This is a genomic window from Paractinoplanes bogorensis (genome assembly GCF_018829635.1).
In the GTDB taxonomy this organism is placed as follows: domain Bacteria; phylum Actinomycetota; class Actinomycetes; order Mycobacteriales; family Micromonosporaceae; genus Actinoplanes; species Actinoplanes bogorensis.
Genome location: NZ_JAHKKG010000014.1, coordinates 57,235 through 169,821, shown reverse-complemented (window position 1 = coordinate 169,821; position 112,587 = coordinate 57,235). Strand labels below are relative to the sequence as shown.

The 112,587-nt window shown below is 71.0% G+C and carries 107 protein-coding genes (2 of these 107 cut by a window edge); 69 read left to right on the top strand and 38 right to left on the bottom strand.

Going from position 1 to position 112,587, the window contains the following annotated elements:
• On the bottom strand, positions 1-429 hold the 5' portion of the coding sequence (locus tag KOI35_RS38090) for a helix-turn-helix transcriptional regulator (RefSeq protein WP_215793846.1). It extends 354 nt beyond the left edge of the window; 429 of the gene's 783 nt are visible here — the first part of the coding sequence; its start codon is at positions 427-429; its stop codon lies beyond the left edge, outside the window.
• A gap of 108 nt (positions 430-537) precedes the next feature.
• Between KOI35_RS38090 and KOI35_RS38085 the strand changes: the two genes are divergently transcribed.
• The 4 genes from KOI35_RS38085 to KOI35_RS38070 all read left to right on the top strand — a co-directional run bounded on the left by KOI35_RS38085 (position 538) and on the right by KOI35_RS38070 (position 3,013).
• Entirely contained in the window at positions 538-1,506 is a 969-nt protein-coding gene (locus KOI35_RS38085; RefSeq protein ID WP_215793844.1) for an oxidoreductase, read from the top strand.
• 33 nt (positions 1,507-1,539) lie between these two features.
• Positions 1,540-1,959 carry a nitroreductase/quinone reductase family protein gene (locus KOI35_RS38080; protein ID WP_215793842.1) on the top strand — a complete coding sequence of 140 codons (420 nt, stop codon included), beginning with the start codon at positions 1,540-1,542 and terminating at the stop codon, positions 1,957-1,959.
• 137 nt (positions 1,960-2,096) lie between these two features.
• Positions 2,097-2,567 (top strand): hypothetical protein, encoded by a 471-nt coding sequence (locus tag KOI35_RS38075; protein WP_215793839.1) that lies wholly within the window; start codon positions 2,097-2,099, stop codon positions 2,565-2,567.
• Complete coding sequence (locus KOI35_RS38070; protein ID WP_215793837.1) at positions 2,564-3,013, top strand: hypothetical protein; 450 nt, start codon at positions 2,564-2,566, stop codon at positions 3,011-3,013. Before KOI35_RS38075 ends, KOI35_RS38070 begins: the two co-directional genes overlap by 4 nt.
• A gap of 2 nt (positions 3,014-3,015) precedes the next feature.
• On the opposite strand, the gene KOI35_RS38065 is transcribed toward KOI35_RS38070, so the two are convergent.
• Positions 3,016-3,609 (bottom strand): hypothetical protein, encoded by a 594-nt coding sequence (locus KOI35_RS38065; RefSeq protein WP_308121334.1) that lies wholly within the window; start codon positions 3,607-3,609, stop codon positions 3,016-3,018.
• 441 nt (positions 3,610-4,050) lie between these two features.
• Positions 4,051-4,401 (bottom strand): DoxX family protein, encoded by a 351-nt coding sequence (locus KOI35_RS38060; protein ID WP_215793835.1) that lies wholly within the window; start codon positions 4,399-4,401, stop codon positions 4,051-4,053.
• Positions 4,402-4,474: 73 nt separating this feature from the next.
• On the opposite strand from KOI35_RS38060, the gene KOI35_RS38055 reads away from it, so the two are divergent.
• The 8 genes from KOI35_RS38055 to KOI35_RS38020 all read left to right on the top strand — a co-directional run bounded on the left by KOI35_RS38055 (position 4,475) and on the right by KOI35_RS38020 (position 12,679).
• Positions 4,475-4,915: a MarR family winged helix-turn-helix transcriptional regulator gene (locus tag KOI35_RS38055; protein ID WP_215793833.1), complete on the top strand. Its 441-nt coding sequence runs from the start codon at positions 4,475-4,477 to the stop codon at positions 4,913-4,915.
• Positions 4,916-5,207: 292 nt separating this feature from the next.
• Entirely contained in the window at positions 5,208-6,512 is a 1,305-nt protein-coding gene (locus KOI35_RS38050) for an efflux RND transporter periplasmic adaptor subunit (RefSeq protein ID WP_215793830.1), read from the top strand.
• A 99-nt stretch (positions 6,513-6,611) separates the two neighbouring features.
• Complete coding sequence (locus KOI35_RS38045) at positions 6,612-7,337, top strand: response regulator transcription factor (RefSeq protein ID WP_215793828.1); 726 nt, start codon at positions 6,612-6,614, stop codon at positions 7,335-7,337.
• Between the two features lies 1 nt (position 7,338).
• Positions 7,339-8,916: a sensor histidine kinase gene (locus KOI35_RS38040; protein WP_215793826.1), complete on the top strand. Its 1,578-nt coding sequence runs from the start codon at positions 7,339-7,341 to the stop codon at positions 8,914-8,916.
• A 41-nt stretch (positions 8,917-8,957) separates the two neighbouring features.
• Entirely contained in the window at positions 8,958-10,169 is a 1,212-nt protein-coding gene (locus KOI35_RS38035) for an efflux RND transporter periplasmic adaptor subunit (RefSeq protein WP_215793824.1), read from the top strand.
• Entirely contained in the window at positions 10,166-10,882 is a 717-nt protein-coding gene (locus KOI35_RS38030; protein WP_215793821.1) for an ABC transporter ATP-binding protein, read from the top strand. Before KOI35_RS38035 ends, KOI35_RS38030 begins: the two co-directional genes overlap by 4 nt.
• Before the next feature lie 73 nt (positions 10,883-10,955).
• The gene (locus tag KOI35_RS38025; RefSeq protein ID WP_215793819.1) at positions 10,956-12,155 is read left to right on the top strand and encodes an ABC transporter permease; all 1,200 of its coding nucleotides are present in this window, start codon (positions 10,956-10,958) and stop codon (positions 12,153-12,155) included.
• 8 nt (positions 12,156-12,163) lie between these two features.
• On the top strand, positions 12,164-12,679 hold the full coding sequence (locus KOI35_RS38020) for a hypothetical protein (RefSeq protein ID WP_215793817.1): 516 nt from the start codon (positions 12,164-12,166) through the stop codon (positions 12,677-12,679).
• Here KOI35_RS38020 and KOI35_RS38015 read toward each other — a convergent pair whose 3' ends face one another.
• On the bottom strand, positions 12,680-13,366 hold the full coding sequence (locus KOI35_RS38015) for a hypothetical protein (protein ID WP_215793815.1): 687 nt from the start codon (positions 13,364-13,366) through the stop codon (positions 12,680-12,682).
• Between the two features lie 88 nt (positions 13,367-13,454).
• Between KOI35_RS38015 and KOI35_RS38010 the strand changes: the two genes are divergently transcribed.
• From KOI35_RS38010 to KOI35_RS38000, 3 genes are all read left to right on the top strand, one after another.
• Positions 13,455-13,628, top strand: coding sequence for a hypothetical protein (locus tag KOI35_RS38010; RefSeq protein WP_215793813.1), 174 nt, complete (start codon positions 13,455-13,457; stop codon positions 13,626-13,628).
• A gap of 115 nt (positions 13,629-13,743) precedes the next feature.
• A complete protein-coding gene (locus tag KOI35_RS48630; protein WP_215793811.1) occupies positions 13,744-16,527 on the top strand; it encodes a helix-turn-helix transcriptional regulator in 2,784 nt (927 codons plus the stop codon).
• A gap of 169 nt (positions 16,528-16,696) precedes the next feature.
• Positions 16,697-16,954 carry a hypothetical protein gene (locus tag KOI35_RS38000; RefSeq protein WP_215793809.1) on the top strand — a complete coding sequence of 86 codons (258 nt, stop codon included), beginning with the start codon at positions 16,697-16,699 and terminating at the stop codon, positions 16,952-16,954.
• Positions 16,955-17,033: 79 nt separating this feature from the next.
• Here KOI35_RS38000 and KOI35_RS37995 read toward each other — a convergent pair whose 3' ends face one another.
• The gene (locus KOI35_RS37995) at positions 17,034-18,035 is read right to left on the bottom strand and encodes a TerC family protein (RefSeq protein WP_215793807.1); all 1,002 of its coding nucleotides are present in this window, start codon (positions 18,033-18,035) and stop codon (positions 17,034-17,036) included.
• Between the two features lie 529 nt (positions 18,036-18,564).
• Between KOI35_RS37995 and KOI35_RS37990 the strand changes: the two genes are divergently transcribed.
• From KOI35_RS37990 to KOI35_RS37980, 3 genes are read left to right on the top strand one after another with little or no spacing between them, the layout of a single operon-like run.
• Entirely contained in the window at positions 18,565-19,215 is a 651-nt protein-coding gene (locus tag KOI35_RS37990) for a GOLPH3/VPS74 family protein (RefSeq protein WP_215793805.1), read from the top strand.
• A 44-nt stretch (positions 19,216-19,259) separates the two neighbouring features.
• Positions 19,260-20,774: an APC family permease gene (locus KOI35_RS37985; protein ID WP_215793802.1), complete on the top strand. Its 1,515-nt coding sequence runs from the start codon at positions 19,260-19,262 to the stop codon at positions 20,772-20,774.
• Positions 20,771-21,376 (top strand): GNAT family N-acetyltransferase, encoded by a 606-nt coding sequence (locus tag KOI35_RS37980; protein WP_215793799.1) that lies wholly within the window; start codon positions 20,771-20,773, stop codon positions 21,374-21,376. The genes KOI35_RS37985 and KOI35_RS37980 overlap by 4 nt, the downstream gene beginning before the upstream one ends.
• Before the next feature lie 52 nt (positions 21,377-21,428).
• Here the strand turns inward: KOI35_RS37980 and KOI35_RS37975 are convergent, their stop codons facing one another.
• The gene (locus tag KOI35_RS37975; RefSeq protein ID WP_215793797.1) at positions 21,429-23,162 is read right to left on the bottom strand and encodes a serine/threonine-protein kinase; all 1,734 of its coding nucleotides are present in this window, start codon (positions 23,160-23,162) and stop codon (positions 21,429-21,431) included.
• Between the two features lie 216 nt (positions 23,163-23,378).
• Here KOI35_RS37975 and KOI35_RS37970 point away from each other — a divergent pair, with 216 nt between their 5' ends.
• The 3 genes from KOI35_RS37970 to KOI35_RS37960 all read left to right on the top strand — a co-directional run bounded on the left by KOI35_RS37970 (position 23,379) and on the right by KOI35_RS37960 (position 27,060).
• Complete coding sequence (locus KOI35_RS37970; RefSeq protein WP_215793795.1) at positions 23,379-23,819, top strand: hypothetical protein; 441 nt, start codon at positions 23,379-23,381, stop codon at positions 23,817-23,819.
• 55 nt (positions 23,820-23,874) lie between these two features.
• Entirely contained in the window at positions 23,875-24,312 is a 438-nt protein-coding gene (locus tag KOI35_RS37965; RefSeq protein WP_246614434.1) for a MazG-like family protein, read from the top strand.
• A 93-nt stretch (positions 24,313-24,405) separates the two neighbouring features.
• Positions 24,406-27,060 carry a caspase family protein gene (locus KOI35_RS37960; protein ID WP_215793793.1) on the top strand — a complete coding sequence of 885 codons (2,655 nt, stop codon included), beginning with the start codon at positions 24,406-24,408 and terminating at the stop codon, positions 27,058-27,060.
• 18 nt (positions 27,061-27,078) lie between these two features.
• On the opposite strand, the gene KOI35_RS37955 is transcribed toward KOI35_RS37960, so the two are convergent.
• Complete coding sequence (locus tag KOI35_RS37955; protein WP_308121333.1) at positions 27,079-27,843, bottom strand: GntR family transcriptional regulator; 765 nt, start codon at positions 27,841-27,843, stop codon at positions 27,079-27,081.
• Positions 27,844-28,063: 220 nt separating this feature from the next.
• Between KOI35_RS37955 and iolC the strand changes: the two genes are divergently transcribed.
• Genes iolC through KOI35_RS37900 form a run of 11 tightly spaced genes read left to right on the top strand, consistent with a single transcriptional unit; the run spans position 28,064 to position 39,805 of the window.
• The gene (gene iolC / locus KOI35_RS37950) at positions 28,064-28,990 is read left to right on the top strand and encodes a 5-dehydro-2-deoxygluconokinase (RefSeq protein WP_246614433.1); all 927 of its coding nucleotides are present in this window, start codon (positions 28,064-28,066) and stop codon (positions 28,988-28,990) included.
• Positions 28,983-29,840, top strand: a complete 858-nt coding sequence (locus KOI35_RS37945; RefSeq protein WP_215793787.1) for a Cgl0159 family (beta/alpha)8-fold protein — start codon at positions 28,983-28,985, stop codon at positions 29,838-29,840. Before iolC ends, KOI35_RS37945 begins: the two co-directional genes overlap by 8 nt.
• Complete coding sequence (iolB, locus tag KOI35_RS37940) at positions 29,837-30,727, top strand: 5-deoxy-glucuronate isomerase (protein WP_215793785.1); 891 nt, start codon at positions 29,837-29,839, stop codon at positions 30,725-30,727. The genes KOI35_RS37945 and iolB overlap by 4 nt, the downstream gene beginning before the upstream one ends.
• Positions 30,724-32,577 (top strand): 3D-(3,5/4)-trihydroxycyclohexane-1,2-dione acylhydrolase (decyclizing), encoded by a 1,854-nt coding sequence (iolD, locus tag KOI35_RS37935; protein ID WP_215793782.1) that lies wholly within the window; start codon positions 30,724-30,726, stop codon positions 32,575-32,577. Before iolB ends, iolD begins: the two co-directional genes overlap by 4 nt.
• Positions 32,578-32,585: 8 nt before the next feature.
• Entirely contained in the window at positions 32,586-34,082 is a 1,497-nt protein-coding gene (locus KOI35_RS37930; protein WP_215793758.1) for a CoA-acylating methylmalonate-semialdehyde dehydrogenase, read from the top strand.
• Positions 34,083-34,097: 15 nt separating this feature from the next.
• Positions 34,098-35,045: a TIM barrel protein gene (locus KOI35_RS37925; protein ID WP_215793756.1), complete on the top strand. Its 948-nt coding sequence runs from the start codon at positions 34,098-34,100 to the stop codon at positions 35,043-35,045.
• Positions 35,042-36,031, top strand: a complete 990-nt coding sequence (locus KOI35_RS37920) for a substrate-binding domain-containing protein (protein WP_215793754.1) — start codon at positions 35,042-35,044, stop codon at positions 36,029-36,031. Before KOI35_RS37925 ends, KOI35_RS37920 begins: the two co-directional genes overlap by 4 nt.
• Positions 36,032-36,045: 14 nt before the next feature.
• On the top strand, positions 36,046-37,110 hold the full coding sequence (locus tag KOI35_RS37915) for an ABC transporter permease (protein ID WP_215793751.1): 1,065 nt from the start codon (positions 36,046-36,048) through the stop codon (positions 37,108-37,110).
• A 3-nt stretch (positions 37,111-37,113) separates the two neighbouring features.
• A complete protein-coding gene (locus KOI35_RS37910) occupies positions 37,114-37,929 on the top strand; it encodes an ATP-binding cassette domain-containing protein (protein ID WP_215793749.1) in 816 nt (271 codons plus the stop codon).
• 5 nt (positions 37,930-37,934) lie between these two features.
• The gene (locus tag KOI35_RS37905) at positions 37,935-38,951 is read left to right on the top strand and encodes a Gfo/Idh/MocA family protein (RefSeq protein ID WP_215793747.1); all 1,017 of its coding nucleotides are present in this window, start codon (positions 37,935-37,937) and stop codon (positions 38,949-38,951) included.
• Positions 38,948-39,805 (top strand): sugar phosphate isomerase/epimerase family protein, encoded by an 858-nt coding sequence (locus tag KOI35_RS37900; protein ID WP_215793745.1) that lies wholly within the window; start codon positions 38,948-38,950, stop codon positions 39,803-39,805. Before KOI35_RS37905 ends, KOI35_RS37900 begins: the two co-directional genes overlap by 4 nt.
• A gap of 31 nt (positions 39,806-39,836) precedes the next feature.
• Here KOI35_RS37900 and KOI35_RS37895 read toward each other — a convergent pair whose 3' ends face one another.
• Both KOI35_RS37895 and KOI35_RS37890 read right to left on the bottom strand, forming a co-directional pair.
• The gene (locus KOI35_RS37895) at positions 39,837-40,298 is read right to left on the bottom strand and encodes an SRPBCC family protein (protein ID WP_215793743.1); all 462 of its coding nucleotides are present in this window, start codon (positions 40,296-40,298) and stop codon (positions 39,837-39,839) included.
• Complete coding sequence (locus KOI35_RS37890) at positions 40,295-40,612, bottom strand: ArsR/SmtB family transcription factor (RefSeq protein WP_215793741.1); 318 nt, start codon at positions 40,610-40,612, stop codon at positions 40,295-40,297. The genes KOI35_RS37895 and KOI35_RS37890 overlap by 4 nt, the downstream gene beginning before the upstream one ends.
• Positions 40,613-40,696: 84 nt before the next feature.
• Here KOI35_RS37890 and KOI35_RS37885 point away from each other — a divergent pair, with 84 nt between their 5' ends.
• Complete coding sequence (locus tag KOI35_RS37885) at positions 40,697-41,422, top strand: hypothetical protein (protein WP_215793739.1); 726 nt, start codon at positions 40,697-40,699, stop codon at positions 41,420-41,422.
• Positions 41,423-41,537: 115 nt separating this feature from the next.
• Positions 41,538-42,104: a Uma2 family endonuclease gene (locus KOI35_RS37880; RefSeq protein WP_215793737.1), complete on the top strand. Its 567-nt coding sequence runs from the start codon at positions 41,538-41,540 to the stop codon at positions 42,102-42,104.
• Between the two features lie 40 nt (positions 42,105-42,144).
• Here the strand turns inward: KOI35_RS37880 and KOI35_RS48625 are convergent, their stop codons facing one another.
• From KOI35_RS48625 to KOI35_RS37865, 3 genes are all read right to left on the bottom strand, one after another.
• Entirely contained in the window at positions 42,145-42,771 is a 627-nt protein-coding gene (locus KOI35_RS48625; RefSeq protein WP_215793735.1) for a helix-turn-helix domain-containing protein, read from the bottom strand.
• Positions 42,772-42,905: 134 nt separating this feature from the next.
• The gene (locus KOI35_RS37870) at positions 42,906-43,907 is read right to left on the bottom strand and encodes a sugar phosphate isomerase/epimerase family protein (protein ID WP_215793733.1); all 1,002 of its coding nucleotides are present in this window, start codon (positions 43,905-43,907) and stop codon (positions 42,906-42,908) included.
• Positions 43,908-43,918: 11 nt separating this feature from the next.
• A complete protein-coding gene (locus tag KOI35_RS37865; RefSeq protein ID WP_215793730.1) occupies positions 43,919-45,082 on the bottom strand; it encodes a Gfo/Idh/MocA family protein in 1,164 nt (387 codons plus the stop codon).
• Positions 45,083-45,171: 89 nt separating this feature from the next.
• On the opposite strand from KOI35_RS37865, the gene KOI35_RS37860 reads away from it, so the two are divergent.
• Entirely contained in the window at positions 45,172-46,215 is a 1,044-nt protein-coding gene (locus KOI35_RS37860; RefSeq protein ID WP_215793728.1) for a LacI family DNA-binding transcriptional regulator, read from the top strand.
• A 254-nt stretch (positions 46,216-46,469) separates the two neighbouring features.
• A complete protein-coding gene (gene ileS, locus KOI35_RS37855; RefSeq protein WP_215793726.1) occupies positions 46,470-49,583 on the top strand; it encodes an isoleucine--tRNA ligase in 3,114 nt (1,037 codons plus the stop codon).
• A 52-nt stretch (positions 49,584-49,635) separates the two neighbouring features.
• Here the strand turns inward: ileS and KOI35_RS37850 are convergent, their stop codons facing one another.
• Positions 49,636-50,010, bottom strand: coding sequence for a hypothetical protein (locus tag KOI35_RS37850; RefSeq protein ID WP_215793723.1), 375 nt, complete (start codon positions 50,008-50,010; stop codon positions 49,636-49,638).
• A gap of 198 nt (positions 50,011-50,208) precedes the next feature.
• Between KOI35_RS37850 and KOI35_RS37845 the strand changes: the two genes are divergently transcribed.
• Positions 50,209-50,706, top strand: coding sequence for a hypothetical protein (locus KOI35_RS37845; RefSeq protein ID WP_215793721.1), 498 nt, complete (start codon positions 50,209-50,211; stop codon positions 50,704-50,706).
• Positions 50,707-50,938: 232 nt separating this feature from the next.
• On the opposite strand, the gene KOI35_RS37840 is transcribed toward KOI35_RS37845, so the two are convergent.
• Both KOI35_RS37840 and KOI35_RS37835 read right to left on the bottom strand, forming a co-directional pair.
• Positions 50,939-52,138, bottom strand: coding sequence for a glycoside hydrolase family 3 N-terminal domain-containing protein (locus KOI35_RS37840; RefSeq protein ID WP_215793718.1), 1,200 nt, complete (start codon positions 52,136-52,138; stop codon positions 50,939-50,941).
• Positions 52,139-52,249: 111 nt separating this feature from the next.
• On the bottom strand, positions 52,250-52,816 hold the full coding sequence (locus KOI35_RS37835; RefSeq protein ID WP_308121332.1) for a TetR/AcrR family transcriptional regulator: 567 nt from the start codon (positions 52,814-52,816) through the stop codon (positions 52,250-52,252).
• Between the two features lie 154 nt (positions 52,817-52,970).
• Between KOI35_RS37835 and paaN the strand changes: the two genes are divergently transcribed.
• The 9 genes from paaN (at position 52,971) to paaE (ending at position 61,342) form a co-directional block, all read left to right on the top strand.
• The gene (gene paaN, locus KOI35_RS37830; protein ID WP_215793714.1) at positions 52,971-54,641 is read left to right on the top strand and encodes a phenylacetic acid degradation protein PaaN; all 1,671 of its coding nucleotides are present in this window, start codon (positions 52,971-52,973) and stop codon (positions 54,639-54,641) included.
• Positions 54,642-54,657: 16 nt separating this feature from the next.
• Entirely contained in the window at positions 54,658-55,851 is a 1,194-nt protein-coding gene (locus tag KOI35_RS37825) for a thiolase family protein (RefSeq protein ID WP_215793712.1), read from the top strand.
• On the top strand, positions 55,848-56,576 hold the full coding sequence (locus KOI35_RS37820; RefSeq protein WP_215793710.1) for an enoyl-CoA hydratase/isomerase family protein: 729 nt from the start codon (positions 55,848-55,850) through the stop codon (positions 56,574-56,576). The genes KOI35_RS37825 and KOI35_RS37820 overlap by 4 nt, the downstream gene beginning before the upstream one ends.
• Entirely contained in the window at positions 56,573-57,445 is an 873-nt protein-coding gene (locus KOI35_RS37815) for a 3-hydroxyacyl-CoA dehydrogenase family protein (RefSeq protein WP_215793708.1), read from the top strand. The genes KOI35_RS37820 and KOI35_RS37815 overlap by 4 nt, the downstream gene beginning before the upstream one ends.
• Positions 57,442-58,368 carry a 1,2-phenylacetyl-CoA epoxidase subunit PaaA gene (gene paaA / locus KOI35_RS37810; protein ID WP_215793706.1) on the top strand — a complete coding sequence of 309 codons (927 nt, stop codon included), beginning with the start codon at positions 57,442-57,444 and terminating at the stop codon, positions 58,366-58,368. The genes KOI35_RS37815 and paaA overlap by 4 nt, the downstream gene beginning before the upstream one ends.
• The gene (paaB, locus tag KOI35_RS37805; protein ID WP_215793703.1) at positions 58,365-58,664 is read left to right on the top strand and encodes a 1,2-phenylacetyl-CoA epoxidase subunit PaaB; all 300 of its coding nucleotides are present in this window, start codon (positions 58,365-58,367) and stop codon (positions 58,662-58,664) included. The genes paaA and paaB overlap by 4 nt, the downstream gene beginning before the upstream one ends.
• Positions 58,665-58,671: 7 nt before the next feature.
• Positions 58,672-59,595, top strand: coding sequence for a 1,2-phenylacetyl-CoA epoxidase subunit PaaC (paaC, locus tag KOI35_RS37800; protein WP_215793701.1), 924 nt, complete (start codon positions 58,672-58,674; stop codon positions 59,593-59,595).
• The gene (paaD, locus tag KOI35_RS37795; protein WP_308121331.1) at positions 59,592-60,101 is read left to right on the top strand and encodes a 1,2-phenylacetyl-CoA epoxidase subunit PaaD; all 510 of its coding nucleotides are present in this window, start codon (positions 59,592-59,594) and stop codon (positions 60,099-60,101) included. The genes paaC and paaD overlap by 4 nt, the downstream gene beginning before the upstream one ends.
• A 188-nt stretch (positions 60,102-60,289) precedes the next feature.
• Entirely contained in the window at positions 60,290-61,342 is a 1,053-nt protein-coding gene (gene paaE, locus KOI35_RS37790) for a 1,2-phenylacetyl-CoA epoxidase subunit PaaE (RefSeq protein WP_308121330.1), read from the top strand.
• 99 nt (positions 61,343-61,441) lie between these two features.
• Here the strand turns inward: paaE and KOI35_RS37785 are convergent, their stop codons facing one another.
• The 3 genes from KOI35_RS37785 to KOI35_RS37775 form a co-directional block, all read right to left on the bottom strand.
• Entirely contained in the window at positions 61,442-62,149 is a 708-nt protein-coding gene (locus KOI35_RS37785) for a TIGR03089 family protein (protein ID WP_215793696.1), read from the bottom strand.
• A gap of 10 nt (positions 62,150-62,159) precedes the next feature.
• Positions 62,160-62,420 (bottom strand): peptidoglycan-binding protein, encoded by a 261-nt coding sequence (locus tag KOI35_RS37780; RefSeq protein ID WP_215793694.1) that lies wholly within the window; start codon positions 62,418-62,420, stop codon positions 62,160-62,162.
• 149 nt (positions 62,421-62,569) lie between these two features.
• Positions 62,570-63,022: a DUF732 domain-containing protein gene (locus KOI35_RS37775; RefSeq protein WP_215793692.1), complete on the bottom strand. Its 453-nt coding sequence runs from the start codon at positions 63,020-63,022 to the stop codon at positions 62,570-62,572.
• Between the two features lie 256 nt (positions 63,023-63,278).
• Between KOI35_RS37775 and KOI35_RS37770 the strand changes: the two genes are divergently transcribed.
• On the top strand, positions 63,279-64,205 hold the full coding sequence (locus KOI35_RS37770; protein ID WP_215793690.1) for a S1C family serine protease: 927 nt from the start codon (positions 63,279-63,281) through the stop codon (positions 64,203-64,205).
• Positions 64,206-64,273: 68 nt separating this feature from the next.
• The gene (locus KOI35_RS37765) at positions 64,274-65,332 is read left to right on the top strand and encodes a hypothetical protein (RefSeq protein WP_215793688.1); all 1,059 of its coding nucleotides are present in this window, start codon (positions 64,274-64,276) and stop codon (positions 65,330-65,332) included.
• A gap of 74 nt (positions 65,333-65,406) precedes the next feature.
• On the opposite strand, the gene KOI35_RS37760 is transcribed toward KOI35_RS37765, so the two are convergent.
• The 3 genes from KOI35_RS37760 to KOI35_RS37750 all read right to left on the bottom strand — a co-directional run bounded on the left by KOI35_RS37760 (position 65,407) and on the right by KOI35_RS37750 (position 71,086).
• Positions 65,407-66,885, bottom strand: a complete 1,479-nt coding sequence (locus KOI35_RS37760; protein WP_215793686.1) for an FAD-dependent oxidoreductase — start codon at positions 66,883-66,885, stop codon at positions 65,407-65,409.
• A 32-nt stretch (positions 66,886-66,917) separates the two neighbouring features.
• The gene (locus KOI35_RS37755) at positions 66,918-67,532 is read right to left on the bottom strand and encodes a TetR/AcrR family transcriptional regulator (protein ID WP_215793683.1); all 615 of its coding nucleotides are present in this window, start codon (positions 67,530-67,532) and stop codon (positions 66,918-66,920) included.
• A gap of 68 nt (positions 67,533-67,600) precedes the next feature.
• A complete protein-coding gene (locus KOI35_RS37750) occupies positions 67,601-71,086 on the bottom strand; it encodes an ATP-binding cassette domain-containing protein (RefSeq protein WP_215793680.1) in 3,486 nt (1,161 codons plus the stop codon).
• A gap of 115 nt (positions 71,087-71,201) precedes the next feature.
• On the opposite strand from KOI35_RS37750, the gene KOI35_RS37745 reads away from it, so the two are divergent.
• Genes KOI35_RS37745 through KOI35_RS37735 form a run of 3 tightly spaced genes read left to right on the top strand, consistent with a single transcriptional unit; the run spans position 71,202 to position 72,975 of the window.
• Positions 71,202-72,119: an aminoglycoside phosphotransferase family protein gene (locus KOI35_RS37745; protein WP_308121329.1), complete on the top strand. Its 918-nt coding sequence runs from the start codon at positions 71,202-71,204 to the stop codon at positions 72,117-72,119.
• Positions 72,120-72,126: 7 nt separating this feature from the next.
• Positions 72,127-72,417, top strand: a complete 291-nt coding sequence (locus tag KOI35_RS37740; RefSeq protein WP_215793676.1) for a hypothetical protein — start codon at positions 72,127-72,129, stop codon at positions 72,415-72,417.
• Positions 72,418-72,435: 18 nt separating this feature from the next.
• On the top strand, positions 72,436-72,975 hold the full coding sequence (locus tag KOI35_RS37735) for a hypothetical protein (RefSeq protein ID WP_215793674.1): 540 nt from the start codon (positions 72,436-72,438) through the stop codon (positions 72,973-72,975).
• Here KOI35_RS37735 and KOI35_RS37730 read toward each other — a convergent pair.
• On the bottom strand, positions 72,956-74,140 hold the full coding sequence (locus KOI35_RS37730) for a metallophosphoesterase (RefSeq protein WP_215793671.1): 1,185 nt from the start codon (positions 74,138-74,140) through the stop codon (positions 72,956-72,958). The two genes, KOI35_RS37735 and KOI35_RS37730, sit on opposite strands and share 20 nt — an antisense overlap.
• 105 nt (positions 74,141-74,245) lie before the next feature.
• On the opposite strand from KOI35_RS37730, the gene KOI35_RS37725 reads away from it, so the two are divergent.
• Positions 74,246-74,911, top strand: coding sequence for a ScyD/ScyE family protein (locus KOI35_RS37725; RefSeq protein WP_215793669.1), 666 nt, complete (start codon positions 74,246-74,248; stop codon positions 74,909-74,911).
• Here the strand turns inward: KOI35_RS37725 and KOI35_RS37720 are convergent.
• On the bottom strand, positions 74,886-75,539 hold the full coding sequence (locus KOI35_RS37720) for a hypothetical protein (RefSeq protein ID WP_246614431.1): 654 nt from the start codon (positions 75,537-75,539) through the stop codon (positions 74,886-74,888). The genes KOI35_RS37725 and KOI35_RS37720 overlap by 26 nt on opposite strands.
• A gap of 92 nt (positions 75,540-75,631) precedes the next feature.
• Positions 75,632-75,865 carry a hypothetical protein gene (locus KOI35_RS37715; protein ID WP_215793665.1) on the bottom strand — a complete coding sequence of 78 codons (234 nt, stop codon included), beginning with the start codon at positions 75,863-75,865 and terminating at the stop codon, positions 75,632-75,634.
• Between the two features lie 159 nt (positions 75,866-76,024).
• Here KOI35_RS37715 and KOI35_RS37710 point away from each other — a divergent pair, with 159 nt between their 5' ends.
• Genes KOI35_RS37710 through KOI35_RS37700 form a run of 3 tightly spaced genes read left to right on the top strand, consistent with a single transcriptional unit; the run spans position 76,025 to position 79,223 of the window.
• Positions 76,025-76,837, top strand: a complete 813-nt coding sequence (locus KOI35_RS37710) for a polysaccharide deacetylase family protein (RefSeq protein ID WP_215793662.1) — start codon at positions 76,025-76,027, stop codon at positions 76,835-76,837.
• Positions 76,834-77,841 (top strand): glycoside hydrolase family 26 protein, encoded by a 1,008-nt coding sequence (locus KOI35_RS37705; protein ID WP_215793660.1) that lies wholly within the window; start codon positions 76,834-76,836, stop codon positions 77,839-77,841. The genes KOI35_RS37710 and KOI35_RS37705 overlap by 4 nt, the downstream gene beginning before the upstream one ends.
• Positions 77,838-79,223: a right-handed parallel beta-helix repeat-containing protein gene (locus KOI35_RS37700; protein ID WP_215793657.1), complete on the top strand. Its 1,386-nt coding sequence runs from the start codon at positions 77,838-77,840 to the stop codon at positions 79,221-79,223. Before KOI35_RS37705 ends, KOI35_RS37700 begins: the two co-directional genes overlap by 4 nt.
• On the opposite strand, the gene KOI35_RS37695 is transcribed toward KOI35_RS37700, so the two are convergent.
• From KOI35_RS37695 to KOI35_RS37675, 5 genes are all read right to left on the bottom strand, one after another.
• Entirely contained in the window at positions 79,220-79,594 is a 375-nt protein-coding gene (locus tag KOI35_RS37695; RefSeq protein WP_215793655.1) for a hypothetical protein, read from the bottom strand. The two genes, KOI35_RS37700 and KOI35_RS37695, sit on opposite strands and share 4 nt — an antisense overlap.
• A 118-nt stretch (positions 79,595-79,712) precedes the next feature.
• Positions 79,713-82,145 (bottom strand): hypothetical protein, encoded by a 2,433-nt coding sequence (locus tag KOI35_RS37690; protein WP_215793653.1) that lies wholly within the window; start codon positions 82,143-82,145, stop codon positions 79,713-79,715.
• A 66-nt stretch (positions 82,146-82,211) separates the two neighbouring features.
• The gene (locus KOI35_RS37685; protein ID WP_215793650.1) at positions 82,212-83,534 is read right to left on the bottom strand and encodes a glycosyltransferase family 2 protein; all 1,323 of its coding nucleotides are present in this window, start codon (positions 83,532-83,534) and stop codon (positions 82,212-82,214) included.
• Positions 83,531-84,490 carry a glycosyltransferase family 2 protein gene (locus KOI35_RS37680; protein ID WP_215793648.1) on the bottom strand — a complete coding sequence of 320 codons (960 nt, stop codon included), beginning with the start codon at positions 84,488-84,490 and terminating at the stop codon, positions 83,531-83,533. The genes KOI35_RS37685 and KOI35_RS37680 overlap by 4 nt, the downstream gene beginning before the upstream one ends.
• 45 nt (positions 84,491-84,535) lie before the next feature.
• Positions 84,536-85,459: a glycosyltransferase family 2 protein gene (locus KOI35_RS37675; protein WP_215793646.1), complete on the bottom strand. Its 924-nt coding sequence runs from the start codon at positions 85,457-85,459 to the stop codon at positions 84,536-84,538.
• Between the two features lie 744 nt (positions 85,460-86,203).
• Between KOI35_RS37675 and KOI35_RS37670 the strand changes: the two genes are divergently transcribed.
• From KOI35_RS37670 to KOI35_RS37660, 3 genes are all read left to right on the top strand, one after another.
• Positions 86,204-87,136 carry a sulfotransferase family protein gene (locus KOI35_RS37670; RefSeq protein WP_215793643.1) on the top strand — a complete coding sequence of 311 codons (933 nt, stop codon included), beginning with the start codon at positions 86,204-86,206 and terminating at the stop codon, positions 87,134-87,136.
• 24 nt (positions 87,137-87,160) lie between these two features.
• On the top strand, positions 87,161-88,072 hold the full coding sequence (locus KOI35_RS37665) for a glycoside hydrolase family protein (protein ID WP_215793641.1): 912 nt from the start codon (positions 87,161-87,163) through the stop codon (positions 88,070-88,072).
• A 283-nt stretch (positions 88,073-88,355) separates the two neighbouring features.
• Positions 88,356-88,817: a response regulator transcription factor gene (locus KOI35_RS37660; RefSeq protein ID WP_215793639.1), complete on the top strand. Its 462-nt coding sequence runs from the start codon at positions 88,356-88,358 to the stop codon at positions 88,815-88,817.
• 108 nt (positions 88,818-88,925) lie between these two features.
• On the opposite strand, the gene KOI35_RS37655 is transcribed toward KOI35_RS37660, so the two are convergent.
• Positions 88,926-90,029: a M20 family metallopeptidase gene (locus KOI35_RS37655; protein WP_215793637.1), complete on the bottom strand. Its 1,104-nt coding sequence runs from the start codon at positions 90,027-90,029 to the stop codon at positions 88,926-88,928.
• 816 nt (positions 90,030-90,845) lie between these two features.
• On the opposite strand from KOI35_RS37655, the gene KOI35_RS47985 reads away from it, so the two are divergent.
• Complete coding sequence (locus KOI35_RS47985) at positions 90,846-91,949, top strand: GNAT family N-acetyltransferase (RefSeq protein WP_308121328.1); 1,104 nt, start codon at positions 90,846-90,848, stop codon at positions 91,947-91,949.
• Here the strand turns inward: KOI35_RS47985 and KOI35_RS37640 are convergent.
• Entirely contained in the window at positions 91,940-92,494 is a 555-nt protein-coding gene (locus KOI35_RS37640) for a winged helix-turn-helix domain-containing protein (protein WP_215793635.1), read from the bottom strand. The genes KOI35_RS47985 and KOI35_RS37640 overlap by 10 nt on opposite strands.
• A gap of 56 nt (positions 92,495-92,550) precedes the next feature.
• Positions 92,551-93,651 carry an agmatinase gene (gene speB / locus KOI35_RS37635; RefSeq protein ID WP_215793633.1) on the bottom strand — a complete coding sequence of 367 codons (1,101 nt, stop codon included), beginning with the start codon at positions 93,649-93,651 and terminating at the stop codon, positions 92,551-92,553.
• A gap of 97 nt (positions 93,652-93,748) precedes the next feature.
• Here speB and KOI35_RS37630 point away from each other — a divergent pair, with 97 nt between their 5' ends.
• A complete protein-coding gene (locus tag KOI35_RS37630) occupies positions 93,749-94,714 on the top strand; it encodes a serine/threonine-protein kinase (RefSeq protein ID WP_215793631.1) in 966 nt (321 codons plus the stop codon).
• On the opposite strand, the gene KOI35_RS37625 is transcribed toward KOI35_RS37630, so the two are convergent.
• Both KOI35_RS37625 and KOI35_RS37620 read right to left on the bottom strand, forming a co-directional pair.
• The gene (locus KOI35_RS37625; protein WP_215793629.1) at positions 94,711-95,580 is read right to left on the bottom strand and encodes a universal stress protein; all 870 of its coding nucleotides are present in this window, start codon (positions 95,578-95,580) and stop codon (positions 94,711-94,713) included. The two genes, KOI35_RS37630 and KOI35_RS37625, sit on opposite strands and share 4 nt — an antisense overlap.
• Positions 95,577-97,061: an amino acid permease gene (locus KOI35_RS37620; protein WP_215793627.1), complete on the bottom strand. Its 1,485-nt coding sequence runs from the start codon at positions 97,059-97,061 to the stop codon at positions 95,577-95,579. Before KOI35_RS37620 ends, KOI35_RS37625 begins: the two co-directional genes overlap by 4 nt.
• Positions 97,062-97,289: 228 nt before the next feature.
• On the opposite strand from KOI35_RS37620, the gene KOI35_RS37615 reads away from it, so the two are divergent.
• The 7 genes from KOI35_RS37615 to KOI35_RS37585 all read left to right on the top strand — a co-directional run bounded on the left by KOI35_RS37615 (position 97,290) and on the right by KOI35_RS37585 (position 105,257).
• Entirely contained in the window at positions 97,290-97,625 is a 336-nt protein-coding gene (locus KOI35_RS37615; protein WP_246614430.1) for an STAS domain-containing protein, read from the top strand.
• Positions 97,626-97,679: 54 nt separating this feature from the next.
• Positions 97,680-98,447: an alpha/beta hydrolase gene (locus KOI35_RS37610; RefSeq protein ID WP_215793623.1), complete on the top strand. Its 768-nt coding sequence runs from the start codon at positions 97,680-97,682 to the stop codon at positions 98,445-98,447.
• 10 nt (positions 98,448-98,457) lie between these two features.
• The gene (locus tag KOI35_RS37605; RefSeq protein ID WP_215793621.1) at positions 98,458-99,696 is read left to right on the top strand and encodes an ATP-grasp domain-containing protein; all 1,239 of its coding nucleotides are present in this window, start codon (positions 98,458-98,460) and stop codon (positions 99,694-99,696) included.
• A 36-nt stretch (positions 99,697-99,732) separates the two neighbouring features.
• A complete protein-coding gene (locus KOI35_RS37600) occupies positions 99,733-100,176 on the top strand; it encodes a DUF5990 family protein (protein ID WP_215793618.1) in 444 nt (147 codons plus the stop codon).
• Positions 100,173-103,154 carry a DEAD/DEAH box helicase gene (locus KOI35_RS37595; RefSeq protein ID WP_215793616.1) on the top strand — a complete coding sequence of 994 codons (2,982 nt, stop codon included), beginning with the start codon at positions 100,173-100,175 and terminating at the stop codon, positions 103,152-103,154. The genes KOI35_RS37600 and KOI35_RS37595 overlap by 4 nt, the downstream gene beginning before the upstream one ends.
• A 32-nt stretch (positions 103,155-103,186) precedes the next feature.
• Complete coding sequence (locus tag KOI35_RS37590) at positions 103,187-104,095, top strand: SWIM zinc finger family protein (protein WP_246614429.1); 909 nt, start codon at positions 103,187-103,189, stop codon at positions 104,093-104,095.
• A gap of 520 nt (positions 104,096-104,615) precedes the next feature.
• Positions 104,616-105,257: a hypothetical protein gene (locus tag KOI35_RS37585; protein ID WP_215793614.1), complete on the top strand. Its 642-nt coding sequence runs from the start codon at positions 104,616-104,618 to the stop codon at positions 105,255-105,257.
• 171 nt (positions 105,258-105,428) lie between these two features.
• Here the strand turns inward: KOI35_RS37585 and KOI35_RS37580 are convergent, their stop codons facing one another.
• The 3 genes from KOI35_RS37580 to KOI35_RS37570 all read right to left on the bottom strand — a co-directional run bounded on the left by KOI35_RS37580 (position 105,429) and on the right by KOI35_RS37570 (position 108,731).
• Entirely contained in the window at positions 105,429-106,811 is a 1,383-nt protein-coding gene (locus KOI35_RS37580; protein WP_308121327.1) for an SDR family NAD(P)-dependent oxidoreductase, read from the bottom strand.
• A 367-nt stretch (positions 106,812-107,178) separates the two neighbouring features.
• Positions 107,179-107,763 carry a short chain dehydrogenase gene (locus tag KOI35_RS37575; protein ID WP_215793612.1) on the bottom strand — a complete coding sequence of 195 codons (585 nt, stop codon included), beginning with the start codon at positions 107,761-107,763 and terminating at the stop codon, positions 107,179-107,181.
• Positions 107,764-107,780: 17 nt separating this feature from the next.
• Entirely contained in the window at positions 107,781-108,731 is a 951-nt protein-coding gene (locus KOI35_RS37570) for a LysR family transcriptional regulator (protein ID WP_215793610.1), read from the bottom strand.
• Between the two features lie 70 nt (positions 108,732-108,801).
• Here KOI35_RS37570 and KOI35_RS37565 point away from each other — a divergent pair, with 70 nt between their 5' ends.
• Entirely contained in the window at positions 108,802-109,686 is an 885-nt protein-coding gene (locus tag KOI35_RS37565) for a DMT family transporter (RefSeq protein WP_215793607.1), read from the top strand.
• Between the two features lie 80 nt (positions 109,687-109,766).
• Positions 109,767-110,504, top strand: coding sequence for an SDR family NAD(P)-dependent oxidoreductase (locus tag KOI35_RS37560; RefSeq protein WP_215793605.1), 738 nt, complete (start codon positions 109,767-109,769; stop codon positions 110,502-110,504).
• A 5-nt stretch (positions 110,505-110,509) separates the two neighbouring features.
• On the opposite strand, the gene KOI35_RS37555 is transcribed toward KOI35_RS37560, so the two are convergent.
• Positions 110,510-112,587, bottom strand: partial view of an MMPL family transporter gene (locus tag KOI35_RS37555; protein WP_215793603.1) — the 3' portion only. It continues 3,718 nt past the right edge of the window; the window shows 2,078 of its 5,796 coding nt (coding positions 3,719-5,796); its start codon lies off the right edge, out of view — the gene reads right to left on this strand; its stop codon occupies positions 110,510-110,512.

Here is a 112,587-nt window from a genome sequence, read left to right as displayed (position 1 = left end):
AGCGGTGGAGAAATCTCCCAGGAGGTCGATGGCGGCCTGGTTCTGGCCGATGACGTCGAGGCGGGCACTGCACACCATGGCCGGCACGGGGCCGATGCCCTCCAGCAGGCGCCGGTTGCGATCGCTGAGGTCCATGGCGGGATGCGCCGGCCGTGGTGGTGCCTGCTCGGCGAGGTCGAACACGTGCCGTGTCTCGGCCTCGGTCAGCTGCAGGGCACGGCAGATCGCGGCCAGGACGTCGGCCGACGGCCGGGCTCCTCGCGCCTGCTCGATGTTGGTGTAGTGAATCGTCGAGATGTTGGCGCGAACGGCCACCTCCGAGCGGCGCAGCCCGGGCGTGCGGCGGCCGTCGACGGGCGAACCGGTCCCCGCGGAACTGGCCAGCTCACGCCGGGACCGCAGGTACTGGCCCAGCGCTTCCCGATGCATGGGGCAACGATGCCACGCCCGCGCCGTTCGGACGGCACTCACAACGACGTGCCGGGACATACAAGCTGTATCTCCCAGATCCGTCACCCACGGTGTTCACTTCCGGACATGACCACTGAGCAACACAAGATCGGCTCCGGATTCGGCCCGACGACCTCGACCATGGAGATCCTCGCCGACGTCGACCTGACCGGGCGCACCGCCGTCGTCACCGGCGGCTACTCCGGCATCGGACTGGCCGCGGCCCGGGCCCTCGCGGCGGCCGGCGCGCAGGTCGTCGTCCCGGCGCGCCGGCTGCAGGCCGCCCAGGACGCGATCGCCGACATCCCCGGCGCCACCGCCGGCGAGATGGACCTCGGCGACCAGGACAGCGTCAGCGCCTTCGCCGAGCGCTTCCTCGCCTCGCACCAGTCCCTCGACATCCTCGTCGCAGCGGCCGGCATCATGGCGACACCGCTGACCCGGACCCGGGAAGGCTGGGAATCACAGTTCGCGGTCAACCACCTCGGGCACTACACGCTCGTCAACCGGCTGTGGCCCGCCCTGCGTGCCGCCGGCCAGGCGCGGGTGGTCTCGCTGAGTTCCAACGGGCACTACAGCAGCCCGATTCGCTGGGACGATCCCCAGTTCGCCACGACCGACTACGACAAGTGGCTCGCCTACGGCCAGGCGAAAACCGCCAACGTCCTGTTCACCGTACGGCTGGACGCCCTCGGGCAAGGCTCCGGAGTCCGTGCGTTCGCCGTGCACCCGGGCGTCAGCGACACCTCCCTGTCGCGTTACATCCCGCGAGATGAACTCATCGCGATGGGCTGGGTCAACGAGGACGGCGCGCCCGTGGCCGGCTACACCCCCAAGACCCCCGACCAAGCCGCGGCGCCCGCGATCTGGGCCGCGACATCACCGCAGTTGACCGACAAAGGCGGCGTCTACATCGAGGACTGCGACATCTCCGAGATCACCACCACGTTCGACTTCAGCGCGGGTGGCGTCATGCCGCACGCCATCGACCCCGACGAAGCCACCCGGCTGTGGGCGCTGTCGGCGAAGCTCACCGGCGTCGACGCCTTCGCCTGACAGGCCTCACCGGTCACCACGCCAGGAGGAACCATGAGCAACTGGACGGACCCGGCCATCGGAGAGTTTCAACGCAGCGGTGGCAACCACCCCCGGTTCGGGCGCGATCTCGTGCTGCTGCACGGGATCGGCGCACGATCAGGTACGCCGCGCCCGCATCTCACCCGCGGCATCGCCTTCCGCGACGGCTGGGTAGTGGCAGCGACCTTCGGCGGCAACCCGAAGAATCCCGCCTGGGTCAACAATCTTCGCGCCCACCCGGACATCGACCTCGAGGTGCCGCTGCCCAGGGCCGGGACGAAGACCTACAACGTGCACGCCACCGAACTCGCCGGCCCCGACCGTGAGGAGGCCCGCCGACTGTTCCACACAGTGTCCCCGGTGTTCCCCCAGTTCGAGGCGAGCATCACCCGGCTGATCCCCATCTTCCTGCTGACACCGCACACCTCGTGAGTTCGGTGGCCGCGGGCGGATCTCATCCGGGACTGTCGATGGGCTGACAACAAACGCACAGGTAGGGCACAACGGTGACTCAGGCGGCGGGCGAATGGTGAAGGGGTAACGACGAACGCCCGAGGGGACTGAGCGCCATGCTCGTACAGCTGAACCGCAACTCCGGCCAGCGTGACTTCACCGCCACCGCGACCGACCTGCCGATCAACCCGGCCGCCCTGCCGACCACCCGCGGCCCGCTGCCGTCGGTGGCCTACTTCGGACACCCCGGCCGTGTCACCGGCCTGTCCCACCACCTGCCCGGCGGCTGGTCCCTGCGCCGCGCCACCGACCTCGACGATCTGCGCCCCGACGAGATCGTGCTGTTCGCCGGCGCCAATGTCCGCGAGGTCGCCACCGCCCGCCGCGTCCTGCCGGCCCGCACGATGATCGTCGCCCTGGTCGACGAGGAGGCTCCGGCCGAGCTGGTCGCCGGGGTCCTCACGGCCGGCGCCGACGCCTGTGTGCGCGGCGGCCAGCCCGCCATCCTGGCCGGCCACCTGGTCGCCTGCCGCCGCCGCGATCTGGCCGACCGCTGGTCCCGCCTGAACGTCCAGGGCCGGCGATGAGGAACGCCGGCCCGCCCGAACCGTCCGGCCCGGAGGCGACGCGCGTATTGGGCGCCGGCCCGTCCGACGGCACAAGGCCGGTGATACGCGACGATCTGCGGCCGCCCGCCGTGGTGATGCGCGACGGTCTGCGGCCGCCCGCCGTGGTGATGCGCGACGGTCTGCGGCCGCCCGCCGTGGCGATGCGCCGGCCGATGCGTTCTCTGGGTGCCGGGACCCGACGGGTCGCCGTTCCGGTCGGTCTCGCGGTGCGGGCACTGTTCCGGGCCGTGGCCGCCCTGGTCGGCGCGGTGGCCGACCGGCTCACGCCCTACGCGCCGGGCGCCGACATGGTGTCGCAGCGAGACTGGTTGCTCCTCCACAACATCACGCCGCCCATCGACGTGCCGCGCCGGCGCCGCCGTTACGGGGGATACGGCGGCGCCGGCGCGGAGCTCGCGCCCTGAACTCAGGCGGTCGGGGTCGCGCTCGCCGTCGGCTGGAGCACCTTGCAGGTCTCGATCGCCTTCTTCACCGTGGCGTCGCTGGTGTCCAGCTTGGACGTGTCGGTGACACCGTTCTCCTTGAGGCAGTTCAGGTAGGCCGCGTTCTGCCCGTTGCCCCGGTTGCCGTTGCCCATGCCGCCGCCCGGACGCCCCGATGGCCGCAGCGACGAGCACGCCTCCTGAGCCTTCTGCCAGGTCGCGTCGTCGACCCCTTCCGGCTTCTGGAACATGCCGCCCCCGCCCGGGAAACCGCCTCCGCCGGGTCCGGCACTACCTTCCGGCCGCGGCATCCCCGACGGGAAACCACCCTCCGGCATCCCCGACGGTCGCCCGGCCCCGCGCGGTCCGCCCGAGGGCATGGTGATCGTGACGCCGTTCTGGCTCAAGCAGTCGGTGTAGGCGGTGAACGCGCTGTTCATCCCGCCGCCGCCGTTGCCGCCATTGCTGCCGTCGCTGTTCGTGTCGCCGGAGCCGCCCCCGCAGGCCGCGGTCAGCGCAACGGCCGCCGAGGCCACGAGCAGAGCCGCCGCGCGGCGGTAAGCCTTGTTCCTGGACACGATGCCTTCTTTCCGAGGGGATGAGCCGCCGCGGGGCGGAGGCCGGACGACGCCTCCATCGGCACTCGTGAGGGCGCCGCGGATGACGACCCACCCAAACCCCCCGACCTCGTCACCACGTCGGCGCCGCCTCGGAATTCCCTCGAAACCGCTGTGCGGAAGCTGTGCCTCCCATGCCCCGGCGCCCAGCCCCGGCCGCCGTCTCCGGGGCGTGCTGCGTCGCTGACCTGCGCCACTGCCGCCGCAAGCCGGCGGTCAACGCGATGCCGTCAGCGGTCAAGACGGCGACTCGGTTAAGCGGGCCGTTCAGGCTGGTGGCTCGTTCAGGTCGGTGGCTCGCTGAGGTCGGTGGCTCGTTCAGGTCGGCGGCTCGCTCAGGCTGGTGGCTCGTTCAGGTCGGCGGCCCGCTGAGGTCGGCGGCCCGCTCACGCTGTGGCCGTGTCAGGCCGAGGCGATGCCGAGGGCCAGCGCCACGGCCGAGGGCACGACCAGCACGAGCGGCATCGGCATGCCCTTGAAGTCGCGGGTGCGCACGTGGAAGCCCACCGCCCCGGCGAAGTAGATCACCAGGCCGACCGCGGCGGCGATGCCCAGCGGCCGCCACGCGATGCCGACGAGCAGACCGGCCGCGCCCGCGAACTGCAGCAGCGCCAGCCGGTTGAACCACGACTCGGGCACGCCGGCGGCGGCCAGGCTGGTGGTGACGTTGTCGGCCCGGCGGAGCTTGGCCGTGGCGCTGGCGGCGACGGCCAGGGCGAAGACGATGGCGAAAACGGTGTAGGCGATGAACATGGATGCTCCCGGACGATTGGCGCTAGTAAATCGTTGGAAGCTTACAACGATTTGAGCTGGGTAGAGTATCGGCATGGCATCGCTCACACGCTCGACGGCGCCGGTTCAGCTCGGAGTGCAGCTCGCCGGTCGCGGGGCGGCCGCCGGGGCCCGGGTGCGCGACGCCCTGGCCGGGGCCGGTCTGACCCTGCGGTCGTCGTTCACCCTGCGGCTGCTGGCCGAGGGGCCGGTCGGCCAGCAGGCCCTGATCGACCTGCTCGGGGTCGACCCGAGCGCGCTGGTCGCCGTTCTCAACGAGCTGGAGGGTCTGGGCCTGGTGTCCCGGCAGCGTGACCCGGCCGACCGTCGCCGGCACATCGTCACGATGACGGCCGAGGGTGCAGGCGCGCTGCGGGCCGTCGATCAGGTGCTGGCCCAGGCCGACGACGAGCTGTTCGCCGCCCTGTCCCCGGCCGAGCGCGACCAACTGGCCCGCCTGCTCGACAAGATCGCCGACGACTGCGGCGACCAGTAGTGAGCCGGGGCTTGCGGCGACCAGTAGTGAGCCGGGGCTTGCGGCGCCCAGTGCGGAGGCGGGGCTGACGGACGGCCAGCACTGTGGCGGGGCTGACGGGCGACCAGCGCTGAGGCGGGGCTGACGGACGACCAGCACGGACGACCAGCACGGACGACCAGCACGGACGGCCAGCACGGACGGCCAGCACGGACGGCCAGCACTGAGGCGGAGTGCTGAGGGACGGTCCTCCCAGGCAACTCCGAGGTCGATTGGAGGCGGCGGCGAGGACGGTGGTCAACACTTCCGGCCCATGGGTGAAGCACTGGCCGGTCGACGGCGCTGGATCTGGGCCGCCGCGGCCGTCGTCGTGCTCGCGCTGATCGTCTTCGGAGTGGTCCGGGCGATGGGCGCCGACGCCAAGGAGGAGCCGGAAGCGGCCACCACCGTCGCCGTCGATCGGGGCGCCGTGACGGCCGAGGTCGCGACCACCGGGACCGTACAGCCGGCTCAGACGCGCAGCCTGTCGTTCGCCGTCGAGGGCACTGTCGAGAGCGTTTCCGTACGCGCGGGCACCACCGTCACGGCCGGCCAGGTCCTCGCCAAGGTCGACGACACCGACGCGGCCGAGGCGGTCGACGACGCGCAGGACTCGCTCGACGACGCCGAGGACGCGCTCGAAGAGGCCCAGGACAACGCCGGCAAGGCGAGCACCACGACCACCACCTGCGCGGCGAACGTCCCCGCGGCCTACACACCACCGTCGAGCACGCCCACGCCCACGCCGAGCCCGACCGGGACGACGAGCCCGACGACCACCCGGCCGACCACGGCGGCCCCGACCACGTCACCGACCCGCAGCGCCCCGGCGTCCACGCCGCCGAAAACCACGGCACCCACGCGCGGCGGCACGCCGACCGGTGGCGCGCCCGCGGGCGGGGGCAGCGGGACCTGCAGCGGCAACAACAGCGGCGGCAGCAACAACAGCGGCGGCGGCATGCAGCAGGGCGGCGGTGGTGACGCCGTCCTCAGCGCCGAGCAGCGTGTGATCCAGGCCCGCACCACCCTCGAGAACGCCGAGGACGCGCTGGCCGGCACGACGATCAAGGCGCCGATCGCCGGCAAGATACTGACCGTAAGCGGCAAGGTGGGCAGTCAGGTAAGCGCAGGTAACGCCTTCATAACGCTGGCCGACATCTATGACATGCAGATCAGTGCCGCCTTCCCCGAGGCCGACAGCGACCGGCTGGCCCTGGCCCAGAAGGCGGTGGTCACCCTGGCCGACCGGGCCGGCGATGAGTTCAAGGCCACCGTCGTGCAGGTCGATCCGGTCGGCACCAGTGACGGCACGATGGTCCGGTACGGCGTGCTGCTCGCCTTCGACACCGCGCCGGAAGGCCTGCTGGTGGGCCAGAGCGCCTCGGTCCGGGTCACCACCGGAGCCAAGGAGGAGGTGCTGCGCGTGCCGAGCACGGCGGTGCACGATGTCTCGGGCGATCAAGGCACGGTCCTGAAGAACGGCTCCCGTACGAAGGTGGTCGTGGGCCTGCGCGGGGACCAGTACACCGAGATCACCAGTGGTCTGGCGGACGGCGACGAGATCGTACGGTCGTGGTGATTGACAGCAAGTTGACAGCGGTACAGCCGACTCAACACAAGTTCATAGCAAATTCCTAGGTGGCGTTGATACTTCTTCGTGGTGCTGACCGAAACACGAATGGGTGAAGCCCCGCCCCGCGTCGCCCGGGTTCTCGTCGTCGACGACGAACCCAACATCTCCGCGCTGCTCAGCGCGACCCTGCGCCTGGTCGAGTTCGAGGTGCGGGTGGCCGAGACCGGCCATCGCGCGCTGGCCGCGGCCGCCGAGTTCGAACCCGACCTGATCGTGCTCGACGTGATGCTGCCCGACCTGGACGGCTTCGAGATCGCCAAGCGGTTGCGGGCGCGGGGTTCCCGGGTGCCGGTGCTGTTCCTGACCGCGCGGGACGCGCTCGAGGACCGCATCTCGGGGCTGTCGGCCGGCGCCGACGACTACGTGACCAAGCCGTTCAGCCTCGAAGAGGTCGTGTTGCGGATCCGGGCGATCCTGCGCCGCACCCGCCCCGAGCTGGACACGCCGGGCGAGGGCCGGGGCGTGCTGCGGTACGCCGACCTCGAGATGGACGAGGACGCCCACGAGGTGCGCCGGGCGGGCCGGGTCGTCGACCTCTCGCCGACCGAGTTCAACCTGCTCAAATACTTGCTGGTCAACGCGGGCCGGGTGGTGAGCAAGGCGCAGATCCTGGACCGGGTCTGGAAGTACGACTTCGGTGGCGACGGGCGCATCGTCGAGTCGTACGTCTACTACCTGCGCCGCAAGATCGACAAGACCGACCCGCCGCTGATCCACACCGTCCGCGGTGTCGGCTACGCGCTGCGCCTGCCACGCGGTGGCGAAGACTGAGATGATCGCGCTCACACGGGGGAACTGGACGCGGCCACGGCGCTGGAGACACTGGACTCTGCGGGCCCGGCTCGTCCTGGTGGTGGCCGCACTGACGGCGGTCGCGCTGATCATCGCCAACGTCGCCGGGCTGCTGCTGATCCGCAGCTATCTGCTCGAACGCATCGACGACCAGTTGCACGCGGCCGGCGGCCCGCTGTCCAAATCGGTGCCGGACATCAACGGGCTCCCGATCCCGGCCAACATGGCGGCCCCGGCCCGGGGTGTGCGGCCGATGTCCGCGGGCGGGAACGTCCTCAAGGGCCTCGGCCCCGAGCAGGTCATCTACTGGTTCCACGGGGACGGCTCCGTGGAGGCGACCCAGGTGGTTCCGGCCGAGGGCACGCTCAGCCTCGCCTCCATACCCACGATCGACCAGGTGTCCGCCATGCCCTCGCTCAACGAGCCGGGCAAGCTGGTCGCGGCCGACGGCACCGCCTGGCGGCTGATCGCCGTGACCAACCGCAACATCAACGGTGTCGCGGTGGTCGGCGTCTCGCTGAACGAGCTGAAACAGACCACCGATCGCCTGCTGCTCATCGACGCCGCGGTCAGCCTGCTCGTGCTCGCGCTGCTGGGGCTGGGGGCGGCTTTCGTCGTACGGCTGGGACTGCGCCCGCTCAACGACATGGAACGTCTGGCCACCGACATCTCGGGCGGCAACCTGAGCGGCCGCGTCATCGGCGCCGACCCGCACACCGAACCCGGACGACTCGGCCTGGCCCTCAACTCGATGCTGGGCCGGATCGAGGCCGAGGTCGACGCCCGCACCGCCTCCGAGCAGCGGATGCGCCAGTTCCTGGCCGACGCCTCGCACGAGCTGCGCACCCCGCTGACCTCGATCAAGGGGTTCGCCGAGCTGTACCGGCGGGGCGGGGTCGAGCCCGGCCCGGCCCTGCAGCGGATCGAGAGCGAGTCCGGACGGATGAGCCTGCTGGTCGAGGACATGCTGATGCTGGCCCGGCTCGACCAGCAGCGCCCGCTCGCCCGCAAGCCGGTCGACCTGCTCGAGGTGGCGGCCGATACGCTCCGCGACGCGCACGCCCGCGCCCCCGAACGGGTGGTGCAGCTGGACAGCCTGGCCGACGGGGACGAGACCTTCGAACCGCCGACGGTGCTGGGCGACGAGCACGCGCTGCGGCAGATCGTCACCAACCTGGTCGCCAACGCGCTCCAGCACACCCCTCCGGAGACCGAGGTCACCGTACGGGTCGGCCTGACCCCGCCGCGCCCGCCCGCTCCGGGCAGCGTCGTCACCGGCAACGCGGCCCCGACGATGGGCAAGCTCGCCGTGGTCGAGGTGGCTGACAACGGCCCGGGCATCCCGGCCGAGCACGCGCCCCGCGTCTTCGAGCGGCTCTACCGCGCCGATTCGAGCCGTTATCGCGGCAAGGGCGGCGGTTCCGGCCTGGGCCTGTCGATCGTGGCCGCCTTCGTGCACGGCCACGGCGGCTGGGTCGAGCTGGAGGAGACGCCCGGCGGGGGAGCGACGTTCCGCGTGCTGATGCCGGCCAACGACTTTGAGGTGGTTCCGAGCTAGTCCACAAGCTGCTCCGAGGCCGGGCCGACACAGTGTCCGGCATGCCAGCGCGCCTCAACCTGCGACGACCCACGGTGGCGGTCAACACCGCCCTGGGCGTCGCCCTCGTCGCCGGGGGATTCTGGGCCTACCAGTCCCTGGCCGGCACGGATGCCACCCCGGCCGCGAACGCCTCGGCCCGCACCGTCGCCGTGCAGCAGGGGACCGTGACCAAGACCGTGACCGCGGACGGGACGGTCGAGAGCGCCAGCACCGCCACGGCCAGCTTCGTCACCGGCGGTACGGTCACCGCGATCAACGTCAAGGTCGGCCAGAAGGTGACCAAGGGCCAGGTGCTGGCCAAGGTCGACCCGGCCGACGCCCAGCGTTCGCTGGACGCGGCCAACGCCGACCTGGACGCCGCGAACGACTCGCTCGACCGGGCCGAGAGCGCCGGCTCCGACACGTCGACCGCCGAGAACGCGGTCGAGCAGGCCGAACTGGCCGTCGACGAGGCCGAGGCCGCGGTGACCGGCACGGTGCTCAAGGCGCCGATGGCCGGCACGGTGACGGCGGTGAACGGCACCCTCGGCAGCTCATCGAGTGGAAGCGGAAGCAGCAGCGGCAGCGGCAGCGGCAGCCAGGGTGGTGCCCAGCAAAACACCAGCACCAGCTCCACCACGTCCAGCAGCAGCGGCTTCGTCGAGATCCAGGATCTCACCAAGATGCAGATCACGGCTGCCTTCGCCGAGGCCGACGCGACCAAGCTCAAGGAGAAGCAGGCCGCCACGGTGACGTGGAACGCGCTCAGCGGCACAGAAGAGGCCGCCAAGGTGACGGCCGTCGACCCCTCGGCGACAACGTCCAACAACGTGGTCACGTACGGGGTGACGCTCTCGCTCGACAAGGTGCCGACCGGGGTCAAGGCGGGCCAGACGGTCAGCGTCGCCGTCACCACGGGCAGCGTCGCCGACGCGCTGATGGTCAACTCGGCCGCGATCACCACGGTCGGCAACCGGCACTCGGTCACGGTCGTGGCCAACGGCACCCAGGAGGTGCGCCAGGTCGAGATCGGGCTCGAGGGCGACAGCGCCACCCAGATCACCGATGGGGTCACGGCGGGCGAGCAGGTCGTGCTCACCACCACGTCGACCACGTCGGGCAGCGGCACCCAGGGCGGCTTCCCGGGCGGCGGCGGGTTCCCGGGCGGAGGCACGGGCGGATTCCCCGGCGGGGGCGGCGCACCCGGCGGCTTCCAGGGTGGCGGACGATGAGCCGGCCGGTCCTCGACGTCCGCGACCTGAAGAAGATCTACGGCGAGGGCGAGGCCACCGTGCACGCGCTGGCCGGGGTCACACTGACCGTCGAACGCGGCGACTACGTGGCCATCATGGGTTCGTCCGGCTCGGGCAAGTCGACCCTGATGAACATCCTCGGCGCCCTGGACGTGCCCTCCACCGGCACGTACCTGCTCGACGGCGTCGACGTGAGCAAGCTCGCGGACCGTCAGCTGGCGCTGGCCCGCAACCGGCTCATCGGGTTCATCTTCCAGGCGTTCAACCTCATTCCCCGTACGTCGGCAGTGGCCAACGTCGAACTCCCGCTCGCCTACGCCGGGGTCAAACCCCGGGAGCGCCGCCGCCGGGCCCTGGAGGCGCTCGACGTCGTCGGGCTGGCCGACCGCGCACGCCACGAGCCCAACCAGCTCTCCGGCGGCCAGCAGCAGCGCGTCGCCGTGGCCCGGGCCCTGGTCACCGAGCCCGCCCTGCTGCTGGCCGACGAGCCCACCGGCAACCTGGACACCCGCTCGACCGAGGACGTGCTCACCGTGTTCGACCAGCTCAACGCGGCCGGCCGCACGATCGTGCTGATCACCCACGAGCCCGAGGTGGGCGACCGCACCAAGCGGCTGATTCGGCTGGTCGACGGCCGCATCGTGCACGACGTGCGCCAGACGCCGGTCCTCGCGGGAAGGCACGCCCAGTGACCGAGCGAAGCGAGGGCGCCATCAGGCTCAGCACGTTCCGTCATGCCGTCACGGAGCGAAGCGGAGTGGCGTCATGACGTTCTACGAAGTGGTGCGGTTCGCCCTGCGCGGGTTGTCGGCCAACAAACTGCGCACCGCGCTGACCATGCTGGGCATCCTGATCGGCGTCGCGTCGGTGATCCTGCTGGTCGCGGTGGGCAACGGCTCGGCCAAGGCGGTCAGCGACCGGATCGAGGCGCTCGGCACCAACACCATCACCGTGATGAGCACCGGCCGGGGCGGCTCCAGCAGCACCGCCCTGACCAAGGACATGGCCGACGCGCTGGCCGACCCGGTGCTGGCGCCGGACGTGAAGTCGGTGTCGCCCGTGGTCAGCTCGTCCGCCACGGTCACCTACGAGGGCTCCGACCACGACGTCAACTCGTTCACCGGCACCACGCCGGCCTGGTTCACCGCGTCCAACACGCCGGTCGGCGAGGGCGCGGCCTTCACCGCCGACGACGAGGCCCAGGCCCGCCGGGTCGTGGTGATCGGGCAGACCGTGGCCGAGGAGCTGTTCCCCGGTGTCGACCCGATCGACAAGCAGGTCACCGTCGGCGGCGCGCTGTTCACCGTGATCGGCGTGCTCGAGGAGAAGAGCTCGACCGGCATCCAGGACTCCAACGACACCGCGGTCGCGCCGCTGTCGGCCGTGCGCCAGGTGCTGACCGGCTACGGCTCGCTCAACTCGATCCTGGTCGAGGCGGCGAGCTCGGACAAGGTCGACGCCGTGCAGTCCGAGGTCTCGACGATCCTGAACCAGAAGCTGAGCGTCAGCGACAATGCGACCAGCACGCCCTACCGGATCCAGAACGCCTCGCAGCTGCTCGAGACCCAGAGCGAGACCGCCGACACCTTCACCACGCTGCTCGGCGCCGTGGCCGCGATCAGCCTGCTGGTCGGTGGCATCGGGATCACCAACATCATGCTGGTGACGGTCACCGAGCGTACGAGGGAAATCGGTATCCGGAAGGCCCTCGGCGCGCCCCGCCGCACCATCCTGACCCAGTTCCTGATCGAGGCGACCCTGTTGAGCGTGATCGGCGGCGCCCTGGGCGTGGCCGCCGCGCTGATCGGCAGCCACTTCACCATCGTCGGCGTGAAACCGGTGATCGTGCCCAGCTCGGTCGGGCTCGCCCTCGGCGTGTCCATCGCGATCGGACTGTTCTTCGGCGGCCTGCCCGCCAGCCGCGCCGCCCGCCTGCGGCCCATCGACGCGCTGCGCTACGAGTGAGGACTCCCATGAACGACGACACCGCGGTCATCGAGCCGGTCCGCGAGGACGACTTCGCCCGGGAACTGGCCCAGGCGGCGCCCCGGCGCTGGTGGAACAAGGGCACGATCGTGCTCGGCGGCTTCCTCCTGCTGGTCGGCGGGTTCGCCGGTGGACTGCAGGCGCAGAAACAGTGGGGGACGTCCGACACCCCGGCCGCCGGCGCTCGGGCCTTCGGTGGGGGGCAGAACCGGGCCGGCTACGGCGCGGCGGGCGGGGTGCCGAACTTCAACGGCGGACAGGCGCAGTCCACCGCCGCGGCCGCCGCCACCACCGGGAAGGTGAAGCTGGTCAACGGCAGCACGATCTATGTGGAGACCTCGGACGGCTCAGTGGTGACCGTGAAGACCGACGGCCGGACGACGGTGTCGACCGCCGGCAAGGGCAAGGTCGCCGACGTCAAGGCCGGCCAGTCGGTGACGATCCAGGGCAGCACCGGCACCGACGGCACGGTCACGGCCACCACGGTGACCGCCCAGAAATAGCTAGGCGAGGTTCGCCTTCAGCTTGACGATCGCGTCGGCCAGGTCGGGCACCTGCCGGTTGGTCAGCGTGCCGGCCCGCACGTTGGCGGTGACCAGGGCGCCCTGCGCGCTCAGATCGGCCCCGCCGGTCGCCCGGCCGATGTTGTGCTCCCAGATGTCGGTCACACAGCCCCGCACCTGCTTGGCGATCTCGGTCGAGAGCCACTTCTTGTCGTCGTCGGTCAGTGCCACGGGAATGTCCTCCAGGTGCCAGGAGGCCGTCGAGGCCTCGAGTTCGGTCTTGTAGGAAGCGGAGAAGTGCACGTGGTCGGTGTGCGGGTTGTCGCCGTCGTAGTCGGCCCGCTTCCAGTCGTTCGACGCCTCCCAGATGCGCCGGTTGAAGATGATGTAGCGCAGTCGCCGCTCGGCGCCCGAGCGGCACCGGCCGAGCAGGAACTGCACGACCGTCTCCATGGCCAGGCCGGGCAGCCGCAGCTCGACGTCGATGTCGAGGGCGTGCACCTCGTTGACGTGGTCGGCGTCCTTGTGGCGCAGCGCGCTCGAGTCCTCGTCCGGCGTGTGGTCCGACGTCGAGTCGTGGTTCTCGTCGCCGATCGTGCCTTCCGCGCCCCGGCGGCGTCCTGGCGAGAGCTCGTCGAACTCCGCGCGCAGCCGCAACAGGCAGGGCACCACGATCCAATCCGACATGGTTCACCTCGTGTCCGTTGTTCGGGTTACGCACGGACGGGCGGTGAACGGTCTCCCCGATACGTCGGCTCGCTGACACAATGCGGCCATGGACGAAGCGACGCGTGAACGGGACGACTCAGGACCTCAACTGAACCGGCGTGCCTTCTTCGGCCGGGCGCTGCTGCTGGCGGGCGGCGCGGCCACCGTCCTGACTCTCTCGGGCTGCCCGGGCGGGGACGGCGACGACGACGATGACGACGACGGCGAGGACGACGACTGAGGCGGCTCACACGGGTGATAGGGGCCGACTGATATGCCGTCGTCATATGTGAATCCATTGATATGAAGCGCCCTCGCTTCCTAGGCTGAGGCGGGCTCCGACCTGGGGAGGGCGCTTGCAGTCCGACGTGAGCACCCTGCGTGGGCGGGGCGAGCTTCTCGCCGTCATCGAGAGTCGTCTCGGCGCGGGCGGGGGGATCGCCCTGCACGGACCGGCCGGCATCGGACGGACGGCGCTGCTCGAGGCCGTGGCGTGCACCGCCGAGGCGAGGGGTGAACTCGTCGTCCGGCTGCGTCCCGTGCGTTCGGAGAGGCTTATCCCGTACGCGGGAATCTCCGATCTCATCGCGCAACTGCCGTCACCGCCCCGCGACGCCCTGCCACCCGCCCAGCGTGCCGCTCTCGCCGCCCTGCGGCAGGGTCTGGCGCCCCGGGGCGGAACCCCCGCGACGGCCCGGCGGCTCGTCCTGCCGATGCTGCTCGCCCAGTGCGCCCGCCGCCGGCCGGTGCTGCTGGTGCTGGACGACTGCCAGTGGCTCGACGCCGAGTCGGCCGAACTGATCGCGTTCGCCATGCGCCGCCGTCCGGGCCCGCGGATCCGGGTGATCGCGGCCGAGCGCCGTCCGGACGCGGTCGGCCGTCGCCGCGCCACCCGCCTGTGCCCGGCTCCGGCCGCCGAGATCGCCGTGCCCCCGCTCGAGGCCGACGATCTGACCGAGATTCTCGAGATCAAGGGCCTTCCCTGCCGTACGGCGTCCCGCCTGCACGAGGCCAGCGCGGGCAACCCGTTCCTGGCCCTCACTCTCGGCGCCGCCCTCGCTCCGACCGATGCCTGGCGACCGACCCCGTTGCCCGAGGCGGCCCGCGCGATGCTGCGCGAACGGCTCGCCGCGCTGCCCGCCGAGGCGCTGCGCACGCTGCTCGTCGCCGCGCTCGCCACCGAGCCCACGGTCACCGTGCTGCGCCGGGCCGGCCGGGAGGACGCGGCCCAGCATCTGCGGGTGGCCGCCGAGGCCGGGGTCGTGGCCGTGCACGGGGAGTCGGTCCGGTTCACCCCGCCGTTGCTGGCCACCGTGATCGCCGACGACTCCTCGGCCGATGACCGCACCGAGGCCCACACCGCGCTCGCGGCCGGCGCCGTCGACCCGGTGCAGGCCCTGCGGCATAGGGCCATGCGCAGCTCGGTGCCCGACTCGTCGATCGCCCGCGCCCTGGCCGAGGCGGCCGGGCGCGCGTCCGGCCGGGCCGCCGCCGAGCTCTATCTGCTGGCCGCCGACCGCTGCCCGCACACGCACGCAGCTCGCCGGATCGACTGGCTGGTCGCCGCGGCCCGCAGCGCGCTCGCCGGGGGCGCCGCCGCGCTGGCCGGCCGGGCCGCCGAGGCCGTGCTTGCCGCCGACGCGCCGCCCGGCCACCGGGTGAGCGCCCGCCTGGTGCTGATCGACCTGGCCGGGCAGGGCCTGGCCGAGATGGGCGAGATGTTCGCGGCGGCGCTGGCCGAGGCGGGCGACGACCCGGCCCTGGGTGCGCCCGTGCTGCTCCGGCTGACCTGGGCCTCCCTGATCACCGGAGACCCGGACCGCGCGGCCGACGAGGCGGCCCGCACGGCGCTGGCCGCCCGCCGGGCCGGCGACCCGACCACCGAGGCGATGGCGCTGAGCGTGCTGGCCCAGATCGAGCGACTGCGCGGCGAACCCGGCTGGGCCGACACGCTGACCCAGGCTCTCGTGCTGCCGGCCAACCCGGCTCCGGACTGGCTGCACTACGGTCCGCGCTATGTGGCGGCCCGGTTCGCCATGATGGACGACCGGCTCGACGAGGCCCGGGCCGCCCTGCTCGCGCTGCTCGTGGTGGCCGAGAAGGACCGGATCGGCGAGGCCCGGGTCGAGGTGCTGCGCAGCCTGTCCGAGGTGGCCACCCGGGCCGGGCGCTGCCGCGAGGCGCTCAGTTACGCGCACCGGGCCGTGCGCGCCGCGCAGCGGGCCGGGCTCAGTCCGGGCCCGACCTGGTTCACGGCGGCCACCGCCGAGCTGGCCGGGGGCAGCCTGGCCGCGGCGGCCGGGTTCGCCCGGCGCGGGGTGCGGGCCTCCGAACAGGAGGGCGACATCCTCTATCTGCGCCGCAACCTGCACGCGCTGGGCCAGGCCGAACTGCGGGCGGGCGAGACCCGGGCCGGGGTGGCGGCGCTGCGCCGGCTGCGCGAGCTCGACGCCTCGTCCGGCGGGACCGACCCGATGATCGTGCGCTGGCACGCCGACCTGGCCGGGGGACTGGCCGCGCTGGGCGAGCACGCCGAAGCGGTGGCGACGCTGGCTGCCGCCCGGGCCGCGGCCGAGCGGCTGGGCGACAACCCGGGCCTGGCCGGCTATCTCGACCGGGCCGCCGCCGTGGTGCTCTCCGAGAGCGGTCAGGCCGACTCGGCCGTGCTGCTGTCGGCCTCCGCCGCCCAGCACTTCGAGCAGCTGCACCAGCCCATCGAGCAGGCCCACGCGCTGCTGGTGCAGGGCAGCGCCGAACGCCGGCGGCGCCGGTACGCGGCGGCCCGGCTGGCGATCGGGGCCGCGCTGGCGATCTTCCTGGCCGCCGACGCCAAGCCGTGGGCCGAGCAGACCGAACGCGCGCTGGCCGGCACCTCGGCCGCCGGCACGCCGATCGACCTGGGCCTGGGTCTGGGCCTGACGTCGACCGAGCTGCGAATCGCCCAGCTCGTGCGCGACGGGGCGAGCAACCGCGAGATCGCGGGCCGGCTCTATCTGAGCGTCAAGACGGTCGAGGCCACGCTGACCCGGATCTACCGCAAACTCGGGGTGCGGTCACGCACCCAGCTGTCGTCCCGGCTGCCCACTGTGGTGCCCGCAGCGGCACCCGCGCCGGTGTCCGAAGTCACTACGAGTGTCTGACCAGCCACTTCACCACTGAGAGTGACCCCGGCTACAGGATTTCGGTGGCCGCCATCACTTCCGTCGCGCAAGTTTTACCTGCGTGATTTGGGTATGAAGCGCGGGCCGCGCATCGTTGTAGAGGAAGGCGACGAGGCCTATCGCCATCACTATCCGTTAAGGAGTGGCCATGCAGTTCACGACCAAGCTTCGCGATGCGCGCACGGCGCTGGCGAACCGCCGCACGATGCGCGTCGCCACCCGCCGGCTCACCGACGAGCTGGCGTCGTTCCGCACCACCGCCGAGCGGGCCGAACTCGACGAGCTCCTCAGCCGGCACAGTGCCGAGGAGACCGAGGAGATCCGCGCGATCCTCTACCGGCAGGACGTGGTGCGTCAGCAGAGCAGCGGTCGTCAGACCGCCGGCCTGGGTGGATACCTGGGCTGACCTTCGGGCTCGGGTGACCGGGCCCCCTCATACTGATCCGGCCCCGGGAGATGCTCCCGGGGCCGGATTTCTTTTCGTGCTATCGCTTCTGACTGTCCTGTTTGCGGGCCCGCAGGCTACCGGCGTGGGCCTTGGTCTCCGGGTCCTTGCGCGACTTCATCAGGCTGGCCACGGTCGTGACGGTCAGGACGCCGAGGATGACGATCAGCGAGAGCGACGTCGGGATCTCGGGCGCGCTCTTGGTGATGTCTTCGTGCAGCCAGTGCAGGATCAGCTTGACGCCGATGAAGGCCAGGATGACCGACAGACCCGCGGACAGGTAGACGAGGCGGTCGAGCAGGCCCTTGACCAGGAAGAAGAGCGCCCGCAGGCCGAGCAGGGCGAACGCGTTGGCCACGAAGACGATGTACGCCTCACTGGTCACGCCGAACACGGCCGGGATCGAGTCGAGCGCGAACAGCAGGTCGGAACTGCCGATGGCGATCAGCACGATGAGCATCGGGGTCACGACGCGGCGGCCGTCGACCCGGGTGATCATCTTGCCGCCGATGTAGTCGTCGGTCACCGGCAGGAGCCGCTTGCTGATCTTGACCAGCGCGTTGTCCTCGATGTCGGGATCCTCGTCGCGATGCCGGAACAGCTGGACCGCGGTGAAGATGAGCAGCAGGCCGAACAGCAGGAACATGAACGAGAAGGCGTTCAGCAGGGTCGCGCCGAGGGCGATGAAGATGACCCGCAGGATCAGCGCGATGATGATGCCGAAGGTCAGCACCTCCTGCTGATACTTCTCCGGCACCGCGAACGTGGTCATGATGATCACGAAGACGAAGAGGTTGTCGACCGACAGGCTCTTCTCGACGATGTAGCCCGCGAAGTACTGGGCGCCGAAGTCCCAGCCCGCGATCTGGCCGAAGACGATGCCGAACGCGACCGCGACGGCGATGTAGAAGATGGACCATCCGGCCGCCTCGCGGAAGCCGACGGCGTGCGGCCGGAGCACGCCCAAGGTCAGGTCGAGGGCGAGCAGGGCGACGATGACCCCGATGGTCAGCGTCCAGCCGAGCGCGGTGACCTCAAGCATGGGAAGGGAACCTCCGGGCGGTAAGCGGGGCGGCAACCTGTCAATGGTCCCCGGTTGAACTGGGAGCTTGCTGAACGAGCCCTGATTCTCCGCCACGGCTCCGGTGCCGGGGGCGGGAAAGACCGATTCACTCCGCCGTCGATTACGGAAAGTGCTGATGCATTTGTGTCAGTACTATCCGTCATCGTCACGCGGGCCGATGTCGCTCGCCCGTCCGCGGTACGCCAAATGCATCGACCGACGTGCATCAAATGGTTAATTCGGTTTTTCCGTGAACTCGTTTGGGGCCAAAAGATGCTGGTAGGAGGCTTGCTGCAGGATGCATCGGAGCGTGGGCCACATCGGACCGAAATTGGGTCCCAAGAGGACGTTGCGCCGTGCTGACCTCGCTGGCATGCTACGCGATGTCGTTCTGGGGGGCGCACACCGTAACGGTGGCGACGAGCCATAAGCATCACTTTCGGTAATCACAGGGCCGGATGACCTTGCGTCACTCCGGGTGAGAATCGAAGTGGAGAGGAGACGTGCCGTGACGGCATCGGCACAACTACCCCTCGCCGACGATCTCTTCCTCACCGCGCACGACTCGGTCAAGGGCAAGTGCCTGCTCTCCCCGGCGACGCTCGGCCTCGGCATGGCCGCCGCCCTGCTCGGAGAGCTCGTGCTGTGGCGCCGCCTCGACGTCGTGGACGGCAAGCTTCAGATCATCGACGACCGTCCGACCGGCGATCCGGCCGCCAACGCCGTTCTCGACCAGCTGCTCCGCGAGGGGCACCACCGGGCCGTACGGGACTGGATCTCGTTCCTCGCCACCGGCGTCGCCACCGACCTGGTCGAGCGCCGCCTGGCCCGCGCCGCCCTGGTCCAGCGCCAGGAGAAGCGCGGCCTGTTCGGCTCCAAGGTCGCCTTCGTGCCGACCGACTCGATGATCGCCGGCTGGCCCGCCACCCGCATCCGCACGTTCGTCGGCCGCGGCGAACTGCTCGACATCCCCGACCTGGTCCTCACCGGCCTGATCCTGGCCACCGGTCTCGACCAGCACGTCTTCCTCACCCTCGACGCCCGCGACCGCGGACAGCTGTTCGACCAGCTCAAGCGCCGACTTCCCGCCATGTTGCTCGAGCTGGTGGGCCAGGCCGAGGCCGCGGTGGGCGACGCCGTGATGGCCCGGCGCGCCTGACCCCCACACCGATTCACCCCCTCAACCCCCTCCTGGAGTCCCACGTGTCCGCCACCCAAACATCACCGCCCCGGAGCCAGCTCTCGACCGCTCTGGCCCGCGACCGCCTCGGCGTCGCCGCGGTGGTCTTCTTCGTCATGTCGGCCGCCGCGCCGCTCACCGTCGTCGCCGGCGTCGTGCCGACGGGCCTCGCCGTCACGGGGCTGACCAGCATCTCCATCGCCTTCGTGGCGGTCGCCGTGGTGCTCGCCATCTTCGCCGTCGGCTATGTGGCCATGGCCCGGCACATCGCCAACGCGGGCGCCTTCTACGCGTACATCTCGCAGGGTCTCGGCCGGCCGCTCGGCGTGGGCGCCTCCTGGGTGGCACTGCTGGCCTACAACATGTTCCAGATCGCCGCGTACGGCGGCTTCGGCGCCATCGCGTCCCCGCTGTTCGAGAAGTGGTTCGGCCTGACCATCTCGTGGTGGATCCTCGCGCTCATCGTGTGGGCGCTGACCGCCGTCCTCGGTGTCCGGGACGTCGCCGTCAACGGCAAGGTGCTGGCCACCCTGCTGGTCGCCGAGATCATCGTGGTCGTCGTGTTCAGCATCGCCGACATGTTCTCGCCCAACTTCCAGGCCTCGTCGGCCCCGGTCGACGTGACCAGCCTGGCCGGCGCCGGGTCGGGCGCGCTGCTGGCCATGGCCATCACCGGCTTCGTCGGCTTCGAGCAGTCGGTCGTCTTCAGCGAGGAGTCGCGCGACCCGCGCCGTACGGTGCCCCGCGCCACCTACATCGCCATCTCGCTGATCGCCGTGCTCTACGGCTTCGCGGCCTGGGCGATGATCTCGGGCGCCGGTGACGACGTCGTCGGACGAGCCGGCAACGAGGGCCCCGACCTGTTCTTCAACGTCGCCTCCGACCAGCTCGGCGGACGCGCCGTCGACCTCGGCTACGCGCTGTTCCTGACCTCGCTGATCGCCGCGATGATCTCGTTCCACAACATCATCGCCCGCTACATGTTCTCGCTCGGCCGCGAGGGCGTGCTGCCCCGCGCGTTCGGCCGCACGGTGCCCGGCACCGGTGCCCCCAAGAACGGCTCGCTGATCCAGAGCGCGCTCGGCCTCACGGTCATCGTCGTCTACGCCGTCGCCGGCTGGGACCCGCTGGTCAACCTGTTCTTCTGGGGCGGCAGCGGCGGCGGCATCGGCGTGCTCCTGCTGATCACGCTGACCTCGATCGCGGTCATCGGCTACTTCGTCAAGCACCCCGAGGGCGAGGACTTCTGGCACCGGCTCGGCGCGCCCGTCCTCGGCACGATCCTCCTGCTGATCATGTCGTACCTGGCCCTGAGCAACATCGCCACGCTGTTCGGCGTCGAGGAGGGCAGCAAGCCGACCTGGGTCGTGCCGCTGGCCTTCGGCGTGCTGCTGGTCGCGGGCGTCGCCTGGGCGCTGATCCTGCGCAACAGCCGCCCGCAGGTGTACGCCGGCATCGGTCTCGGCGCCCGCAGCGCCTCCTCGACGGGCGGCTTCTCGGCCGCTCTGGCCTCCACCGACCAGAAGGACCACGCGTGACGACCTACCCCCAGATCCGTCCCGCCCGCGACGAGGAGATCCCCGCCGCCGGACACCTGATCAGCTTCTCCTTCTTCAACCTCGAGCAGAACGCCCACCTGGTGCCGCCGCTCGACGAACGGCTGAAGGTGATGGCCGACTTCTTCACGCTGCTGACCGAGCACGCGCAGAAGTACGGCAAGGTCGATGTGATCGATCTCCCGGACGGCGGCGGCCTGGCCGCGACCGCGGTGTGGTTCGACTACACGAAGGAATCGCCCGACCCGGAGAACTACGACGAGCGCCTGCGTGAGCTGGCCGGCCCGCACATCGACCGGTTCGTCGCGCTCGACCAGCTCTTCGAGAAGCACCACCCGCACGACGCGCACTGGCACCTGGCGTTCCTGGCCGTTCACCCCGACCACCAGGAGCACGGTCTCGGCAGCAAGCTGATGACCCACACCCAGGACGAGCTGGCCAAGGCCGGCGTACCGGCCTACCTCGAGGCGACCAACGCCGACAACGTGCGCCTCTATCACCGGCACGGGTACGCCGACATGGACCCGTTCGAGATGCTGCTGCCCGACGGCACGCCGTTCTACCGGATGTGGCGCGCGGTCTGACGTACTCCGGCGAAAGGGGGCGTGGCCACCGTCCGGCCGCGCCCCCTTTCGCCTACCAGTCGAACTCGGGGCCCCGCGCCGTGCCGCCCGGGAGCAGCGGGCGTGACGTGTACTCCCACGTCTGCACGAGCACGAGCCGATGACCCGCCGGCGGACGCAGGTCGACCGGGCCGCACGTGTGCTTCAGCGCGAAGTCGGTGAACATCAGACCCTTGCAGGTGTACGGGCCGGCCAGCACATCGTCGCTCGACGCGTCCCGCAACGTCAGCGAGACGTCGGCCTGCACGCCGGGCATCGCCTCGATGGTGCCCAGCACCTTCACGTCGCCGCCGACGGAATGACACGGGCGGGCCAGTACGGGGTGGCCGAGATCCCAGTCGTACTCGTCGCCGCAGCGCCACGGACCGAACGTCGCCTCGACCTTGCCGCCGGCGCCGCCCGGACCGGCCGTGACGCCCACGCCCACGCCCACGTCGCCGCCGGTCGGCGCGTCCGGCGGCCGGGTCGTCGCCGCCGCCGGGGGAGTGCCGGTCGGCACCGGACCGGCGGCCATCGGCGGAAGACTCGGGGGCAGGGCCTTCATCGCGGGCAGGACACCACCGCTACCGCCGGCGGCGCTGCTCGCCCGTCCCTGGCCCGGACCGCTGGACAGCACGGTCGCGGGCGGGGCGGCCACGGCCGGTTCACCGCCGCCGCCCGTCCGCAGCAGCTGCCACGCGTTGAAGCCGCCCACCCCGGACACGGCGACCGCGCCGGCCATCAGCGCGACCATCGCCCACGGGCGCCGCCACATCCACGAGCGGGGACCGTTGCGGGGCCGCTTGCGCGACGACACCTTGCGTACGGAGGGGTGGGCGACGACGCGTACGGCGGGAAGGGTTGTGTCGTCGTCCTCCGGCTCCACCGGTGGAAGGGCGGGCACTCCGGCCGTCACCCGGGACAGCTCGCGCAGGGCGGCGCCCAGCTCGGCCGCGGTCGGACGGCGCTCGGGATCCTTGGCCAGGCACCAGGTGATCAGTTCCCACACCGGGTGCGGCAGGCCGTCGGGCGGGTCGGGGGTCTCGTCGAGATGGCCCCGGAGGACGGCGAGGGGCTCCCCGGCGTACGGGGGAAGGCCGGTGACCAGCTCGAACAGGACGATGCCGACCGCATAGACGTCGGACGCGGGGACGGCCTCGCCCTGGATCGCCTCGGGCGCCATGTAGTGCGGCGTGCCGACGACGGCGTTCGGGGTGGTGAGACCCGCGGTGTCGAGGACCCGGGCGATACCGAAGTCGGTGAGGCGTACGGCCAACCGGTCCTGATCCTGGTGCAACAGGATGTTGTCGGGCTTGACGTCGCGGTGCACGACGCCCAGCTCGTGGGCCTGGGTGAGCGCGGCGGCGACCTGAGCCAGCAGATCGGCGGCGGCCGACGGGGCGAGGGTGCCCTCGGCGCGCAGATGGTTGCGCAGGCTGCCGCCGGCCACATAGTCCATGACCAGGGCGAGCGAGCCGCCGACACTGAACAGGTCACGCACCCCGACGATGTTCTCGTGCCGCATCATCATCAGGATCGTCCGCTCCTGCACGAAACGGATGACCAGCTTCGGCTGCCGCAGCAACCCTTCGTGCAACAGCTTGACCGCCACGTCGGCGCCGGACGAACGGTCGATGCCGCGCCACACCGTGCCGGTGGCGCCGTGCCCGACCGGGCAGACCAGCACATAGGAGTTGCCGACGCAGCGGCCGCTGAGGTCGGCGGTGGCCGCCTCGCCGGGCACGTGTCCGGCCGTGCCGTCGGTCATTGAGGGGAATGACTGCACGTGACGTCGAATCCTTCCGATCGGAGGCGGGGCGTGACGATCGTCCGTATCGATCCCGGTTCGGGCAACGGTGGGACGCCCGATCTCTCATACACGGTCAGTCACGCCCCGAACCCGTCACCACACGCTCGGTGACTCGTTCGACTCTCCAGCGCTCACCACAGGAATTCCACAATGCAGGGTCGGGAGACTCCGCCCATGCGACGTATAGCTGTGATCGCCGCCGCGATCTTCCTGTCCACTGTGGGGCTCGCCGCGCCGGCCTCGGCCGCGCCCGGGGATCCCGCGTACAACCTGCGTACCTATCGGCTGAGTGACACGCCGAACGAAGGCAACCGTTCGTGCTTCTCCTCGCGGATCTACCTGGCCGCGCACAACTACGCCCGGCACCTGCAGATCGACGGCGTCAGCGTCGACTACCACTCGCGGTACAGCGGGTCGCTCTTCCTGGGTGCCGGCAACTACACCTGGACCGAGTGCCTGCAGGGCACCCGGTATCGGACCTACATCCACAGCCAGTCGCTCGACCCGGACAACCCGGCCTGGAACACGTCGACGTGGTCGTACGAGTTCGACGTCCAGGAAACCTCCTGCATCAACTGTCAGTACAGCTGGGGCGGGAAGCTCTACTGGATCTGACCGTTTCCCCCGATCGTGGCCCGCACCCGCGCCGCCGAGCCATTATCGTGGCGGCGTGGGTGAGGGCGATCCGATCTGGCCGGCGGTCGACGCGGCGCGACAATGGCTCGATCTCGCGAACGGGACGCTGCCGCTCGAGGTGACCTGCCGCATCCTCAAGGTCAGCGAGGAGGCGGGGGAGGCGGCCCAGGCGTGGATCGGTTGCCTGGGCCAGAACCCGCGCAAGGGCGTGACCCACACCCGCGAGCAGGTGGCGGCCGAACTGGCCGATGTGGCGTTCACGGCGCTGGTGGCGATCGCCAGCCTCGACCTGAGCCCGCACGACGCGCTGACCGCGTGCGCGACCAAGGTGCGGGCGCGGTTCCCTTCGTCCGACGAGGAAGACACCCCAGCCTGTCCCGCTATCGGTGCTTCGCATTCGTTCGAAGAGCTGACGGTCGCCGCTCCGGTCTCGCCCGCTCCGCCCATGACCTGGCCACCCGTCCAGCGGTAGCGCCCTGTCGGGATTCGGCGGCGGCGTTACGGAGCGGCGTAGTTGGTCCTACGCTCGGGCCGACGCGCCCTTCCGTCTGCAGGTGAGGTGCTCATGGCAGCCTCCCGTGTCGCCGAGTTCTCCATCGTCGTGTCGGCCGACCGTCCCACCGAGCCCGTCACCGGCCCGGACGACGTGCCGGCGGTGCGGCTGCGCGCCGCGCTGGTCGACGCCGGGGTGACCCGGGTCGATGTGGCGGCGACCGGGGACGCGCCCGGCGGCACCCGCGGGATCGAGCTGCTCGGGGTGTTCGCGCTGATCGTCACCGTCGTCCAGACGGCGGAATCCGTCGCGCGGGTGGTGGAGGCGATCCGGGGCTGGGTGGACCGCTTCGCCGGACCGCGCCGGGTGCTGGTCACGGTGGGCGGGGTCGAGCTGGAGGTGGCCGCCGGTGCTGACGTGACGCCGATCGTGACTGCTCTGCTGGCCCAGCCCGGGCGGCTCGCGGCCGGCGTGCGGCGAGCCCTGGTGATCGCGAACGCCGACTACGAGGATCAGGCCCTGGCCGCGCTGCGCGCCCCGAGCCGCGACGCGGACGCACTCGCACGGGTCCTGGGCGACCCGGCCATCGGCGGTTTCGACGTCGACCTGCTGATGGACGCCGACGAGCGTACGGTCCGGCGGCGCCTGGCGGCCTTCTTCGCCGACCGCGACCGCGACGACCTGTTGCTGCTGCACTTCTCGTGCCACGGTGTGAAGGATCAGAACGGCCGCCTCTACCTGGCTGCCCGCGACACCGACCTGACATCGCTGAGCGCCACCGGAGTCGCGGCCGCGTTCGTCCACGACCAGCTGTCGCAGACCCAGTCCCGGCGCGTGGTGCTGATGCTCGACTGCTGTTACAGCGGCGCCTTCAACCGCGGCGTCGAGGCCCGGGCCGACCGCAGCGTCCACATCGGCGACGAGTTCCCGACGGGCACCGGCCGGATCGTGCTGACCGCGTCGAGCGCGACCGAGTACGCCTTCGAGTCCGGCGAGCTGACCCGGGCCGAGGCGGGCACGTCGGTCTTCACCACGGCCCTGGTCGACGGCCTGTCCACCGGCGCCGCCGACCTGGACGGCGACGGCGAGATCTCGGTCGACGAACTGTACGACTACACCTACCGCCGGGTCCGCGACCGGGTCCCCGGCCAGACCCCGATGAAGTGGACGTTCGGCGTGGAGGGCAGCCTGACCGTGGCCCGCAGCGTCCGCCCGGCCACCCTGCCCGAGGCGGTGCGGGCCGACCTGGCCGGCGAGCGTGTGATCCTGCGGCTGGAGGCGGTGGCCGCGCTGCGCACCTTGCGGACCGGCCCGAACCCGAGCATGGCCGACCGTGCGACCTCCGAACTGCTGCGCCTGCACACCGAGGACGACAGTTCCCGCGTCCGCGCCGCCGCCGCAGAAGCCCTGAACACCACGCCGCCGACCCCTCTCTCCACCCAGGACCAGGCCCAGGCGCAGCAACCTCATACCCAGGCCCATGCCGAGGCGCCGCCGCTTCAGGCCCAGGACCCGGCCCAGGCGCAGGCGGCTGATGTGGATCCGGGGTCCGCGGGGACATCGGGAGCCGTGCCCCGTCGAGAGTCACCCCGGGCTCAACTCGCGTCGGCTCCTTCAGCCCCGCCGTCGAGCGAACTTCCGCTCCCGCATGGTGGAAATGTCGAGCTGTCGACGCCGTCGTCGTCGGCGGGAGCTGGGGAGCCGAGCCGGGCGCGGCCGGTGGTGGCGCATCCGACGCTGGTCACGCTTCTGGTGGCGGTCGGGTTGATCGCGCTGGTGCAGGCGGTCGAGATGGTGATCGTCGGGCAAGATGTCCAGGTCTTCAGCGGCATCAACGTGCTGGCCGTCGTGCCTGTGGTGGCGATCATCGGTGTCGTCACGGCGGCTCGGGTGGGGGAGTGGCGGTGGGTCGCCGGGATGTCGGCGGTCCTGGCCCTCGTTGTCGGCCGGGGCCTGCTCGTGTCCAGCGATCCGTACTCCGCCGGTAACGAAGGGCTGGTCCGGAGCGGCGTCCTGTGGATCGACCGCAATGCCGCCACCGAGGGCCCGGGCAGTTTCCTGGTCTGGCTGGCGGTCACGCTCCTGCCGGTGCTGTGGTTCGCCGTGTCCGGCCCAGCCCGCCCCCAGCCCCGCGGCGACAATCTCCCCGACCGCCCCCGGCCCCGCGGCGACGATCTCCCCGACCGCTTCCAGCCCCGTGGCGGAGTTCCCGGCCGGCAAGGCTGGAACGGGCAAGCCGTGCGGCGGTTCGTGCGCCACCCCGGGCTGCTGGTGTCGGTAGGCGTGGCCCTGGCTGTGTCGCTGACCGGGGCTGCCGTTCTGGATGAGCTGTCGAGTGGCAGCACCAGCGTCTTCGGACTTGTCCGGCCGCAGCTCGGCAACGTCGGACGGACCTCCGTCGTCGGGCTGGGCAATGTGGCGTCGAGTTATCAGCGGACCGGGCACAACTGGGCGACGGCCCTGTGGTGTGCGGGGTGGCTGGCGCTGCTGATCACGGCCGCGGTTGCCCTGGTGACGCTGGTTCGTCTGCGGCGGCGCTGGTGGACGGTCGCGGTCGGCTCGGGCGTGCTCGCCTCGGTGATCGCCGGGCTTGTCGTCGCGGGTGCATACGGCCGGGATCACCAATATCTGATCGCTCAGCACCTGGCGACCATGACCGGACTCGCCGCCGCCGGGACATTGGCCTATGCCCTGTTCGGCCCGCGCGAGCAACCAACCGACGACTAAGGCCCGCAAACGCCCGCTTCAGCCCGCGCTGAGGTTGATCTCGAAGCTGTAGCGGCTCGCCCGGTAGACATGGCTGCCGTATTCGAGGGCCCGCCCACCCGCGTCCCACGCCGTGCGGGTCATGGTGAGCAGTGAGGCGCCGCGTTTCTCGTCGAGGGTTTTCGCCTCGGCGGCGCTGGCCGAGCGGGCCCCGATCACCTGCGTGGCGATCCGCGGGGTCAGGCCGTTGCGGCGCAGCAGCTCGTACAGCCCGTGGGCGGCCAGGTCGTCGCGGGTCAGGGGCAGGACGTCGAGCGGGATGGCGTTGTGCATCAGGGCCAGCGGCTCGGCGCCCGCGTAGCGCAGACGTTCGATCCAGGTGACCAGCGTGCCGGGGGCGATCTCGAGGGCGGACGCGACGGTGTCGGTGGCCGGCATGACCTCGAGGTGCAGCACCTCGGTGCGCGGGGCGCGGTCGCCCGCGATCAGGTCGTCGTAGAGGCTGGACAGCTCGACCGGGCGGCGCACCTTGGGGTGCACGACCTGGGTGCCGACGCCGCGTTTGCGGACCAGCATGCCGCGCTCGACCAGATATTGGATGGCCCGCCGCGTGGTCGGGCGGGAGACGCCGAGGCGCTCGGCGAGATCCACTTCGTTCTCGATGCGGGCGCCGACGCCGATCTCACCCTTCTCGATCAGCTCTTGCAAACGGGTCGCGACCTGGAAATACAGCGGCACCGGACTGCTCCGGTCCACGTCGACCGGACGAACCCGATCCTGCGGTGTGGACAGATCAGAAGGCACCGTGACCCCTCGCTCCCGGCAGTTTGTCATGACAAGCATACGCAGTTTGTCGTTACAAAGTATTGACGTGCGCGGCTCCAAAGTATTACATCGAAGTCAGCAAACCTAGGGTTGCCGACTGGTTACCAGAAGCAACCGCCGCGCCTGGAGAAAAAGCCACAGCCCACTGCCGGATGGCGAAACCGGAGGCTCGCGCATGCCCGCCGACGAGGTATTGACGATGGGACGCATAGGCGTCGACCTGTACCCGCAACAGACCGGGGTGTCGTTGCGGGAAGTGCGAACCTTCGAGAAGTTCCTCGGTGGCAGCGCGAGCAACGTGGCCGTCGCCGCGGCCCGCTACGGGCGGCGCTCGGCGGTGATCACGCGGACCGGCGACGACCCGTTCGGCGAGTTCCTGCACGATGCGCTGAGAGGGTTCGGCGTGGACGACCGGTTCGTGACGGCGGTGCCGAGCCTGCCGACGCCGGTGACGTTCTGCGAGATCTTCCCGCCGGACGACTTCCCGCTCTACTTCTACCGTTTCCCCAAGGCCCCCGACCTCGAGATCCATCCGTCCGAACTGGACTACGACGCGATCCGCGCGGCCGACATCTTCTGGATCACCGGCACGGGACTTTCCCAGGAGCCTTCCCGTACGGCCACCCTGACCGCCCTCAAACATCGCGATAAAGCAGGCACAACCGTTTTCGACCTCGACTACCGCCCGATGTTCTGGGACTCGAGGGAGGAGGCCCGCCACTGGTACGCCCAAGCATTGCCCTACGCAACCGTGGCCGTCGGCAACCTCGACGAAACGGACACCGCCGTCGCGGAACGAAACCCGGCCGCGGCCGCGGAGAAATTGCACGACGCCGGCGTCGACCTGGCCGTGGTCAAGCAGGGCCCGAAAGGCGTCCTGGCCAGCGGCAAGAAGGTAACGACCGAGGTACCCCCGGTCCCCGTCGACGTCGTGAACGGGCTGGGCGCGGGGGACGCGTTCGGCGGCGCGCTCTGCCACGCCCTGCTCGCCGGATGGGAGCTCGAGACGACGATGCGCTTCGCCAACGCCGCCGGAGCCATCGTCGCCTCGCGACTGTCCTGCGCCGACGCCATGCCGACCGAGGACGAGGTCCGCACGCTGATCGAGGGGGCCACCGATGCCTGACCTGGACGACCTCCTCGACATCCGGACCCGCCGGCCCGCGGCGATCGCGGCCGCCGCCACCGCCCGGCGCAAACCGGCCTCGTTGTTCGGGCCGCACGACAAGCTGATGATCATCGCGGCCGATCATCCGGCCCGGGGCGCGCTGCGGGCCGGCGACGACCCCCTGGCGATGGCCAACCGGGTCGACCTGCTCGACCGGATCCGGACCGCGCTGGCCCGGCCCGGCGTCAACGGCGTGCTCGGCACCCCCGACATCCTCGAGGACCTGCTGCTGCTGGGCGCGCTCGACGACAAGGTCGTGATCGGCTCGATGAACCGCGGCGGGCTGGCCGGCACCACGTTCGAGATCGACGACCGGTTCACCGCGTACGACGCCCGCAGCATCACCGCGGCCGGGTTCGAGGGCGGCAAGATGCTGCTGCGCATCGACCCGGCCGACGCGGGCACGGTGGCGACGCTGGAGGCGTGCGGCGCGGCGGTCAGCGAGCTGGCCGAGCGCCGCCGGATGGCCATGGTCGAACCGTTCATCTCGCACCGCGTCGACGGGCGGGTCCGCAACGAGCTGACGACCGAGGCGATGATCCGGGCGATGTCGGTGGCGGCCGGTCTGGGCACGACGTCGGCCTACACCTGGCTCAAGGTGCCGGTGGTCCGCGACATGGAACGCGTGATGGCCTCGACGACCCTGCCCGCGCTGATTCTCGGCGGGGAGGGCGAGGCGGCGTACGGGGAATGGCGGAAAGCTCTTGATCTGCCGACCGTGCAGGGTCTGGTGATCGGGCGCTCGCTGCTCTATCCGGCCCGGGGAACCGTCAGTGACGCGGTCGACCGGGCGGTGAGCCTGCTATGAGGGCCCGGGTCAATCCGGTCATGCCGCGGGGCAGCACGGCCGAGAAGCCGTTCGACGTGATCGTCACGCCCGAGAACGCCGGCTGGGGCTACAGCGGGTTGCGCATCCTCGACCTGCAGGTGGGCACACGCGCGCGGTTCGTGACCGGCGAGGACGAGATGCTGGTGCTCCCGCTCTCCGGGGGCTGTGACGTCACCTGCGACGACGAGCGGATGACGCTGACCGGCCGGCGCTCGGTCTTCTCGCGGGTGACCGATTTCGCCTACGTGCCCCGCGATTCCACGGTCACCGTGCGCGCACCCAACGGCGGCCGGTTCGCGCTGCCCTCGGCCCGAGCCACGAAGAGGCTTCCGTTCCGGTACGGGTCGGCCGACGACGTCGCCGTCGAATTGCGCGGGGCCGGACAGGCCAGTCGTCAGGTCAACAATTTCTGCACGCCGGGCCGGTTCGAGGCCGACCGGCTGATCGCCTGCGAGGTGCTGACCCCGGGCGGCAACTGGTCGTCCTACCCGCCGCACAAGCACGACGAGCCGGGACCGGACGAGTCGGCGCTCGAGGAGATCTACTACTTCGAGGTCGCGCCCTCGCCGTCGGGCACCCCGGGCAGCGCCTATCAGCGGGTGTACGGGCATCCGGACCGGCCGATCGAGGTGTGCGCCGAGGTGCGCAGCGGCGACGTGGTGCTGATCCCGTACGGGTGGCACGGGCCCTCGATGGCGGCACCCGGTTACGACCTCTACTACCTCAACGTGATGGCCGGTCCGGGCGCGCGCGAGTGGCTCATCCGCGACGACCCGGCGCATTCGTGGGTGCGTACCAAATGGGACGGAGTACCAGTCGATACCCGGCTGCCGATGACGTCCAGCCGAGAGAGGACGCGTTCGTGAAGCTCACCGTGGGGCAGGCCGTGGTCCGGTTCCTGGCCAACCAGTGGACCGAGCGGGACGGCGTCGAGCGTCGCGCCGTCGCCGGCTGTTTCGGGATCTTCGGGCACGGCAACGTGGCCGGGCTCGGGCAGGCCCTGTTGCAGGCGCAACGCACCGGGGAGGCGGATCTGCCGTACCGCCTGGCCCGCAACGAGCAGGCGATGGTGCACGCGGCGGCCGGCTTCGCGCGGATGAGCAACCGCCTGCAGGCGTACGCGTGCACGGCCTCGATCGGCCCGGGTTCGACCAACATGCTGACCGGCGCCGCGCTGGCCACGGTCAACCGGCTGCCGGTGCTGCTGCTGCCGTCCGACGTGTTCGCCACCCGGGCCGCATCGCCGGTGCTGCAGGAACTCGAGGACCCGGGCGGCTATGACGTCTCGGTCAACGATGCCTTCCGCCCGCTGTCCCGCTTCTTCGACCGGGTGTGGCGGCCCGAGCAGCTGCCGTCGGCCCTGCTCGGCGCGATGCGGGTGCTGACCGACCCGGCCGACACGGGTGCGGTCACCGTCTGCCTGCCGCAGGACCTGCAGGCCGAGGCGTACGACTTCCCCGACGAGCTGTTCGCCAAGCGGGTCTGGCACATCGCGCGCCCGCCGGCCGAGGCGTCCTTCGTGTCGCGCGCGGCCGACGTGGTGCGGCACGCCCGGCGCCCGCTGATCATCGCGGGTGGCGGCGTCATCTACTCCGAGGCGTCGGGCGAGCTCGACCAGTTCGCCCGCGAGACCGGCATCCCGGTGGCCGACACCCAGGCCGGCAAGGGCGCACTGAGCTGGGACCACCCCAACTCGGTGGGCGGCGTCGGCTCGACCGGCACCCCGGTCGCCAACCGGCTGGCCCGCGACGCCGACGTGATCATCGGTGTGGGCACGCGGTACAGCGACTTCACCACCGCTTCCCGTACGGCGTTCCAGAACCCGGACGTGCAGTTCGTGAACATCAACGTGGCCGGGTTCGACGCGGCCAAGGAGTCGGCGTTCCCGATCGTGGCCGATGCCCGGGCCGGACTGTCGGCGCTGCTGGCCGCCCTCGACGGCGCCTCGTTCCCGGCCGACTACGAGGCTGACGTCGTGTCGTGGCAGGCCACCGTCGACCACGCCTACCACCTCGGCCACGGTCCGTTGCCGGCCCAGACCGAGGTGATCGGCGCGGTCAACGAGGCCTGCGGCGCCCGCGACGTTGTGGTGCAGGCGGCCGGCAGCCTGCCCGGTGACCTGCAGATGCTGTGGCGGGCCCGGGACCCGAAGCAGTACCACGTCGAGTACGGCTACTCGTGCATGGGCTTCGAGATCGCCGGCGCGCTCGGCATCAAGCTGGCCGACCCCAGCCGCGAGGTGTTCGCGATGGTCGGCGACGGCTCCTACCTGATGATGGCCCAGGAGATCGTCACCGCCGTGGCCGACGGCATCAAGCTCGTCATCGTCCTGATCCAGAACCACGGGTTCGCGTCGATCGGCGCGCTCTCGGAATCACTCGGCTCGCAGCGGTTCGGCACCAGCTACCGCTACCGCGGCGACAGCGGCGACTACGACGGCGGCCACCTGCCGGTCGACCTGGCCGCCAACGCCGAGAGCCTGGGCGCCGCGGTGATCCGCTGCCGCACGATCGCCGACCTGGCCGACGGTCTCAAACGCGCGCGGGAGGCCGACCGGCTCACCGTCGTGCACATCGAGACCGACCCGCTCGCCCCGGTGCCGTCCTCCGAATCCTGGTGGGACGTGCCGGTTCCCTCGGTGTCCGCCCTTGCGTCGACGCAGGAGGCCCGCACCGCCTACGAAGCCGCCAAACGCTCCCAGCGGCTCTATCTCTAAGGACTGTCATGGCAACCATCGAGCACTGGATCGGCGGGGAGTTCACCGCCGGCCGGTCGAGCCGGACCGGACCGGTCTTCAACCCGGCCACCGGTCAGCGGCAGCACGACGTCGTCCTGGCCACCGACGCCGACGTGGACGACGCGGTGCGCGCCGCCCGCACGGCGTTCGAGAGCTGGAGCCAGGCTTCGCTCAGCAAGCGCACCAAGGTCCTGTTCAACTTCCGGGAGCTCGTCAACGCCCGGACCAAGGAGCTGGCCGAGATCGTCTCGGACGAGCACGGCAAGGTGCTCTCGGACGCGGCCGGCGAGGTGCAGCGCGGCCTCGAGGTGATCGAGTTCGCGTGCGGGCTGCCCCAGCTGCTCAAGGGCGAGTACTCCGACCAGGCGTCGACCGGCGTGGACGTGTTCAGCTTCCGCGAGCCGCTCGGGGTGTGCGCCGGGATCACGCCGTTCAACTTCCCGGCCATGGTGCCGATGTGGATGCACCCGGTCGCCATCGCCTGCGGCAACACCTTCGTGCTCAAGCCGAGCGAGCGTGACCCGTCGGCCTCGAACTACGTGGCCGGGCTGTGGCACGAGGCCGGGCTGCCGGACGGCGTGTTCAACGTGGTGCACGGCGACAAGCAGGCGGTCGACGCCCTGCTGCTGCATCCCGACGTGGCCGCGGTGTCGTTCGTCGGGTCCACCCCGATCGCGCGCTACATCTTCGAGAAGGCGTCGCTGACCGGCAAGCGGGTGCAGGCCCTGGGCGGGGCCAAGAACCACGCGATCATCCTGCCCGACGCCGACCTCGAGTTCGCCGCCGGTCACCTGACCGCGGCCGCGTTCGGCTCGGCCGGCGAGCGGTGCATGGCGATCTCGGCCGCGGTGGCCGTCGGCGCGGCCGGCGACACGCTGGTCGACCTGGTCAACCGCAAGGCGGGCGAGGTCGTGGTGGGCAACGGCCGTGATCCGAGGAGCGAGATGGGACCGGTCGTGACGGCCGCGGCCAAGCAGCGCATCGAGGGGCTCATCGCGAGTGGCGAGCGTGAGGGGGCCAAGGTCACGGTGGACGGGCGCGGGCTGCGGGTGCCCGGGTTCGAGAAGGGCTTCTTCGTCGGGCCGACCGTGATCGACCAGGTCGAGCCGTCGATGGAGGTGTACCGCGAGGAGATCTTCGGACCGGTGCTGTCGGTCGTGCGCACGGACACCGTGGACGCGGCGATCGAACTGATCAACGCGAATCCGTACGGGAACGGCACCGCGATCTTCACCTCGAGCGGCGAGGCGGCACGGCGGTTCCAGCGCGGGGTGCGGGTCGGCATGATCGGCATCAACGTGCCCATCCCGGTGCCGATGGCCTACTACAGCTTCGGCGGCTGGAAGGACTCCCTCTTCGGCGACAAGCACGTCCACGGTCCCGAGGGCGTCTCGTTCTACACCCGCGGCAAGGTCGTGACCTCGCGCTGGCCGCACGTCTCGCACGCGCACGACGCGTCCCTGCACTTTCCCACCGCCAGCTGATCAGGAGCTCGTTCGATGGAGATTCGTCATCTGCAACTCGGTAGCTGCCCCGACTCGTGGGGGGTGTGGTTCGCGAACGACCCGCGGCAGACGCCGTGGGCGCGGTTCCTCGACGAGATGGTCGCGTCCGGCTACGCGTGGCTCGAGCTCGGCCCGTACGGCTACCTGCCGACCGATCCGGCCCAGCTCGCGGACGAACTGGCGACGCGGGGACTGTCCGTCGCCGGTGGCACCGTGGCCGGGGCCGGGGGACCGCACAAGGACTTCGACTCCGTGCTGGCCGCGGCCCGGGACGTCGCCGCGCTGACATCGGCGGTAGGCGGGCAAAATGTCGTCTTCGTGCCGGTGCCGGGCTACCGCGACGACATCACCAACGCCTACCTCGAGCCGGCCGAGCTCGACGCCGACGCCTGGCGGGCGCTCTGCCGTAACAGCAACACGATGGGCCAGGTGCTGCTCGAGGAGTACGGCGTGCACATGCGGTTCCACCCGCACGCCGACTACCAGGTCGAGACCCAGAGTCAGACCGAGCGCTTCCTGGCCGACACCGATCCCCGGTACGTCTCCCTGTGCCTGGACACCGGGCATCTGGCGTACCGGAAAGCGGATGTTCCCGGCCTGATCCGCAAGTATCCGGAGCGGGTCGGCTACGTGCACATCAAGCAGATGGACCCGGCCCTGGCCGAGCGCGCGGTCAAGGAGGATCTGGCCTTCGGCAAGGCGGTGGCCCAGGGCGCGAGCGTCGAGCCGCCGGCCGGCGAGCCGGACATCCCGGCCGTCCTCGACGCGCTGAGCGAACTCGACGCGGAACTGTTCGTCGTCGTCGAGCAGGACATGTACCCGGTCGAGTTCGACGTGCCGCTGCCGATCGCGCAGCGCACCCGCACCTACCTGAACTCGGTGGGCCTCCACTCCCGGCCCGCCGCACCCCAACCCCGTCCCAGTACAGGAGAGTCGATATGAGGAATCGCACCTTCCGCATCCTGGCGGCCGGCGCGGCCGTGGTTCTCGCGGCCACCGCGTGCAGCAGCGGCGGCCGGGAGAAGACCGACGACACCGGCACCTCCGGCGGCGGCAACGCGGCCGGCAGCTCCGGTTACACGATCGCCTTCATCACGCACGAGACGCCCGGCGACACGTTCTGGGACAAGGTCAAGAACGGTGCGCAGCAGGCCGCCAAGGACACCGGCGTCACGCTGAAGTACTCCAACGACCCCGAGGCGCCCAAGCAGGCGGTGCTGATCCAGAACGCGGTCGACTCCAAGGTCAACGGCATCGCCACCACGCTGGTCACCCCGGACGCCCTCGCCGGCTCGGTCAAGGCGGCGACCGACGCGGGCATCCCGGTGGTCGGCTTCAACTCGGGCATCAACGACTACCAGAAGCTCGGCGCGCTGATGTACTTCGGCTCGGACGAGACGCTGGCCGGCACGACGGCCGGCAAGCGGCTGGCCGACCAGGGCATCAAGCATCCGCTCTGCGTGATCCAGCAGACCGGCTCGGTCGCCCTCGAGGCGCGCTGCGCGGGCGTCAAGTCGTCCGTCCCCGGCACCGAGAACATCCAGGTCAACGGCGCCGATGACGCGGCCGTGACGACGACCCTGCAGACCAAGCTGACCCAGGACAAGTCGATCGACGCCATCGTGACGCTCGGCGCCCCGCAGGCGCTGGACGCGATCAAGGCCAAGGACCAGGCCTCCAGCCAGGCCAAGCTGGTCACCTTCGACCTCAACGAGCAGGCCGCCACCGAGATCAAGAACGGCAACATCCTGTTCTCGATCGACCAGCAGCCGTACGTGCAGGGCTACATGGCCGTCACGTCGCTCTACCTGAACCTCAAGAACGGCAACGACATCGGTGGCGGCAAGGCCGTGCTGACCGGTCCGTCCTTCGTGGACAGCAGCAACATCGACAAGATCATTCCGTTCACCAAGAACAACACGCGGTAAGCCGGGGTGAGGTCATGAGTCAGACTGTCGAGGCGGCGCCCGCGCCGGCGCCGTCCGAACCCTCCAATCGCGTACGGCTGGGGCTGTCCAACCGCATCCTGGCCCGGCCCGAGGTCGGGGCCCTGGTCGCCGCGATCATCATCTTCATCTTCTTCCTGATCCTGGCGCCGTCGTTCCGGTCCGCCGAGTCGTTCTTCACCGTGCTCTACCAGTCGTCGGTGATCGGCATCGTGGCGGTCGGCGTCGGCCTGCTCATGATCGGCGGCGAGTTCGACCTGTCGGCCGGCGTCATCGTCTACACGGCGGGCCTGTTCGCCTCCATGTTCTGCTGGTACTTCGGCATCAACCTGTGGGTCGGCGCGATCCTGTCGCTGGTCTTCTGTCTGCTGATCGGCTTCCTCAACGGCTATCTGGTGATGCGGACCGGGATCCCCAGCTTCCTGATCACCCTGGGCACGTTCTTCGTGCTGCAGGGAGCCAACCTCGGCGTCACCAAGCTGGTCACCAAGACCGTGTCGACCCTGGACGTCAGCAAGATCGCGGGCTTCGACTCGCTCGGCAAGGTGTTCTCGTCCAGCTTCAAGATCGGGTCGGTCACCGTGTGGACCTCGGTGCTCTGGTGGATCCTGTTCGTCGGCATCGCCGCGTGGACCCTGCAGCGCACCCGGGTCGGCAACTGGATCTTCGCGGTGGGTGGCAACCCGGACAGCGCCCGTGCGGTTGGTGTGCCTGTGGTCCGTACGAAAATCGGGCTTTTCATGGTGGTGTCGTTCCTGGGCTGGTTCGTCGGCATGCACCAGCTGTTCCGCTTCAACACGCTCCAGGCGGGTGGCGGCGTCGGCAACGAGTTCCTCTACATCATCGCTGCGGTGGTGGGCGGCACGCTGCTCACCGGGGGCTTCGGCAACGCGATCGGCGTGGCCATCGGCGCCTTCATCTTCGGCATGACCAGCCTCGGCATCATCTATGCGGGCTGGGACCCGAACTGGTTCAAGGCCTTCCTCGGCGTCATGCTGCTGCTCGCCGTGCTGGTCAACCTGTACGTGAAACGCATGGCCACCGCCCGGAAGGTGGGCTGACGCATGACCGACACCCTGGCCTCACACGCCGACCAGAGCCTGAACAAAGGCGAGCCGCTGATCGAGATGGAGGACGTCGGCAAGTCGTACGGCGCCATCCGGGCCCTGCGCGGCATCAACCTGCGGGTCAACGCGGGCGAGGTGACCTGCGTGCTCGGCGACAACGGCGCCGGCAAGTCCACCCTGATCAAAATCATGTCGGGCCTGCACCCGCACAACGACGGCAGCCTGCGCGTCGACGGCAAGGAGGTCACCTTCTCGTCGCCGCGCGAGGCGCTCGCCCACGGCATCGCCACCGTCTATCAGGACCTCGCGGTGGTGTCGCTGATGGAGGTCTGGCGCAACTTCTTCCTCGGCTCCGAGATGACCGCCGGGCGCTATCCGCTGGCCGGGCTCAAAGTGCGGCAGATGCGCGAGATCGCCGACGCCGAATTGCGCAAGATGGGCATCGTCGTCAAGGACATCAACCAGCCCATCGGTACGCTCTCCGGCGGTCAGCGCCAGTGCGTTGCGATCGCGCGGGCGGTCTATTTCGGCGCCCGCGTGCTGATCCTGGACGAGCCGACGGCGGCGCTCGGGGTCAAGCAGTCGGGCGTCGTGCTCAAGTACGTCGCCGCGGCCCGTGATGCCGGGCTGGGCGTCGTCTTCATCACGCACAACCCGCACCACGCCTACATGGTGGGTGACCACTTCGTGATCCTGAAACTGGGCACGACGGCGCTCGACAAGAACCGCAAGGACGTCGGGCTCGACGAGCTCACCACCCAGATGGCCGGCGGCGACGAACTGGCCGAGCTGTCGCACGAGTTGAAGCGGTGACAGGCATGCTTCGTGTCGGAGTGATCGGCACCGGGATGATCGGGCAGGACCACATCCGGCGGATGACGTCGGTGCTGGCCGGGGTTCGGGTCACCGCGGTGACCGATGTGGACGCGGCTGTGGCTGCCTCGGTGGCGGCGTCGATCGGGGCCGCCTCTTTCCCCGATGGGGCCTCGTTGATCGTCTCGGATGACGTCGACGCCGTGGTCGTCTGTTCGTGGGGGCCGACCCACGAGGAGTACGTGCTGGCGGCGATCGCGGCGGGGAAACCGGTGTTCTGCGAGAAGCCGCTCGCCACCACGGCTGCGGCTTGTCTCCGGATCGTCGAGGCGGAGGCTGCCTTTGGTAGCCGGCTCGTGCAGGTCGGATACATGCGCCGGTATGACGCCTCGTACCGCGCTTTGAAGGCGGTGCTCGACCGCGGTGACCTCGGCGCGCCCCTGATGATGCACTGCGCGCACCGCAACGCGAGCGTGCCCGGCTTCTACTCGCGCGAAATGGCGATCACCGACACCGCGGTGCACGAGATCGACATGGTGCGCTGGATGTTCGGGGAGGAGATCACCGCCGTACGGGTGCTCACGCCGCGCCGCAGCGGGAACGGCGGCGACCTGCAGGACCCGCTGCTGCTGATCTTCGAGCTGGAGAGCGGTGTGCTGGTCGACGTCGAGACGTCGGTCAACATCCGGTACGGCTACGACATCCGCGGTGAGATCGTCGGCGAGAACGGGACGGCGGCCCTCGGGTCGCTCAGCCCCGTGCAGGTCCGGGTGGCCGGTGCCGCCTCGGACCCGGTGCCGGCCGACTGGCGGGAGCGTTTCCTGCGGGCGTACGACGTGGAGTTCCAGGAATGGATCGACTCCCTCGCCGGTGGTGGTCAGCCGGTCGGGCCGAGCGCGTGGGACGGCTACGCGGCGGCGGTGGTGTCGGACGCCGGGGTGGCTGCCCTGCGCGGCGGTGAGCGGGTTCCGGTCGTGCTGGCGTCGCAGCCCGCTCTGTACCGGGCGGAGGTCGCCGCGTGAAGATCGCGCTGGATCCCTACATGATGCGGCGGGTGCCGCTGCTCGACCTGCCGCGGGCGGTGGCCGATCTGGGCTACCACCACATCGAGATGTCGCCGCGGGACGACTTCCTGCCGTTCTTCCTCCATCCCCGCGTGGACAAAGCGGGCGTGGCGGCGTTCCGCAAGGCGCTGGCCGACGCCGAGGTGTCGGTGTCGTCGGTGCTGCCGCTCTACCGCTGGTCCGGGCCGGACGAGGACGAGAGGCAGGCGGCCGTACGGTATTGGAAGCGGGCCATCGAAATCACCGTCGACCTCGGTGTGGACGTGATGAACTCCGAGTTCAACGGGCGCCCGTCCGACGCTGCTCGCTCCGAATCGCAGTTCTGGCGCTCGATGGAGGAGTTGCTCCCGATCTTCGAGCGGGAGGGCGTGCGCCTGGTGCTCGAACCGCACCCCGACGACTTCGTCGAGGACGGGATCGAGGCGGTCAACCTGATCCGCGGCATCAACAGCGAGCTGGTCAGCTTCCTGTACTGCTGCCCGCACACGTTCCACCAGGGCGGCAATCTGGCCGAGATCATCCGGTACGCCGGTCCGCTGCTCACCCAGGTGCACATCGCCGACTCGTTCGACTTCCGCGGATCGTCCGGGCTGCGCTACATCGTCAATCCGCCCGGCTCGACCGCCCGCATCCACCAGCACCTGGACATCGGCCAGGGCGAGGTGGACTGGGACCTGTTCTTCGCCACGCTGCACGAGGTCGGCTTCGACGGCATCGCCACCGTCTGCGTGTTCGCGTGGGAGGAGCGGGCCGAGGACAGTTCCCGCTACAACCTGTCGCAGATCAACCAGTACCTGCAGAAGAACGGCTGATTGGTGGGCCGCCCCTTTCCGGGGCGGTCCCTCAGTCGATCAGCGCAGCGTAGCGCTGCAGGTACAACGGCCAGCCGGCGTCGCCCGCCAGGCCGTCGCGCTCGGACTCCCAGCCCGGACCGTGCCGGTCGAGGTGGCGGTGCTCGAGCTCGACCCGGGTGCGCTCCGGAGTCTCGGCGATGAACCGGACCTCGACCTCGCTGGTGAGCTCGGGATCGGTCTCGAGCTGCCACTGCGGGCTGATGTCCCAGCTGAAGACGACCCGGTCCGGCGGGTCGAAAGCCAGGATCCGGGCCCAGCGGCACTCCGTCCCGTCTTCGGCCCGGTCGAAGATGTGGCCCCCGACCCGGGGTTCGAAGACGGTCTCGGTGATCGGCGCCTGCAGCAGATTGTGCTCCCGGGGCTTGATGTCTCCGAACCGCGCCGTGAAGATCTCGAAGGCCTTGTCGATGGGTGCTGTCACGACAACCTGCCGCAGTACAACCTCACTCATGCTTGCTCCTCGTTCTCGACTATTTCCTCGAAACCACGCAGGGTCCGCTGCCAGAACATGTCGAGCTGGTCGCGGAGCGCGGAGACGCCGGCCGGGTTGAGCCGGTAGACCCGCCGGGTGCCCGCCGCCTCGTCGTCGACCAGGCCGGCGTCCTTGAGCACGCGCAGGTGCTGCGACACCGCGGGCCGGCTGATCGGCAACTCCTCGGCCAGCTCACCCACGGCCCGCGGGCGCCGGGCCAGGCATTCGACGATCGCGCGCCGGCTCGGATCCCCGAGGATCTCCCACCCGTCCGGCCCTCGGTAAGTCTCCACGAACGGTAAGTTACAACTTACCGATTGGCTCGTCAATGCTCGTTCCGCCCGCTCACGGGCGCGTCCGATGGCAGGATCGCCTTGGTGCGGACTCTCTACGACGGCCCGGTCTTCATCGCGTACGGCCAGGCCTACGTGCAGGGCCCGCCCGTTTCGGCCATGGACGTGGCGTTCGCCGGACAGGCGAACGGCCTCTGCGGCGCGGCTTTTCCGGGCGCGCTGTTCCTGGTCACGGGCACCCGCGACGGCGACGTCCGGTTCACGGTCGAGTTGCACGACGCCGAGCCGCCACCCGCCGGCCCCGAGTGGCAGGAGGTCGTCGAGGTGTCGTTCCGGCCGACGACCGAGACGGTCGACCTGGTCCCGTGGGCCGACGCCGCAGTCGCCACACTGTTCCGTTTCCCCGGCGACGGCCCCGCGACCACCTACCGCGTGCGCTATTGCGCAACCGCCATGGACGAAGGCAACGACCCGTGGGGCGGTCACGACCCGGACGACGACCCCGCCGATCTGTTCGATGATCGACCGGACCGCTACCAGCTCCTTTTCTGGCCGTCTCCGGGTGAGCCGGCGCCCGATGTGATCGTGCGGCAGACCAGCGAGATCGCCGCCTATTGGCACGGATCGGTCCCGGCGCAGCCGTGGGAGCCGTCCGCGCAGGAGCTGGCCGCCGTCGAGGAGTACAAACGCTCGGACCAGTATCGCCGCGACCAGGAGCTGCTGGCCCTCGGCCACGACGCCGGCCGGGTCATGGACCAGATGCGAGGCCACGGCAAGCTGCCCGGTTCCTTCGGCGAGCCACCATCCTGACCGCCGTTCCACCGTCCTGATCGCCGCTCCACCATCCTGACCGCCGTTCCACCGCCGGCCGGGCGCGGAACGGTATCTTGGGTTCCGGTGGCCGATCGCGTTCCAGGAGGTGTGTATGACTGTTGACATGGTCGCGCCGGCCTGGATGCATCAGCAGGTCACGGCCGAGCAATACGCGGGCTGGACCGAGGAGCAGTGCGCGGGCATCGAGATCGTGGATGGGATGGTCGTCGTGAGTCCGAGCGCGTCCAAGCGGCACAATCGGCTGGCCCGGCTGCTGGCGAACGCCTTGGACGCGGCCGCGGGGCCGGACTGGAACGCCGACACCGACTTCGACGTCCGGCTTCATGATGTGCCGCTGAACAACCGCCGACCAGACGTGACGGTCTATCGCGCAGACACCATCGACGTCACTCCCACGCGGCCCGAGCACGTGCTGCTCGTGGTCGAGGTCGTCTCGCCCGGGTCCGAGACGACCGACCGGATCGTCAAGGCCGACCAATATGCGAAGGCCGGCATTCAGTTCTACTGGCGCGTCGAGCAGGCCGCCACCGGTGCACCCCTCGTCTACACCTACGTTCTCGACCCGGCGACCGACCGCTATCGCGACGGCGAAGTCTTCACCGGCGTCGTGAGACTGGCCGCGCCCTTCGGCGTCGAGATCGACCTGCGTCAGCTTTGAGGTAACCCGGCTGTGCCCTCGGCGTCGAGATCGATCTGCGTCAGCTCTGAGGTCGCCCGGCTGCGCTCTCGGCGTCGGGTTGGCCGGCGATGGCGAGCAGGTCGGCCTCGGGCATCTCGAGGGCCGCGGCCATCTCGGTGAGCAGGATGCGGTGCGGGTTCGAGGCGCCCCTCATCACCCCGACGATCGTGGACTGGGCCCGTCGGCAGCGAACGGCCATGTCGTGGCGGGTGAGCCCGCGTGCCTCCATCAGCCGGGTGAGCACGGCGCCGAACGGGTTGGGCTCGGGCCGGCCCGGTTCGGTGAGCGCCGGGCCGATGACGGCGGCGCCCACCTTGGCCTCGAACCGGACGAGCCGGTCGCCGGTGAAACGGACGCGCGCCACCCACGGCAGCGCCCGGCCGTCGTCGTGGCCGACCTCGCCGGGGACGCTGACCTCGGTGAAGCGCGAGACGCTACGCTCCTCGTCCTTGGCGATCTCGTAGGGATAGGCATGCCCGGCCCGGGTCACTCGCCAGCGGCTGTCCCAGAACGGCCACTCGCCGAGCAGCTCGTTGAAGAACGGCACCAGAACCGACACGTCGACGCCGGTCGCCTGCGTCAGCCGGGGCCAGAAGGTCAGCGCCTCCACCACGGCCGGACTCAACACCCTGTCCACATTGTCCACGGGCCGGAGTTTAGGCGCCCCGCTCATCCACGGGCCGGAGTTTAGGCGCCCCGCTCATCCACGGGCCGGAGTTTAGGCGCCCCGCTCATCCACGGGCCGGAGTCTAGGCGCCCGCTCATCCCGGCGGCGGGGCGTCAGAGGCCGGCCTTGCGGCCCGCGGCGATCAGGTTTTCGGCGGCCAGGCGCAGGCCCTCGATCTGGTCGAGCTCGGTGTCCTCGTGCTCGATGTTGACCGCCATGCCGGGGTCGACGCGGTGCAGCGCCTGCAGGAACGGCACCCAGAACTCGTCGCCGTGGCCGCGGCCGACCGCGACGAACTGCCAGGCCGGTTGCTCGGGCCACTGGTTGAGGGTGTTGTTGCCGCCCAGGCCCAGCGGATTCTGGTCGGCCGGGGTGTGGGTGAAACGGTCGTCGAGCACGCCGACGAGGCGGCAGTTCTCCTCGTTGATGCGCGTGTCTTTGGCGGCGGCGTGGAAGACGCGGTCGCCCAGATGGTCGATCGCGGCCACCGGGTCGATGCCCTGCCAGAACAGGTGGCTGGGGTCCATCTCGGCGCCGACGTGGGTGGCGTTGGTCTGCTCGATCAGGCGCAGCAGCGTGGGCGGGTTGAAGACCAGGTTTTGCGGGTGCATCTCGATGCACACCTTGACGTCGGCGTCGGCCGCCCGGGCCTGGATGTCGCGCCAGAACGGGACGGCCACCTCTTGCCACTGGTAGTCGAGCGCATTGAGGAACTGGCTGTCCCACGGGTTGACGATCCAGTTGGCCAGCGTCGCCCCGGGGTGGCCGCCGGGCAGGCCCGACATGGTGACCACGCGCTTGACGCCGAGCGCGGCGGCCAGCTCGATGCTGCGGCGCAGGTCGTCGGCGTGCCGGGGCCCGACCAGCGGGTCGGGGTTGAGCGGGTTGCCGTTGCAGTTGAGCCCGGTCAACGTGATGCCGGCCTGCGCGTAGCGGCCCAGATAGTCTTCCCGGGCGCCGGCGCTGGCCAGCAGGTCGTCGATCGGGATGTGCGGCGTGCCGATGAAGCCGCCGGTGTTGATCTCGGCGCTGGTCAGGCCGAGCTCGCCGAGGATCTTGAGGCTCTCGTCGAGGGGGCGGTCGTGCAGGCAGGCGGTGTAGGCACCGAGGTGCATCTCAGTTCTCCTCAGGATCGGGCGGCCGACACGACGGCCTCGAGGACGCGCAGGTTGTGCAGGCCGTGGGCCAGGTCGGGGCACGGCGGCAGGCCCTTGACCCCGGCGATCTGGTCGAGGAAGGCGCGGGCCTGGTAGACGAAGAAGTCGTTCTGCCCGTGGCCGACGGTCGGGAAGTCCATCGGCAGTCCGCGGGCGACATAGGGGTGCCAGGGGCCGATGTAGACCGTGCGGGCGCCGTTGACCGCCACGTCGGGACCGCCGTCGACGATGCTGAACTCGGCGGGCCGGGTCAGCTCGAACGAGGCCGAGCCGTTTTCGCAGAACAGGTCGACCCGGAGCGAGTTGGCATGGCCGAACGCGACCCGCGACAGCGAGAACGTGCCGACCGCGCCGCTCTCGTAGGACGTGGTGAAGGTGCACACGTCTTCGTTTTCGACCGGCACCAGCTCGTCGCTCACCTGCACCCCGCCGGCGTGGCCGACCGCGACCCCGAGCGGCTTCGGCCGCTCTTTGACCAGGGTGGCCATGGTGGTGCCGTGCACCCCGGCGGTGGGGCCGCAGAAGAACTCGGCGAGATCGGTCATGTGGCTGCCGATGTCGGCCAGCACGCCCGAGCCCGGACCGCCCTGATAGCGCCAGCTCATCGGGCGCCGGGGGTCGAAACCGTAGTCGCACCAGTAGTTGCCGACGAAGTGGCGCACCGGGCCGAGCGCACCCTCGACCTGCTCCTTGAGCGCGTTGAGCGCGGGAGAGCGCCGGAAGGTGAAGCCGACCGCGTTGATCTGACCGGGTGCGGCGGCGGCCGCGGCCACCATCGCCTCGCCGTCGGCCACGCTCGGGGCCAGCGGCTTTTCGCACAGCACGTGCTTGCCGGCGGCCAGCGCGGCCTCGGTGACCTCGCGGTGCAGGCTGTTGGCGACGGCGACGCTGACCGCGTCGACGTCGGGTGCGTCGATGACGGCCCGCCAGTCGGTCTCGGCGCGGGCGTAGCCGTAGCGCACGGCGGCGTCGGCGGCGAACGGCTCGTGCAGGTCGGCGATGGCGACCAGGCGCGGGGCGGGCTGATCCAGGCCGAAGACGGTGGCGGCCTGGCGATAGGCGTTGGCGTGGGCGCGGCCGACCATGCCGGCCCCGATCACTGCGACTCCAACTTCTGCGACTCCGAGTGACATCGATCGGGCTCCTCTTTAAAGCGCTTTAAGTCCCCTGTAATATCGATGTTGATCTCGCTGGGTGTCAAGACGTGTGTGGGGAGTGAAAAGTGGATCAGCGACCGCGACTGTCCGACGTGGCCGCCGCCGTCGGCGTCTCGCCCGCGTCGGTGTCGCTCGTGCTGCGCGGGGCGCCCGGCCCGAGCGCCGAGACCCGCGAGCGGGTGCTCGCGGCCGCGGCCGAGCTGGGCTATCGCGCCGACCGCACGGCCAGCCTGCTCGCCCGCCGCCGGCGCCACCTGCTCGGCGTGCTGCTCGACGTGCGCAACCCGTTCCACGCCGAGCTGGTCGAAGAGATCCAGGTCGAGGCCGAGGCGGCGGGCTACGAGGTGGTGCTCTCGACGCTCACCCGGGCCCGCGACGAGGCCCGCGCGGTCGAGACCCTGCTCGACTTCCGGTGCGAGGCCCTGATCCTGCTCGGCCCCGACGCGTCCGAGTCCGAGCTGGCCGCACTGGCCGCCCAGGTGCCCTGCGTCGTGGTCGGCCGGTCGGTGCGCGGCGCCGGCGTCGACGTGGTCCGCCCGGCCGACGACGTGGGGGTCGACGCGGCCCTCGATCACCTGATCAATCTCGGACACACCCGCATCGCCTTCGTCGACGGCGGCCGGGGTGCCGTGGCCTCCAGCCGCCGCCGGGGCTACCGCCGGGCGATGCGCCGGGCCGGCCTGACCGCCCATGTGCTCCCGGGCGACCACACCGAGGAGGGCGGCATCCGGGCCGGCCGGCTGATCGCGGCCGGCCCCGGCCGCCCCACCGCGGTCGTCGCCTCCAACGACCGCCTCGCCGTCGGCCTGATGGACGCGTTCGTCCGGGCCGGGCTCGACGTCCCCGGTCAGATCTCCGTGGTCGGCTACGACGACAGCACCCTGGCCCGGCTCGCCCACATCGACCTGACCACGGTCAACCAGGACGCGCCGGCCCAGGCGCGCAACGCCGTGCTGGCCGCCGTCTCCCGCCTCGACGGCGGGCGCACCGCGGCGAGCGAGATGGTGCTGGTGCCGCACCTGGTGATCCGCGGCAGCACCGCCCCTGAGGTGAACTCGTTGGCGGCCACCGGCCGGGGGCCGGTATCATCGTCGGCGCAGGGGCACTGATGGGGACGAGTAAGACCGCACGCAGCCACGAGAGACCCGGGGACGGTGGAAGCCCGGGGGTGTGCGCGGCCCGAATATCACCCCGGAGCCACCGGAAGAAAGGCCCGTCCAGGGCTGATTAGAACCGGTCGCACCAACGAGAGAGGGCCGTGACCTCCGGGTCGCGGTCAAAGAGGGTGGTACCGCGGGGTCCTCCGGGATTCTCGTCCCTCTGTTGACGACGTAAGACACACGTCCGACGGAGGAAGTGCCAGATGTACAGCCAGGTGCCCGCGCAGGTCGACCTGCCCGCGCTCGACCATGACGTCCTGCGGTTCTGGCAGGAGAAGCAGATCTTCGCGCGCAGCCTCGAGCAGTCGCGCGGCCGTCCCGAGTGGGTCTTCTACGAGGGCCCGCCGACCGCCAACGGCATGCCCGGCGCCCACCACATCGAGGCGCGCGTCTTCAAGGACGTGTTCCCGCGCTACCGCACGATGAAGGGCTTCCACGTCGCCCGCAAGGCCGGCTGGGACTGCCACGGCCTCCCGGTCGAGCTGGCCGTGGAGAAGGAACTCGGCTTCAGCGGCAAGCAGGACATCGAGGCGTACGGCGTAGCGCGGTTCAACGACCGCTGCCGCGCCTCCGTGACCCGCCACACCGACGCGTTCGCCCAGCTCACCGAGCGCATGGGCTACTGGGTCGACATGGACGACGCCTACCGCACGATGGACCCGGAATACATCGAGTCGGTCTGGTGGTCGCTCCAGCAGATCTTCGACAAGGGCCTGCTGGTCGAAGACTTCCGCGTCGCCCCGTGGTGCCCACGCGACCAGACCACCCTGTCCGACCACGAGCTCGCCCAGGGCTACGAGACCGACGTCGATCCGGCGGTCTACGTCCGCTTCCCGCTCACCTCGGGCCCGCTGGCCGGCCGGGCGTCGCTGCTGGTCTGGACGACCACCCCGTGGACCCTGGTCTCCAACACGGCCGTTGCGGTCAACCCCGGTTCCGCGTACGTGGTGATGACCGACGGACAGGAGCAGTTGGTCGTCGCCGAGGCACTGGCCGGGCAGGTGCTGGGCGAGGGCTGGACGCCGACCGGCGAGTCGTTCGAGGGCAAGGAACTCGAACGGTGGACCTACACGCCGCCGTTCGGCCTGGTCGATGTCCCCGACGCACACATCGTGATCCTGGCCGGCTACGTCACCACCGACAGCGGCACCGGGCTCGTCCACCAGTCGCCCGCGTTCGGCGCCGACGACCTGGCCAGCTGCCGCGCGTACGGGTTGCCGATGGTCAACCCGGTGCGGCGTGACGGCACCTTCGAGGCCGAGCTTCCGCTGGTCGGCGGGCTGTTCTTCCGGACCGCGAACGAACCACTGGTCGAGGAACTGCGGCGCACCGGCCTGCTGTTCCGCCTCGACCCCTACGAGCACCAGTACCCGCACTGCTGGCGGTGCCACACCGCGTTGATCTACTACGCCCAGCCGTCGTGGTATGTGCGCACCACGGCCGTACGGGAAAAGCTTCTGCGGGAGAACGAGAAGACCACCTGGCAGCCCGAGACGGTGAAGCACGGGCGCTACGGCGACTGGCTCACCAACAACGTCGACTGGGCGCTGTCGCGCAACCGCTACTGGGGCACGCCGCTGCCGATCTGGCGGTGCACCGAGGGGCACCTGACCTGCATCGGGTCGCTGGCCGAGCTCGGCCAGCGGGCCGGGCGCGATCTGGCCGACCTCGATCCGCACCGGCCCTACATCGACGAGGTCACGTTCGCGTGCCCGCAGTGCACGGCGACGGCGACCCGGGTGCCCGAGGTGATCGACGCCTGGTACGACTCGGGTTCGATGCCGTTCGCGCAGTTCGGCTACCCCTACAAGAACAAGGAGCTCTTCGAGCAGCGCTTCCCCGCGCAGTTCATCTCCGAGGCGATCGACCAGACCCGCGGCTGGTTCTACACGCTGATGGCGGTGAGCACGCTCGTCTTCGACCGCTCGTCCTACGAGGCCGTCGTCTGCCTGGGCCACATCCTGGCCGAGGACGGGCGCAAGATGTCCAAGCACCTCGGCAACATCCTCGAGCCGATCCCGCTGATGGACACGCACGGCGCCGACGCGGTCCGCTGGTTCATGGCCTGCGTCGGGTCGCCCTGGTCGGCGCGCCGGGTCGGCAACACCACGCTGCAGGAGGTCGTACGCAAGACGCTGCTGACCTACTGGAACACGGTGGCGTTCCAGGCCCTTTACGGGCGGTCCTCCGGCTGGACGCCGTCCGCGTCCGACCCGGCACCGGCCGAGCGGCCGCTGCTCGACCGCTGGGTCCTCTCCGAACTGAACACACTGGTCGGCCAGGTCGACCAGGCGTACGCGGTGTTCGACACCCAGGAAGCGGGCCGGCTGCTCGCCGCGTTCGTCGACGACCTGTCCAACTGGTACGTGCGCCGCAGCCGGCGCCGGTTCTGGCGGGGCGACCCGGCCGCGCTGGCCACCCTGCACGAGGCGCTGCGCACGGTGACGCTGCTGATGGCGCCGCTGACCCCGTTCGTCACCGAGCGGGTCTGGCGCGATCTGGTCGTCGCGGTCGACGGAAGCGAGCCGGAGTCGGTGCACCTGGCCGCCTTCCCCGAGCCCGACGCGGCGCTGATCGACCCGGCCCTGTCCCGGCAGATGACGCTGGTGCGGCGGCTGGTCGAGCTGGGCCGGGCGGCCCGGGCCGAGTCCGGGCAGAAGGTGCGGCAGCCGCTGTCCCGCGCGCTGGCCTCGGGCGCCGGCTTCGACGACCTGCCCGACGACCTGCTGGCCGAGATCGCCGCGGAGCTCAACGTCGGCGAGGTCACCCGGGTGGCGGGCTCCTTCGTCGACACGACGGCCAAGGCCAACTTCCGGCCGCTCGGCAAGCGCTTCGGCAAGAGGGTGCAGGTCGTCGCCCAGGCAATCGCGGCCGCCGACGCCGCCGAGCTGTCCTCCGCACTGCGCGGCACGGGCACGGCGACGGTCGAGGTCGAGGGCGAGCCGGTCACCCTGAGCCCCGACGAGGTCTTCATCACCGAGACCCCGCGCGCCGGGTGGGCCGTCGCGTCCGACTCGGGGGCCACCGTGGCGCTCGACCTGGAGCTCACGCCCGAGCTGCGCCGGGCCGGCGTGGCGCGCGACGCCGTGCGGCAGATCCAGGAGGCGCGCAAGACCAGCGGGTTCGAGGTGTCCGACCGCATCGAGCTGGTGTGGTCGGCCCAGGGGGAGACCGAGCTGGCCATGACCGAGCACGCCGCGCTGGTGTCCGACGAGGTGCTGGCGACGTCCTACTCGGCCGGTTCGTCGGCGCCGACCGGCTCGCGCGAGTTCACCGACGAGTCGATCGGACTGACGTTCTGGCTCCGTAAGGCATAAGCGGAAGGCACGTCCGCGGGGCCCGCCTCGTGCGGTCCCCGGGGACACCTGGTCACCAGAAGAGCCAGATGGCGTTGTTCGCGGCCGGCAGCGGGGGCTCCCAGCTGTCCTCGATGTCGTCGTCGCCCGGCCGGTGCCCGGCGTTGTACTCGCCGCGGGCCCGGTGCAGCACGTCGCGGGCCGTCCGGCGCATCGGCGAGTGGTAGATCTGGTGCTCGAAGCCGGGCGTCATCCGGTCGCCGTACATCTTGGCCCGGTAGACGTAGCCCAGGCGGAGCCGGTGCCGGCACGGCGGCCTGGAACGGCGGGGGCCGCGGGCCTCGGCCAGCGTCTCGACGCGGCACTCGCCGCTGGTGTGATCGTGCTCGAGCACGCCGGTGAAGAACTCGGTGACCCAGCCCGGCCGGGTCCGATCGGTCTTGCTCATGTCGGCCGTGGTCCTCACGGCAGTCGCCCGCGGCCCCGGTGGGGATGCGGAGAGGGCGACTGCACCTAAGGCGGCATGCCGGCGATCGTGCCAGCCGGGGCGGCCGGGCGCACGCGATTTACCGGCGGCCCCGGCTTCGGCACGGGCGGGTCGTCGTGGTCGACTGGGGTGAGCTGGACTATGAGGGGGAGTGGAGCTGTGAATCCCGGTGCCGAGCGGGCGGAGTCGGTCGAGGATCTCGTCCGGGAGCATCTGGGGGACGGCGAGAGGTTCCTCGCTGCCGTGTGGGTGAGCCGGGCCGATGCGCAGACCCTGGCCGGGATGACGAAGTCCGACCTGTCGCCATGGCGGTTCCGGCGGCCCAAGACCATCGGGCCCGCCACTCGCCGGGGGGTGCACGGAACGCCGCGGAGCCTCGCCTACCGGCTGGACGAGCACATCCGAAACGTCACCGAGCCGCGGCTGCTGGCCGTCACCGACCGGCGCCTGGTGCTGCTGGCCAAGGGCCTCGGTTCGTGGCGTGAACTGTTCCGGCCGCGCACCGGGGCGGCGAGCCTGCGGTGGGAGGCGCCGCGGGCGCAGCTGGCCAAGGCCGGTGACAACGACGGGCGGCTGCGGCTCGACTTCGGCGATGGTTCCGCGGTCTCGCTGCTCACCCCGGCCACCGGCCTGCGGTCGTTCCTCGACGCCTTCTGACCGCAGACGCACAGCTGGTACGCGGCCCACGCCGCACCCGGAGCGACCAGCCTGTCGCGCTCGTATGCGGCCGCCTTCGGTTTGCGCCAGCTACCTCCTGCGGCTGGTCGCCTCCTGCGGCTGGTCGCTTCCTGCGGCTGGTCGCTTCCTGCGGCTGGTCGCTTCCTGCGGCTGGTCGCTTCCTGCGGCTGGTCGCTCCCTGCGGCCGGCCGCAGATGCTTGCCTTACGGTGTCAGCCGCAGCGGAGGAGGCCGGCTTTCTGCTTGGCCTGGAGGACGTGGCGGGCGGCGTCGTCGACCCGGGCGCGGAACGCCGGATCGCTTTCGGCCTTGTCGATCAGGGCGGCGGCCATGGGGGCGGCGTCCGAGGGGACGATCGTCAGCACCATGTCGCCGCCCGCGGACACGAAGCGGGTGGCCCGCTGGGCGGGGACGACGCCGGTGACGGCGCGGGCCGCGCCCAGATCGTCGGAGATCACCAGGCCGTCGAAGCCGATCTTGTCGCGCAGCAGGCCGGTGATGACCGGGCGGGAGAAGGCGGCCAGGGCATCCGTGTCGATCTTCGGGTAGCGCGCCGACGAGATCATCACCGCGGCCGTGCCGGCCTCGATGCCCGCCTTGAACGGGGCCAGATAGGGGTCGTTCACGGTGGCCGTGTTGTCGGTCGCGCCCGTCGAGACGTCGGTGTTGACCCGCACGCGGCCCAGACCCGGGAAGTGTTTCAGCGTGGTCAGCACGCCCGCCTCCTGCGAGGTGGGCACGACCGTGCGGATGGCCGCCGAGACCCGGGCGGGATCGGAACCGAACTGGCGGTGGAACGCCCCGATCGGCGGGTTGGCCTCGCCGATGCTCGCCGGGACGGTGTCGGCCACCGGAGCCAGATTGAGGTTCACGCCGATCGCGGCCAGGCGCCGGGCGCTCCCGCGGGTCGTGTCGCGCAGTGCCGGCGCCGGGCCGGCGCCGAGCCGGAAGGCTGAGGGCAGGCGCGGGAAGTCGGGACCCTTGAGCGTCTGGACGCTGCCGCCCTCCTGGTCGACCGCCACCAGCATGGGCAGGGCGGCGTTCTTCTGCAGCGCGGCGATGCCGGACTTGAGCCGGGCGGCGGAGTGCGTGCTGCGGCCGCGCAGGAACGTGCCACCGACGTGATAGCGGCGCAGGGTGTCGCCGGCGCCGCTGGGTGCGTTGACCGAGACCCCGATCATCAGCAGCTGGCCGACGCGTTCGGCCTGGTTCAGGCCGTCGAGCGTGGTCGTGACGCAGTCGGCGGGCGGCGGGGGTGCGCTGGACAGCGACGGCTCGGCGGACGGCGGCGGCTCCGCGGAGGACGGTGGTGCCGCGGAGGACGGCGGCGCGGCCGTGGGCTGGTCGTCGGTCGTGGTGCAGGCGCTCAGAAGTCCCGTGAGGACGAGGACGGCGGCCAGGCTTCGCTTCATCGCCGATCACGCTAGTCACTCGGCCCCCGGGTGCAACCGGACGTGCACGGAGGTGGCAGAGGTTGGGGAGATCTTGTGAGCGCCTCAGGGGGCGTACGGGAGAAGGGATGGTCAGGACGCGTACGGCGGGAAGGGTTTTGATGATCTCAGGCCCTCGAAGGCGAGGGTGGTGACGGCGTCGGCGATCGACTCGGCGCCGCCGGGACGCGGGCGGTACCACTCCGTCAGCGAGTTGACCATGCCGAGGAGCAGGCGGGCGGCGGTCGGGGGATCGATGTCGGGCCGGACGCCGCCCTCGGCCTGAGCCTGTTTGACCAGCTCGGTGACCAGACCGTCGAACTCGCGCCGGCGCTCGAGGGCGTGCTGCTCGACCTCGGTGTTGCCGCGGACGCGGAGCAGCACGGTCACGTATTCGAAGCGGTCGGACAGCACCAGTACGCTGCGCCGGATCAGCTGCTCGAGGCGCTCGAGGGCGGTCACCTCGAGCGCGCGGACCTCGTCGGCCGCCTCGAACAGGCCGTCGAGCGCCCGGTCCATCGCCATCTGGAGCAGCTGTTCCTTGCCGCTGATGTGGTGGTAGACGCTCGATTTGGTGATGCCGAGCGCCACCGCGATGTCGAACATGCTCGTGTAGTCGTAGCCGCGCTCGTTGAACAGCCGCACAGCGGCCGCGAGCACGGCATCCTGGTCATGTCCGGGTCGTCCGCGCTTGCGTGGCTCCCTCGCTGGTGGCGATGCCTTCTCGGAGGACGATGCCATCTTGTCTCCCGGGCTTGATTACCGACCGACCGGACGGTAGATAATAGGGAACGCTAGCGCAAGGGAGCGCAGGATGACCAGCCCCGCCGAGTTCTACGAGACGCACGCCGAGCTGCTCGACCAGGCCGTCCGGGCGGCGGCCGTCCGTGACTACTGGTCGGCCTTCCCCGAGTCACCGAGCAAGTCGGTCTACGGCGAGACGGCGGCCGGTGAGGGCGAGCGGGCCTTCCGGGCGGTGCTCGGCCAGACCTTCCCGATCGAGGTGCCCGGCGCCTCCGGCACGGTGTCCACCGAGCGCTCGCCGTGGGGCCTCGAGCTGGGCATCAGCTATCCCAAGGCCGACCCACTGGCCCTGGTCGCGGCCGCCCGCGCCGCCACCCCGGCCTGGCGGGCCGTCGGTCCCGAGGGCCGCGCCGGTGTCGCCGCCGAGATCATCAAGCGGATCAACGCGCGCAGCTTCGAGATGGCCCACGCCGTGCAGCACACCACCGGTCAGGCTTTCGTGATGGCGTTCCAGGCCGGCGGCCCGCACGCGCAGGACCGCGCGCTCGAGGCGGTCGCCTGCGCGCTCGCCGCGACCACCCGCATCCCGGTCACCACGGCGTGGAACAAGCCGCAGCGCGGCGGCGACCCGCTGAGCATGACGAAGACCAGCACGGTCGTCGGCCGCGGCGTCGCCCTGGTGATCGGCTGCACCACGTTCCCCACCTGGAACAGCTATCCCGGCCTGTTCGCGAGCCTGGTCACCGGCAACCCGGTGATCGTCAAGCCGCACCCGGGAGCGGTGCTGCCGCTCGCCCTCACCGTGCAGATCTGCCGCGAGGTCCTCCAGGAGGCCGGGCAGAGCCCCGACCTGGTCACGCTGGCCGCCGAGGAGCCGGGCGACGGCATCGCGGCCACCCTGGCCACCCATCCCGACGTCCGCATCGTCGACTTCACCGGGTCGAGCGAGTTCGGCAACTGGCTCGAGGCCAACGCCCGCCAGGCCGTCGTCTACACCGAGAAGGCCGGGCTCAACACGGTGGTCGTCGACTCCACCGACGACTACAAGGGCCTGCTGCGCAACCTGTCCTTCTCGCTCTCGCTCTACAGCGGCCAGATGTGCACCACGCCGCAAAACATCCTGGTCCCCTCGAGCGGCATCGAGACCGACGCCGGGCACCGCAGTGCCGACGAGTTCGGGGCCGACCTGGCCGCCGCACTCGACAAGCTGCTCGGCGACCCGGCCCGAGCCGCGGGAACGCTCGGCGCGATCGTCAACGACGGGGTGCTGAGCCGGGTCACCGAGGCGGGCCACGCGAACAGCGTCATCCGCCCGACGGCCGAGGTCGCCGACGAGCAGAACCCCGGCGCCACCATCCGTACGCCCGTGGTCGTGCGTCTCGATGCGGCCGACGAGAAGGCGTACACGCGGGAATGGTTCGGCCCGGTCTCGTTCGTGATCGGCACCGAGTCGACCGGGCATAGCCTGCGCATCCTGGTCGAGACCGTCCGCGCGCACGGGGCCCTCACCGCCCTGGTCCACTCCACGAGCCCCGAGGTGCTGGCCGCGGCCCGTGAGGCGGCGCTCGACGCCGGCGTGCACCTGGCCGAAAACCTCACGGGTGGCGTGTTCGTCAACCAGACCGCCGCGTTCAGCGATCTGCACGGCTCCAGCGCCAACCCGGCGGCCACGGCCTCGCTGAGCGACGACCACTTCGTCACCGGCCGGTTCTTCACCCTCCAGTCCCGTCACCACGTCTGAGCGCGGAGGATCACCCATGGCTGAGGCCTTTCTCGTCGGCGGAGTCCGCACCCCGCAGGGCAAATACGGCGGTGCGCTGGCCGGCGTCCGCCCCGACGACCTGGCCGGGCTCGTCGTCCAGCAGGCCGTGGCCCGGGCCGGCGTGCCCGCCGATCAGATCGACGAGGTGGTGCTCGGCGCGGCCAACCAGGCGGGGGAGGACAACCGCAACGTGGCCCGCATGGCGGTGCTGCTGGCCGGGCTGCCCGACACCGTGCCGGGCTACACGGTCAACCGGCTGTGCGCGAGCGGGCTCACCGCGATCGTGTCGGCGGCCAACCAGATCCGGGCCGGTGAGGCCGACCTGATCGTGGCCGGTGGCGTCGAGTCGATGACCCGCGCGCCGTGGGTGATGCAGAAGCCCGGCACCCCGTGGGCCCGGCCGGGCGAGGTGGTCGACACGTCGCTGGGGTGGCGGTTCACCAACCCGGCGTTCGCCGCGTACGACCGGGAACGGACCGGAGACCGTCGCATCACCCTCAGCATGGGGGAGACCGCCGAAGAGGTCGCCGCGCTCGACGGCATCACCCGGGCCGACAGCGACGCCTTCGCGCTGCGCAGCCACGAGCGGGCGATCGCGGCGATCGACGCCGGGCGCTTCTCGGGCGAGATCGTGCCGGTGGGCGACGTGACCACCGACGAGATCCCGCGCCGCGGCTCCACCCTGGAGAAACTCGCCGGCCTGCGGCCCGTGTTCCGCGCCGGCGGGGTGGTCACGGCCGCATCGTCCTCGCCGCTCAGCGACGGCGCGGCGGCGGTGGTCGTGGCGAGCCGGGCCGCGGTCGAGCGTTACGGGCTCGTCCCGCGCGCCCGCATCGTCACCGCGGCCAGCGCCGGTGTGCCGCCGCAGATCATGGGCCTGGGCCCGGTGCCCGCCACCGAGAAGGCGCTCGACCGGGTGGGCTGGTCGGCCACCGACGTCGACGCGGTCGAGCTGAACGAGGCGTTCGCGGTGCAGGCCTTGGCCGTGATCCGTCGGCTCAAGCTGGACGAGGAACGGGTCAACGCCGACGGCGGGGCGATCGCCCTGGGGCATCCGCTGGGATGCTCGGGGGCCCGGCTCACGGTGACGCTGCTCGGCCGGATGGAGCGCGAAGACGCCCGGCGCGGCCTGGCCACCCTGTGCGTCGGCGTCGGACAGGGCGTCGCGATGCTGCTGGAGCGGCCGTGACCACGCTCGACGTCGAAGAGCTCGACGACCGGGTGGTGGTGACGTTGCGGCGGCCCGAGGCCCGCAACGCCATCAACGCGGCCATGGCGGCCGAGCTGCACGAGGTGTGCGCGGCCCTCGAGGCGAAACCGCGGCTGCTGCTGATCACCGGGGCCGACGGCACCTTCGCGGCCGGGGCCGACATCGGCGAGCTGCGCGAGCGCGGCCGTGACCAGGCGCTGCAGGGCATCAACCGGCGGGTCTTCGACCGGATCGCCAAACTGCCGCTGCCGACGGTGGCCGCGGTGGACGGCTACGCACTGGGCGGGGGCGCCGAACTGGCGTACGCGTGCGACCTGCGGCTGGCGTCGCCCACCGCGGTGTTCGGCAACCCCGAGCCGGGACTGGGCATTCTCGCCGCGGCCGGGGCCAGCTGGCGGCTGCGCGAGCTGGTCGGCGGGTCGGTCGCCAAGCAGGTGCTGCTCGCGGGGAAGCGGCTCGACGCCGACGACGCGCTGCGGTTCGGGCTGGTCGCCGAGGTCGTGCCCGCCGGCGAGCTGATCACGCGGGCGCACGCGCTGCTCGACCGGATGTCCCGGTCGGGTGCGCTCGCCCTGCGCCTGACCAAGCTCGTGGCCGACGGTGACGGGCATCCGCTGACCGACGACCTGGCGCAGGCCGTCCTCTTCGAGACCGACGACAAGCGCGACCGCATGGACGCCTTCCTGGCCGGCGGACGATCATGACGGCTCTCGACCTGAGGATCCCGAAGCTCGTCGCCGTCATCGGGGGCGGGCGGATGGGAGCCGGCATCGCCCAGGTCTTCGCGGCCGCCGGGTCGATCGTCTGCCTGGTCGAGCGTGACCCGGCGGCGGCCGCGGCGGCCCGCGACCGGGTGGCGATGGGCCTGCTGCGCGCCACGGAGAAAGGCGTCCTCACCGAGCCGGCCGACTCGGTGCTCGAACGGCTCCTGCTGGTCGACGACGTGTCGGTGCTCAGCGCCGACACCGATCTGGTGGTCGAGGCCGTCCCGGAAGACGCGGCGCTCAAGGTGCGCGTGCTGGCCGCGGCCGAGCGGGTCGTCGGCGAACAGGCCGTGCTGGCCAGCAACACCAGCTCGCTGTCGATCACCGGCCTGGCCGACGGGCTGCGCCGGCCCGCCCGGTTCCTCGGCATGCACTTCTTCAACCCGGTGCCGGCCAGCAAGCTCGTCGAGATCGTGACCAGCCCGCTCACCGCCGACAGCGCCCGCGACGCGGCCCGCTCGTGGGTGGCCGGGCTGGGCAAGAGCGAGGTCGTCGTCCGCGACTCGCCGGGTTTCGCCACCAGCCGGCTCGGTGTTCTGCTCGGGCTCGAGGCGATCCGCATGCTCGAGGAGGGCGTGGCCGACGCGGCCGCGATCGACCGGGCCATGGAACTGGGCTACCGGCATCCGATGGGACCGCTGCGCTCGACCGACCTGGTCGGTCTCGACGTGCGGCTGGCCATCGCCGAACATCTGCAGCGCGAGCTGGGCGAGCGGTTCGCCCCGCCGCGGCTGCTGCGCGACAAGGTGGCCCGCGGCGAGCTGGGACGCAAGGCGGGGCAGGGATTCTTCAGCTGGGAGGCGTCATGACTCAGGAGGCCGCTTTCACCGCGACGATCGAGAAGGATCAGCGGATCGAGCCGCGCGACTGGATGCCCGACGGCTATCGCAAGACGATGATCCGGCAGATCGCCCAGCACGCGCACTCCGAGATCATCGGCATGCAGCCCGAGGGCGCGTGGATCACCCGGGCGCCGTCGTTGCGGCGCAAGGCGATCCTGCTGGCCAAGGTGCAGGACGAGGCCGGTCACGGGCTCTACCTCTATTCGGCGGCCGAGACGCTCGGCGCCGACCGGGGCGACCTGACCCGCCGGCTGATCGAGGGCCGGCAGAAGTACTCGTCGATCTTCAACTACCCGACGCTCACCTTCGCCGACGTGGGCGTGATCGGCTGGCTGGTCGACGGCGCCGCGATCTGCAACCAGGTGCCGTTGTGCCGCAGTTCCTTCGGCCCGTACGCGCGAGCGATGATCCGCATCTGCAAGGAGGAGTCGTTCCATCAGCGGCAGGGCTACGAGCTGCTGATGACGATGATGCGCGGCACCGAGGCCCAGCGCGACATGGTGCAGGACGCGGTGAACCGCTGGTGGTGGCCGTCGCTGATGATGTTCGGGCCGCCCGACGCGGAATCGCCCAACACCGCGCAGTCGATGGCCTGGAAGATCAAGCGCCACACCAACGACGAGCTGCGTCAGCGCTTCGTCGACATGAGCGTGCCGCAGGCGTCCGCTCTGGGGGTCACGCTGCCCGACCCCGATCTGCGGTGGAACCCGGAACGCGAGCACCACGACTTCGGCGAGATCGACTGGTCCGAGCTCAAACGGGTGATCTCGGGCGACGGGCCGCTGAACGCCGAGCGGATCGAGCATCGCCGCCGGGCCGACGAGGACGGCGAGTGGGTGCGATCGGCGGCGGCTGCCCATGCCGCCAAGAAGCAGGGGGTGCGGGGATGACCGACGGCGAGATCCGGCACGAGTGGCCGCTGTTCGAGGTGTTCGTGCGGGCCAAGCGTGGGCTCAACCACGTCCACGTGGGGTCGTTGCGGGCCGCCGACCACGAGATGGCCCTGCACCACGCGCGTGATCTCTACACCCGGCGCAACGAGGGCGTGAGCATCTGGGTCGTGCGGTCCGACGACGTGGTGGCGTCCGGGCCGGACGAGAAGGACGCGTTCTTCGCGCCCAGTGGCGACAAGGTCTACCGCCACCCGACGTACTACTCCATTCCCGACTCGGTCCCGCACATCTGAGGCCGCCATGTCCTTCGACGACGCCTACCAGGCCCTCACCGATCACGACGACGACGCGCGCTGGGCGTACGGGACGGGATTCGCCGATCCCCTGGCCGGCGTGCCGACCGCCCTGCCCGACGGGGTCGACCACGCCGACCTGGCCGCCTACTGCCTGATGATCGGCGACGACGCGCTGATCATGTCGCACCGGCTCCAGCAGTGGGTGACCCGCGCGCCCGAGCTCGAGGACGAGATGGCGATCGCCAACATCGGGCTCGACCTGCTGGGCCAGGCCCGGCTCCTGCTGACCCGCGCCGGTGAGGCCGAGGGCGGCGGCCGCGGCGAGGACGACCTGGCCTATCTGCGCGATCCGCAGGACTTCCGGCACGTACGCCTGGCCGAGCGGGCCGACGCTGATTTCGCGCATCTGGTGGCGCGGTTGCTGGTCTTCGCGACGTGGCGGCTGGCGCTGCTCGACCGGCTGTCGGCGAGCGGTGATCCGGTGCTGGCGGCGATCGGGGCCAAGGGGGTGAAGGAGGTCGCCTACCACCGGGACTACGCGGCGGGCTGGGTCGTGCGGCTGGGCGACGGCACCGAGCTGTCCCACCGGCGTATGCAGGCTGCGGTGGACGCGGTGTGGCCGCTGATCGGGGAGCTGTTCGAGGCGCATCCGGTCGAGCTGCGCCTGGTGGGGGTCGCGGTCGACCCGTCCTTGCTGCGGGCCGAGTTCGACGGGGTGCTGGCCGAGGTGCTGCGGGTGGCGACGCTCCACGCTCCCGGGCCCGGCGCCGGCCCGGGTCCCAGTTCCGCCGGTGACAGTTCTGCCGGCGACGGTTCTGCCGGCGACGGTCCCGTCCGGGGCCGGGACGGGTTTCACACCGATGAGCTCGGGGAGATCCTGGACGAGATGCAGGGGCTGGCCCGGGCAACGCCGGGTGGTGTGTGGTGACCGCGCCGGCGACGGTGACCGCGGCTCAGGTGGCGGCGGGCGTCACCGATCCCGAGCTGCCGTTTCTCACGCTGGCCGAGCTGGGGATCCTGCGCGAGGTGCGGGAGACCGGCGACGGCGTCGAGGTGACGATCACACCCACCTATTCGGGCTGCCCGGCCATGGATGCCATTCGCGCGGATCTGCTGCGGGCGCTGCACCGGGCCGGCTTCGAGCGGGCCCAGGTGCGGACCCTGCTCGCGCCGGCCTGGACCACCGACTGGATCTCCGAGGAGGGGCGGGCCAAGCTGGCCGCGGCCGGGATCGCGCCGCCGGGTCCGGCACCCCGGCGTGCGGCGGGCGGGCCGGTGCCGCTCACGCTCGGCATCCGTGACGAGCCGGTCGACTGTCCACTCTGTGGTGCGGGCGAGACCGAGCGGCTGGCCGCTTTCGGGGCGACCGCGTGCCGCGAGTTGCGGCGGTGCCGGGCGTGCCGGGAGCCGTTCGAGCACGTGAAGGAGATCTGACGTGCGGGACTTGGTGGCGCGGCGGCGGGTGGCCTTCGGGTCTGACGTGCGGGGCTTGGTGGCGCGGCGGCGGGTGACCCTCGGGTCTGACATGCGGGACTTGGTGGCGCGGCGGCGGGTGACGTTTGGCTCTGGCGTGCGGGGCTTTGCGCGGCGGCGACTGATGGCGTTTGCGGAGGGGGTCTGAGGTGCGGGACTTTCATGCGCTGCGGGTGGCCGAGGTCGAGCGGCTCTGTGCCGATGCGGTGGCGGTGACGTTCGAGGTTCCGGATGAGCTGGCGGGGGTCTACGCGTTCCGGCCGGGGCAGTCGCTGACGGTGCGGCGGCCGGGGGACGGTCGTGATGAGCGGCGGTCCTATTCGATCTGTGCACCGGCGGGAGCCCGGCCCCGGATCGGGGTGCGGGAGGTGCCGGGCGGGCTGGTGTCGAGCTGGCTCGTGCACGAGCTGCGGACCGGTGACGCGGTGGAGGTGGCGCCGCCGTCGGGGACGTTCACGCCTGACCTCCAGGCCGGTGGGCGGCACGTGATGATCGCGGCCGGGTCGGGGATCACGCCGGTGCTGTCGATCGCCGGGTCGCTGCTGCGTAACCCGGAGGCGCAGGTGGCCGTCCTCTACGGCAACCGGCGGGCCGACACGGTCATGTTCGCCGAGGAGCTGGCCGACCTGAAGGACCGGCATCCGTCCCGGCTGGAGCTGGTGCACCTGCTGTCACGGGAGGCGCGCGAAGTAGACCTGCTCAGCGGGCGGCTCGACGGGGCCAAACTGCGCGCGCTGCTGCCGGTGCTGCTCGACGTGCCGGCGGTGGAGCACTGGTGGTTGTGCGGGCCGTACGGGATGGTCGTGGACGCCACCGAGGTGCTCGGCGAGGCCGGGGTCGCGCCGGAAAGGATCCACCGCGAGTTGTTCTGGGTGGATGAGGCGCCGCCTGAGCCCGTACGGGAAAATGACCTTGAAGCAGGGACGGGCAGCGAGGTGACCGTGCTGCTCGACGGACGGTCGACGACGGTGACGGTGCGGCCGCAGGAGACCGTGCTCGACGGGGCGCAGCGGTCGCGGCCCGACCTGCCGTTCGCCTGTAAGGGCGGGGTGTGCGGCACGTGCCGGGCGCGGGTGGTCGAGGGCGAGGTGTCCATGCGGCGCAACTTTGCCCTGGAACAGGCCGAGGTGGACGCCGGGTTTGTCCTCACCTGCCAGTCGACGCCGGTGTCGGAGAAGGTGACAGTCAGTTTCGACGAGTAGCGGCCGCCGCCGAGATCGCAGAGATCGACGAAACGCCGGACGACCCGGCGACGCACGGGGTCGCGCGTGGTGTGGACGGCGCCACCGCGGGTGGAGGCGTCAGGTCAGGAGCTTGGTGACGCGCTCCTTGTCGATCCGGTCGTCCAGGCGGGCCGGGTCGAGGTGGGCGCAGAGGATGATCGAGGCACCGACCGTGAGGGGGCCCAGCAGCCAGATCAGCGGCTGCTCGTGGGCGGCGGTGTCGATCAGCACGCGGTCGCCGGCGCGGATGCCGTTGCGGGCGGCGGTTGCGGCGGCCACTTCCGCATATTCGCGGTAGGTGGTGCCGTCGGTCACCGCGGGCAGGTGCTCGGCGATCTCGTGCCGTGGCGGGTGGGCGCCCAGGTAGGGGCGCAGCGCCGAGATGTAGTCGAGGTAGCCGCCCGGCACGTCGGCCGTCGCCTCGCCGTGCGGAGCCAGGCCGAGCACGAACTGGTGGCCTCCGGTGGGGACATCGTCGAGCCAGTTGCCGACGCGGCGGCGTTCGACGAAGGTCACGTCGAGCGGGGCACCCGCGGGGTCGAGGCCCGCCGTGGCCCAGCCCCGGATCGACAGCTCCAGCCCGGCCGACCATGCGCCGAGCAGCACGGCCGCAGTCTGCCAGTGCGGGGGCAGCAGCACCGCCGCGGTGCGTCCCGGGCCGAGCCGGCAACCCTCGGTGAGCAGCGCGGCCGTCGCCGCCGTCCAGCCGCCGAGTTCGCCCGCGGTGAGGCCGAAACGCTCACCGGTCGCGTCGTCGTAGTACGTGATCAGGTCGCCCGAGGTCATGCCTCAAGTTCTACGCTGCCAGGCCGTGCCATCGTTCACGGGCATAGCGGCTCAGGAGATGCACCGTGCGCGGCCCGGCCACGCCGTCGGCGACCAGGCCGGTGCGCTCCTGGAATTCGCGTACGCCCTCGGTGAGGTCGTCGCCGGGCCGCAGGCCGGCCTCGGTGAGCAGTTCGCGGATGCAGTCCGGGTCGGGCGGCGGGGGTGAGCCCAGGCCGATCACGCCGCCGACCGCGACGCCGACCACGGAGAGGATTCCTCGTGCGGACATCTGTGCCTCCTGCTGGTGAGGGGATGTCTCCAGCATCGGTCGGCGGCCTGTGCGCGACATCGGACCGCCGTCTCGGAAGCCTGTGCATGGCTGCGACTTTCGGCCGACCCGGTGATGTGCCTGGGGTCTGGCCCGCACGTGACGAACTGTCAGGCGGGGCAGGCGGTGGCCTTGGCCAGCGCGAGGACCGCCCGGGCAGCGGCCGGGGTGAGACCCTGCCGCTGGATCTCGCCGACTGTCGTGGCGTCCGGGCGTCCCTTCCTGACTCCGGTGCAGGTCTGCTCGCCGAGGGCGGCCACCTCCTCGTCCCGCCGGTCGATCACCACCTCGGGCAGCTTCTCCCGCACCCGGGCCACGAACTGGTCGTAACCGCGCGTTGCCGTCGGCGAAGGTGGCGGAGACGACCGGGGCGCCGGCACGGTCGTGGTCACGATGGGTGCGCCCGGCGGGGGAGGCGTGGACGTCTCTTCCCGTACGAGGGGAGGTGACGTCTCCGCCCGTACGGGAACACCGACTGATGCCGGATCCGGATCGGAGCAGCCGGTCAAGGTCGCGGCGAGCATCAATCCGCCGGACGCGGCCGTGAGCAGGTATCTGTGCACCCGGCGACGGTAGGCGAGGATTGCCGCGCCGCGCGGGGGCTCGCCCACTCCCGGGTGACGGCGCGACCCACGCGGGTGATCCGCGTGACGTCACAGGTTATGCACAGGACGTATTGATGCGCGGATTGATGCGGCGAGCAGGGATCGACGGCGATGCGTGATCCACGGCATACAGCGAACCCACAGACCTCTCACCGGTAGCCGACAAGGTACCGGGTCACTGTGGGTTCACCAGCCAATGAAGCGAGGCGTCGCCATGACCGACCTGATGACCCGGCCCAGCCAGTCCGACCAGCCGCCGTACGACGGATACCACGGCTACGTGACGCCGCCGCCCCCGCCCGCACCGCCGTACGTGCCCTCGGAACCCGGCGACCGCCGCTGGCCGCGCCGTGTGGCCGGTGGGGCCGCGGTGCTCGCGTTGATCGCCGCCGGTGGCACTGCCGGGGGTGTGGTCGCCGAGCGTTATCTCACCGGCCACGACTCCACCGCGGCGACCGCCACCACGTCATCGACCACGGCCGCGAGCGGCGCGACCGTCACCGAAGGCGACGACCTGGCCGCGATCGTCAAGCAGGTGCAGCCGAGCGTCGTGACCGTTCTGGTCGACAGTCAGCAGTCGACCTCGCTGGGCTCCGGCGTGGTGCTCAGCTCGGACGGCCTGATCCTGACCAACAACCACGTGATCGAGAGCGACGGAACCGTCAGCGTGCGCCTCTCCACCGGGCAGACCGTGCCGGCCCGGGTGGTCGCCACCGACACCACCCACGACCTGGCCCTGGTGCAGGCGACCGGGCTGACCGGCCTGACCCCGGTCACGTTCGGCACCAACGACAGCGTCGCCGTGGGTGACACCGTGCTGGCCTTCGGTGCTCCGCTCGGCCTGGAGAACACGGTCACCTCCGGCATCGTCTCGGCCCTCGACCGCAGCATCAGCACGGCCACCGAGTCGGCCACCGGGTCCGGCACCGAGCAGCTGAGCGGCCTGATCCAGACCGACGCCGCGATCAACCAGGGCAACTCGGGCGGCGCGCTGGTCGACCTGTCCGGTCACGTGATCGGCATCAACGTCGCGATCGCCACGGCCAGCCAGTCGTCGACCGGCAGCATCGGCGTCGGCTTCGCCATCCCGGCCGACACCGTGACGGCCGCCGTCAAGCAGATGGAATCTCAGATCAACTGACCGATTCATGATCCGAATATGGCCGTCCGGGGCTGCCGGACCGGCCATGCGGACCGTACCGTGCGCACGTGACTTCGGCCGCCGACTCTCCATCCGCCGTGCCCGGCTCGCCCGCCGACTGGCCGCCCGCCGTGCCGGGCTCGCCCGCGGCGCCGGCCCGGCCCACGACGGTGACTGTCGCCTTCTGGTTCCAGGTGGGGCTGGTCGCGGTCCTGCTGATCCTGATCGGCATGTCGATCGCGGGCGCCGTGCACTACAACGGGCTGATCGACGAGGCGGCCCGGGCCACCTCGGCCGACGCCGAAGAAGTGTCGCTCGAGCGCGAGGACAACGTGGCCGGCACGCTCTTCGCCGCGATCCCGCTGCTCCTACTGGCCATCTGGCTCGGCATCACGGCCATCTGGGTCCGGCGCGGCAGCAACATCGCCCGCATCCTCACCTGGGTCGGGCTCGGCGCACCGCTGCTGCTGGGGCTGGGCTGCTGTTTCTTCGGCTTCTTCGCGTTCGCGATGTTCATACCGTTCGACGAGTCGTTCGCCGACGACCCCGAGTTCGCCGACGACCCGACCATGGACTTCTCGGACAGCCCGTTCTACGACAAGCTCTTCAGCCTCGACAGCGGTGGCTGGAGCGTCGCCTATGACGCTGTCATCTCCACTGCGCTCGGGCTGGCGCTGCTGTTCGCCGTGACCGTGGTCGTTCTGCTGGTCGTCAGCCCGTCCAACCGGTACTTCCGGCCGCTGGGCCGGGTGGCTTTCGGTTTCCCGTACGGGCCCATGCCCGGCCCGTACGGCTACCCGGGCCCGGTTCCCGGGCCCTACGGTTACCCCGGCCCGGTTCCCTACGGTTACCCGGGTCCGCCGCCGGCTGCCTTCTACGGTTACCCGGGCGTGCCGCCGGTCCCTGGTCCGTACGGCTATGCGGGTCCGCCGCCGCCCTTCCCGCCGCCGATGCCGCCGTTCCCCGGGCCGTCGCAGCCTTTCCCGGCCGCGCCGCCGTGGGAGCAGACACCGGCCCAGCAGGCACCGGCCCAGTCGGCCCCGGAAGCGTCGCCGGCCGCTGAGCCGTCGCCCGAATTCCCGGCGGCTCCGCCCGACCAGACGCCATCACCCGCTCAGGACCGCTGAGCACCCGGACTCGCGGGCCGGGGCGGCCGCTACCGCCCCGGCCCGCAGGCACATTCCGTCGCCGTCACCGAGCCTCACGCGTCGCCGAACCACCGCCTCAGCGCCGCGCGCAACGTCTCCACGTCCGGCTCGTCGTCCTGGGCGACCCACGCGACGTAGCCGTCCGGCCGCACCAGCATCGCCGTGACCCCGGCGACCGGTTCCGCGACCACGTCGACCCTCGACTTCCACGGCTCCGCGACCGCCGCCAGCGACCCGGTTCTGTCGACCAGCACCGCCCGCGCCCCGCGCTGCACCGTCCCCAGGTCGGGTGAGAAGCGCCCCACCCACGGTCCGTCCACCCCCATGTCGTAGCGGACGTCGGCCCCCGCGATCAGGTCCGCCACCCGTTGCAGCACCACCGGTTCCGCCAGCAGCTCCCCGAAGAGCACCCGCAACGCCGTCACCTCGGGCCCCGGCCCGGTCAGCACCGACTGCGCCTGTGTCTGCATGGTCACGCGTTCGGCGACGGGACGGCGCTCCCGCTCGTACGTGTCGAGCAGCCCCGCCGGCGCCCACCCCTGGATCGTCGCCGCGAGTTTCCAGGCCAGGTTGACCGAGTCCTGCAGTCCGAGGTTGAGCCCGGGCCCGCCGATGGCCGAGTGCACGTGGGCCGCGTCGCCGACGAGCAGCACCCGCCCCTCGCGATAACGGTCGGCGATCCGGGTGTTGCCGCCGACCAGCCGCCGCAGTTTGTGCGGACCGTCTCCGGCCGGTGGCCCGATCGGCACCGGCGCGCCGACCACGTATTCGAGGGTCTCCCGCAGCTCGTCCACCCCGAACGGCTCCGCAGTCCCGGGCCGTCCGGTCGTCGAGACGTTGATCATCGTGCGGCCGCCGCCCGGGTAGGGCGCGAACACGACCAGCCCCCGCTCGGTGCGCTGATGCTGGAAGGGCGGAATCACCCCGTACCCCGGAATGCGCAGCCCACCCGATTCCGCATCGCGCAGCGAATCGGGAACGCTGACATCGGCCGCCCGCGACACCATATGGTCGGTCGTCACTCCCGGAAAGTCGATTCCGGCCATTTTCCGGGTCAAGCTGCGCCCGCCGTCGGCGCCCACCAGATAGGCCGCCTCGAGCCGATGACGTCCGTCGATTTCCGCGACCACGCCGTCCTCATTCTGAACGAGCCCCGAAAGCGTATGTCCACTGCGGATCTCGACGCCCAGTTCGCGGGCCCGCTCGGCCAGCATCGCCTCGATCCGCTGCTGCGGCACCAGCACGGTGTAGACCGGGTTGTGCTCCAGCCGCCCGAATTCCAGCGGAAAGGCCGCGAACATGAACCGGTCGGCGGGCCGCGGCGAGCCCCCGTCGGCGAGACGTCCATAGAGTCCCCGCCGTTCGAGAAGCCGTACGACCTGCCCGACCATCCCGTTGGCGCGATATTCCGGACCGGGTTCCGTGCGGCGCTCGATCACCACGGGCCGCACCCCGGCCAGGGCCAGTTCGCAGGCCGTCATCAGCCCGTTGGGCCCACCGCCGCAAATAACCACATCACATTCAAATTCCATGACAGAGCCTTCCCCGTACGCGAAAAAGGCGGCTACCGGCCCGGCGGCTGCAGCCCGGTCGACAGCTGCCGCAACGCCTCGGCGAGCACCCGCCGCACGTCGACGTCACGCCCGCTGCCGGCCACAAAGAGCTGGGTCGCCACGTTCCCGGCCGCCAGCACGGCCGCCGCCACCAGCCGCGGATAGAGGTCCGACGGATCGGTCCCGGTCCGCGTTCCGACCGCCGCCGCCAGCGCTACTTCGGCGTCGGCCCCGGCTCGCAGTGTCTCGGCCTGGATGGCCGGCACCTCGAGCATCAAGCGGAGACCGTGCACCCAGGCCTCGCGGTCGAGCGGCGGATTCGCCGCCACCTCAGGACCCATGTCGAACTGCGACAGCACCGCCTGCTCGAGGGCCTCCCACAGCGGTTCCCCGGCCGGCCGTGCGCGCAACTCGTCGGCCATCCGGAGGCAGCGGTCGAGGTGCCGTGAGGCGACCGCCTCGGCCTTGCTGGAGAAGTAGTTGTTGAACGTACGCGGGGAGACGCCGGCTTCGGTGGCGATGTCTTCCACGAGCACCCGGTCGTAGCCGCGCTCGACGATGAGGCGGATGGCCGACCAGCTCAGCGTGGTCCGGGTCTGCTGCTTCTTGCGTTCCCGGAGTCCCATGACCCCCACCATAACGAAAACTGCGTGGCACGCAAAGATGCGTGCCACGCAGCAATCACAGCGGAATCTCAGCCGGCCAGGTGACCCCAGCGATCCTCCAGCTCAGGCCACGTCCCCTGGTCTTCGACCTTGCCCGCGATCAGCACGACCACCCGGTCGGCCTGGTTGAGCGCCGCCCGCTTGGATGTCGACCCGACCACGGTGACCCCGTGCGACCGCAGCGCCCGCCACAGCTCGAGCTCGGTGGTCACGTCGAGCGCCGACGACACGTCGTCCGCGATCAGGAGTTCCGTACGCGGTGCCAGCGCCCGGGCCAGCGCCAGCCGCTGCAGCTGCCCGCCGGACAGGCGCGTCCCCTTGTGCCCGATCAGCAGCTGCAGGCCACCGCCGGCCGCCGCCAGGTCGTGCTCGAGCTGGGCCGTCGACACCGCGTCGGCCGCATCCACCTCGTGGCCGAGCTGGATGTTGTCGGCGACCGTGCCGGACAGCACCCGCGGCAGCTGGGCCACGTAGCCGACCTGGTTGGGGCGCAGGAACACCTCGGGCTCGTCGACCGGCTCGCCGTTCCAGCGCAGCTCGCCCGCGTGGTGGACGATGCCGGCCAGCGCCCGGAGCAGCGACGACTTGCCCGCACCGACCGGGCCGACCACGAGCACCAGCTGACCCCGCTCGACCGTCAGGTCGACGTCCTGCGCGCCGACCGTCCCGTTCTCGTGCACGGCGCTGAAGCCGCGCAGCTCCAGCGTGCGCAGCGGGTTGCGCGGCGCGGTCGGTGGCGCCGGGGCGGTGCCGGCCGACAGGTCGACCCCGGACACGTCGGACGAGTATTCGGCCGTGCCGGTCATCGCCACCGTGCGACGGGTCCACACCCGGGCTGACGGCAGCTGGCTGACCAGCGATGCCGTGGTCCAGGCGAACCAGCGCGCGGCCCCCAGCACCGTCACCGCGATCAGGGTGGCGGCGGCCGAGAGCGATCCCGACAGGTAGAGCCCCCACGCCGCGATCGGCAGCAGCCCGCTGGCGATCGACGGGGTGGACCGGGCCCACACCTGGATGGCGATCTCCCGGCGTTGCAGCTCACTGCGCGCGCCGTCCAGCCGGGCCAGATGGGCGAGTACCGGTTCGGTGGCGCCGGCCAGCTTGACCGTACGGGCGGCCGACAGTGACGACACCAGCGCCGTGGCGAACGCGGCGCGGGCTGCGACCGTACGGCGGGCGGCCGTTTCCAGCCGCGGACCGAACAGCGTCGCGGCCAGCCCGGACAACACCATCGTGCCCAGGAAGAACAGCGCCGGCACGATCGACTGCGACGCGAACGTCATGGCCACGATCAGCACCACGCTGGTGACGTTGTCGATCAGGTTGTCGGCCAGCATGACCACCCGCTCGGTGTCGCCGCCCTGGGCCACCACCTCGGCCGGGGTGTGCTTGCTGACCCGGCGCGGGCCGATCTGGCCGTGCACCAGGCGCAGGCTGATCCGCAGCATCTGCCGGACCCACCACTCCGGGAACCAGGCGCCCGTGTAGTAGAGCGTCGGGATCGCGACGATCAGGCCGGCCGCGATCGCCACCGCCGGATAGAGCGGGCTGCCGACGCCGTCGACGACGTTCGCCCACAGCAGCGGCAGGATCGCGCCGTCCAGGCCGAGCAGCACCAGCACCACGAACAGCGAGACCGCGCCCAGCCCGTACCGCTTGTCGTTCAGGGCCAGGCGGACGATCTCACGCATCGTGCGGACCCGCGGTTCCTCGGGCAGCGGCGGCGGTTCGACCGGCGGCAGCTTGTTGGCCAGCGCCTCGGCGCCCAGCTCGACCTGTGCCGCGGTGTCCCAGTCGCGTTCCTCGACGATGACCCCGCCGCCGGCCGGCGCGGTGGTCGCCGGCACGGTCAGGCTGCTGCTCGCCATCAGCTCGGCGAAGCGCCGCGACTCGCGCAGCGGACCCGACTCGAGCACCACGCCGTCGGCCAGCACGACCACCTCGTCGCAGCGCTGCACCGACGACAACCGGTGCGCGACGATAACGCCGATGCGGCCGTCGAGCAGCCGGTCGGTCGCCCGTTGCACCCACGACTCGGTGACCGGGTCCATCCGGGCGGTGGCCTCGTCGAGGATCACCACGTGCGGGTCGCGGACCAGGATGCGTGCGAACGCGACCAGCTGTTCCTGCCCGGCCGACAGCTTGTAGCCGCCCTCGCCGAGCTTGGTGTCGATGCCGTCGGGCAGGCTCTCGGCCCACGGGCTCAGGCCGAGCTCGTCGAGCGCGCCCTGGGCCTTGGGCAGCAGTGCGGTGTCGAACAGCGCGATGTTCTCGGCCAGAGTTCCGGACAATATTTCCGTACGCTGCGGCACGATCGCCGTCCACCGCCGCAGCCCCTCCACGGCCAGGTCGTTGAGGTCGGTGCCGCCGAGGAAGACGGTGCCCCGGGGCACGTCGACCGCCCGGGTCAGCACCTTGGCCAGCGTCGACTTGCCCGATCCGGTGCGGCCGATCAGCGCGTACGAGCGTCCGCGGGCGAACGTGAGGCTGACGTCCTTGAGCGCCGGGGGGCGTCCGCTGTCCGACTCGCCGTACCGGAAGGTCAGATCGCGGACCACGAGATCGCCGTCGAGCGGATCGCGGCCCTCGGTCGGCTCCTGCGCGACATCTTGCAGCAGCTGCACCCGGCTCCAGGCGCCGAGCGCGTTCTGCAGCTCGGGCACCATGCGGGTGACGTGTTCGAGGGTGCCGCCGAAGCCGAGCGCCAGCAGCCAGACGGCGGTGAGCCGGGCGCCGTCGATGTGCCCGTTGATCAGCGCCCACGCCCCGGCCACGACGAGGACCGCGATGAGCGTACGGGTGATGGTGCCGGCGCCCATGGTGATGCGCGCCGACGAGCGCCAGACCAGACGACCGCGCCGCAGCACCTCGGCCGCGCGCCGGGCGTAGAGGCGGCGGACGTACGGCGCGGCCAGGCTGGTCCGCACGTCGTCCTGCCCGTGGATCGACTCCTCCATCACGGCGGCGAGGTCGGACCAGGCCTCCTCCTCGGCGATCCGGCGCGGCGAGAGGCGCTGGATCGGCTTGTTCATGGTGACGTAGAGCAGGATCGACACGATCACCATGCCGACGCCGGCCGGCCACCACACGAAGAACGCGGTGACGATCGAGAAGGCGGCGACGGCGATCGACTGCGCGATCCGCACGCCGCTGCCGCGCAGCTGGGAGCCGACCTCGTAGACGTCGGCGTCGATCCGGTCGAGCATCTCGCCGACCGGCGTGTTCTCGAGCGCGGGCAGATTCTGCCCGAACGCCACCCGGTTGAGCCCGCGGCGGATCTTGGCGGCCCAGTCGGCGGTCAGCCGGGCCGCGACCAGGCCGACGAAGACGTCGCTCAGCACGGACGCCACGAGCGCGCCGGCGAGCACGGTGAACAGCGACGCCGATCGATTGACGAGGACCTGACCGGTCAGCGCCAGGGCCCCCGCCGATCCCGCCGCGCCGAGCAGGATGAGAGCCGCCACGAGGGCCGAGCGGCTCCTCGAGGTGGCCCACAGATCGCGAAGCAGGCGCATAGAAGAAGTCCTCTGTTCGGGTGGAGCGGCGGTGACTCCATACTCATCCGTACGCAGGAGGTCTTCAACGGAATTACGTGGCGCAACGGCATGGCGCCTGTCACCATCGATCGCCGTGCGAGATCTTCCGGACGCCGTACGGGCGAAGGCGCTGGACGCCGGTGCGCCGGAGTGGCTCGCGTCGTTGCCCGCCCTGGTCGCCGCGCTCGCTGACGAGTGGCACCTGGAGGTCGGCGACGCCTTTCCCGACCCCACCGAGGCGTACGTGGTGGCGGTCACCCGCGCCGACGGCACGCCCGCGGTGCTTAAGCTGCTGGTGCCCCGCCGCAGCGACGCCGCCCGCTACGAGATCGCCGTGCTGCGCCTGGCCGGGGGAGTGTCGTGCGCCCGCCTGCTGGCCGCGGACGAGGCACGCGGCGCGCTGTTGCTGGAGCGGCTGGGCCCCGCGATGTCGACGCTGGCGCTGCCGCAGCTCGAGCGCCTGCCGATCCTGTGCGACCTGGCCGCCGCGATCTGGCGTCCGGCATCGGGGCAACGGTCGTCCGCGAGCCCGACGGCCGGGCTCCCCACCGGCGCGGAGAAGGCAGAGTGGCTGTCCGGATACATCCGCCGGAAGTGGGACCTGCTCGGGCGGCCGTGCTCGCGGGCGGCCGTGGATCAGGCGCTGGCCGCCGCGGAAAGCCGCCGTGCCGCCCACGACCCGGCCCGGGCGGTCCTCAATCACGGCGACGTCCACCAGTGGAACGCCCTGCGCGCGGGCGACGGCTTCAAGCTGGTCGACCCCGACGGCGTGTGGGCCGAGCCCGAGTACGACCTGGGCGTCCTGATGCGCGAGGACCCGGTCGAGCTGATGGCCGGCGACCCGTGGGCCCGAGCCCACTGGCTGGCCGCCCGCACCGGCACCGACCCGCGCGCGATCTGGGAGTGGGGCGTCGCCGAGCGTGTCAGCACCGGCTTGGCGCTCACCGCGATCGGTCTGCAGCCGGTCGCCGCCGACATGCTCGCCGCCGCCGACGCGATCGCCGGTGATTGAATTACCTGTGCGCGTAGAACTGCGGACCTACTCCGCGACGCTGTCCTGGCCTGACGGTCCGGACGCGCGGTTCGACGTGACGCCGCACGGTGCCACGGAGTGCTCGATCGCGCTGCGGGACGGCGGCCGGTGGTACGACCTCATGGGCTTCGACGACCGTCGGCCGCGCTGGACGACCGTCGCGAACCTCGCCGGTGTCATCCCGAGCGGTGCGTTCCTGCCACGATCCCGCGGCCTGGAGATTGTGCGGACGGCCGCGGCAGACGGTCCAGGCGCCCTGCGTGCCGCGCACGAATGATGCCCGGTCCCGTCGTGGGTGTCCGACCGCGATAGCTACCTGGTCCGCGACATCGCGGAGGCTCTTCTGGACCGGGCGGGCGACGAGCTCGTTCGGATGGGGAGCGGACACGTGCCGGCCGGCGTGCGACGCCTGGCGTGCCTGCTGGGCGTGCACAACGAGGCCATGAGCAGTGGCCTCGGCGCCGCCCTGACCGACACGTCGGCGCAGCGGTGGGGCGAGGCGATCAGAGCGTGCGACGAACTCGGACTGAGTGACGTGGCCGCACTGTTACGCCGTCTCGACCCGCAGCAGCCCGACGTCGACCTCACCGTCGGGCTGCAGGGCGAGTACTTTCGTCTGACCTCCGCGGGCACATGGCACGGCGACGACGCGATCCGTTCCGCCCTGCGGCGCCGTGTCGAGCAGGCACCAAGCGAATACGGCGTACAGGGGACGCCACCGCCGCCCCCGTCCGGGCGATACGACGACCTCCGGCCGACCGGGTCCGGTGCATTCCTGCGCGGCCTGGCTGCCCGGCCACCGACTGAGCGGCGCCCTAGCCGGCGCGGAGGGTGATCAGGGTGATCTCGCTCGGGGCGAAGATCCGGAACGGCGGCCCCCAGAAGCCCGTGCCCCGGCTCGTGTAGAGCTGGGTGCGCTCGCCGTGGCGGGAGAGGCCCTGCAGCGACGGCTGGTCGGTCAGCACCAGGTAGTGGAACGGCCACATCTGGCCGCCGTGGGTGTGGCCGGAGATCTGCAGGTCGACGCCGTGGGCCACGGCGCCGGGGATCTGGGCCGGCTGGTGGGCCAGCAGCAGCACCGGCAGCGCCGGGTCGGCCCCGGCGAGCGCCGCCTCGTGGTCGGTGTGGTGGCCGGGCACGCCCGAGCCGGCCGCCGTGCGGTCGTCGACCCCGGCGACCACCAGCGAGTCGCCGCCTCGGGTCACGATCACGTGCCGGTTGTGCAGCGCCTCCCAGCCGAGCGAGGCCATGTGCTCGACCCAGCGCTGGGCGCCGCTGAAGTATTCGTGGTTGCCGGTCACGTAGACCCGGGCCATCGACGCCCGGACGTCGGCCAGCGGCGCGGCCTGGCTGACCCGCTGGGACACCTCGCCGTCGGCGATGTCGCCGGTGTGCGCGACCACGTCGGCGTCGAGCGTGTTGATCACCTCGGTGACCCCGCGCGACCAGCGGGACCGTTCGATCGGGCCGTAGTGGGTGTCGGTGATCAGCACCAGCCGCAGGCCGTCGAGCCCGCGGCCGAGCCGGGGCAGGGTGACCTCGACCCGGCGCACCCGCGGCACCCGGCGCGCCTCGATCGTGCCCCAGACCAGCAGGACCACCGCCACGGCCGCGGCCGCCGCCGTCGCGATGCGGGAGCGGGCCGGGGCGTCGACGCCGGCCAGCGCCAGCACCAGGCGCAGCAGCTGGCCGGCGATCGACCACACGAAGAGCTGCCAGATCACACCGAGCATGGTGTCGGCGATGACGGCAGGCCCGTCGCGGTGGTGGCGGCCGTGGCCCGAGAACATCAGGAACGGGAACGCGACCAGCGCCACCGCGAAGACCACCGTGCCGGTCACCTGGACCGCGGCCGGCCAGTCGTTGCCGGAGCCGATGAACGTCCACCAGGGCACGCCGAACAGCAGCAGCAGGACGGCGGTGACGATCAGCCCGAACCGGATCGCGCGGCCCGGCCGGCGGCGGCGCGGCTCGGTCTCGACGGTTTCACCTACAGACACGAGTTGAACTATGACACCTCACGGTCGGATCGAGGACTCAGTCGTCCCGCCCACCGCCGCCAGGCCCTATAACCGGGGCTCGGGGGAAGCACGGGGGAGCTTCACATGTTCACAGCAACTGTCGTGGCCGCGGTGGCGGCTGCCCTGGTGGGCGCGCCGGTGCCGCCGGACGCGCCGGGCCCGGTGGCCGGGCCGTTCGACTCGGCGGCCGACCGGCGGGGCCGGATCTACGTGACCGAGGGGGACGCGTTGATCCGGCTCGCGCCGCGGGGCCGCCGGGTCACCGTGGCGTCGTTCCCGAGCCGGATGGTGCCGGCGCCGGCCCGGCTGGCCGACGGCACGCCGCGGGGCGCGCCGGTGCGCATGCCGCCGGTGCCGAGCGCGGTCACCCGCGGGCCGGACGGCGCGTTCTATGTGGGTGAGCTGACCGGCTTCCCGTTCCCGCCGGGCCGGGCCCGGGTGTGGCGCGTGGTGCCGGGCCGACCGGCCGAGGTCTTCGCGGGCGGGTTCACCGCGGTGGTCGACCTGGCCTGGGGGCCGGACGGGCTCTACGTGCTCGAGATCGCCAGGAACGGGCTGCTCAGCGGCGACCGCACCGGGGCCCTGGTCCGGGTCTCGGCACACGGTGTGCACACCACGGTCGCCTCGGCCGGGCTGGACGCGCCGTCCGGCCTGACCATTCGCGACCGCACCGCCTACATCACGACCTGCGGCGACTGCCCCGGTGAGGGCCGGGTGCGGACGGTCAGGCTGACGGGCGGGGCGCGCTGAGACCGAGGCGCAGCCCGGCCACCCCGGCGGGCGAGAGCGGTCGAGCGGTGGCCCGGGACAATTCCTCCCGTACGCCGGCCGGTAGCTCGTCGGCCAGCGTGCGCAACCGGGGATAGAGGTCGAGCACGTCGCGATGGGTCAGCGCACCCACCCCGATCAGCAGGCCGTTGACCGCGCCGGGGGTCTGCACCAGCTCGGCGCACAGCTCGCGCCGCCAGTGCGGGTCGTCGACCCGGGTGGAGAACTCGCGGGCGATCCGGTTGCCGGCCGGCGACGGCTCCTCGGGCGCGGCGTGGCGTCCGGCCCGGGCCGGCACCGGGGCCAGCCGGCAGGCGATGCCGAGCAGCCGGGCCAGTTCGGGCACGGTCAGCACGTCGAGCCCGGTCGCGCAGGTCTCACAGAGCCGGTAGTAGGTCGCGGCGTGCACCAGGGTGGCCGGGCGGGGGCAGTCGCCCAGCGGGCCGCACAGCCGGTCGAGGATGATCTCGGCCAGCGTGCCCTCGTGGTCGAAGCGGCCGACCCCGAAGTAGGCGGCCGGGGCACTGCGGTAGCGGGTGAGGGCGGTGCGGGCACTGGCGTAACCGTCCGACGCCACACTGATGCGCGGAACTCCGCTTTCTGCCTGCATTTGGATCAATCGGAACATATCCCGTCGCCCCCAGGTGGTGAAGGACCGTCGTCGACCGGGGGTACGGGCGGAGGGACGCGACGGTTCACCGGTCACGGCTGCCGGCTCCGAAAATCTGCCGGTCGGGAGCGCCCGGTCAGCCGGAAGGAATCGAACGTCACGGCGTGCAGTGCATAGATCGCGGCCGAGATGACCAGAAACATCCCGGCCAGGACGGCCGCGAGGCCGCTGTCGAGGGTCTGCCAGGCCGCCGGGAGCAGCGTGGCCCCTAGCACGACGGCCGCCTGACAAGTAGCCTCCGCGCAGCGCAAGGGATCGAATGTCATAGCCTCACCCTTCCGGGTGGAGATCCCTGCGCGCTTCTGCCCGGAGCGGGACCGCGCCTACGACTTTCGGCAGAGGGACAAAACGGAGAAACCCGCGACCAGCGCAAGGGTTCCACTTAGCGTGGAACCTCAGACCACAAGGCGTACGAGGACGACCGCGTGACCGTGACGACGAGGCCGGGCTGGGCCACCCTGCCGGCACTCATGTACCACTCCGTGTCCGCCGTCGGCGGGCCCATGCGTGACCTCGCGGTCCCGCCCGAGCTGCTCCGTGAGCAGTTGCAGGCGCTCACCGCCGCCGGGTACCGCCTGGTCGGCCTCACGGAAGCGCTCGACCTGCTGGCCGCCGGCAGCACCGACAAGCTGCTCGCGGTCACGTTCGACGACGGTTACCGCGACTTCCTGACCCAGGGCGTGCCGATCCTCGAGGAGACCGGAGCCGGCGCCACGCTGTACGCCTCGGTCGGTCACCTGGGCGGCACGGCGGGCTGGCTCGGCCAGTGGGCCCCGGACTTCGGGCCGATGCTCACCTGGGACGAGCTCGGCGAGGTGGCCACGGCCGGGATCGAGATCGGCAACCACAGCCTGATCCACCACCCGCTCGACGTGCTGCCCCCGGCCCAGCTGCGGAACGAGATCATCAGCAGCCACGAACAGCTCGAGCAGCGGCTGCAGGTGAAGGTACGGTCGTTCGCCTACCCGCACGGATACAACAGCCGGCGGGTGCGTGAACTCGTCGGGGCCACCGGCTACGACAACGCCACCGAGGTCGGCCGCCGCCTGCACACGCCGGGGGAGAAGAAGCTGGCCGTCCCGCGTCTGCAGCCCACGCCCGACCACAGCGGGGCCGATCTGGTCGCGCTGGTCCAGCACGGTGAGGCCGGCCTGATCCCCAAGGTCAAGCAGCTGGCCCAGCCGGGCTGGCGCGCGGTCCGCAAGGTGGCCCGCACGTTCGGGCGGAACCTGACATGAGGCGCCGGAACCTGCTGGGCCTGTCCGCCCTGGCCGCCGCTGTCCCGCTCGCCGGGTGCGAGACCTACCGGTCGAACGACGCCGTGCCCCCGGTCGTGTCCCACCCGCCGCCGTCCGGTGGCGCCTCGGAGGATCCCGCCGAACTGCCCCCGGTCACCGAGGGCGGCGGCGCCGTGCCGTTCGAGAACGGCAAGGTCATGCTCGGGGCCTACGTCGACCTCAAGGGCATGGGGGCGAACGTGGGCATCGATCTGCGTCGCCGCCAGCTCGGGCGGGCCGAGCGCATCGTGCACCGCTACTACTCGTGGACCGACGATCTGCCGGTCTCACTGGCCTATGTGTCGTCGAAAAGCACGCTGATGATTTCGTGGCGCGGCCCGGAGTACAAAGAAGTCAACGGCGGCTCTTCGGACAAACTGATCGCGCGGGCCGCGAAACGGATGAAACAACGGAAACGGCCGACGCTCATGCGGTGGGCCTGGGACATGAACCGCGATTTCTACAAGTGGGGCGGACCGGCCAACAACCAGGACACCGAGGGCTACATCTCGGCATACCGGCGGATCCACCGCATCTTCCGCGAACAGGGTGCGGACAATGTTTCGTGGGTCTGGAGCCCGAACTGGAATTCGCGCCCCAGTGAGGATTGGAACGCGTACACGAACTATTATCCGGGTGATGAGTACGTCGACTGGGCCGGTATTTCCGGCTTCGCCCAGACGCAGTCACCGGGCGACATGTTCGACGAGTTCTATGCCACCTACGCGTCCCGGAAGCCGGTCATGATCACTGAGGTTTCGGCGGTCGACCGCGGCGGCAGCACCAAGCCCGACTGGATCGCCGACTTCCGCGACTGGATCAAGGCGCACCCCGCCGTGGGCGGGGCGGTCTGGTTCGACACCGACACGCACCCGAGCTCCCGCGAGAACTGGCGGATCGACTCGACGGCCGCGAGCCTGGCGGCCTACAAGGCGATGTCGAACGACCCGGTCTTCACCGGGTGACCGGAGCGCATCACCGGTCGAGGCGCGCCAGTCATCGCGCCCCGGCCGGTACCCGCCGCCGCTGGCTGGGTCTGCTCATGGTGCTGCTGCTCGGCGGCACCGCGGCGGCCGGCTACCGGGCGTACTTCTACGAGGGGCCACCCGACGTCGAGGCCGCCGGCCCCGGGCTCTGGGTGTCCACCCGGGGCTCGGACGACGCCGACGGCAGCCCGGACAAGCCGTGGAAGTCGATCTCGCACGCGGTCGAGGTGGCGCCGGCCGGTTCCAAGATCTTCGTCCGCGAGGGCACGTACGCCCCGTTCACCGTCTCGCGGCCCAACCTGACCGTCAGCAGCGCCCCGGGCGAGAAGGCGACGGTCGAGGGCGTCTCCGGCGTGCGCGACGGGATCCTGGTCGCGGCCACCGGCACCACCATCGCCGACGTGATCGTGCAGGGCTGCGTGCCCAAGCCGAACGCCGACGTGAACATCAACGGCGACCACGGCAGCGGCATCCGGGTGCACAAGACCAGCAAGATCACGATCCGCGGGGTGGTCGTGCGCGACAGCCACGGCGAGAACTCGGCCGGGCTGCCGGTGGGCTGCTACGGCATCCTGGTCACCGACTCCAACGAGGTGCGGGTCACCGGCTCCGAGATCTACGGCAACGGCGCCGGCATCGGCGTCACCGGCGGCGGCAAGGGCGTGCTGGTCGACGGCAACAACGTGCACGACCAGGACCGGATCATCCAGAACACCAAGCAGGACGGCGACGACTTCGGCGGCTACGGGCTGTCGGCCACCTTCCTCACGGCCAAGCCGGGGCCGGTCTTCCGCAACAACACGGTGCGCCGCAACCACGGCCCGTCGGAGGACTACGGCATCGACGGCGGCGGCATGGAGATCTACGACGCCGCCAACGTCACCATCGACGGCAACACGTTCGAGGCCAACGACGGCGTGATGGAGACCGGCACCGGCAACAACGGCGCCTGCGCCAACAACGTCTTCTCGAACAACAAGGCGATCGGCGGCACCCAGTCCGGCTTCGAGAACGACACCGGCATGGTGCTGCGCTGCGCGGCCGGCCTGACGGTCAGCAACAACACCTTCGCCGACATGAAGAAGTTCACCTTCCTGCTGGCCACCGGCAGCGACTTCGCGGGCAGCATCGAGGGCCTGAAGATCACCGGCAACACGGTGACCCGCAACGACAGCGTCCCGATCTACCGCCTGCAGATCGACGGCGGCGCCTCGCCCAACATGGTGATCGACAAGAACGACTACCAGACCGGCGACAACAACTTCTCGATCCTCAACGGCAGCTTCACCGAGGCCTCGGTCCCGTACGACGAGTGGGTGTCGCGCACCGGCTTCGACAAGGCCTCGACCCTGAAGCGTTAGGGCGCCGTCCAGCCCGCGTCCGCGCAGGCCTGGGTAAGAGCGTTCCCAGCCGTACGCCACGCCGCGTTGCCCTCGTCGGCGTGCCGGCCCAGTTCCATCGCCCGCGTGCGTACGGCGTCGTTGTCGCTCTTGGCGGCCAACGTGGTGACCTTGTCGGCCAGGGCCAGCCGGGCCGAGTTGCTGCGGGCCGACGCCTGCCCGCCGGCGAAGGTGTCACAGGCCCGCACGGCGCCGTTGTCCAGGTCGCCGGGCCCGGTGTCGCCGCCGGTGCTCCCGCCCCCGCGCCCGATCAGCACGAAGATCACGAGCGCGGCCACCACCAGCGCGGCGATCTGCACCTTGCCGAGCTTGAACTTCGACAGCAACTTCACACCCAGAGGCTATCCGGACACCGGGCACGAATCGTACGTTCACTCATGACGGGTGGCCCGACGACAACGGCCCGCCTCCCGCGCGTACGGGAAACGGGCCGTTGATCTTGTCGTTGCTCTATTGCGCGGTGGCCTGTCCGACCAGCTTGAAGATCGCCACGCCCGGGCCCTGGTAGAAGACCTGCCAGTTGGACGAGGCCCGGAGCGCCGAGTCGAGCGACTGCATCGCGTCGTCCTGAGCCGTGCCGAAGTAGTCGGTGTAGTCGTCCATCGCGTCGCTGACCACCAGGTAGTTGGTCGGGTAGTTCATGGCGCGGATGTACGTCTCGATGTCGGGCAGCCGGGTCCCGTTGATGTTGCCGGTGAACAGCGGGTCACCGATCAGCGAGATGTCGACCGACACGTGGCCCTTGTTGAACTCGCCGTAGTTGGCCTCGAGCTTGGTCGGGAAGTTCGGCGCGACCAGGACCAGACCCGAGCCGGGCTCGGCGTTCTGATAGAAGTACTCGGCCGCCTCGATGTCGGTGGCCCGCACCTGGTGCACCATCAGCTGGCCCTGGAGGCCCTGCAGGCCGCCCAGCAGCATCAGGGTCAGCACCACGCCCGAGGCGAGCATGGCGGGCACCCCGCGGCGGCCCTTGCCGGCCCAGAGCACGCCGATCAGCAGGCCGACGAACGGCATCGAGAACGCGAAGACCCGGTAGATCGCCTCGCCGCCGTAGTTGCCGGCCACCAGCGTCACCATCGGCGCGAAGCCGATCACCGCGGGCACCAGCACCCGGCCCAGCTTCTTGCGGGTCAGGAAGACCGCGACCAGGGCCACCAGCCAGACCCCGATGGCCAGGATGCGCGACACCGTGGCCGAGAACTGCTGCTCCGGCGTGCGCCAGCTGGCCGAGTTGCCCGACGCGTTGGACAGCAGGTCGAAGCTGAACAGGCTGTACTGGCTGTTCACCGAGCCCAGCCGGGGCACGAAGAAGATCAGCATGATCGCGATCAGGCCGACCAGGAACGTCTTGGGCTTGAGGATGCCGAGGATGGTCAGCGCGAACAGCGGCACCATCATCAGCACCGGGGTCAGCTGGTGCGACACCACGATCGCGGCGAAGATGCCGGCCGCGCCCAGGCAGGCGAAGCGACGGGTGCGGGCGTCGGTCTCGATCCGCGGCGGCATGCCCTTGACGGCCCAGGCGCGCAGCCGGCCGATCCGGCCCTTGGGCTCGCCCTTGATCTCGGGGGCGCCGATCAGCCAGCGGGAGACGATCACCCAGAACGCCAGCATCAGCGCGAAGACCAGCGCCTGCGGCGAGAAGTAGCCGATGTCGACCCACATGCAGGCCTGGAACAGCAGCACGGCCAGGCCGATGACCCGGCGGTCCTTGGTGAACTGGCGCAGCAGGGCGGCCGTCATCAGCGAGGTGACCAGCGCGAACAGCAGCGACGACCAGGCCGCGAACGAGATCGAGTCGACGCCGGAGACGTGCGAGATCATCGCGACCGCGGCGAAGAAGCCGGGCCACTGCTGGTAGATGTCGCTGCCGCTGATCAGGCTGCCGTTGTCGCGGATCAGGTCGACGACGCCGATGTGCTTGTAGGTCCAGGCGTATTCGATCGTGCCGTCCAGCAGCGGCACCGTGGCCTGCATGACGATCGGCACGACGACCAGGAAGGCCGCCATCACCAGGGGCCGGGCCCGGCCGAACAACTCGACCGCGAAGCCGATGAACAGCAGCACCATGCCGACCACGAACGGCACGCCCAGCGCGGCGGTGAAGCCGTAGAGGCCGACCTGGTCGGGGGAGAGCCGGGCGAGCGCGAGGATCCACAGGCCGAGACCGGCGACCAGCGTCACGAACGGGATGGCGCCCAGGGCGAGACCGTTGTCGACCTTGTCGTACGCCTTGCCGCTGCGGCCCAGGATCAGCGGCACACCCGAGCGGGTCAGCCGGAAGAACTGCACCGCCGAGCCGATCAGGGTGACGCCGGCCAGCGCGCCGAACCAGGCGGTGGGCGACCAGACCTTGGCCCACAGGGTGAGGACCGAGAGGATCGTCACGATCGACAGGCTGCCGGCCACGGTCAGGGCCCAGGAGACCAGGCGGTTCTTGACGTTGGCGATCGACAGCAGCGCGGCCCCCGGGCCGAACAGCGACAGCACCAGCAGCAGGGCGACGTCGAGCGGGCCCTGCGGGGTGACCAGGGCGGCCAGCCCGAGCACGGAGGCGATGATGCCGACAAGCGCGAACTCGGGCCGGTGGTCGGCCCCGGACTCGTGGTCGGCCGCCGCGGCGGGCTCGGTGACCAGGGCGGTCTGCGTGCCGCCGGTGGTGATCACCGGGGCCGGCATGAACCGGGTCTGCGAGGCGTCGTCGGGTCCGACCGGGATCCGGACGGTCTTGTCGCCGACCTCGAGCCGGGTGGTCGCGTCCTTGTCGACGGTGGAGATCACTGCCGTCGCGTCGGGCGCCGGCTGTGCCTCTCCGGCGGCGCCGAGCACGATCCGGACGGTCGCGTCCGGACGGTCGGACGATTCTCCCGAGCGTTGCTGCATTGGTTCCGGTCCTCCGTGTGCGGTACCGCCGGGAACGTCAAAGGGCAACGCGACCGGTCGATGTTTCTAAGCCTGCTCGGCGCGTACCTTAGCCCGTGCCGCGCGGCGTGATGTGAAGTAGGCTCGCGGCCCCGCCAGCATGCCACGACGGTTCGCCGAGAGCAGTTCCTGAGGGAAGTCCTCGCGAATCGTCGCAGTTCGGGCAGTGTCCTTTCCGGTCATGTCCTTCAGTGCGCCCGGCGCCAGCCGGATCAGCGGGAAGATCAGTGCCGGGCGGGACATCAGCAGGCTGGTGTACGCCGCCACCAGCCCGGTGCCGTAGCCGACCATCTGCTTGCGCAGGCCCTCGAGATCGCGCCGGTGGTAGTGCCGGGTGATCGCGCTCGGCTGGTAGACGATCGTGCCGCCGGTCAGCAGCACCTGGGTGAAGGCCAGCGTGTCTTCCGAACCCATGGCCGGGGTGCCGGCGCCGAGCGCGGTGTCGAACAGGCCGATCCGCTCGATGACGCCGGGCCGGAAGGTCATGTTGGCGCCGGTGCCGAACGGCGGCAGCGGGTAGAGCGGGCTCTGCACGTGCCTGGTGTGCGGGCCGAACTCGTCCGGCTTGAACCCGCGGCCCTTGCTGTGCCCGCCGAACTGCTCGAACCAGACCTGCGCCTTGGTCTCGAGTTCGGCCGGGACGATGACGCCCGAGATCACGTCGGCGTCCGGGTGCTCGTGCAGCGCCCGGGCCACCTCGGCCAGCCAGTGCGGGTCGGCCACCTCGTCGTCGTCGAGCCAGGCCAGGATCTGACCCGGCGCGGCCTTGACCGCGGTGTTGCGGGCGAACGACAGGCCGGCCTTGGGCTCGACGATGTAGTCGACCGGGCCGCGGGCCGCGGCGGCCTGGGCCACCTCGGCCGTCCGGCCGCTGACCGGGGCGTTGTCGACGACCAGGACGCGGAACGCCGGGTATTCCTGGGCGAGCAGGCTGTCGAGGCACTTGGTCAGTTCGTCCGGGTGCTCGCGGGTGCAGACCACCACCGTGATGTGCGGGGCGGTGGTGAGCACGGCCCGGCGCTGGGCCAGGAACTCGGGCTCGCTGGCCGGATTGAGGCCGTGCAGCGGGACATCGGCCCCGATCCGCTCGCGGACGGCGTCGCCCATTTCGGCCTCGACGGCCGCGGCCAGATCCTGCGGGGTCAACCCGGCCGCCGGGATGTCGAGCAGCAGGAAGCCGAGCGGCTCGGAGAACAGGCGGACCAGCAGCCACACCTGCTCGGCGCGGCGGCCGTCGGGCTGCACGGCCGGGATGGTCAGCAGCGGCTCGGAGAGCTCGAGGTCGCGGACGATACCCGGCACGGTGTTGTCGGGCGCGGTCCGCTGAGCGGGGATGATGGGCGCACTCATCGGGCGGGCTCCAGCTTGGTCTTCGGGGCGCGCTTGGCGGCCACGGTCTCGACGACGCCGCCCCAGCCGGCCGCGGCCACGCCGGCGACGATGCCGCCGGCGCGCAGGAAGTTGTCGGCGCCCTTGCCGGTCAGGCCGGCGCCCAGGTTGCGCAGCGCCGCCTTGGGCAGCGACCACAGGTAGGAGCGTTCGGCGCCCAGGGTGTCGCTGCCGCCGTCGTCGAGGCCGGCCATCTGCACCTTGCCCCGGCCCTCGGCGTAGCAGCGCTTGACGAACCAGGGGAACGTCGAGCGGTTCGCGGGCACCTCGTGCCGGATCATCGCGGCCGGCACGTACATCCAGTGGCCGCCGTCGTGCGCGCTCATCCGCAGGCAGAGCTCGGTGTCTTCGGGCCGGTTGCGGTCGCCCAGCTTGCCGAAGCCGACCCGGAAGCCGCCGACGGCGTCGAACGTCTCGCGGCGCACCACCATGCTCGCCGACCAGACGTTGCGGATCGGGGACGTCTCGGTGGGCATGCCGGCGTACGAGCCACCGACCGCCCACAGGAACTCCGCGGGCATCCAGCGGGGGGCCGGGCCCTCCCAGGCGGGCTCGATGCCGCCGCCGGTGCCGACCACCTTCGGGTCGGTGAACGGCTGGATCAGCCGGCCGAGCCAGTCCGGCCCGGCCGTGATGTCGTCGTCCATGAAGGCGACGAGGGCGGTCTTCGCGTGGAAGGCGCCGGTGTTGCGGTTGCCGGAGACGCCCTTGGCGTAGGCGTTCTCGAGGACGGTCACCCCCGGCAGGTCCCGCTGGATGCGGCGGAACAGGTCGGGGTTGTGATCGACGACCACGACGACCTCGGCCGGCTCGATCTCCTGCGACTTGGCGCAGGCGACCGTCCGGACGAGCGAGGACCAGCGTTCTTCCGTATGGGTCGGGATCACGATGGTCGTGTCGAGGGGGGTGGAATCCACGGGAGCGTCTCCTGGAGCGAGGGGTGGGGACGGGTCTCGGGGGAGTCAGCCCAGCCGGTTGATGTCGGTGCTCGCGGCGCCGACCTCGTCACGCGGGCGCTCGGCGGGGGCCGGCGCGGGGGTGCTCGGCACGCCGTGGGTGCGGCGGCCCGGCTGCTGGTGCACGATCACGCCACCCGGACGCTGCACGCCGGAACGCTTCTGGCGGCGCATGCGGCCGTACTCGCTGAAGATCGTGCGGAGCACGCGGAAGCCGTCGCGGAACGTGTTGAGGTTGGTCTCGCCGTGGATGCGGCGGTGCTCGATGCTGCCGACCTCGCCGACCTTCATCCCGTCGACCGCGGCCCGGATGTTGATCATCGTCTCGATCTCGAAGCCGTCGCCCCAGTGCTTGGTGCCGTCGGTCTTCTTCGGCAGCCGCACGTCGGGGAGGTCGAGCACCGGCACGACGGTCGCCCAGAACGCGTTGTAGCCGTAGCAGAGGTCGGTGAACTTGGTGCCGAACAGCACGTTCACGACCAGGTTGAGCCCGTCGTTGCCGAGCTTGCGGAGCTTGGTGATGTCGTGGCTGTGACCGCCGTGGTTGAACCGGCTGCCCTTCACGAAGTCGGCGCCGTCGGTCAGCTTCTGCACGAACAGCGGGATCTCGGCCGGGTCGGTCGAGCCGTCGGCGTCGATCATCACGATGATGTCGCCGGTGCAGGCGGCGAAGCCACAAGCCAGAGCATTGCCCTTGCCGGTACGGGTCTGGTGCACCACGACGACGTCGGGGCGCAGCTCACGGGCGACCTCGACGGTCCGGTCCTTCGAGCCGCCGTCGACCAGGACGACCTCGTCGATGTTCGCCGGCAGCTTGGCGAACACGTGCGGGAGATTGCGCTCCTCGTTGAGGGTCGGAATCACCACGCTTACTTTCGGTGACGTACCTCCGTCACCCCACGTGTTCGCGGCGGGCGTCGAAAACTCCATGTCGGTCCCTTCCCGGGGCGGCATTGCGGTTCGGTCGGTATATCCAACGGCAAGAAGCGTAGGGCGTTCGCTTCTGTCGACCAACGTAGCAAGTCGCTACCAAGCGTCAACTGACCGAAAAGACAGCGTAGGGGCGGCTGGGTGGATCATTGTCGCCAACCGGATGACCGCGGTGTATTCACACGGGCAACTGCGGCAGATTTTCGTCACATCGTTACCGCAGGTTATGGACATATCGGTGGCTGGATGGCGCGTCACCCATGAAGGTGACAAGTCCGCCATAGGCTGGTTTAGATGGGCTAATCGGGCGAGTCAGGTATGCCGGATTACACGCAGTGAATTGGGTCACCGAATGCGGACATCACTCTGCGTGCTGAAACGGTTGCAAACCGGTTGCCGGTCCATCGATGGGTCGCACGGCTCTGAGCTGGGTATGTATCGACTCCGGGCGGTAATCCGCCGAGCCCCCGTAGCCTCCGGGCCGCCTTACCGTTGGTGAGACGATGAACGCTGATGAAGCAACGTGTGTCTGCGGGCATGCCATTGGCGCCCACGAGCATTACCGGCCGGGCACCGAGTGCGGTCTGTGCGGGCCTGAGATGTGCCCGCGGTTCCGCCGCGCGTCGTGGTGGCGCCGGCTGCTGAGCCCGGGGTCGCGAAAACCTACCTGATCTGTAGGCTAAGTCTCACTTCGAGCGAGTAATCGCAGCTCCGCGATGTCTCCGCACGACAGGAGGGACTTCCATGGCACTTCCCGACTTCCTGATCGCCGGTGTGCCGAAGGCCGGCACGACCGCGCTGCACGCCGCGCTGGTGGGCCACCCCGAGCTGTTCCTGCCGACCGTCAAGGAGCCCAAGTTCTTCCTCTCCGACGGCCCGCCCCCGGCCCGCGGCGGTCCCGGCGACGTGCAGACCTACCAGGAGCACGTGTGGCGGCAATCCGACTACGAGGCGCTGTTCGACCCGGCCCCGGCCGGCACGCTGCGCGGCGAGGCCACCCCGTTCTATCTGCACGACCTCGGCGCCCACGAGCGGATCAAGTCGCTGGTGCCCTCGGCCCGGCTCGTCGTTCTGCTGCGTGACCCGGTCGACCGGGCCCACTCCAACTGGACCCATCTGTGGAACGCTGGGCTCGAGCCCGAGGCCGACTTCCTGACCGCCTGCCGGGCCGAGCCCGCCCGGGTCGCCGCCGGCTGGGCCGCGTTCTGGCACTACACCGGCCTCGGGAAGTACGGCGAGCAGGTGCGCCACCTCTTCGAGCACTTCCCGCGCGAGCAGGTGCTGCTGCTGCGCTACAAGGAGCTCAAGGACCAGCCCGCGGCGACGCTCGACCGGGTCTGCGCGTTCCTCGGCGTCCGCACCGGCGTGCTGACCGCCGTGCCACGCGAGAACGTGAACCGGCACGTGGTCGAGGACAACGATCTGAACCGGGTTCTGCGCCTTCTCCTGCGTACGGGAGGTACGTTCGGGCATCGCTTCCCGGTGCCGCTGCGCCTGGCCGCCCGCGGGCCGCTGCTGACCCTGCTGCACCGCAAGCATGGAACCCGGCCGGTCACCACGCCCGAGGAGAGAGCCGCACTGCTGCCCTTGTTCGTTGACGACATAGCCCTGTTGTCCCAGGTGACCGGCGAGTCCTACGAGGACTGGCTCGCGGTCGACCGACACGCCGTCGCATGAGTACTCATAGGTATTGGAGCCGATTTGTCCACGGGATTCACGACCCTGCCCCTGCCCCGCTGGGACGACGCCGTCGTCGTGGTCGAGCCGCCCAGTGACGAACCGGGGGCCTGGTCCGGCGCGCCCAGCTCGATCGTCGCGGAGGGTCACGTCTACCTGGCCTACCGGGTGCGGCTCCCGATCGGCGAGGGCCGGGGGATCAGCAACGTGGTGGCCCGCTCGGCCGACGGGGTGAACTTCGAGACCGTGACCGAGGTGACCAAGGACAGGTTCGGCGCCGAGTCGCTGGAACGGCCCGCCCTGGTGCACACGCCGGACGGGCGGTGGCGGCTCTACGTGAGCGCCGCGACGCCCGGCACCAAGCACTGGCGGGTCGAACTGCTCGAGGCGGACACCCCGGAGGGCCTGGCCACGGCCACCCCGCGGGTCGTACTGGCCGGTGACGAGACGGCCGGCGTGAAGGATCCGGTGCTGCACCACGACGCGTACGGGTGGCATCTGTGGGCCTCGGTGCACCCGCTGGAGAGCTGGGACGACGCCGACCGGATGACGACCGAGTACGCGACCAGCCCCGACGGCGTGCACTGGACGTGGCGGGGCACGGCGCTGGCCGGTCGTACGGGGGAATGGGACGCCCGCGGTGTACGGGTGTCGTCGGTCTCGGTCGACGGCGACGAGATCACCGTGGCCTACGACGGGCGCGCGACGGCCGGCGAGAACTGGGAGGAACGGACCGGTGTGGCCCGCGGCAAGCGCCTCGACGACGGCAGCTTCGGCCCGCTGACCGCCTCCGAGGGCGAGCCGCTGGGCAGCCCTCATCCGCCCCACGGCCTGCGCTACCTGAGCCTTGTCGAGCTGCCCGACGGGGAACGACGCGTGTACTACGAGGCCACCCGGCCGGACGGCGCACACGACCTGCGCACAGAACTGATCTGACGAGTTACCGCAGGTAGTTCCGGGTGTGCGCGCGATCACGATCGGCGGGGGCGGATGCCCGGTGATCGATGCCGCCCCCTAGCTTGAGAACCGACGCCAGGTGCGCGCGGAAAAACGGCCGCACCGTCGGTGGCGGGGTCCCTCCCACAAGGAGAGGCTCCGCCATTTTCTTTGTCTCCCCTTGCAACCGGCCTGCACCCCGCGAACTTCTCCCAGCTTCTCCCCAGGCGCCGATGGTGCCTCCGCTCGACGAAAACCAACCGAGGGTCAAGGGGAGAGATCAATGGTCGGAGCAGCGGTATCCGTGGTTCCCGAGTTCATCGCGCCGCAGGTCAGCCACCCGGCGCCGGTCGCGGACTGGGTCACCGAGCTCGCCGAGCCCACGATCCTGGTCGTCGACGACGACCCGGACATGGTCGACATGGTCACCACCAAGCTGGTCGCCGCCGGCTACCGCGTGATCACGGCCGACAACGGCGCCTCGGCGCTGCGCATGGTGGTCACCGAGCAGCCCGACATGCTGGTCCTGGACATCTCGATGCCCGGCCTGGACGGCCTCAGCGTCTGCTACGAGCTGCACTCGTCGGCCGACACGGCGGCCATCCCGGTGCTGATGATGAGCGGCCACTCCCGCCAGGTCGACATCGACCTCGGCATGACCGTGGGCGCCGACGACTACCTGGTCAAGCCGTTCAACCCGGCCGAATTGGTCCGCCGCGTCCGCTGGTTGTTGATGGCCAACTGAGCCGCCTCCCCGGACTTAACGTGGTGGGTTGAGCTGTGCCGCCTCCCCGGACTTAACGTGGTGGGTTGAGCTCGCTGTGGTGGATGCGGTGGGTGAGGCTAGGGCTTGCTAGTCCGGGGTTGGGCTTTCTGCAGTCGTTAGGGCTTGCAGGAAGGAACTGAGAGCGTTCCGGTACGGGGTCAAGGTTGTCAGGTCGGCGTACTCGTCGGCCGCGTGCTGGCCGTTGCCGCCGGGGCCGAAGATGACCGCGTCGACGCCTACCGCTGTGTAGTGGCGGCCGTCGGCGGCGCCGTGCTTGGCCAGCAGGTCACCCGTGTAGCCCTCGTCGCGCGCGGCCGCCCGCAACACTCCGACCTCGAGGCTCTCCGGGTCGGCGTGATGCGGGTGGCCGAGCGCCTCGACGGTGACGTCTTGTATTCCGGTGATGTGTTGCAGGTGGGCCGCGACCTGCTCTTTCGTGCGGCCGGCGAAGTCGGTGTCCTCGGCCGGAAAGCGGATGTCGAGCCACGCGCTCGCCTCGTCCGGCACCTGGTTCACGGCCCGGTTGGAGGTGTCGAAGCGGGCGACGTTCACGGTCGTCCGCCACACCTCGCTGTCCGGGATCGGATAGCGGTGCAGCAGTCGGCCCACCGCCTCGGTCACCGTGAGCAGGGCGTTCTCCCCGAGCCAGGGGTACGCGGCGTGGGCCGCCCGCCCGCGCGCGGTGATCCGCACGTGAGCCAGCCCGCGCGACTCGGTGACGATCCGCAGCCCGCTCTGCTCCCCGATGACGACGAAGCCGCCCCGCACACCCTGAGCGAGCTGATGGGCCGTGCCGTCCTCGCCGCCCACCTCCTCGTCGGTGACCAGTTGCAGGGCGATGGTGCCGGTGTGCGGCGCCAGCTCGGCGAACACGTCGGCCATGACCAGGGCGGCGACCTTCATGTCGTGGGCGCCGCGCCCGTAGAGACGGTCACCCTCGACGCGCGGCACGAACTGTTCGGGCGCGCCCGGGACGACGTCGAGGTGGGCGTTGAGAATGACCCGGAACTCGTCGGCGCCGGGCGGGTGGAGGAGGGCGCTGGGTTTGCCGTTCGACTCGAACCGGCGTACGGCGAAATCGCCTCTGACCTGCTTGAGCACGTAGTCGAGGGCCCTTGCCAGCTGGTCGGGGCGGTCGGCCGTGGACGGGATCGCGATGAGCTCGCAGGCTTGCTCGACCAGGCGATCCACTGTGTGCTGCGCTCCCCGCTGTCGGCCTGCCGTGCGTTCTTTGTTTCGCGCGGTGCTCGGCCCGCCCTGCCCTGGGGGCCGCCGCCACCGTACGTGGCGTCAAGCTGATCATGGCGCTTCGTCCACAGACAGCCTGTCACGCCGCCGGCGGTGGGCTGAGTTGTCCACAGGTGGCCGCCCGGCCAGCGCGTGGGCGGTGCGTGCCTGTATGCTCGCTCGCGACCGAATGGGGGCGGTCCGTGCCGCCGAGGCCGCTCGCGTGATTTCTGTCGCGTATTCCCGGCGTAATCTCCCGGCAACAATCGGTCAGCTTCGGGCGGCCGGAAATCTGTCGGCGCCGAGGGTGCACTTAATGCGCGGTTAATGCGCGCGCTTCTGTTGCGTCGTCAAATAAAACCGCTCCGCGCGCCAATGGGAACACCCGTGGTGCCCGATCACCGTGCGTGCTGCCCGATCACAGAGCGTGCGACGCCGTGACGGATTGCGGACTGCGATCGCGGGCGGGGTCGCGGATAAATCGGGCGAGGGCGACTTGCGACGACCCGCGAACCGGGCCGCTGACGGGCGACGAATCCTGCTGCGGGCGGTGGTCGACGACGCGTGGTCGGTGGACGGGCCGGGCCTGCGTGGCCGGGGCGTCGACGTGCGGGTGGTGGGCGAGTCGGGCTGCGCGGCGGGCGTCGAGGCGTGGGCGTTGGACGAGTCGGGTCGCGGGTGCGGTAGGCGGTATGCGGGCGCGAGGTGCGGCCGAGCGGGCGCTCGAGCATGACCTGCGCGGGACCGGTCGTGACGGGGCGGCCGTGATAGACATGCGCGGTGCGGGAGGGGCAGCGGGCGCCGCGCAGGCGCGAGGATGTGCTGGCCGCTGCCTGTGCCGTGGTGGCCGAGCGTGGCGCCGACGCGACCCGCTTCTCTGACGTGACGGCGGCTACCGGCGTCGGGGTGTCTACGCTGCAGTACTACTTCGGCAGCCGTGAAGAGATGCTCATCGCGGTGTTCCGGCACGCCGCCGAGGCTGACTTCGCCGAGGTCGCGGCCCTGCTGGGCGGCGAGGACGATCCCTGGCGGCGGCTGGTGCTGATCGCGTCGCATCTGACCGGCGCGGTGGGTGGCGATGCGTCGTGGCGCATCTGGGTCGAGTCGTGGCGGTGGGCGCTGCGGGACGCGGAGTTGCGGGGCGAGGTGCTTGCTGACTACTCGCGATGGCGTGAGCTGCTGGCCGGCGAGATCGAGCACGGCGTACGGGAAAATGTCTTCGTCATCGACGCTCCGCCGCTCGACGTGGCCCGGCAGGTGCTCGCGCTGATCGACGGGCTTGCACTGCCGGTTGTGCTCGGCGATCCCGCCGTCGACCACGCCGGGGCCGCCGGTCTGCTCGCGAACGCCCTGGGCCGGCTGACCGGCCACCGGAACACCTCGTCCCCGGCCGGCCGGCCGAGCGACGGGATGAAGGTCCAGCTTCGGCCGGCCCTCGATGACGACATGGAAGCTGTCGGGCGGATCTGGGCTGCGGGCTGGCGCGACGGCCACCTGGGTCACGTGCCGGCGGAACTGGTCGCCGCCCGTACGGCGGAAACGTTTCTCACCCGCGCGTCGACCCGGGCCCCCGACACGACCGTGGCCGTGGCTGGTGGCGTCGTGGCCGGATTCGTGATGGTCGTGGCAGACGAGGTCGAGCAGGTCTACGTGGACGGGGCGTTCCGTGGCGGCGGGGTGGCACGTGCCCTGCTGGACGCGGCGGAACAACGGGTGCGTGCGGGCGGCCACCCGATCGCGTGGCTGGCCGTGGTGCCGGGCAACGCGCGGGCGCGCCGCTTCTACGAGCGTCAGGGCTGGAGTGACGCCGGGCCGTTCGAGTACGAGACGACCAACGGGATCCTGGTCCCGTGCCACCGTTACACGAAAGCACTTCAGCTGTAGTCACTGCCGTACAGGTGGCGGCCGGGGTGCTCGCGGAACAGCAGGCAGTTGTTGTCGTCCGAGATGCCCGGCGTACGGACGGCCAGGCAGTTCTGCAGGGCGTTGATCTCGGAGGCGGACAGCGTCCACTGCACCCACCAGCCGGTTCCGGCCGCGTGCTGGCCGAGGCCGGCGTGCGCGCCCTCGTGCGGGTGTTCGAGTTCGCAGTGCAGCACCCGGTCGAGCCCGTGGGCGGGCCGGGGCAGACGGCTCAGCCAGCCGACCTGCTGGCGGTCGAGTTCGATGCGGGCCGGGCAGCGCTGGGCGTCGATCACGGCCAGGCCGGTGACGAAGTTGCCGGCGCCCTTGCGGGACGAGATCAGACCTTCGGTGCGCAGGACGCGCAGGGCGGACTGGACGGTGGTGCGGGCGACGTGGTGCTCGCCGGCCAGGGTGTGCTCGGACGGCAGCTTGGCGCCGACGCCGAGGCTGCCGGTGAAGATCTGATGTCTGAGCTCGGCCGCGATCCGCTGGTAGGGCGACAGGGTGATGGTGTCGGGGGACATGGGGGAATGCTGCGTGGCTGGTCAGGCCGGAACAAGTGCGCAACCGCGACTGTCTGTCACGACTCCGCGGGCGGCAGTGAGTGCCGGTGGTCCGGCCCGGCCAGCGACGGCGGCGTGAAGCGAGCGTCCAGACCGGGCTGCGAGCCCCGCCCGGAGAGCAGCGGGGTGGCCCGGTTCCACCGCGGTCCACCTGCGTCTTTGCGGCGCCGGGCCAGACCCGAGAGGGCTTCCAGCACGACCCGGTTGCCGAGCATCGCGGTGATGTCGGCGTGGTCGAACGGGGGTGCCACCTCGACGATGTCCATGCCTACTACGGGTAGTTCGTGGCAGATGCGCGAGACACTGTCGAGCAGTTGCCGCGCGGTGAACCCGCCCGGCTCGGGGGTGCCGGTGCCGGGGGCGTGGCCGGGGTCGCAGACGTCGATGTCGACCGACAGGAAGACGCCGTCGCAGTCGTCGAGCGCGATCTCGAACGCCTGGTCGAGCACGGTGTCGAGGCCGCGGTCGACGATCTCGCTCATGTGGAACGAGTTCATCCCCTGGTCGGCCATCCAGTCGAGGGTCTCCGGACCGGGCCAGTAGCCGCGCAGACCCAACTGCAGAAACCTGTCTCCCCGTACGGCCCCCGACTCGATCAGTCGACGCATGGGCTGGCCGTGCCCGTACAGGGAACCGAATTCGATGTCCCCGGTGTCGGCGTGCGCGTCGAAGTGGATGACCGAGATCCGCCCGGCGCCGTGGTGCCGCGCCACGCCCGCGACGTCGGGCCAGGTGATGGTGTGGTCGCCGCCGAGGATGAGCGGGATCGCGCCGTGCGACGCCACGAAGGCGACCGCGTCCTCGATCGTGTCGCAGCTGCGCTGGATCTCGCCGCTGAACACTTCGAGGTCGCCCGCGTCGACCACGGTCAGATCGCCGCTGAGCGCGTCGACCCGCATCGCCATGTGCGGCCGCGAACCGTCGTGGGGCAGGTAGTCGGTGCCGCGGAGGACCTGGGGGCCGAACCGCGCGCCGGGCCGGTGCGATGTGCCCCCGTCGAAGGGCGCGCCGAGAATCACGACGTCGGCTTCCGCGTACGTGGAGGGCTCCTCCCAGTCGCAGGCGGGCACTCCGAGGAACGTGTAGTCGGGGCCGAACATCGGTCCGTAGCGCGTCACGCCTGGGACTGTATCTCCGTACAGTGACCGGGTACAGCGTTTCCCTCCGGTGATCGACGGGTACCGCCAACCGAACTGAGCGCTGGGAGGTCGGGGCATGCGGACGTTGGGCGGGCGTTATCAGCTCGTACGTCGCATCGGTGTCGGCGGCATGTCGGAGGTGTGGCACGGTCACGATCGCGTGCTCGACCGGGCGGTGGCCGTCAAGATCATGGGACCTTCCGTCGAGGGGACGTTCGGCGACGTGTCCGGGGTCGATCTCGTACGGGCGGAGGCCCGCTCGGCGGCGCGCCTGACCCACCCGAACGTCGCCGAGGTGCACGACTTCGGTACGTCCCGCACCGAGCCGGCCGGCCGCGACGTCCCGTACATCGTGATGGAGCTGGTCGAGGGGCAGACGCTCAGCGCCCATCTGGCCGCCGGGCCGATCGACTGGCGGATCGGCGTACGGATCTGCGCCGAGGTCGCGTCGGCACTGGCCGCCGCGCACGCCGATCAGGTCGTGCACCGTGACATCAAACCGGCCAACGTCATGCTGACCCCGGTCGGCGCCAAGGTGCTCGACTTCGGCATCGCGTCGTCGCCGGGCGCGCCCGAACTCGACCCGGACCTGCCGGTGATGGGCACGCCGGCCTACGTCGCGCCGGAGCTGTTCGAGGGGCTCCCGCCCACCCCGGCCAGCGACATGTTCGCGCTCGGAACCCTGCTGCACCAGTGCATCAGCGGCCACCTGCCGTGGCGGGCCGAGACGCCGACCGAGCTGGTCTACGCCCAGCGCTACCGCGACCCCGATCCGCTGCCCGAGCTGGACGGCCTGCCGTCCGAGGTCGAGGATCTCGTGTCGCGTTGCCTCAGCCGTGATCCGGAGGACCGGCCGACCGCCATGGTCGCCGCGCTGCTGCTGGCCGAGGCGGTCGACGCCCGGGTCTACGTGCCGATTCAGGAGTTCGGCGACGTGATGCCCCGGCCCTCGATCTCACCGTGGGACCAGCGGGCCGCCGACGAGCCGACCTCGGCCGAGGTCGAGGTCGAGCAGGTCGGCGGCCGGCACCGCGCCGACTAACCGCTGCGGGGCACCACCACCAGGGGCCGGCACGCCCGCCGGACGAGCTTGGTCGACACGCCGCCGAGCAGTACCCGCCGGGCCGGGCCGTAGCCGCGTGAGCCGCAGAACAGCACGTCCACGTCGGTCAGGTCGGCCAGCTCGTCGACCACGTTGCCGGCCAGCACCTCCCAGTCGGCCTCCACGCCGGCGATCGATCCGGCGGCCCGGTTCAGCGACGACTCGTACGTCTCGCGGGCCGTCTCGAGGAAGGCCCGCTCGACGTCGTCGCCGATCAGGAACGGCAGGGTGGCGTCCCCCTCGGCCACCACCGTGTAGAGCCGCAGTTTGTCGCCGGTGCGGCGGGCCACGTCGGACGCGATGTCCAGCGCGGCCCGGCCGTCCGGCGTGTCCACGTAGGCCACGCCGATCCGCTTGCGGTCACCCGGCGCGGCCAGCGGTCCGGCCGGGGCCACCGCGATCGGGCAGCGGCTGCCGGCCAGCAGGCGTTCGGCCGTGCTGCCGGCCATCAGCCGGTCCTTGGGCGCCGCCCGGCCCGAGCCGACCACGATCATCGAGGCGCCGGTCTGCTCGGCCAGATCGTGCAGGCCGTGCGCGGCCGACGACGACCCGACCAGGCGATAATCAACCTCTTCCCGTACGCCCTCCAGCTCCTTGCGGGCCGCGTCGAGCACCCGCTCGGCCGCGCGGTGCCGGTCGGCCACCCACTCGGCGTCGACCCGTCCCGACCCGAGCGCGGCCGGTGCCGGGTGCACGACCGCGGCGATCAGCGGGACGCCGTACGTCTCGGCGAACCAGCGCCCCAGGGCCAGCGCGTCGGGCGAGGTGGGTCCGCCGTCCACCCCGGCGATCACCGGCCCGGTCATGGCTGGTCACCGTCCTCGCGCCGGTTCGGTTCGTTGTCGCGGGCCCAGCCCGGGGTGGCCGTGGAGCCGGCCTCGCGGCGCAGGCGGGAGTTCTTGTAGCCGTACAGCCAGTAGATGATGATGCCGATCGCGAGCCACACCACGAACCGGACCCAGGTGTCCCAGGGCAGGTCGGTCATCAGATAGACGGCGAACGCGATGCCGATGATCGGCAGCACCGGCGACCACGGCACCCGGTAGGGCCGCGGCATGTCCGGCCGGGTCCGGCGCAGGATGATCACACCGATGTTGACCAGCACGAACGCGAACAGCGTGCCGATGTTGACCAGCTTGACGATCTCGCTCAGCGGCACCAGCGCGGCCAGGATCGCGATCAGCACGCCGAGGATGATGGTGAGCCGGGCCGGCGTGCCGTAGCGCTGGTTGACCTTGGCCAGCCGCTGCGGGAGCAGGCCGTCGCGGCACATGGCGAAGAAGATGCGGGTCTGGCCGTACATGATGACCAGCACCACGCTGGTGATCGCGACGACCGCGCCGAGGGCCAGGATCGCGGCCGCCCAGCTGATTCCGGCGCCCTGGTCGAGCGCGGCCGCCAGCGGGGCGTCGCTGCCCTCGAGCTGTTCCGGCGAGGCGATGCCGAGCGCGCCGACCGCGGTCAGCACGTAGAAGAGTGTGCAGATCAGCAACGAGCCGATGATGGCGATGGGCAGGTCCTTGGCCGGGTTGCGGGCCTCCTCGCTGCCGGTCGAGACCGCGTCGAACCCGATGTAGGCGAAGAAGATCACCGCCGCCGCCGCGGTCACCCCGTCCACGCCCTCGGGGGCGAACGGCTGGAAGTTGCCGGTGCCGAAGTTCGCGAACGCGACGACGATGAAGAACAGCAGCACCACGAGCTTGATGACGACCATCACCAGGTTGACCCGGGCGCTCTCGGTGACGCCCCGGATCAGCAGGAACGTGATGGCCAGGACCACGAACACGGCGGGCAGGTTGAAGATGCCGCCGTCCTCGGGGGACTTGGCGATCGCGTCCGGCAGCGCGAACCCGAAGGCCGCGTCGAGGAACGCGTTCAGGTTGCCGCCCCAGCCGACCGCGATGGCCGCGACCGAGACGCCGTACTCGAGGATCAGGTCCCAGCCGATGATCCAGGCGACCACCTCGCCCAGGGTCGCGTACGTGTAGGTGTACGCGCTGCCGGAGACCGGGATCGACGACGCCAGCTCCGCGTAGGACAGCGCCGAGAACGTGCAGGAGACCGCGGCCAGGACGAAGGCCAGGATCACCGCGGGCCCGGCGATGCCCGCCCCCTCGCCGATGACGACGAAGATGCCGGTGCCGATGATCGCGCCGACACCCATCGCGGTCAGCTGCGTCGCGCCGACCGCCTTCTTGAGCCCGTGCCCCTCCTCGGCCGTCTCGGTGATGAGAGACCGGACGTCGCGTACCGCGAAGATGCCGGATCGTCCCGAAGTCGTTGCCATGGGTTCCCCCCTTCAACATCGGCTTGCGCCTATGTGACTTTGGGCATACGGATCGTCACTCCGCAACCGCTGAGCGAGATCCGCGCAGTCGGACATGCCCGGACGTACGCACCCGGTGTCCGCTGTGGTACCTGAAACAGGCGGCAGCCTGCGAAGGGAGCGAAAGCAGAGGTACGGTGGCGTGCAGGATCAGTCAGGTTCGGAGGTTCGCCGGTGGGCGAGGCGGTGATGACGACGCGGCGTCAGGCCGACGGTGCGATCGTCGTCGACGTGCGCGGCAGTCTCGACGCCGCCACCGTGGGCGCCCTGCGCGAGACGTTGCTCGGCACGATCCACCGCGAGCGCCCGCTGACCCTGATCGTCGACCTGACCTACGTCGTCTTCATGGACTCGCAGGGCATCGGCACCCTGGTCACGGGCTACAACTCGGCCCGCGAGGTGGGCACCCGGTTCATCCTGCGCAACCCGAGCGAGTTCGTGCACCGGCAGCTTCGGGTGACCGGCCTGGCCGAGATGTTCGGGCTGCCCCCGGCGTCGTCGCCGAGCCAGACCTACACCCCCTGATTCCGCCTCGTGAGATGCCGGGCGCGCCCGCGGCGGGACGGCTAATGTTCGGTCATGGAGCGCAGGGCCGCCATCCTGCGGCGTGACCCGGACTGGTGGTCCCTTCCGGCCGCGGCCGGCTCCTGGTCCACGCTCGAGCTGCCGGTCAAGGCGTTGCGCACCGAGCTGACGGCCCGCGTCTGGTCACCGGCCGAGGCCACCGGGCGCGTGCTCGTCGCCCACGACGGGCCCGACTACGACAAGCACGCCGACCTGGGCCGCTACGTCGCCGCATCGATCACCGCCGGTCGGATCGAGCCCTGCCACGTCGTACTCCTGCCCGCGGGCGATCGGATGCAGTGGTACGCGGCGCTCCCGGCGTACGGGAAAGGTCTGGGTCTGGAAGTTCTGCCCCGGATCATCGAGCGGCTCGCGCACGGGCAGCCGGTGGTGGCGATCGGGGCCAGCCTGGGCGCGCTCTCCCTGCTGCACGGCCAGCGGCAGTATCCGGAGCTCTTCGCCGGCCTGTTCCTGCAGTCCGGCAGCTTCTTCCAGCCGCGCTTCGACCGGCAGGAATCGGGGTTCGGGCGTTATCTGCCGATCGTCCGCTGGACCGGGCGGGTGCTGCGATCCGGGCGCGGTCCCGCCGTGCCGACGACGATGACCTGCGGCAGTCTCGAGGAGAACCTGGCCAACAACCGGAGCATGGCCGAGGCGCTGCGCGGGCAGGGATACCCGGTCACCTTCGCGCAGATCGAGGGCGGTCACGACTGGCCGGCGTGGCGCGACGCCCTCGACCCGCACCTCACGTCGCTGTTGAGACGAGTTTGGCCCGTGAAATAGGGGAGGCACCGTGGCGGACGTCGAGCACACCATCGGACTTCTACTGGGAACGGAAGACGACTGGCCCCGGGCCTACGAGGCCCTGCTGCGCCGCCTCGGGGTGGTGACCGGGCCGGACGGCAAGAGCCACCGCACCTCGTCCGTGCGGGTCACCATCGAGCCGTTCAACCTGCGCGACAAGCCCCGCCACGAGCTGGTCATCGACCGTCTCGCCTACTGGTACTACCACCCGCGCGAGTGGCTCAAGAAGATCGCGCTGATGGACGACGTCTACCTGCTCAACAGCCCGTTCACGTTCCAGTCGATGGAGAAGCACGCGGCCTACTGCGCGATGATGCGGCTCGGTCTCAAGGTGCCCGAGACGGTGCTCGTGCCGTACAAGAATCCCCTGGACAACAGCCGGTACGCGTACACCTCGGCCCGTTACAACCAGGCGTTCGACCTGGACGCGACGGCCGCGCAGGTCGGCTATCCGATGTTCATGAAGCCGTACGACGGCGGGGCCTGGGTCGGCGTCTCCAAGATCCGTAACCCGGAGGAGCTGCACGCCGCCTACGACGCCTCGGGCGAGCGGCTCATGCACCTGCAGGCCGCGGTCGAGGACTACGACGTCTTCGCCCGTTCGCTCACCATCGGTCCCGAGACGATGGTCATGAAGTTCCGCCCCGAGCAGCCCATGCACTCCCGCTACGAGGTCTCGCACGACTTCCTCAACGCCTCTCAGGGCGACGAGGTGGTCACCATCTCGCGGCTGGTCAACGCGTTCTTCCGGTGGGAGTTCAACTCGTGCGAGTCGCTGGTCAAGGGCGACGACGTGCACCCGATCGACTACGCCAACGCGTGTCCCGACGTCGCGATCACCTCGCTGCACTACTACTTCCCGTGGGCGATGGCGGCGCTGCTGCGCTGGACGGTCTACTGCGTGGTGACCGGTCGCAAGCCGCGTCTCGACACCGACACGTCGGCCTATTTCGCTATCGGTGACAACCCTTCCCTTTCGTACGAGGAAAAGCTCGCCGGTTACCGCAAGCTCGCCGACGACTACTTCGAGGCCGACCGGTACGCGGATTTCTGCGACCGCTACCTCGGCCACGTCGACCAGATCGTCTACGACTGGGTCTCCTCCGACGAATACCGCTCGCTGCTCCGGGAGACGGTCCGGGCCACCTACCCGGTGCACGAGCACGAGAAGTTCCTGGCCCACTTCGGTGGCCTGACCGACGCCTGGATCCGGGACAACGCGCGCTGAGAGATTCTGTCGGACCCTCGGGCTAGGGTTTCCCCCGTGCAGATCCGGATCGAGGGGAGCGACCTGCCGGCCGCCCAGGTGGGTGGCCGGGCCGACGCGTTGCGCCTGGCCAACGTGCATGTCGGGGTCCAGCGGCAGCGCGATGTGGTCGACCGCGTTCCGGCGTGGGCGCCGTCGGCCTCCTGGGCGTTCGAGATCACCTCGCGCGAGGTCGACGAACTGCTCGACGTCGGCGGCCCCTGGGTGCACGGCCGGCCGGGGGCCCGGTTCCTCTATCTGAGCTGGGGCAACGTCCATGGGTCGGATTTCCAGATGTTCCGGCGGGCCAAGCTGATGTTCGGTGACGTGCCCACCGCTCTGCTGCGCGGCGCCCACGAAGGGGCCGGGGTGCTGACCGGCTCGCTCGGGCTCACCGACGGTGTGGGCGATCCGGTGTGCGCCCGGGTGCGGCCGCCGCTGATCGTCTGGGAGCTGCGATGACGTCCCCGGTCTCGCCGGCCGACCTGGTGCCGGCCGGTGTGCGGGTGCTGCACGGGTTCGTCGGGCGTGACGGCTCGATCAACCTGTGGGGTGAGAGCTCTTTTCCTGACGGCGGCCCCTCCTCCACGCCGCGGGCCGCGCATCCGTTCGCGCTGGAAGTCTCGCGGCTGCCGGTGGGGGAGTCGCGGCCGCCGGCCACGCTCGTGCTGCCGTCGACCAGCGCCGGGCCGCTGCCGTCGCCACAGCTCGGGCTTCCGCCCCGGCGCGGCACGCCCAGACTGCGGGCCTGGCCGGTGCCCGCGGTGACCGTGCCGTTCCTCGACGACGAGGTGGTGGGCGAGTTCGACGGGCGGCTCGGGCGGTCGGCCGAGTGGCTGCTCGAGCTGTGCGAGTTCGCGGCCGACCTGGTGCGCCGGGGCCGGGTGCTGCCCGCCGTTCACCCGCACGGCCCGACCGCGCGCTGGCGGCCCGTGCTCACCGGGTTCGACGCCACCCGCCGGGACGACCTGCTGCGCCGTCTGCCCGCCGCGGCCCGGGCCGAGCGGGCCCGCCCCGGTGATGTGGCCGGGCTGCCGGCCGAAGATGCCCTGGCCGCCGCCCTCGAATGCCTGATCGACGGCCTGGTGCGCACCCGGCTGGCCGAGGCCGGGGTGAGCCTGGGCGACGGCTGGCTGGCCGCGCTCACCGGCGAGCCCGCCTTCACGGCCGGTTCCGGACTGGTCGACGAGCTGGCCGACCGTCTCGACCGCTGGCACCACAGCGCGCTCAGCGGCGCCGCCGTGCGGCTCTGCTTCCGGCTCACCCACCTGCGCGATCTCGAGCCGACGGCCGTTCTCGATCCGGCCGCCCCCGAGACTCCGGACGCCTGGCAGCTCGAGTTCCTGCTGCAGGCCGTCGACGAGCCGAGCGCCCTGGTCACCGCGGCCGACATCTGGCGCGACAGCTACGCCCCGCTGCGCCGCTGGACCCGCCACCCGCAGGATCGGCTGCTCGGTGCGCTGGGCCGCGCCGCCCGGCTCTATCCCGACCTCGAGGCGGCGCTGCACGTGCCCCGCCCGGTCGACATGGTGCTCGACACCGAGGAGGCGCACCGCTTCCTCACCCATGCGGCCACGCTCGAGGAAGCCGGCTACGGCGTGCTGCTGCCGGCCTGGTGGCGTGACCGGCCGGGCCTCGGGCTCGGACTCAACCTGCGTCCCCGCGACACCGTGCCCACCGTGCTGCGCGATCAGGCGGCCGACCTGGCCCACATGGTCGACTACGACTGGGGCCTGGCCCTGGGCGGGCGCATGCTGACCACCGAGGAACTGACCGACCTGTCGAAGGCCAAGGTCCCGCTCGTACGCATGCGGGGCCGCTGGGTCTACCTCGACGCCGAACGCCTCGACGCCGGCCTCCGGTTCCTCGCCCGTGGCGGTGGCACCATGTCGGTCGGCCGCGCGTTGAGCACGATCAAACTGCTGCCGCCCGAGGAACTGCCGCTGCCGGTCACTGTCACCAGCGGCGAGGGCTGGGCGGCCGATCTGCTGTCCGGGTCGCTGGAGCATCGGCTCGAACTGCTCGAGGTCCCGGCTGCGTTCGAGGGGGAGCTGAGGGCGTACCAGCGAAGGGGTTTCTCCTGGCTGGCCTTCCTCGACCGGCTCGGCATCGGGGCGTGTCTGGCCGACGACATGGGCCTCGGCAAGACCGTGCAACTGCTGGCGCTGCTGCTGCACCAGCGGTCGGGGCCGGCGCTGCTGATCTGCCCGCTGTCGCTGCTGGGCAACTGGCAGCGGGAGATCGCCCGGTTCGCGCCGTCGCTGACGGTCTCGGTCCTCCACGGCACCGAGCGGGTGCTGACCCCGGCCGACCTGATTCTGACCACCTATGCGACCGCCGTCCGCGATGCCGACCAGCTCGCCGAGGTCGCGTGGGATCGCGTCGTGCTCGACGAGGCGCAACACGTCAAGAACAGCGCGGGTTCGGCGGCCAAAGCGGTCCGGCGGTTCCCGGCCCGCATGCGGATCGCGCTCACCGGCACGCCGGTGGAAAATCGGCTGGCCGAGCTCTGGTCGATCCTCGACTACCTCAACCCGGGCGTGCTCGCCTCGGCCCACACGTTCCGGGCCCGGTTCGCCGTGCCGATCGAGCGCTACGCCGACGAAGACGCGGCCGGCCGCCTGCGCCAGGCCACCCGCCCGTTCCTGCTGCGCCGGGTCAAGTCCGACCCGATCGTGATCGACGACCTGCCCGACAAGCAGCACGTCCGCCATCTGTGCGGGCTCACCGGCGAGCAGAGCACCCTCTACCGGGCGATCCTCGACGACATGACCACCAAGCTCGACGAGAGCACCCAGCGGTGGAACAAGGGCATCGTGCTGGCCGGGATGACCAAGCTCAAACAGGCCTGCGTGCACCCGGCGCTGCTGCTCGGCGACAACTCGCCGCTGCCCGGCCGCTCGGGCAAACTGGAACGCCTCGAAGAGATCCTCGACGGCGCGCTGGCCCAGGGCGAGAGCGTGCTCTGCTTCACCCAGTTCGCCAAGTTCGGGGCGATGCTGACGCCGCACCTGGCCGCCCGCTTCGGAGTTCCGGTGCGCTACCTGCACGGCGGCGTCGCCCGCACGGCGCGAGACGCGATGGTCCACGACTTCCAGACCGACCCGCGCCCCGGCATCTTCGTGCTGTCGCTCAAGGCCGGCGGCACCGGTCTCAACCTCACCGCGGCCAACCACGTCGTCCACGTCGACCGCTGGTGGAACCCGGCCACCGAGGAACAGGCGACCGACCGCGCGTTCCGCATCGGACAGCAGCGCGACGTCACCGTGCACACGCTGGTCTGCCTGGGCACGCTCGAGGAACGCATCGACCGGCTGCTGGCCGACAAGGGTGTGCTGGCCGCGCGCGTGGTCGGCAACGGTGAGGGCTGGCTGACCGGGCTGTCCACGACCGAACTGCGCGACCTGCTCACGCTCGCCCCGGAGGCCGTCGTTGACTGAGCTGCGATCCCCGCTGTCCCCGGAGGCCGTCGTTGACTGAGCTGCCGGTCGCCTTTCTGGGCACCTTCGAGTCGTTGCGGATGGGGCCGACGTTCGCGCGCGGGCGGCGTGACGAGCGGGCCGGGCACGTGCGCAGCCTGACCATCTCGTCCAGCCTGGTCGTGGCCCAGGTGCGCGGCCCCGACGATCCGCGGGCGTTCCGGTCGCGGATCGCGGTGCGGGCGTTCGGTGCCTCCGAGTGGGCGGCGGTGTCGGCCACGCTGGCGGGCGAGGCCCGGTTCACCGCCCAGCTCCTCGACGGGCGGATGCCGGCCGGGATCGGTGACGTGTTCGCGGCGGCCGGGTTGAGCCTGGTGCCGTTGTCGCTGGACGAGGTGGCGATGGACTGCAGCTGCGAGCGGTGGCCGATGCCGTGCGTCCATCTGGCCGCGACCTGTTATGCGCTGGCGCGCAGCTTCCAGGAAGATCCGTTCGGCGCCTTCGCCTGGCGCGGGCGGGGGCGCGACGAGCTGCTCACCCACCTGCGCGAGCTGCGGAGCGAGCTGGCCGTCGACGCGGCGTCGTCCGGCTTCCCCACGCGACCGGGGGGTTCGGCCGGCCGGCCCGCTTCCGGTCGCGCAGCGGCTTCGGGCCGCGTCCCGGAGTCGGGCGCGGCCTCGAGCGTTGACGCGTCCTCGGCTTCGGGCGCGAGCGTCTCCTCGGGCGCGGGTGTCTCCTCGGCTTCGGGCGAATTCGCGGATGAGCTCGGTGAGGATCTCGGGGAGGTCGCGGAGTTCTGGGGTGCGGCGGTGCCGTCGGTGGCACCCGTCGGTGGCCGTCCGGGTGCCGTGACCAGGCCGGACGCGATCCTCGACCAGGTCGATCCGCCGCCGCTGGCCGAGGGGGGTCGTCCGCTCGTCGACGTCCTGCGTCCCGCCTATCTGGCTCTGCCGGACGAGTAGGCGTCCACAGCTGCGCCCGCCAGCCGTGAGTCAGCCGGACGAGCTGGGTCCGCAGTTGCGCCCGTCGGCCGTGAGTCAGCCGGACGAGCTGGGTCCGCAGTTGCGCCCGCCGACCGTGAACTATCCGGACGAGCTGGGTCCATAGCTGCGCCCGCCGGCTGTGAGTCAGCCGGATGAGTCGGGTCCACAGTTGCGCCCGCCGGCCGTGAATCAGCCGGATGAGTCGGGTCCACAGTTGCGCCCGCTGGCCGTGAGTCAGCCGGACGAGTCGGGTCCACAAGTTGCGCCCGCCGACCGTGAATCAGCTGGACGAGCAGGGCCCGACGGTCGCTGCGGACAGCCAGTTTCCGGTGAGCCTGGAGGCCGGTCAGGCACCTCTTGCCCACCCGGATTAGGGGTCTATCAACTGTTCTGCCAAGTTTGGTTCACGAATGGGGTACACGCTTAGAAATCATCCCGTTACCTTCCGTGGTCGTGGTGTTCTTCTCTCGGCATAGCGTTTGTCAAGAGAAGGTGTGAAATGAACCGTATTTCCCGGATGCTCACGGTCACCGGCCTCGGCCTGCTCGCCGGCGTCACCATGGGCGCGGGCCCGGCCATGGCGGCCACGTCGACCGACGCGGGGGCGTCGAAGGCCGGGGCGTCCAGCCAGGCCGACCGGCGCGACCGCGTCGTCGGCTACTACAACAGCTACCGCGCCTGCGACCTCGCCGGCCGGATCGGCGAGCGCTTCGACCGCTGGGACGACTACGACTGCGAGCGGGTCGGCTTCGGGTTCCACCGCCGCTACGCGCTCGAGGTCAGCTGGGACCGCGACTGGCGCTGGTTCGACCGCGACCGTGGCCACGGCCGTCCGTGGTTCAACGACCGTCACCACCACAACGGTGGCAAGTGGGGCGACAAGGACGGTAAGTGGGGCGACAAGGGCGACAAGTGGGACGACAAGGGCGACAAGGACGGCAAGTGGGGTGACAAAGACGGCCAGGATGGCAAAGACGGCAAGTGGGGCGACAAAGACGGCCAGGACGGCAAGGACGGTAAGTGGGGCGACAAGGGCGGCCAGGACGGCAAGGACGGCAAGTGGGGTGACGCCGACAAGGGCGGCATGAAGGACTGGGGCAGCAAGGGCGCGGGCGAGCGCGACGACAAGCCCGCCGTCTGACGGCTGCTGCTCCCGACTGTTCTTCTCCCGGTTCCGGGCATTGCGACGATCGCGCCCGACACCTGCTTGTTTCGGCAGTAGAACGAGCCACGGCCCCGGGCGGGGGTCGTGGCTCGTTCGCGTTTCCCGTCGCCCGCGATCGGCATGCCGGGCCGCCAGGTGCTGGAACCTCTACCAGTCGATCGGGGCGTAGTCCTTCAGGAAGACGCCGTACAGGTTCTCGCCCTGCTCGCCGCGCACGATCGGGTCGTACACCCGGGCCGCGCCGTCGACCAGGTCGAGCGGGGCGTGGAAACCCTCGTCGGCCAGCCGCATCTTCGTCGGGTGCGGGCGCTCGTCGGTGATCCAGCCGGTGTCGACGCTGGTCATCAGGATTCCGTCGGAGAACATGTCGACCGCGCTGGTGCGGGTCAGCATGTTCAGCGCCGCCTTGGCCATGTTCGTGTGCGGGTGCCCGGCACCCTTGTAGCCGCGGTTGAACACGCCCTCCATGGCCGACACGTTGACCACGTAGCGCCGCGGGAAGGGCGACCTCGTCATCGCCCCGCGCAACCGGCTGACCAGCACGAACGGCGCGGTCACGTTGCACAGCTGCACCTCGAGCAGCTCCAGCGGGTCGACCTCGTGCACCCGGTCGCTCCAGCTGTTGGTCGGCGCGGTGTCGGGCACCAGGCCGCCGGCGTCGATCGCGACCGAGCGGGCGGTCAGCGCCATCTCGGTGATCTGCTGCGGCGTCAGCACGGGCGCGCCGGTGGTCAGCGCGGCGGCCGGGGAGGCGCCCGCGGTGCCGAAGTATTCCAGCTCGGGCAGCGGCCCGTCGGGCAGCGGTTCACTCTCGGCGGCGGCGATGGCCGAGTAGGAGCCGGGCGAACGCCGGACCGTCTGCGCCGCGTTGTTGACGATGATGTCGAGGTGACCGCGCGCCGCCACCGAGTCGGCCAGCCCCACCACCTGGGCCGGGTCGCGCAGGTCGAGCCCGACCACCCGCAGCCGGTGCAGCCAGTCGGCGCTGTCCGGCATGGCCGAGAACCGGCGCACCGCGTCGTGTGGGAACCGGGTGGTGATGGTCAGGTCGGCGCCGTCGCGCAGCAGCCGCAGCGCGATGTACATGCCGATCTTGGCGCGCCCACCAGTGAGCAGCGCCCGGCGCCCGGTCAGGTCGGTGCGGGCGTCGCGCCGCGCGTGGTTCGTCAGCGCGCACTCCGGGCAGAGCTGGTGGTAGAACGCGTCGACGTGCGTGTACCGCTTCTTGCACACGTAACAGCCGCGGGCCTGGTGCAGAACGCCCGCGGTGGCCGCCTGCACGCTGGTGCGCAGCGGAATCCCCGCGGTCTCGTCGTCGATCCGGCCCGGCGCCCCGGTCGCGGTCGCCTCGGTGACCGCCTTGTCGTTGGCGAGGATCGCGTCCCGCCGCTCCCGCCGCCGCTTGTGCTTCACCGTCTTGAACAGCCCGGCGGTCGCCCGCCGCACCGCCACCGAGTCGGGGTGCTCCGCCGGAAGCGCTTCCACCTCAGCGATCACCGCGAGACACAGCGCCAGCCGCTCGGCATCCACCCCGGCACCAAGCTCATCCGTGATCCCAATGCCCGCTTCGGCATCCAGCGTGTCATTTGTCCCATCGGGAGCAGTGGCGGCAACCACGGAGGGTGTTCCGGTGACCGCTGCGGCCGGCGCGCCATCCGGCCCGGTATTGACTCCAGCGTCCAGTCGGGCGCGCATCCGGGCATCCGCCTCGGCCGGCACCTCGGCCGTCGTTCCGGTGGTCGTCCTTGCTTGCGCCGTCATCCGACTTGTCCGTCCTTACTTTCCCGATCCAACGCTGGAACTGTACTGAGCCCAGCGACTGATCGGCCGACCACGCCCCCACCTGACTCTTCGATCACGACCGGACGGCGCTGCCCCTCCGGCGCCGGCGGTGTGGTCATGGCCGGATGATGCTGCCGGTCCGGGTGCCGTCGACGAGATCGCGGTAGGTGCGGGCCACGTCGGCGGCCGGTGTTCCGTCCTGCGGGTCCAGGCCCAGCTGTTCGAGGGTCTCGCTGATCCACCCGGGCGCGACCAGGTTGATCAGCAGCTGACGGCGGAGTTCGGCGGCCGCGTTGACCACGAAGCCTTCGAGGGCGCTGTTGACGGTCGCGCCGAGCGACCCACGGGGGAGCGGGGCGACGAACGTGCCACCGGTCAGAGTGACGGATCCGCCCGGCGGGAGATGCCGGATCGCGCGCCGGGCCAGGGCGATCTGACCCAGGAGTTTGCCGGTCAGCCCGGCGGCGAACTCGTCGTCGGTCACCTTCTCGAGGTCGACCAGGGGCCCGCTCGCCGCGCAGCAGACCACCGCGCCGACCGGGCCCACGCGCTCGAACAGGGTGTCGATCGACGACGGCGTCTCCAGGTCGACCGGCCATTCGCTGGATCGCGACGCCGCCACCACCTCGTGCGAAGCAGTCAGCGCCTCGGCGACCGCCCGGCCCAGGGTTCCTCCGGCTCCGACCAGCAATACGCGCACGCTCCCATGATGCCCGGTCACGCTCCCGGCCGGTCCGGGCGGCCGGACCGTGCCGCGGGCCGGGCCGTGGGCAGGGCGGCCACCGTGTCGTGCAAGGCCTGGACCAGGGCCGCAGTCAGCGGGTTGGGGCGTCGGCGCTGCGGGGTGACGATGCCGATGTAGCGGCACGGGCACGGCGGTGCCAGCGGCACGGTGGCCAGGCCGCCCTGGGACGCGGTCAGGGCGACCTGCGGAATCATGCTGATGCCGACGTCGGCGCGGACCAGGGACTGGGCGAAGACGTAGTCGGTGCCGCGGCAGGCCGTACGCACCTGGTAGCCCGCCAGGGCCGCGTAGTGGTCCAGCATGTCGACGATCTCCAGGCAGCCGTGCACCCAGCGCTCGTCGGCCAGGTCGGCGATCGTGACCGACTCGCGGCCCTCCAGGTGGTGACCGGACGGCAGCACGATCCACATGGGGTCGTCGAGCAGGGGAGTCCAGGTGAGGCCGGAGCGGTCCTGCGGGCGTACGGGAGGAAGGTCGTCGAAGTGATAGACCAGCGCCAGGTCGGCCGCGCCCGAGCGGACCAGGGGCAGGGCGTCGGCGGGCTCGTTCTCGAGGACGGTGAGCTCGACGCCCGGGCGCTCGGCGGCGAACCTGGTCAGCGCCGGTGGCAGCAGGCGCTGACCGCCGCTGGTGAAGGTGGCCACGGTCAGGCTGTCGGGCGTGCCGAGGCGGGCGATCTCACGCTCGGCCTGGGACAACTCGGCGGCGATGGCGTCACCGGCCTCGACCAGCACCCGGCCCGCCTCGGTGAGGTGGACGCCGCGGGTGCTCCGGTGCACGACCGCGGTGCCGATCTCGCGTTCCAGCGTGCTGATCTGCTGCGACACCGCCGACGGGGTGAGTCGCAGCGAGGCCGCGGCCTGGTTGAAGCTGCCGAGCCGGGCGACCTCGCGCAGAACCGCCACACGGCGAACCTCGATCATTAGCTCTCCTGATGACAACCTCAGTAAGTCGGCACTACCGCTTAACACCGTACGGGAAAAGAATTGTGGTGTGAATCGACGTGCCTGGCTCCTCTTCCTCGCTGTCTCGGTGCTCTGGGGCATCCCGTACTTCCTGATCAAGGTCGCCATCGAGGACCTGTCGCCGCTGCTCGTGGTGGCCGGCCGCGTGGCGATCGCGGCGCTCGTGCTGCTGCCGATCGCCGCCGCGCGCGGCACCCTGGCCGGGCTGCGCGGACGCATGCGCTGGGTCGTCGTGCTGTCGTTCGTGCACATTCTCGGCCCGTTCCTGCTGATCACGTACGGCGAGACGCACATCAGCTCGTCGCTCACCGGCCTGCTCATCGCGGTCGAACCGGTCGCGATCGCGCTGCTCATGTCGCGGACCGAGCGGCTCACCCCGATCCGGGTGGCCGGCCTCGTGCTCGGCTTCGGCGGGGTGGCGCTGCTGGTCGGCCTGGACCTCTCGGGCGACCGCCTCGGTCTGCTCGGTGCCGGCATGGTGCTGGTCGCCGCGATCAGCTACGCGGTGGCCACCATGATCGTCCAGCGCCGCCTGTCCGACGTGCCGGCCGAGTCGCTGGTCGGGGCCACGACCGGGATCACCACGCTGGCGCTCGCGCCGTTCGCCCTTTTCGCCATTCCTTCCCATCCCGTACGCATCGAGTCGTGGGCATCACTGGCCGCGCTCGGCGTCCTCTGCACGGCCCTCGCGCTGCTCGCGTTCTACCAGCTCATCGCGCAGGTCGGGTCGACCCGGGCGGGCCTGGTGACATATGTGAACCCGGTTGTCGCCGTCCTTCTCGGAGTTGCGTTGCTCGACGAGAGCTTCGGTCTCAGTACGATCGGGGGGTTCGTTCTGGTCGCGGCCGGCTGCTGGCTGTCGACCCGGCCGGTCCCGGCCGCGGTCGCGCCGATGGTGGTCGCCCGCCCCTGAACGACGTGGCCGAGCGGTTCTGCGCCAGCGAGCCGCTCGGCCACGTCCCTTTCCCCGCTTCTTCCGCATAGGGTGACCGCATGGGTCAGCGGATTCTGATCACCGGGGCGCGGCGCGGGATCGGGGCGGCCATCGCCGTCGGACTGTCCCGGCCCGGGCACAAGCTGATGCTGCACCACCTGGCCGCCCCCGAGGAGGCCGAGGGCGTCGCCCGCCTGTGCCGTGACCTGGGCGCTGAGGCCACCCTGCTCGACGCCGACCTGGCCGATCCGGGCGCCGTCCGCGACCTGGCCGACCGCGCCGGCCCGGTCGACGTGCTGATCAACAACGCGGCCAAGGCCTCCAACGTGGACTTCGCGGAGTTGCCGCTGGCCGAGTGGCAGCAGACGTTCGCGGTCAACGTCACCGCCCCGATGCTGCTGGCCCAGGCGCTCAGCCCCGGCATGGCCGAACGGGGCTGGGGCCGCATCGTCAACGTGGTCTCGCCGACCGTGCGGCTGGGCGGCCCGTCCGGTCCCGCGTACGTCTCCAGCAAGGCCGCCCTGATCGGCCTCACCCGCTCGCTGGCCCGAGCGCTCGGGCCGGCCGGGATCACCGTGAACGCGCTCTCGCCCGGGGCGATCCGCACCGAGGGCGAGGTCGAGCTGGCCGCCGGTCAGGACCAGCGGGCCCACGCCCCGATCGTCGCCTCGCAGGCGCTGCCACGGCCGCTCGTGCCGGAAGACCTGGTTGCGACCGTACGCCTCCTGGTCTCCGAGGGTTCCGGAGCGCTCACCGGCCAGGTCCTCGAGGTGGGCGGCGGACTGGTCTTCCGCTGAGCCGGTTACCCGGCCGGCTCGTCGTCCTCGGTGCGGCGGCGTGACGGCGGCGTCTGGTCGGCCAGGGTCGCCGGGCGGCGCTTGTCGGTGGGCTTGCGCTCGCCGGTCGGGCGCCGGGTGTACTGCGCGAGGTCGGCCGGACGGGACTCGCGCAGGTGGTCACCCAGGTCGGCCGGGCGGGTCGTCCGCAGGTGATCGCCCAGGTCGGCCGGGCGGCGCGGGGCGGGCACCGTCGTCGCCGTCGGTTCCGGTGACCGGGCCGCCGTCGGTTCCGGTGACCGGACCGCCGTCGGTTCCGGAGGCCGGGCCGCCGTCGGTTCTGGAGGCCGGACCGAATAGGGCTGGTCACCGAGCATCGACGGGCGCAGCAGCGGCGACGGATCCGGCTGCTGGTCGGCGGGACGGGCTTCAGTCTGCGGGTGCGGATCGCCGTACCCGGCCGCCCGCCGCACGGGAAGCACCGGGTCCAGCCCGTGCTGTTCGACGGCCGGGCGCTGTTCGGGGACTTGTCGCACGGGAAGCTGCTGGCGGGAGTCAGGTTCGGCCGGTCGGCGCTGCGGCAGTGGCTCGCGGCCCGGGGTCGGCTCGGTGAATGCGGCGGCCCGGCGCTGCTCGGACTCGGCCGGCTGCCGTCGGGGGAGCGGCTCGGTGCCCGGCAGACTCTCGGTTCCCGGCTCGCCGAAGGCGGCGGGCCGGCGTTCGAGCAGCGGGGCGCTGCCTGACTCGTTCGTTGCGGTGCTCGGCTCGTCGAGCGCGGCCGGTCGGCGTGTCCGGAACGGATCCCGCCTCCGGTTCGGCTCATCGGCCGGTTCGTGGACCGGCTTGTCGGGTTTGTCCGCCGGTTTGAGAGCCGGCTCGCCGGGCCCGGCGAGATTCCGGCGGAACGGGTCCCGGCTCGGCATCGGCCGGTCGTAAGGTGCCGGCCCCGGGTCGGCGGGCACCGGTGCGGGCTCGTCGAAGATCGTGGGCCGGCGCTGGGCCGGGGTCTCGTCGGGCTCGGTGGTCCGCCGGGTCGGGAAGAGGTCCGACAGGCGGCTCGAGGAGGACGCCGGGGCCGGGTCTGTCGTCGGCTCGACCGGACGCCGGGGGAGCGGCGGGGTGGACACGACCTCCTCCGCGGTCGGCGTCGAGCTCGTGGTCGGGGCGGAGCTCGCAGTCGGGGCGGAGGACTCGAGGCGGCGGGCGCGTTCGACGTCCGGGGCGGGTATGCGCCGCGTCGACTCGAGGCCCGGGAGCCGGAGCCGGCGCGTGGCCTCCAGGTCCGGAGCATCGAAGTTGCGCGTGACGGCGAGATCCGACTCGTCGACCGCCGACGGAACCGCGTCGGTCTCCGGCGTCGCCGCGGTGTCGGCCGTCGTCGTGTCCGGCACCGACCCGGTGCTCGTCGACGCGGCGGGCGCGGCCGGGGTGATCGCCCGGTAGTCCGGAGTCACCGGGTCGAGTTCGGGGGTCGCGATCGCCCCCGAGGTCTCCGGGTCGGGGGACTCGAAGGCCCGTGCGGCCTGCCGGTTCGGCGCCTCGAAGACCGCCGTCGCATCCAGGTCGGGCCCGTCGGAACGGCGGCCGAGGTTCAGGTCGGGCAGCGAGAGGTTGCGGGTGCGCTCGAAGTCGGGCCGGTCCCCGAAATAGGGCACGGGCGGCTCGGCGTCCGCGGCGGGCAGCTCCAGCGAACTGGCGAACGTCCCCGCCGACGAGGGCGCGAAGAAGAACTCGTCCGGAGCCGAGTAGTCGGCATACTTGCTGACCGACTCCGACCGGTACACGCCCGGCTCGGGGTAGTACGGCACCGGGTAGTGCAGCGAGGCCGCAGCCAGCGGCGGCTCATCGTCATCGACCAACTCGCCGACCGCAGGCTCGTCGTCAACACCCGGCCAACGGCTGGCGGCCGGGGCGTAAACCGGCTCGTCGACCTCGTGAGAGTCCGGTTCCGCCGGACTGACACGCCCAGCGACCAGCTCGTCGTCACCAATGCGCCCGGCGCCCGGCTCATCGTCACTGGTACGCGCCGCGTAGGAGAAGTCGTCGTTCCGCGCAACGTCAGATTCGCGCTCAGCAGCGGACTCATCCCCAGCAATGCGCCCAG

Excerpts from the sequence above, each read along its gene's own strand:
- KOI35_RS38085 (WP_215793844.1), top strand. The coding sequence starts at position 538 with ATGACCACTGAGCAACACAAGATCGGCTCCGGATTCGGCCCGACGACC.
- KOI35_RS38080 (WP_215793842.1), top strand. The coding sequence starts at position 1,540 with ATGAGCAACTGGACGGACCCGGCCATCGGAGAGTTTCAACGCAGCGGT.
- KOI35_RS38075 (WP_215793839.1), top strand. The coding sequence starts at position 2,097 with ATGCTCGTACAGCTGAACCGCAACTCCGGCCAGCGTGACTTCACCGCC.
- KOI35_RS38070 (WP_215793837.1), top strand. The coding sequence starts at position 2,564 with ATGAGGAACGCCGGCCCGCCCGAACCGTCCGGCCCGGAGGCGACGCGC.
- KOI35_RS38060 (WP_215793835.1), bottom strand. The coding sequence starts at position 4,401 with ATGTTCATCGCCTACACCGTTTTCGCCATCGTCTTCGCCCTGGCCGTC.
- KOI35_RS38055 (WP_215793833.1), top strand. The coding sequence starts at position 4,475 with ATGGCATCGCTCACACGCTCGACGGCGCCGGTTCAGCTCGGAGTGCAG.
- KOI35_RS38050 (WP_215793830.1), top strand. The coding sequence starts at position 5,208 with ATGGGTGAAGCACTGGCCGGTCGACGGCGCTGGATCTGGGCCGCCGCG.
- KOI35_RS38045 (WP_215793828.1), top strand. The coding sequence starts at position 6,612 with ATGGGTGAAGCCCCGCCCCGCGTCGCCCGGGTTCTCGTCGTCGACGAC.
- KOI35_RS38040 (WP_215793826.1), top strand. The coding sequence starts at position 7,339 with ATGATCGCGCTCACACGGGGGAACTGGACGCGGCCACGGCGCTGGAGA.
- KOI35_RS38035 (WP_215793824.1), top strand. The coding sequence starts at position 8,958 with ATGCCAGCGCGCCTCAACCTGCGACGACCCACGGTGGCGGTCAACACC.
- KOI35_RS38030 (WP_215793821.1), top strand. The coding sequence starts at position 10,166 with ATGAGCCGGCCGGTCCTCGACGTCCGCGACCTGAAGAAGATCTACGGC.
- KOI35_RS38025 (WP_215793819.1), top strand. The coding sequence starts at position 10,956 with ATGACGTTCTACGAAGTGGTGCGGTTCGCCCTGCGCGGGTTGTCGGCC.
- KOI35_RS38020 (WP_215793817.1), top strand. The coding sequence starts at position 12,164 with ATGAACGACGACACCGCGGTCATCGAGCCGGTCCGCGAGGACGACTTC.
- KOI35_RS38015 (WP_215793815.1), bottom strand. The coding sequence starts at position 13,366 with ATGTCGGATTGGATCGTGGTGCCCTGCCTGTTGCGGCTGCGCGCGGAG.
- KOI35_RS38010 (WP_215793813.1), top strand. The coding sequence starts at position 13,455 with ATGGACGAAGCGACGCGTGAACGGGACGACTCAGGACCTCAACTGAAC.
- KOI35_RS38000 (WP_215793809.1), top strand. The coding sequence starts at position 16,697 with ATGCAGTTCACGACCAAGCTTCGCGATGCGCGCACGGCGCTGGCGAAC.
- KOI35_RS37995 (WP_215793807.1), bottom strand. The coding sequence starts at position 18,035 with ATGCTTGAGGTCACCGCGCTCGGCTGGACGCTGACCATCGGGGTCATC.
- KOI35_RS37975 (WP_215793797.1), bottom strand. The coding sequence starts at position 23,162 with ATGACCGACGGCACGGCCGGACACGTGCCCGGCGAGGCGGCCACCGCC.
- KOI35_RS37970 (WP_215793795.1), top strand. The coding sequence starts at position 23,379 with ATGCGACGTATAGCTGTGATCGCCGCCGCGATCTTCCTGTCCACTGTG.
- KOI35_RS37960 (WP_215793793.1), top strand. The coding sequence starts at position 24,406 with ATGGCAGCCTCCCGTGTCGCCGAGTTCTCCATCGTCGTGTCGGCCGAC.
- iolC (WP_246614433.1), top strand. The coding sequence starts at position 28,064 with ATGGGACGCATAGGCGTCGACCTGTACCCGCAACAGACCGGGGTGTCG.
- KOI35_RS37945 (WP_215793787.1), top strand. The coding sequence starts at position 28,983 with ATGCCTGACCTGGACGACCTCCTCGACATCCGGACCCGCCGGCCCGCG.
- iolB (WP_215793785.1), top strand. The coding sequence starts at position 29,837 with ATGAGGGCCCGGGTCAATCCGGTCATGCCGCGGGGCAGCACGGCCGAG.
- KOI35_RS37930 (WP_215793758.1), top strand. The coding sequence starts at position 32,586 with ATGGCAACCATCGAGCACTGGATCGGCGGGGAGTTCACCGCCGGCCGG.
- KOI35_RS37925 (WP_215793756.1), top strand. The coding sequence starts at position 34,098 with ATGGAGATTCGTCATCTGCAACTCGGTAGCTGCCCCGACTCGTGGGGG.
- KOI35_RS37920 (WP_215793754.1), top strand. The coding sequence starts at position 35,042 with ATGAGGAATCGCACCTTCCGCATCCTGGCGGCCGGCGCGGCCGTGGTT.
- KOI35_RS37915 (WP_215793751.1), top strand. The coding sequence starts at position 36,046 with ATGAGTCAGACTGTCGAGGCGGCGCCCGCGCCGGCGCCGTCCGAACCC.
- KOI35_RS37910 (WP_215793749.1), top strand. The coding sequence starts at position 37,114 with ATGACCGACACCCTGGCCTCACACGCCGACCAGAGCCTGAACAAAGGC.
- KOI35_RS37905 (WP_215793747.1), top strand. The coding sequence starts at position 37,935 with ATGCTTCGTGTCGGAGTGATCGGCACCGGGATGATCGGGCAGGACCAC.
- KOI35_RS37895 (WP_215793743.1), bottom strand. The coding sequence starts at position 40,298 with ATGAGTGAGGTTGTACTGCGGCAGGTTGTCGTGACAGCACCCATCGAC.
- KOI35_RS37880 (WP_215793737.1), top strand. The coding sequence starts at position 41,538 with ATGACTGTTGACATGGTCGCGCCGGCCTGGATGCATCAGCAGGTCACG.
- KOI35_RS37870 (WP_215793733.1), bottom strand. The coding sequence starts at position 43,907 with ATGCACCTCGGTGCCTACACCGCCTGCCTGCACGACCGCCCCCTCGAC.
- KOI35_RS37865 (WP_215793730.1), bottom strand. The coding sequence starts at position 45,082 with ATGTCACTCGGAGTCGCAGAAGTTGGAGTCGCAGTGATCGGGGCCGGC.
- ileS (WP_215793726.1), top strand. The coding sequence starts at position 46,470 with ATGTACAGCCAGGTGCCCGCGCAGGTCGACCTGCCCGCGCTCGACCAT.
- KOI35_RS37850 (WP_215793723.1), bottom strand. The coding sequence starts at position 50,010 with ATGAGCAAGACCGATCGGACCCGGCCGGGCTGGGTCACCGAGTTCTTC.
- KOI35_RS37840 (WP_215793718.1), bottom strand. The coding sequence starts at position 52,138 with ATGAAGCGAAGCCTGGCCGCCGTCCTCGTCCTCACGGGACTTCTGAGC.
- paaN (WP_215793714.1), top strand. The coding sequence starts at position 52,971 with ATGACCAGCCCCGCCGAGTTCTACGAGACGCACGCCGAGCTGCTCGAC.
- KOI35_RS37825 (WP_215793712.1), top strand. The coding sequence starts at position 54,658 with ATGGCTGAGGCCTTTCTCGTCGGCGGAGTCCGCACCCCGCAGGGCAAA.
- KOI35_RS37815 (WP_215793708.1), top strand. The coding sequence starts at position 56,573 with ATGACGGCTCTCGACCTGAGGATCCCGAAGCTCGTCGCCGTCATCGGG.
- paaA (WP_215793706.1), top strand. The coding sequence starts at position 57,442 with ATGACTCAGGAGGCCGCTTTCACCGCGACGATCGAGAAGGATCAGCGG.
- paaB (WP_215793703.1), top strand. The coding sequence starts at position 58,365 with ATGACCGACGGCGAGATCCGGCACGAGTGGCCGCTGTTCGAGGTGTTC.
- paaC (WP_215793701.1), top strand. The coding sequence starts at position 58,672 with ATGTCCTTCGACGACGCCTACCAGGCCCTCACCGATCACGACGACGAC.
- KOI35_RS37785 (WP_215793696.1), bottom strand. The coding sequence starts at position 62,149 with ATGACCTCGGGCGACCTGATCACGTACTACGACGACGCGACCGGTGAG.
- KOI35_RS37780 (WP_215793694.1), bottom strand. The coding sequence starts at position 62,420 with ATGTCCGCACGAGGAATCCTCTCCGTGGTCGGCGTCGCGGTCGGCGGC.
- KOI35_RS37770 (WP_215793690.1), top strand. The coding sequence starts at position 63,279 with ATGACCGACCTGATGACCCGGCCCAGCCAGTCCGACCAGCCGCCGTAC.
- KOI35_RS37760 (WP_215793686.1), bottom strand. The coding sequence starts at position 66,885 with ATGGAATTTGAATGTGATGTGGTTATTTGCGGCGGTGGGCCCAACGGG.
- KOI35_RS37755 (WP_215793683.1), bottom strand. The coding sequence starts at position 67,532 with ATGGGACTCCGGGAACGCAAGAAGCAGCAGACCCGGACCACGCTGAGC.
- KOI35_RS37750 (WP_215793680.1), bottom strand. The coding sequence starts at position 71,086 with ATGCGCCTGCTTCGCGATCTGTGGGCCACCTCGAGGAGCCGCTCGGCC.
- KOI35_RS37725 (WP_215793669.1), top strand. The coding sequence starts at position 74,246 with ATGTTCACAGCAACTGTCGTGGCCGCGGTGGCGGCTGCCCTGGTGGGC.
- KOI35_RS37720 (WP_246614431.1), bottom strand. The coding sequence starts at position 75,539 with ATGCAGGCAGAAAGCGGAGTTCCGCGCATCAGTGTGGCGTCGGACGGT.
- KOI35_RS37715 (WP_215793665.1), bottom strand. The coding sequence starts at position 75,865 with ATGACATTCGATCCCTTGCGCTGCGCGGAGGCTACTTGTCAGGCGGCC.
- KOI35_RS37705 (WP_215793660.1), top strand. The coding sequence starts at position 76,834 with ATGAGGCGCCGGAACCTGCTGGGCCTGTCCGCCCTGGCCGCCGCTGTC.
- KOI35_RS37690 (WP_215793653.1), bottom strand. The coding sequence starts at position 82,145 with ATGCAGCAACGCTCGGGAGAATCGTCCGACCGTCCGGACGCGACCGTC.
- KOI35_RS37685 (WP_215793650.1), bottom strand. The coding sequence starts at position 83,534 with ATGAGTGCGCCCATCATCCCCGCTCAGCGGACCGCGCCCGACAACACC.
- KOI35_RS37675 (WP_215793646.1), bottom strand. The coding sequence starts at position 85,459 with ATGGAGTTTTCGACGCCCGCCGCGAACACGTGGGGTGACGGAGGTACG.
- KOI35_RS37670 (WP_215793643.1), top strand. The coding sequence starts at position 86,204 with ATGGCACTTCCCGACTTCCTGATCGCCGGTGTGCCGAAGGCCGGCACG.
- KOI35_RS37660 (WP_215793639.1), top strand. The coding sequence starts at position 88,356 with ATGGTCGGAGCAGCGGTATCCGTGGTTCCCGAGTTCATCGCGCCGCAG.
- KOI35_RS37640 (WP_215793635.1), bottom strand. The coding sequence starts at position 92,494 with ATGTCCCCCGACACCATCACCCTGTCGCCCTACCAGCGGATCGCGGCC.
- KOI35_RS37630 (WP_215793631.1), top strand. The coding sequence starts at position 93,749 with ATGCGGACGTTGGGCGGGCGTTATCAGCTCGTACGTCGCATCGGTGTC.
- KOI35_RS37625 (WP_215793629.1), bottom strand. The coding sequence starts at position 95,580 with ATGACCGGGCCGGTGATCGCCGGGGTGGACGGCGGACCCACCTCGCCC.
- KOI35_RS37620 (WP_215793627.1), bottom strand. The coding sequence starts at position 97,061 with ATGGCAACGACTTCGGGACGATCCGGCATCTTCGCGGTACGCGACGTC.
- KOI35_RS37615 (WP_246614430.1), top strand. The coding sequence starts at position 97,290 with ATGACGACGCGGCGTCAGGCCGACGGTGCGATCGTCGTCGACGTGCGC.
- KOI35_RS37610 (WP_215793623.1), top strand. The coding sequence starts at position 97,680 with ATGGAGCGCAGGGCCGCCATCCTGCGGCGTGACCCGGACTGGTGGTCC.
- KOI35_RS37595 (WP_215793616.1), top strand. The coding sequence starts at position 100,173 with ATGACGTCCCCGGTCTCGCCGGCCGACCTGGTGCCGGCCGGTGTGCGG.
- KOI35_RS37585 (WP_215793614.1), top strand. The coding sequence starts at position 104,616 with ATGAACCGTATTTCCCGGATGCTCACGGTCACCGGCCTCGGCCTGCTC.
- KOI35_RS37570 (WP_215793610.1), bottom strand. The coding sequence starts at position 108,731 with ATGATCGAGGTTCGCCGTGTGGCGGTTCTGCGCGAGGTCGCCCGGCTC.
- KOI35_RS37560 (WP_215793605.1), top strand. The coding sequence starts at position 109,767 with ATGGGTCAGCGGATTCTGATCACCGGGGCGCGGCGCGGGATCGGGGCG.